The organism is Halomonas sp. SIMBA_159, assembly GCF_046536035.1.
Classification (GTDB): Bacteria; Pseudomonadota; Gammaproteobacteria; order Pseudomonadales; family Halomonadaceae; genus Vreelandella; species Vreelandella venusta_A.
Genome location: NZ_JAWJBT010000004.1, coordinates 1 through 114703, shown reverse-complemented (window position 1 = coordinate 114703; position 114703 = coordinate 1). Strand labels below are relative to the sequence as shown.

The following is a 114703-nucleotide window of genomic DNA, read 5'->3' as shown; positions in this document are numbered from 1 at the left end:
GCTCGCGTTCTGGGTGGCAGCGCCCAGCCCACGTGCTGCCGTGGAAGGCGCTGGCGGTGCGCCCACGCAAGCGCAAATATCTGGACTCATCGAGCAACACTGTACCCAGTGCCATGCCCGCAACCCTGAACATGCCGGTTTCTCCGCGCCGCCTGCAGGCTATGCCTTTGATAGCTGGGACGATATTCTTGGTCACAAAGCGCAAATCCAACAGGTCGTTGGCAGTCGCTACATGCCGCTTGGTAATATCACCAACATGAGTGACGAAGAGCGCGATATCATTGCGGCCTGGGAGGAGTAATCAGAGTCGCAGACAGGAGACACTATGAGTGATGCGCAGGCGGCGTTAAAGCGGAGGCCTTCTGACAAAGAGGGCGATGAGCGCCACGAAGCGATTTACCGGGCAGTAAGCGATGCCATTGTGGAGCAGCGCCTTAAGCCCGGCGCTCGGCTGCGTGAAGATGCGCTAGCGGAAGTATTCGGTATTAGCCGCACGGGGATTCGTAAAATCCTCCAGCGGCTGGCGCTGGAGCAGCTCGTTACTTTGACCCCTCGTCGTGGGGCTAGCGTGACGCGCCCCACCGCCGAGGAAGCGAAAGACGTGTTCGATGCCCGCCAGTTGATCGAGTGTGGCCTCATGCCCGATGTGGCCAGGCGAATGAACGCCGCGGCGGCGGCGGAGCTTCGCGAGATGGCCCGCCAAGAGCGCCAAGCCCTGCGCAGCGGTCAGCAGAGCGTGGCGATTCGTCTCTCGGCGGATTTTCACGTGCGTCTCGCGCAGCTCTCCGGCAACGCCACCCTGGCAGAATTTGTTGAACGCCTCTGCTCCCGCTCTTCGCTGATCCTCGCCGTCTACGGCCATCGCGGCCACTTAGGCTGCGAATCCCACGACCACGACGACCTGATTGGCTACCTGGAAACTGGCAACGGCGAACGCGCCAAAGCCTTTATGAGCCGCCACCTCAAAGCCATCGAAGCCTCGCTCTCAATGGTTGAAGAGGAAGAGAACGTTCCGGATCTGCAGCAGATTTTTGGCGCGTAGCGACTCAGCTCTGCTCAGCTTTAATGACGGCTAAGCCGCTTCTCGAGACTCCCCACTAACATAAAAACGCCACCGGAGCTTATCCGGTGGCGTTTTTAGTGGCTATCTAACGTGTGTGGTACTTCATCACTACATGGCTTAGTGCGCTTTCTGCTCAACCATCACAGGCGCTGCCTTAAACCGCTTCATCAGCCCATAGTAGAACACCCCACCCAAACCTGCGCCGATCAGCCAGCCGTAGCCGCCTAAGCTGGCTAAGGCCGGTACTAGTACGGTAGAGAGCGAGAACATCGCCGCCACGCCAAAAGCGATAAGAGCGCGGGTGTTCCAGCCGTTGACGTAGTAGTAAGCGCTGCCGGGTGCTGAGGAGAATAGCTCCTGCATATTGAGGTGTTGGCGTTTGATCAGGTAGTAGTCCACCACGATGATGCCGTAGAACGGCGCGACGATAGCGCCCAGCGCATTCACAAAGCCCGGCACGCCAATTTGGCTGATCACCGAGATCCACAGCGCACCCACGAAAAAGGCAATGACGGCGGTAATCAAGCCGCCCATTTTGAAGCTGATTTTGCTGGGGAACAGGTTGGCTAAGTCGTAGGCGGGGGGAATGAAGTTAGCAACGAGGTTGATACCCACCGTAGCGGCAAAAAAGGTGAGGGCGGCCACGATGGTCAGCGGCAGCGAATCGACGCGTTCCACAATATCCGCCGGGTTGGTGAGCGCTTCGCCAAACAGTACCAGCGTGCCTGCGGTAATAATCAGCGCAATAAACGAGAAGAACGCCACGTTCAAGGGCAGGCCCAGCAGGTTGCCCAGCTTCATCTGGCGCTCGGTTTTCACAAACCGGGTAAAGTCGCCGAAGTTGATCACCACTGCGGCGAAGTAGGCCACCATCGTACCCACAATGGCGAGAAACGCACCCAGGCCGCCCTGCTCACCGCTGCCGCTGAAGATGGTGCCAATGGCGGGCAGTAGCTCGCTACCGGCTTGTACCCATACCACAATCATCAACACTACCATCACCACGTAGACCAGCGGACCTGCCCAGTTCAGGAAGTGTTTAATGCGCTCGATGCCCTGCCAAAAAATCGCGATCTGAAACAGCCACACAATCACGAACGAGAGCCACGCCACCCCGGAAAGGCCAAGAAAGGTACCGCCGTTGCCCACGCCAAACAGCGCGGTAATCAGCAGCGCCACGGCGGTAGAGGCGAAGTAGGTCTGCACGCCGTACCAGAAAATACCCACGATGGCACGCAGCATGGCGGGCAGGTTGGCCCCACGTACGCCCATGCTGGCGCGTACCATGACCGGGAAGGGAATGCCGTATTTCACGCTGGGTTTGCCGGTCAGGTTGACCAGAAACATGACGATAATCCCGGCTAGAATAATCGCGGCCATCACGGCCCAGCCGTTAAGGCCATAAGAGAGAAACAGCGACGCTGCCAGGGTGTAGCCAAACAGGCTTTGAATATCGTTAGACCAAACGTTAAAAATCTCAAAAGCGCCCCAAGTGCGGTGCTCTGGCTTTAGCGGGGCGAGGTCTTCGTTATAGAGCGTTGGATCAATCTGCTGAATATTTAGGTCGCTTTGGCTGGGTTGTTCATTCATTGCAAGGCTCGTTATCCGGAAATGGTCGCCTGCCACACGGTGGTGGCAGGCGTTGGCAAGGCGAGTTACTGAGTGAAGCGCTGGCAGGCGGGCCAGTGTTTCATCAGCAGGTAGTAGGTCAGCCCGGCAGGAATGAGGCTGGCGTACCAAGAGACCGCCGAGAACGAGAGCGCTGCGATAATCCCCACCGCTGTCGCTATCAGCGCCGCTTGGTTAATGCCTTGGTACGGGCCGTTTTCGTCGTAGAGCTTGCCGATATCCAGCGTGCGGCGGCGAATCACGTAGTAGTCCACCACCAGAATGGCGAAGATGGGGCCAAGGAACGCGGAGTAAGTTTGTACAAAGAGCTGCAACCCTGCGGCCGATTCAGGCTGCACCAGCTTCCAGGGGAAGGTAGCGAAGGCCAGCAGGCCCACAATCACCGTTGCGACGGGGAACTTGAGCTTGAACACGTCCATCAGCACGTAGGTGGGCGGCACCACGTTGTTCAGCACGTTGGTGGTCACCTGGGCGAAGGCGATAAACAGCAGTGTGATCATCAGTAGCGGCGTGTTATCCACCGCGTTGGCGAACACCTGGATGGGGTCTGCGGTGCCGGTGGCTTGCGACACCATATAGCCAATCAGGCCCATAAACAGCGTGCAGGGCAGAATCGACATCGCGTAAATGGTAGTGAGCAGGCTTTGGGCCGTGCCTTTTTTGTGCTCGCGGGAGTAGTCGCTCACATTCAGCATCATGGTGCTGTAGATACCCAAAAACAGCATGGTGGCGCTCCAGAAAGGCATCCCCCAAGAGCCTTCCATGGTCAGCAGGCTGGTGGAAAGCTCATCGCCGTAGCGCTGCACCGTGGCGTAGAACATGTACATCAGCGAGCAGAGAATAAAGGCGCTGCCGATATTTTCCAGCCACTTAATGCCCTGAAAGCCGAGTACCGAAAGGCCAATCTGCAAAAACTGGAAGGTAATAAAGTAGAAGATCAGGTTATCGAAGCCGAACAGCGTCGCCGACACCATGTTAAGGGCACCTGCGCCAATCCAGCTTTGAAAACCGTACCAGACGATGGCAGGCACGGCGCGCACAAGGCCTGGAATACGCGTGCCGGTAAAACCGAACGCGCTGCGTGCCTGCACCATAAACGGAATGCCGTATTTGTAACCGGCAGCCCCGTTAATGGCGAGCGCCACGCCAATCACAAAGCAGCCAATGGCGATGGCCAGGGTGGCTTGCAGCAGGTTGAGCGTGCCCACTACGCTCGAACCCATGGCGAAGGTGCCAATAGAGACACACCCCCCAAACCAGGCTAAAAAGTAGGAGGTGCGCCCCATAATGCGGGTGCTTTGCGGAGCTAAGCTTTCCGCCCCAACGGCTTTGGCGGTGGCGGGGCTAGCCGCTCCCGGTAGTTCATCTGAGGTAAGAGCAGAGGTTGAAGTGCTCATGTTACCGTCCTCGCAAGATTATCGATGTTATTGGTAACCTGGGCAGACTCTGCCCAAGAGACGCTTGCGGCGTGGCGTGCTAATGGCGGTATTCGTACGGTTGTTATAGTTTTATGATGCGTGATTTTTTAGCGTGTGGGTGGCAGGGTTAGGTTGGAAAAATCCGCGAACTTGCCGGTAAAGGGTTTCGGGCGAGGGTAGTCTAAATCGCCGTATTTGCTGGTATGTAAGCCCAGCCCCACCAGCGATTCGGCAAGCTTCAGCGCCGCGCTTACCCCTTCCACCACGGGCAGGCCAACTTCGCGGCTAATGGCGTGGGTGAGGTTCGCCATCCCGCCACAGCCCAGCACAATCGCGCCGATGCCATCCTCATCGCGGGCACGGCAGCACTCTTGCACAATGCGGCTAAAGGCAGCGTCAGGGTGGTCTTCCAAATCCAGCACCGGAATTTCAGCGGCGCGAATGCGGCGGCAGTAGTGGTGGCTAAAGCCGTACTGCTCAAGCAGGTGCTCGGCAATAATGCCGGTACGGCCTAGGGTGGTCACAATCGAGAAGCGCGTGCTAATCAAGGTGGCCATGTGAAAAGCGGCTTCGGCAATGCCAATCACTGGGGCGCGGGTCAACTCGCGTGCAGCCAGCAAGCCTGGGTCACCAAAGCAGGCCACTACGTAGGCATCAATATTGCCCTCGCGCTCGCCTTTCAGCACTTCTTCGGCCACGCCCACTGCGCTCACTGCTTCATCGAAGTGGCTTTCGATAGAGACAGGGCCAGCGTCGGGTTGAGTGGCGCTCACCGTGGTCGATGGGGCCGCTAACTGTTCGGCTGCTTGTCGAATTGTCGCCGTCATGGCAGCCGTGGTATTGGGGTTAATCAAGCGTATATGCACGGGGTGATACTCGCATGTGAACAATATTTTCTATCTTGTATACGAAAATAGGGCGCTTTTCTGCGATGCGCAAGCCCTTTCATGCAACGGTTTAGCGCTCGTAGAGTTGACCAAGTGTTCAGGTTTCAAAGGGTTAGCGTGCTATTGAGCCGAAAAGCGTCGTCATCTCAATTAATTAGCCCTGCGTTGAATTGCGATGGCCGTTCAAAATGGCTATTTTGTATACAAACTAAAACGCTCTGCCTTTGTTAAGGAGCCTGTCCATGACCTCTCATTACCCTCGCGATTTAATCGGCTATGGCCGCACGCCGCCCCACGCTAACTGGCCAGGCAAGGCCAAGATCGCCGTTCAATTTGTGCTTAATTATGAGGAGGGCGGCGAGAACTGCGTGCTGCATGGGGATTCAGGCTCGGAGCAGTTTTTGTCCGAGATTATCGGTGCGGCCAGCTACCCAGACCGCCACCTAAGCATGGAGTCCATCTACGAATATGGCTCCCGCGCTGGCGTGTGGCGTATTCTGCGCGAGTTCGAGCGCCGTGGGTTGCCACTGACCGTATTTGGGGTGGCGATGGCGCTAGAGCGCCACCCGGACGTGGCCCAGGCGTTTAAAGAGCTTGGCCATGAAGTGGCGTGCCACGGCTACCGTTGGATTCACTACCAAGAAACTCCTGAGCATGTCGAGCGCGAACATCTGCAAAAAGCCATGGAGATCTTCCAGCGTTTGTATGGTGAAAAGCCTGAAGGCTGGTACACCGGGCGCGATAGCCCCAATACGCGCCGTTTAATTTTGGACGAAGGTGGTTTTCTTTACGACAGCGACTACTATGGCGACGACCTACCGTTCTGGACCAAGGTGAGCGATAGTCAGGGGGCTGAGCATAACCACCTGATCGTGCCTTACACCTTAGATACCAACGACATGCGCTTTGCTGCCCCGCAAGGTTTCAATACGGCGGACCACTTCTTTACCTACCTGCGCGACGCCTTTGATGTACTGTATGCCGAAGGGGAAGAAGCGCCGAAGATGCTCTCGATTGGTATCCACTGCCGTTTGCTGGGCCGCCCCGGGCGCTTCCGCGCGCTGCAGCGCTTCTTAGACCATATTGAAGCCCACGACCGAGTGTGGGTGGCTCGCCGGGTCGATATCGCTCGCCACTGGGCGGAGCATCACCCCGCACCCAAATAACGAAACAGGACACCATGACACCCCATATCGGACAACGGATTGCCGCCCAGTTTGATGCACTTAGCGCCCAAGAGCAGCGGGTGGCGAGTTTTATCCTCGATCACTTTGATGATTTAGCGGTGTACAGTGCCGCCGATCTAGCGCGTTTGACCGGGGTGTCAAAATCCACCGTGAGCCGCTTGTTCAAGCGCCTAGGCTTTGAAAGCTACCGCACGGTAAAAACCCACGCCCGGCAGCTGCGTAATTTGGGTGTGCCATTGGTGATTGATGCCCATGCCATGGAGGAGGAGAGCGAGAGTGGAGCACCGTTCCAGCGCCACCTTCAGCGGGAGCAGGAAAATCTGCAGCGTTGCCTGGGCAATCTTGACCACCACGACTTTGCTGCCATGGTGGATGCGTTAGCAGGGGCGCAGCAGGTGCTTGTGGTGGGGTTTCGTAACAGCTACCCGTTGGCACTGCACCTACGTCAGCAGCTCGTTCAGGCCCGCGGCCAAGTGCGTTTGGCTCCGCAGCCTAACCAGTCGTTGGCCGAAGAGCTGGTGGACTTAACCGAACACGATACCGTGGTACTGTTTGGTTTTCGCCGCCGTCCGTCGGCATTTGCAGCTTTAGTCGCTGCACTGGAGCGTTCACCCGCGAACGTACTCTTGATTGCTGACCCCACCGCCTCGCCGTTTGCTTCGCAAGTCACATGGTGGTTAGAAGTACCGTTAGAGAGCCTTTCAGCGTTTGATAGCTACGCCACCGCCAATAGCGTGATTTGCCTGTTGGCGAATGCCGTTTTGCACCAACGCTTGGCGGATGGTCGCGAACGGATCAGCGCAATTGGTGACCAGTACGCTGAGTTAAACGAGCTGGCATCGCCCATCATGAGCGTCGATTGGGATGCCCATCAATAATGGTGCGGCCTGCCTGCTCTCTGCACCAAAGATAACCGCCGTATTCTCTGTGCACCCGGCCTGCTGGGTGCATTTTCCTGCCTGATAGTTACCTAACACGCTGTTCTTAAGCTGCTTTCCTTTTAGCTGGTCTCGTTATTGCAAATGCGGGTTGTGGTGTGAAACGAAAGTTTCTTTGTTTTGCCTTGTGCAACAAAGCTTTCATCACGCGACACACACATATTGCTTCTCGGCATTGGCTTGCGACTCACTTTCAGGAGAGCGTCATGGGAACTACCCCTCAGGGCTTTAAAGATTCGGTTCAGCACTACTTGAAACGTCTTCAAACCGGCGTAGTGGCTTCCGGTATGGCGGCCACCCTGGCTGTAGGTGGGCTGAGCGCTAGCACGGCGGCCCATGCCGATGCGCTGGAAACTATTGAGTCTCGCGGCACGATTCGTATCGCGGTGCCGCAGGATTTCCCCCCGTTTGGCTCGGTAGGCACTGATCTACAGCCGCGCGGTTACGACATCGATATGGCCAACTACATTGCCGACGAGATGGGCGTCACTCTGGAACTGATTACCGTGACCAGCGCTAACCGCATCCCTTACCTACAAACAGGGCAGGCGGATCTGGTGATTTCAAGCCTGGGTAAAAACCCGGAGCGTGAAGCGGCGATTGATTTTTCTGATGCCTACGCGCCTTTCTTCCTGGGCGTGTTTAGTGCGGATGCAGACGAGAGTGTAGATGGCCCCGAAGGCTTCGCCGATAAAACCATTGGCGTTACCCGCGGTGCCGTTGAGGATATGGAGCTTTCTAATGTCGCTCCCGACTCCACCACTATTCAGCGCTTTGAAGATAATGCCACCACCATCTCGGCGTTCCTTTCTGGCCAAGTGGATTATGTCGCCACCGGTAACGTGGTTGCCGCCGAAATTGCCGAGCGCAACAGCAATCGTGCGCCTTCGCTGATGTATCAGCTGAAAGATTCCCCTTGCTACATTGGCTTGAATAAAAACGAAGCGGCGCTGCAGGCCGAAGTAAACCGCTTAATTGCCCAGGCGCTGGAAGATGGCACGCTTAACGAGCTTTCTCAGCGCTGGTTCAGCGCAGACCTTCCTGACAACTTCGGTAGCTGAGAGGCGGTATGGGGCCAACACTCGATTTTCTCACCCTGTTGCCCTACGTCAGTGAGCTGGTCAAAGGCTTAACCACCACGGTCGTGCTGACCGTGGTGACCACCTTAACCGGGCTTGGGCTGGCAGTAGCGGTGGCGTATTTACGTGTGAACGGGCAGCCTTGGATGCGCTGGGGGCTAGGCGGCTATGTCGAAGTCACCCGTAACACGCCTTTTATTGTGCAGCTATTTTTTATCTTTTTTGGTTTGCCGGGACTCGGTATCAAAATTGACGCCATTACGGCTGCCTTTATTGCTATGACGTTGAACTTGGCTGCTTACAGCGCCGAGATTTTACGTGCGGGCATCAGCGCCACGGCGAAAGGGCAGCTAGAAGCCGCCAGAGCGCTGGGCATGAGCACCCTGCAAAGTTACCGCCATGTGGTGCTGGTGCCTGCTTTTGCCAGGGTCTATCCCTCGCTGATTAGCCAGTCAATCATCGTCATGTTGGGCTCGGCGGTGGTGTCGCAAATTTCCGTCTTCGATCTGACCTACGCCGCTAACTTCATCCAGTCCCGCAACTTTAGAAGCTTTGAAGTCTACCTGCTGATTACCTTGGTGTACCTGCTGTTGGCGTTCGGTATGCGCCGCGCCTTTATGCTGGTGGGTAAGCGTGTGTTCGCATATCAGCAAGGAGAGCAACGATGATTGAGTTCACTCTGTGGGATATCGTACGCAACCTGTTGCTCGCCGCCCGCTGGACCGTCGTACTGTCACTGATTGCCTTTGTCGGCGGCGCCACGGTAGGGCTGGCGCTCACCTTTATGCGCCTTTCTAGCCGCCGCTGGTTGCAGCGCTTGACCGCACTGTATGTGGATCTGTTTCAAGGCACCCCGCTATTGATGCAGCTGTTTTTGATCTTTTTCGGCGCGGCGGCCATGGGACATCCCATCTCTGCCTGGTGGGCGGCTTCGATTGCCCTCACGCTGTTTACCAGCGCATTTCTCTGCGATATCTGGCGGGGCTGCTTGGAAGCCGTGGCCAAAGGGCAGTGGCACGGTGCCCGCGTGCTGGGTATGAACTACTTCCAAACCATGCGCCACGTGATCCTTCCTCAGGCGCTTCGGCTCTCGATTCCGCCCACAGTGGGGTTTTCGGTTCAGGTGATTAAAGGCACCGCGCTGGCGTCCATCATTGGCTTCGTGGAACTCACTAAAGCGGGCACGATGTTGAATAACGCCACCTTCGAGCCGTTCACTATTTTCACTCTTGTGGCCCTTTTTTACTTCGCGCTGTGCTACCCGCTCTCCTGCTACGCGCGCCATTTGGAGAAAAAGCTCTATGACGCTGGTCTGCGTTAATAACGTTCATAAAGCCTTTGGCGACCTGCAGGTGCTCAAAGGGATCGACCTCAACGTTGCCCAGGGGGAAGTGGTCGCCATTATCGGCCGCAGCGGTTCAGGCAAAAGCACGCTGCTGCGCTGCTTGAACCAGCTCGAACAGCACGATAGCGGCGAGATTACCATTGCCGAACAGCAGCTCGATGCCGGTTCCATGTCGCCCAAAGAGCTTAGTGAAAACGTCGGGATGGTGTTTCAGAGCTTTAACCTGTTTCCCCATAAAACCGTGGGCGATAACGTGTGCCTGGCTCCCGTGGTGGTGCGTGGCGAAGCCCGCGCCGATGTCGAGAAAGTCGCCCGCGAGGTGCTGGATAAAGTGGGTTTGGCAGATAAGTACGATGCCTACCCCGCCCAGCTTTCCGGCGGCCAGCAGCAGCGGGTGGCGATTGCCCGGGCGCTGGCCATGCGCCCGAAGGTGCTGTTGTGTGATGAAGTGACCTCGGCATTAGACCCTGAGTTAGTCGGCGAGGTATTGCGCGTGCTGGAAGCGTTGGCGGCAGAAGGCATGACGCTGATTTTGGTCACCCACGAAATGGGCTTTGCTCGGGACGTGGCCGACCGCGTGGTGTTTATGCACCAGGGGCGCATTCACGAAGAGGGAGTACCTACCGAGCTGTTCAGTAACCCTAAAACCCCAGAGCTTAAGCAGTTTATCTCTGCTGTGCTTTAAATGAGCCGAAGCCTCTGAGCCCGACCGGCTCAGAGGCAGCTTTAAGTGCGGCCGAGAATGCTTTAACCGACCCACTGAGTGGCTTGGGCAAAGATTAAAAAGCCCAGTGCAATCAGTACCCATATACAGAAGAGGGGGAAGAAGAACTTGACCCACTTCTGCCAGGAAACACCGGCCAGTGCTAAGGTCGCCATGAAGTAGCCGGACGTGGGGTAAAGAATATTGCCGATGCCATCGCCCAGCTGGAAAGCCAGTACCGCAGTTTGCCGGGTCACGCCGATCATGTCTGATAGCGGTGCCATCAAGGGCATGGTGACGAGTGCTTGGCCGCTGCCGGATGGAATGATGAAGTTGAAGCCAAGCTGCGCGAAAAACATGCCGATAGCGGAAAGCAGAGTGGGTAGCCCCCCGACCAGATTGCCCAGGCCATACACCAGGGTATCCATGATTTGGCCATCTTCGAGCATGACGGCGACCCCACGGGCAACCCCTGCAATCATGGCTCCGACCAGTACGTCGCGAAAACCTTGGTTGAAACCACCGCAGATGTCATCGGTGCTCAGGCCTGCGACGAGCCCGACGACCACGCCCATGATGATAAATAGGCCAGCCATCTCCATCATGAACCATCCCTGTTGCAGTACCCCGTAAACCAGCAGGGCAAAAAAGGCGAAGGTGGTCAGGGCGGCCAGCTTTTGGCGAGTGGAGGCTATCAAGGCACCGCTGTTCTCGGCATGTTGGTAAAGAGCACGTTTTTCGGCTTCTCCAGGATCACTGTTCAGCAGACTGAGTTCGGGCGAGCGACTGACTTGGCGTGCATAACGCATCACGAAGAAAATAGCCGCGGCCAGCATCACAATGAACGCCAGGATACGTAAGCCATAGCCGGAATAGAGCGGCAGCGCTGACAGTTGTTGACCCAAACCGGTGTTGATCGGGTTAAGCACGCCCGTGGTAAAACCCACGGTGGTGGCGCAAAGTGCCACGGCTGCTGCCGTGATCGAGTCAAAGCGTAATGCAATCATTAGCGGCAGAATGACCGGTACATACACCAGCGCCAGTTCCTGCGTACCTATCACGGTGGCGATCAAGGCAAACACGGTCATCAGTACAGGAAGAGTGAGCAGACCCCGGCCAGCGAAGCGTCGGGTCAGTTTGTCGACGCCAATTTCAATAATGCCGGTACGTCTAAGCACCATGAACATTCCGCCAATCATAAAGGTGAAAAACACCACTTCTCCTGCGCTCATCAGCCCATTGGGGATCGCGAGCATAAAATCGGTTAGACCGACGGGGCTGGAGGCAATAGACGTATAGGAATCGGGGTCGATAGTAATGCGGCCATTCGGCCCTGGAACACGCTCAAACTCCCCAGCAGGTACAAAGTGTGTGGCGATGGCGGCCAAGGCGATAAAGACAAACAGCACCACGTAAATGTCTGGGATGCGGCACCAGCTCTTTTTGGTAGCAGGGCTATTGGCGGGAGAGGGACGTTGTTGTGACATGCAGAGCCTCACATTATTGGGCCGTCCGTGGACAGCTCTTGTTATGTATTGCATTGGGCCGGGGATGCCGCGATCAACAGACGATGACGGCAGGGCTTGGTTCGTATGTTTTAGAGTTATGAAACGAAAGTTTCTAAAAACATTACTACTGGGAGGTATGTTTCACAAGGTTGTCGATTTAAGCTTTAAAAAGCACTGCAGATTTTGTATACAAGAACATCAACGTTGACGATACGACAGGAAATACCATGCCAGCCAATTATTACGCCCCAGCGGGCGGGCACCCGCCGCAAACTCAACTTACCGCTGACCGTGCGGTCTTTACCGAAGCCTATGCACTGATTCCCAAAGGCGTGATGCGCGATATCGTGACCAGCAACCTGCCGTTTTGGGAGGGCACTCGGTTATGGGTGCTGGCGCGGCCGCTGTCGGGATTTGCGGAAACCTTCTCCCAGTACATTATGGAAGTGCAGCCCGAAGGCGGTAGCGATAAGCCTGAACTGGACCCCCAAGCGGAAGGCGTGCTGTTTATTGTGGAGGGTGAGTTAACGCTTACTCTGGCAGGTGAGCGCCACACCATGGGCCCAGGTGGCTACGCGTTTATTCCACCTGGCAGCCACTGGCAGGTGCGCAACGAGACCCGCGAGCCGGTGCGCTTCCACTGGGTACGCAAAGCTTACGAGTATGTGGAAGGTCTGGAGGTCCCGAAAGCCTTCGTGACTAATGAGCAATACATTGCGCCGATTGAGATGCCGGGCACCGAAGGGCGCTGGGCCACTACGCGGTTTGTAGATCCAAGCGACGTTCGCCACGATATGCACGTCAATATCGTCACCTTTCAGCCCGGCGGCGTGATCCCGTTTGATGAAACCCATGTGATGGAGCATGGCCTTTACGTTCTGGAAGGCAAGGCGGTGTATCACCTGAACCAGCAGTGGGTCGAAGTAGAAGCCGGCGACTTTATGTGGCTACGCGCCTTCTGCCCTCAGGCGTGCTACGCCGGCGGCCCTGGCCCGTTCCGCTACCTACTGTACAAAGACGTTAACCGCCATGCGGCGCTACGTCTGGGTGCCCGCTGATAGGCGCGAGCTAAGCTGCCTCCCACGGTAGATGCTCGCAGGTTAGCGGCCTTCTACCGTATCGGGAGCATCACATAGTTTACAGGGATACCGTTATGTTAACGCTTGAAGCCAAGCCGCTCACGGCAGACGCCTTTGCACCGTTTGGGGATGTGCTGGATGCCCGCACGTCCGCGTCGTATCCAATTAACGCCGGGCGCACCCAGCGCCACCATGATCTCGCCAAGGTAGAAACCTTAGGCGACAACGCCCATACGCTGATCAATATTTTCGTCAGCCAGCCGGTGTCACTGCCGCTATCCCTCACGTTTTTGGAGCGCCACCCTCAGGGCAGCCAAGCGTTTATGCCGCTGCACCAGGAGCGCTTTATTATTGTGGTCGCCCCGCCTGGCGACACCATTGCGCCAAACGAGGTGCAGGCGTTTGTGACCGACGGCCGCCAAGGGGTGAACTACCGCGCCGGTACTTGGCACGCGATTCAGTCGGTGTTGGAGCGCGAAGGGGAATTCCTGGTGGTGGACCGCGGTGGGGATGGCAATAACTGTGACGAATATCCCCTGGATGTTACCGTCACTTTAGCGCAGTAGCCCACCGCAAGTGCATGCGAGTGTCATCTTGGTTGGGTTATCCTGATAAGCTGACACTCCACTCTATGAACGGTTAGGACATTTATGAGCGCAAACACCCATATCCCCCTTCGTCGTACCAAAATTGTCGCGACCCTCGGCCCCGCCAGCGACCGTGAAGGCGTGCTGGAAGCCATGTTGAAGGCGGGGGTGGATGTGGTCCGCTTGAATTTTTCCCACGGCACGGCGGATGACCATCGTCGCCGCCTTGCCCGTGTGCGTGAAATCGCCGCTCAGCTAGGCCGCAGCGTGGCCGCGTTAGGTGATTTGCAAGGCCCCAAAATTCGCGTTGCCCGCTTTAAAGAGGGGGCGGTTTATTTAGAAGAGGGCCAGCCGTTTGTACTGGATATGGCCATGGACAGTGATGCCGGTGATATCCACGGCGTCGGCTGCGATTACAAAACCCTGGCGGATGACGTAACCGCGGGCGACCGCCTGCTGCTGGATGATGGCCGCGTGGTGCTGGACGTTACCCGCGTAGAGGGCAAGCAGGTACACACCGAGGTGGTGGTGGGCGGCAAGCTATCTAATCATAAAGGCATTAACAAGCAGGGCGGCGGGCTATCTGCTCCCGCGCTGACGGAAAAAGATAAAACCGACCTGAAAACCGCCGTTGAGATTGGTGTCGATTACTTGGCGATCTCCTTCCCTCGTACTGCGGAAGATATGCTGGAAGCCCGCCGCCTGTTGGGCGAAGAGGGCAAGGAAATTGGCCTCGTCGCCAAGGTGGAGCGTGCTGAAGCGGTGGCCGACGAAGCCACGCTGGATGGCATTATCGAAGCCTCTGAAGCGGTGATGGTTGCCCGTGGTGATCTTGGCGTTGAGATTGGCGATGCCCAACTGGTAGGCGTGCAAAAGCGCATGATCAAACGCGCCCGTTCGCTTAACCGCGCGGTGATTACCGCTACCCAAATGATGGAGAGCATGATCTCCGCGCCGCTGCCCACCCGTGCCGAAGTCTTCGACGTGGCTAACGCGGTGCTGGATGGCAGCGATGCGGTCATGCTCTCGGCGGAGACCGCCGCAGGTGACTACCCGCTGGAAACCGTAGAAGCGATGGCGCGTGTGTGCCTGGGTGCCGAACGTGAGCGGGTTGCCCAAGAGTCGGGGCACCGTATCCACGAAGGCTTTACCCGCCCGGATGAAACCATTGCCCTTTCGGCCATGTATGCCGCTAACCACATGAAAGGCGTGGTCGCGATTGCCTGCATGACCGCCTCTGGTTACACGCCGCTGATTGCCTCGCGCATTCGCTCGGGCTTGCCCATCGTTGGCTTGGCTCACAACCCGATTGCCCAGCGCCGTATGGCCATGTACCGCGGCGTAGTCTCGCTTCCCTTCGATACCTCGGAAATGACCGCCACCGAGCTTAACGACCAAGCCCTTACGCTGTTGGTGAAGCAGGGCGTCGCCAAGCCGGGTGATCACGTCATCCTGACCCGTGGGGACCACATGAACGCCCACGGCGGTACCAACACCATGAAAGTGATGGCCATTACCGAGCAGCACGCCGAAAACGCGAAGGCGTAAACGGATGCGCGCACTGCTGCTCCTGTGCGGTTGGCTGCTAAGCGCGCCTGTGATGGCGGGCGCGCCCATTGTGGCGGCCGCTTCTAGTCTGCAGTTCGCCCTGGAGGAAGCCGCCGCCCAGTTTACCCAGCAGACCGGGCACGCGCTGCGGCTTAACTTCGGCTCCTCCGGCAACTTTCGTCGTCAAATCGCCCAGGGCGCGCCCTTCGAGCTGTTTTTGTCAGCAGATGAAGGGTTCGTTCAGGCGCTGTACGACGAAGGGTCCGTGGATAACGCGGGCGTGATTTACGCCCGAGGACGGCTAGCCTGGGTACAGTCGGCTGGCCGTTACTCCTTACCCAGTGAGCAAGCGCCGCTTGCCGGCGTGCAGGAGGCCATTACCGCCTGGGAAGAGGGGCAGCGGCTGCGTGTTGCTATTGCCAGCCCAGAACACGCCCCTTACGGCATGGCCGCCCAAGACGTGTTGCAAAAGGCGGGCCTGTGGGAAGCCAGCGAACCGCTGCGGGTGCAGGGGGAGAACGTCTCCCAGGCGATGCAGTTTGCCCTTTCCGACGAGGCGCGAGGTGGTTTGGTGGCTTACTCGCTAGCAGTTGCGCCCGCACTAGCGGAGCGCAGCGAGGCGGTGTTGATGCCTGAAACGTGGCATACGCCGCTGCGCCAGCGCATGGTGTTAACGCCGCAGGCCAGAGAAGTGGCTCACGCGTTTTACGAGTGGCTGCAGCAGGCGGATGCGAAAGCAATTTTTGAAACCTACGGATTTAGTACCGATTAATGGACTGGTCGGCGTTATCTGTCTCGCTGCGGCTCGCGGCGTTTACCTGTCTCTTACTATTACCTCTAGGCATTTGGTGGGGGCGCGTGCTGGCGACCGCACAGTTCCGTGGCAAGGGGCTGTGTGAGGCGCTGATTGCGCTGCCGCTGGTGCTGCCGCCCACGGTGCTGGGGTTTTATCTGCTTCAGCAGTTTGGCCGTGATGCGCCGTTAGGCGGTGCCTGGGCCGCACTGACAGGGGGCGGCCTCAACTTTACTTTTAGCGGTATTTTATTGGCTTCTCTGATTGCCAATCTTCCCTTTGCTATTCAGCCGATTCAGCGTGCCTTTGAGCATGTGCCAGCGAACCTGCGTGAGGCTGCGTGGTGCAGTGGGCTAAGCCCATGGCAAACCCTGTGGCGTATTGAATTGCCGCTGGTGTGGCCGGGCATCCTATCGGCGGCAGCGCTAACCTTTGCACACACACTGGGCGAGTTTGGCGTGATTTTGCTGGTAGGCGGTGCGATTGATGGCGAGACCCGCACGCTCTCTATTGCCATTTATGACCGCGTACAGGCCTTTGACGAGCAGGGCGCGGCGAGCATGTCTGCCCTCTTGCTGGTCATTTCTCTGGCAACCTTAGGCCTTGTCTATGGGCTCGCTGGCAAGCGCAGGTGGTCACGTGGATGATCTGATAGTGACTGCCCAACAGTCTGGCCCGATTCCACTTAATGCCTCGTTTCGATGCGCCCCTGGGGAGCTGCTGGCGCTGGTCGGGCCGTCGGGAAGTGGTAAAACCACCTTGCTGCGCACCATTGCCGGGCTTTACCAGCCTCAGCAGGGCAGAGTGAGCTGTGCGGGCAGGGAGTGGTTTCTGGCCCAAAGCGGCCAGCGCCACTCACTGCCGCCGCAAGCGCGCCAGATTGGTATGGTGTTTCAGGACTATGCGCTGTTCCCTCATCTAACGGCGCTGCAGAACGTTCAGCTTGCCATGGGGCACCTGCCTCGCGCTCAACGGTTTGAGCAGGCCACCCAGTGGTTGAGCAAAGTGCGTTTGCAGGGGCTGGAGGCGCGCTACCCCAGCGAGCTTTCCGGCGGCCAGCGCCAGCGAGTGGCGCTAGCGCGTGCGTTGGCCAGAGAGCCGCAGGCACTGCTGCTGGATGAGCCGTTCTCTGCGGTGGATCAGGTGACTCGCCGCCGCTTGCAGCGCGAGCTGGCGCTACTGCGCCAGCAAATTTCTATCCCCATCATTCTCGTCACCCACGACTTGGAAGAAGCCACCGCGCTCGCCGATCAAATCTGCGTGCTGCATAACGGCGTCAGCTTGCAGCAGGGCACGCCTGAAGCGCTGTTTCGACAGCCCGCTTCGCCGCTTGTCGCTAGGCTGCTGGATCGCCACAACGTCTTTAGCGGGGAAGTGGCCGAGACGGACGCTGGGCGACGCTTACAGTGGGGCGAGTGGCGGCTGGAGGTGGCAGAAGGGCTAGACCGTGTTGAACTCGGCCAGCCACTGGCATGGTACCTGCCGCCGTCGGATATCGTGCTGCATCGTCGGGGGCGGCCTTCCCAAGGCGAACGCGAAAACCCGGTGGCGGCGACGGTCAGCGAAATGGTGGTTTTGGGCGGCATAACATCAATCTCGCTGCGTGTTTCCCACGGAGATATGCTACGTTTCGACATCGCCACCCACGCGGCTAAACGTAATCAGCTTAGCTTGGGGGAAAGGGTACACGTCTCGCTGCTGGCTGAGGGCATTCATCTTATGCCCGCGCAGCGTACCCACACGGCATCACACAACAAAAGGAACCTGTTATGACCCTGACACGCCGCCAACTGCTGAAAACCGCTGTCGGTGTTTCGCTCGCCGCCTGTTTACCCCTGCCGCTGTTAGCGGCTTGGGCGTCTGAACCCGCGCCAGCTAACACGCTGCAACTGGCGATCCACAGTGAAGGTGGCCCGCATCGCCTGGATGTGGAAGTGGCAGAAACAGCCTCACAGCGCCAACGTGGCTTAATGGGCCGCGAGGAGCTTCCAGAAGCGCGCGGCATGCTGTTCCGGTTTGAGAGCGAGCAGCCCGCCGGTAACGCCTTTTGGATGTACCGGACGCTAATTCCGCTGGATATCGCGTATATCGATGGCGAAGGGCGCATTGTGGCGATTAACACCATGCCGCCGTGCGAGTCGGATACGCCGCGCGAGTGCCCGTCGTACCCTGCGGGCGCTGCCTATCACGCCGCCTTAGAAGTGAATGCCGGCTACTTCGCTGAGCGTGGTATCCAGGTAGGTGACTGTGTCTCGGTACCTGCACTGGCCGGGTTCTGCCGCCCCGAATAACGTGCTTTGTTATGCCCTGGTGAGCCGCTGTTTTCCTACATTCAGCACAATTAGGGCAACGCCCGCGACCACTAGCCCGCCGCCTACCAGTTTATGGAATCCCATCGGATCGCCCATCAGCAGCGCGCCAAGGCCAACGGCAAACACCGGGGTAAGCAGCGTCATTGGCACTACGCGATTCACCGGGTGGCGGCGCAGCAGCGCATACCAAATGCCGTAAGCGATAATCGACGACATAACAGCGGTATACGCCACCGCGCCCCATCCCAGCCAGCTTGCCTGAGCGATGGCCTGCCACTGATTTTGTTCAAAGAGCCACGAGCCGAGCGCAACCTGAGGTACCGCAAACAGCGCTACCCAACCTGCCAGCGCCAGTGGCGCAATGGGCGGCCCGCGTTTGATCAATAGCTGCGATACCGCCCAGCCAAACGCGCTCAATAGCAGAATGGTTAATGGTAGCGGCGAGGGCAGCGTTGGCCCGCCCGCCAGCACCACCACCCCCGCAAACGAGAGCAGCAGGCCTGCCAAGCGTTTAGGCCCTAGTTTCTCTTTTAGGAATACCACCGCCAATAGCGTGGCAAACGGCGTGCCCATCTGCACAAGCAGCGCGCCTGTTCCAGCTTCCGCTTGCCCCAAACCAATAAACAGCAGCGCAAAGTGAAGGCTGCCAAACGTAATGGATAGCAGCACTAAAAACGGCAGCTGCGCCCGGGCTACCGGGTAAAACGGCACCAGCAGCGCGGCCACCAATATGAAGCGCAGGGTGGTCATTAACAGCGGCGGCAGCTCTGCCACGCCCACTTTGATCACAATAATATTGAGTGACCAAATAACAATGACCAACAGGCCCAGGAGCAAATCACGAAGCGGCACGGCGTTATCTCGGTAAAAGAGGAAGGGTGTAAGAAGGCGTTGATATAACAGCTATATGGGCTTTTGGGATTACAAACAAAACATAGTGTTATAGTAAGGCGGCAACAGTCGTTGTATCGAGATCAATAGTAATAACAGAGGAATGATTATGAAGAAAATCTCATCAACGTTGTTAGGCTTGAGCATGGCGCTAGCGGCGGCTTCCGCCCATGCCAACGACAAGCAGCTGGTCATTGGTACCAATAACTGGGCCGAAAATATTGCCGTCGCTAATATGTGGAAAATCGTGCTGGAAGAGGAGCACGGCTACGAGATTGAGCTGACCGATGTGGGCAAAAGCGTGCTGTACAGCGGTTTGGCCAATAACGATTTCGATATCTCTTTGGAAATCTGGCTACCCACGACGGACAAAGACTTTCTTGCGCCCTATAAAGATAAGATCGATGTGCACGACGTGTGGTACGAAGGTACTGGCCTAGGCATTGTGGTACCGAGTTACGTTGAGATCGACACCATCGACGCGCTGCGCGATAGCGCTGAACAATTCTCCTATCAAGGGCGCTCCACCATTATTGGTATCGATTCTGGCTCCGCGATTGCCGGGTCAACGGATGATGCCATCGATGCTTATGACCTGCCGATGCGCCAGCTCTATAGCTCCGACCCGGCGATGATGGCGGCCCTCGATGATGCGTACCAGCGTGAAGAGCCCATTGCCGTGACGCTCTGGAGCCCGCACTGGGCCTTTGCTGAATATGATCTCAAGTACCTGGAAGATACCCAGGGCGTTTACGGTGAAAGCGACGATATTTTCTGGTTCTCCCGCAAAGGCTTCGCGGAAGACGACCCGTGGCTCACCCAAGTGCTGAACGAGTGGCATATGGATGACGATACCTTAGGCGGGCTGATGGCGACCATTGAACAGCAGGGCGACCCCGTAGAAGGGGCGCGCACCTGGATCGGCGAGAACCGCGAGTTAGTCGATACGTGGCTGGCCGCTGGCGAGTAGCCATTTAATTAAAATGAATGAAAACCCTGGCAACGCCCTGAAGATATTCAGGGCGTTTTGCTATGAGCTGTTGGGTTATCCTTTTGTATTGCCAAGACCGACCTTAGACGTCTTCCTTTCGCTTGCTAACTGCCTACAATGGGCAGTGTGCCGATGGCCTTTAAAAGCTAGGCACCTTATAAGAACCGATAAAAAAGGATCGATAATAATGACGCTGACACGCTCTATGGCTCGTTTTACCGCTGGCTTAGCTGGCGCTGCACTGCTCTCGGCTGCTTTTTCCGCGCAAGCGCGCGAACTCTCGGTCTCTACCGTGCTTTCAGAAGCCTTTCCTTGGGGGCAGGCCGCTGAAAAGTGGGCAGAGCTGGTGGAGGAGCGCAGCGGTGGTGAACTCACTCTGCGGGTCTACCCCAACTCTCAGCTGGTGTCGGGTGACCAAACCCGCGAGTTTTCTGCCATGCGCTCTGGCCTGATTGATGCCGCTGTAGGCTCGACGATTAACTGGTCACCCCAAGTGCCGGAACTGAATCTGTTCTCTTTACCGTTTTTTATTCCTGATGAGGCCGCCGTCGATGCCGTGACCGGCGGTGATGCCGGTACCCTGGTGTTCGAGGCGATTGAATCCCGTGGCGTTATTCCGTTGGCCTGGGGTGAAAACGGCTTTCGTCAGGTATCCAACTCCCGTGGCCCGATCAGCCAGCCGGATGATCTGGATGGCCTGAAGATCCGCGTGGTGGGCTCGCCGCTGTTCCAGGATACGTTCTCCGCCTTAGGCGCTGACCCTACGCAGATGAGCTGGACCGATGCTCAGCCCGCCCTCACCACAGGCGCGGTCGATGGCCAAGAGAACCCGCTTTCCGTATTTGATGTGGCGCGTATTGACCAGGTGGGCCAAGAGCATCTGACGCTCTGGAACTACATGAATGACCCGCTGATTTTTGCCGTTAACCAGCAGGTGTGGCAGTCGTTGAGTGAAGAGCAGCAGGCGATGCTGCGTGAGACAGCCGAAGAAGCGGGCGCGTGGGAAATTGCCATGACCCGTGAACAGGAGAGCGAGCGTTTAGCTGCGATTCAAGAGCGTGGCGTCACGGTGACCGAGCTAACCGATGAGCAGTACCAGGCGTTTGTGGATGCCACTCAGTCAGTGTATGAAAAGTGGGCCCCGCGCATTGGTGAAGAGGTAGTGAACGCCGCCCAAGCCGCTATCGACGCACGTTAATTCTTCGAGTGTTTTGACTGCCGCCTAACCAGGGCGGCAGTTCTTTGCTGTGAGGCTGCCATGAAAGGCTTTCCTGATGCACGCCCAGAGCGCTGGCTAGGTGCGCTGGCGCTGATTGTGATTTCATTGATTAGTCTGGGTAATGTGATTACTCGCTACCTTACAGGCGGCTCATTTTCGTTCACGGAAGAGTTTTCCGTCTTTCTATTGGTCGTGCTGACCTTTGCCGGTGCGTCGGTGGCATTACGCCGCGACCGGCATATCCGCATTGGCTTTTTAGAGCGTGCTTTGCCTGAGCGGTGGCGGGGCGCGCTGATTCTTTTTCAAGCCCTGTGTGGCCTGATCGTCCTGGGTTTAATTACCTGGTATGGCGGCAAGTTGACGTGGCAGGAGTATCAGTGGGAGTCGCTGTCGCCCGGGTTAGGCCTGCCCCAGTGGTGGTACTTGGTGTGGCTGCCTATTTTGTCTGCCGCCATGCTATGGCGCTTGGTGCAGCAAACCCGCGACCGTTTGAAAGGAGAGCTAATCAGTGACGCCTGATATTTGGATGATTCTAGCCTTTGCCGGGCTGTTAATTGCTGGCGTGCCGGTGGCGTTTTCCTTGGCGCTTTCTGGGGCGGTGGGCATCGTGCTTGGGCTCTCGCCGGATATGCTGGCCACCCTGGGTACCAATACCTACAACAGCATCGCCAAGTACCCCTTAATTGCGATTCCACTGTTTATTCTCACTGGGCTGATTTTTGAGCGAGCAGGCGTGGCGCTGCGTTTGGTGCGTTTTGCCCAGGCGCTCATTGGGCCCCGTCACGGTGGGTTGGCGCTGGTTGCGGTATTGGTGTGCATGATTATGGGCGGCATGAGCGGCTCGGGCCCCGCTGACGCCGCTGCCGTGGCCATGGTGATGCTGCCTAGCATGACGAAAGCAGGCTACCCCAAGCCGTTTTCGGCCACGCTCATTGCGGCTTCGGCCTCCACGGCTATCTTAATTCCGCCTTCGGTGGCGCTGATTCTCTACTCGATTGTGGTGCCGGGCGTTGATCTGCGTGCCCTGTTTGCTGCGGGGTTATTCCCCGGTATTTTGGCGGGCCTTGCACTGCTGGTACCGGCGATGCTGGTCGCCAAGCGTTACGGTTGGGAAGGCACACCGGTAGACGGAGCCGAAAAGCTGACGGTACGCGGAACCTTCCGCGAGGCGCTGCCTGCTTTGTTTGCGCCAGTGCTGATTTTAGGTGGGCTGCGCTCAGGCCTGTTTACGCCCACAGAGGCCGCCGTGGTGGCCGTCGCCTACGGGGCGTTGGTGGGGCTTCTGCTCACCAAAGAGCTTTCGTTTCGTGACCTCTGGGAGCTTCTGGGCGAGGCGGCGATTATTTCAGGCGTGGTGATGCTGATTATTGCCCTGGCGGGGATTTTTGCCTGGGCAGGCACCATGCTGGGCACGTTCCGTCATCTAGCCGAGTGGATTATTAGCCTGACCGATAACGGCGTGCTGCTGCTGATCCTGGTCATGCTTGCGGTACTGGTGGCCGGTATGCTGCTTGATGCCATCTCTATTTATCTGATCATGATGCCGATTCTGATTCCGGTGATGCAGCACTTCGAGTGGAACCCTGTTTGGTTCGGCATTTTACTGGCGATGAATATCGCCATTGGTCAATTTACGCCTCCCGTGGCAGTGAATTTAATGGTCACCACGGAAGTGGCAAAGATACGCTTAGAGCATACGATTGGCTGGGCGCTGTTATTTGTGGTCGCGATGGGGTGTGCCTTGGCGCTGGTGGCTATTTTCCCCAGTATTGCGCTTTGGCTGCCAACGGTGCTGGGTTACAACGTCTAGCGGTAAGGCTAATCAATTAGGGATGCCCTATGCCGATACTGCATGTAGGAGGAATGAGGTTTAACGTTTACTAAACGTTACAGGCCGCTAAACTAATACAAGGTCATGACACCGTGATGGGGCCTGAAATAGAGGGCAACCGTTTAAGAAAGGCATTCCCACAGGCGTACTCAGCGAGTTGAGAAATCTAAGGTGAGTGGATCGCACTATTGCACTGCAGCAAGAGCAAAAATGCATCGCGCTTCGCCAATTAGCTTTTTTTTCGCTAAAGTAGGAACAGTCGGCACTAAATGCCGAGGTTGATAACAGACTGTCTTGACAACGTTTTGGAACCGAAACACCTGAAGGGAACCGTTCTGCAGGTGGTTGCAAAGCGCATAACGCTCACAACATCAAGATAAAGAGGTGTGTTCATGAAACGCCATGTATTTTCTACCGCGGCCTTCTCTGGCGCGTTAATTGCTGCGGCAACGTTCGCCTCCCCGGCGGTTGCCCAGGAGCGCTACATCACTATCGGTACCGGCGGCCAAACCGGTGTTTACTATGTGGTTGGCCAGTCGGTCTGCCGTATGGTTAACCGTGGTAGCGATGAGCACAACATTCGCTGTAACGCTCCGTCTACCGGTGGCTCTGTTGCTAACGTCAACGGCATGAAGAGCGGCGAGCTGGACATGGGCGTTGTACAGTCCGACGTTCAGTACCGTGCTTACCACGGTGAAGCCAACTTCGAAGAAGAGGGCGCTTGGGAAGATATGCGCGCTGTCTTCACCATGCACGGCGAGCCGCTGACTGTCGTTGCTCGTGCAGATTCCGGCATTGAGAACATCAGTGACTTCCCGGGCAAGCGCGTTAACATCGGTAACCCCGGTTCTGGCCAGCGCAACACCATGGATGTGGTCATGGATGCGTTCGGTTGGGACGAAGACACCTTCGCCCTAGCTTCTCAGCTAGATGCGGCTGAGCAGGCAGCTGCCCTGTCTGACAACAACATCGATGCGATGGTTTACGTGGTAGGCCACCCGAACGGCTCTATCCAAGAAGCGACCACCACCATTGATGCGCGTCTGGTGTCTGTGACAGGCGAAGAGATCGACGGTCTGATCGAAGAGTACCCCTACTACACCCGTTCTGTGATTCCGGGCGGCCTGTACCGTGGTAACGACGAAGACGTTGAAACCTTCGGTGTAGCGGCAACCTTCGTTTCCTCTACGGCTGTTGATGAAGATATCGTTTACGAAACTGTGAAAGCGGTCTTCGAAAACTTTGATCGTTTCAAGCGTCTGCACCCAGCGTTTGAGAACCTCAACGAAGAAGACATGATCTCTGACGGCTTAACGGCTCCGCTGCACGATGGCGCAGCACGTTACTACCGTGAGCGTGGCTGGATCGAATAAGTCGTAAAAGAGTGACGCTATTGACGGAAGGTGAGTAGCGTCGCTTTGAGTTGCAAAGCGCGGGCACCTTGGGTGTCCGCGCTTCTTGTTGAAAGCGCTGATTGTCAGCGCTGACCATTAGGCAGGGCAAGCGTATGCGTGATGACAAACACCCTTCGGCAGCCGCTGAGAACGACCTGGAAGATATGGTTGCTTCCAGTGATACAGGGGCACGGAAACCCCTAGGTGCACCCGGTAAGCTGCTTGTGAGTATTGCAGCCGCCTGGTCGCTGTTTCAGCTATGGATTGCATCGCCACTCCCTTATATTGTTGGCTTTGGCGTGTTTAGCGCCACAGAAGCGCGCTCGATTCACTTAGCGTTTGCGCTCTTTTTAGCCTTTATGGCGTACCCCGCCTTTAAGCGCTCGCCCCGAGATCGCGTGCCGTTAGCCGATTGGGCACTGGCAGCGGTAGCGGCATTTTGCGGTGCCTACCTGTTTATTTTCTATGCTGATTTGGCCCAGCGGCCTGGTTTACCGATTACCCAGGATATCGTGGTGGGCATCGTTGGTATTTTGATGTTGCTTGAGGCAACTCGCCGCGCATTAGGGCCACCCCTGATGATCGTGGCGGCGATTTTTATCGCCTACTCACTGTTTGGCCCTTACATGCCGGGTATTTTGGCTCACCGTGGCGTTAGCCTTGGCGGGTTGATTAACCATCAGTGGCTAGGCACTCAAGGGGTGTTTGGTATTGCCTTGGGGGTTTCCACCAGTTTTGTTTTCCTATTTGTACTGTTTGGTGCGCTGCTGGATAAAGCGGGTGCCGGTAACTACTTCATTAAAGTGGCGTTCTCGATGCTTGGCCACTTTAAAGGCGGCCCGGCAAAAGCGGCTGTCGTAGCTTCTGGTATGACTGGTTTGATCTCGGGGTCGTCGATTGCTAATACCGTTACCACCGGTACCTTTACGATTCCGATGATGAAACGGGTAGGCTTTAGCTCAGAAAAAGCAGGCGCCATTGAGGTTGCATCGTCTGTTAACGGACAAATTATGCCGCCTGTGATGGGCGCAGCCGCGTTCTTGATGGTGGAGTACGTAGGCATTCCTTATGTCGACGTGATCAAGCACGCCTTCTTACCGGCTCTCATCTCCTATATCGCCCTAATCTACATTGTTCACCTGGAAGCGCTGAAGGCCAATATGAAGGGTCTACCTTCTAGCAATCCGGCACGTCCGCTGTTGAACAAAGTGATTGGTTTTATGACGGGCTTATTGCTGCTCATGGGACTCTCTATCGCCGTCTACTATGGTCTTGGCTGGCTGAAGCCGGTACTTGGCGAGGCGACACCATGGGTTGTTTCTGTGGGCCTGGCAGTGGTGTATATCGGTCTTTTGAAAGTCGGTGCTAACTACCCAGAGCTGGAGTTGGATGACCCCAACTCTGAAGTCGTTAAGCTGCCGCAAACGCGCCCCACGGTGATGGTAGGTCTGCACTATATTCTGCCGGTTGTCGTACTGGTGTGGTGTTTGATGGTCGAGCGTCTTTCTCCTGGACTCTCAGCGTTCTGGGCCACCATGTTTATGATTTTTATCATGGTGACACAGCGTCCGATCATTGCGATTTTCCGTGGTCGCAGCCAAATGGCCGCCGATATCAAAGAAGGATTTAAAGATTTGTGGGATGGCCTAGTGACTGGCGCCCGTAACATGATCGGCATCGGCATTGCGACTGCCACGGCGGGTATCGTGGTGGGTGCGGTATCTCAAACGGGTGTAGGCTTGGTGCTGGCGGATGTCGTTGAGATCCTCTCTGGCGGCAACCTGATGATGATTCTGCTGCTGACGGCGTTGCTGAGCCTCATCTTGGGGATGGGTCTACCCACCACTGCCAACTATATTGTGGTATCGGCGCTGATGGCTCCGGTCATTGTGCTGCTGGGCCAGCAAAATGGCCTGATCGTTCCGCTGATTGCCGTGCACTTGTTCGTGTTTTATTTCGGCATCATGGCGGATGTAACGCCACCGGTGGGCTTAGCATCCTTTGCCGCGGCAGCCGTATCAGGCGGTGACCCGCTGCGCACCGGCTTCCAGGCGTTTTACTACAGCTTACGTACCGCTGCGCTGCCGTTCCTGTTCATCTTCAATACAGATCTGCTGTTGATCGATGTCACGGTGATGCAAGGCATTGTGGTGTTTATCGTGGCCACCATTGCCATGCTGATCTTTGCGGCCGGTACCCAAGGCTACATGCTGACCCGCAGCCGCTGGTACGAGTCGCTGTTACTGCTGCTGGTGGCATTCACGCTGTTTCGTCCGGGCTTTTGGATGGACAAAATCCACGACCCCTACGAGTCAGTGCCGCCTGCCCAGTTCGCAGAGGCGTTAGGCCGGGTTGATGATGGCAGCAATCTGCGCGTACAAATTGCCGGTGAAGATGATTTTGGCTCGCCTATGACAACGTATATGCTGGTCCCGGTGCCACGTGGTGAAACTGGCGAGGAGCGCATGGCGAACCTGGGTATGGAGCTTTACGAAGACGGTGACCAAACGCTGGTCGACTTTGTTGAGTTTGGCAGCCAGGCCGCGGAGTTGGGCTTCGATTTCGACCAAGAGATTCTTGAAGTGCTGGCCCCGGTGGACCGCTGGACCAAAGAGTGGATGTGGTTACCTGCGTTGGGCATCTTTGGGCTTGTCGTGTTGATGCAGCGCCGTCGGCGTCGTCATGAGCAGTCCAACGAAGTGGCTGCGGCCTAAGGAGGTTGCTATGTACCATAAAGTGCTACTCCCCGTGGATTTGAACGAAGAAGCCTCATGGAAGAAAGCGCTGCCCACGGCGGTGACGCTGTGCCAAACCTTTGGCGCATCGTTGCATGTGGTCACGGTACTGCCGGAATTTAAAATGCCGATGGTAGGCGCTTATTTTCCGAAAAACTTTTCTGAAAAAGCCCATGCGGCGATGAAAGAGGCGCAGCATAAGTTTATTCAGGAGCAGGTGCCCGAAGGGATTAAAACCCAAAGCGTGATTGTCGATGGTTCGCCGTGGGAAGCCATTATCAAGGTTGGCAAGAAAATAGATGCCGACCTGATTGTGATGGCGTCTCACACCAAGCGAAAATTCGTTGATTACGTGCTGGGCCCTAACGCAGAGCACGTCGTTCATCACGCCAAAGTCTCAGTGATGATCGTGCGCTAAGCGCCACCCGTGTGATAAAAGCCTCAGGCCTATGGTCTGGGGCTTTTTTATGCTTAGTACTCAATGGGATTCAATATTCATGGTTGCTAACGCATCGAATTAATTGACGTTAAGCGCGCTGATGAAGGATTTTTTGTATCGGGTCCTTCGAAAGGCACTCATTCCTCAGTGGCTCAGCTACATTAATAGAACATTAAGCCATTAACGTTGGATTAATGGTCATCAACACACATGGTAGCTATTTACCTTGGTGCTTGGGTCAGTGACAGCAATTTGGGGTAAATCATAGGAGTTACGCCATGAATGCAGTAACAACAAAAACACACGACCACTCAGACGGTGCGCCCAACGTTAAAATCATTATCAATAAAGTGGGTATGGACCGGCCCAGAGCTTGGCTGGCCGCAGGGATGGAGGACTTCCGCCGGGCGTCATCGATAAGCCTTTCCTACGGCATGTTTTGGGTGGGGCTAAGTATTGCTATTACATTAGGGACTTACACACTGGGCTACTGGTATTGGCTACTGCCTATGATTTCAGGCTTCATGTTCGTAGGGCCTCTAGTGGCCGTGGGGTCTTATGGGATTAGCCGAGCACTTGAGCATGGCCGTGTCCCCAATTTAGGCGATGCCTTTGGTAGCTGGCGCCCCCATGCCGGGCAGTTAGCCATGATGGGCGTGATGATGATGATTTTCTTCCTCGCCTGGATTCGTTTGGCAACGCTACTGTTCGCGCTATTTTTTGGCTTTGAAGTACCCAGCCCTGCAACCCTCTACACCACCATGGTAACCACACCGGAAGGCTTAGGAATGCTGGCGGTGGGTACGGTCGCTGGCGGTGTATTGGCGTTTGGCGCCTTTGCGATCAGCGTGGTGGCTATTCCTACCTTAATGGATCAAGACCTGACCTTTATGGAAGGCATCGAGGCTAGCGTGCGCTGCGTGGCACGCAATTTCCGCCCTATGCTGCTGTGGGCGACGATTTTAACGGGCTGTGTGTTAGTCGGTGTCATGACCTTCTATATTGGTTTAGCCCTGATTTTACCGGTCCTGGGCCACGCCAGTTGGCACGCCTATGAAGAACTCGTCCGGTTTGAGCCCATCGAAAAACTGAAAACGTAACGGCGAACACTACGCTTGTGTTACTCACTGCTTACCAAAAAAATTGATATTAGCCTGACCTATGAATTGAGATGGCGTACCCTTACGCCATCTCTTTTTTTGATTGCTTTGCGCGTTCGTTGCCAGAAACTGCCTCGTCGCCTAGGGCTCTACGATATAAGGAAACAGCAGTGAAAGCGTTGTTATTGGGGTGGACTATGCTGGCGTTCAGCATTCCCCATACGGGGCTAGCTAAGGCGTCCGATATGCTGGCGGCGCCGAGTGGGCCAGTCATACTGAAGATCGATGGCGATATCACGGCAACGAACGTGGGCGATGACGTTCACTTTGACCGTGCGATGCTCAGTGAGCTTCCACAGCATGATTTCACCACGGGCACACCATGGACAGAAGGAGCCAGCCACTATCGCGGCCCGTTGATACGTACTTTGCTAGAGCATGTAGGCGCGGAAGGTGATGCTATTAATGTGGCGGCGCTGAACGGTTATGAAGCGGAAATCCCCGTCGCCGATTTCTACGATTACGACGTTATTCTAGCCTTGGAACGGGATGGTCAAGCGATCCCTATTCGGGAGTACGGGCCGCTTTGGGTACTGTACCCCTTTGATCATGATGAAGCGCTACTCAGCGAGCGCATGCGCTTTAGAGCGGTGTGGCAGGTAATGCATATTAATGTCCGTTAGTGATTCCATCACACGGGCGCCACGCCTGCTTCGCTACCCGCGCCGCCTTAAGTTGGTGGCGATTATTACGGTACTGCTCTTTGCGGCTGCGCTAGTCGTAGCCGCATTATCTGCATGGCGTCAGGACAATCTGACGCAAAGCTTGCGAGAAGACACCGCCTGGGTAGTCTATAAACTCGACCGCGACGCCGTACAGCTACTCAACCACCTCTTAGCGGATACCCGCGGGCCGCTTTCGCCTGCTGCGCAGGATGAACTTAACCTGCGTTTTGAACTGCTCTACAGCCGGATCACCCTGTTAAGAGAAGGGGAGGTTAGCTCGCTTTTGCAGAGCATTAGTGCCGCGAGGGAGCTGCTGGATCAAATTCAGCAGCAACTCGATATCTTAGACCCCATGTTTGAACCCCACGAGGTGCTGGCGCCGCTGCCAGTGACAGCGTTAGAAACAGAGCTGCAAGCGCTCACACGGTTAACAGAACGGTTTGTGATCGCCATCAATGGCTATCTGGCCGAATCAGCAACGGAAGAGCGGGCGCTCTTAAGCACGCTCTATAAACTCTTAATTTCACTACTGATTGGCATGAGCTTTGCCGTGCTAACGGTGATTATCTTTCTGGTCCGTGAAATGCGCGAAAGCGCTGCGGCGCGCCGAGAGCAAGAGCAGTTGGGTAAGCAGCTTCAGATCACGGCCAAGCAGGCCCAGGCAGCCAACCATGCTAAGTCTGACTTTCTAGCCATGGTGAGCCATGAAATCCGCACGCCGCTCAATGGAGTGATTGGCATGAGCGAGCTGCTGCGCGAGCCGGCTAGCCCTGCCCAAGTTGAGGATTACGCCCACACTATTCATGACAGCGCGAACCAGCTGCTGGCGATGATTAATGAAATTCTCGATTTTTCTAAAATTGAGGCAGGCCACTTAACGCTAGACACCGCGCCAACCGCCATTACGCCATTGGTGGAGGGCGTGATGGCTCTCTTTGAGCCTAGAGCAAAAGAGAAAGACCTTGCGCTTTCGCTATACGTTGATGCGTTAGTACCCGCATGGGTCATGATGGATGCAGGGCGGTTGCGTCAAATCTTGCTGAATCTGATTGCTAACGCGATTAAGTTTACCGACCATGGCAGCGTCTCTATTCGGGTGTCCTCTACAGTGGAGCACCTCTCGTTTGAGGTTAGCGACACTGGCTGTGGCCTAGACACTGAGCAGCAGGAGACGCTTTTCGAGCCGTTCCAACAAGCAGATGAGAGCGTTGCGCGCCGCTATGGCGGCACAGGGCTAGGGCTTGCGATTTGCAAACGGTTAAGCGAGGCCATGCAGGGGCGATTAGGCGTTATCAGCCAGCCTGGCCAGGGCAGTACGTTCTGGTGTGAGCTACCGCTTATAGAAGCTAACCCTGTGAACACGCCGCTACCTGCCGAACCCACTCAAGATTTTAGCGGTACCTCACTGCTGCTAGTGGAGGACAACGCGGTAAATCGTAAAGTCGCGGTTGGACTACTATCACGGCTGGGCTGTGAGGTGGTCTGCGCTGAAAATGGCCGCGATGCGCTTGCAATAGCGGATAGTCAGCAAGTCCACCTTATCTTTATGGATATTCAGCTGCCTGATATGGATGGTGTGGCGGTGACCCAGCAACTGCGCGCTAGAGGAGATTGGTGCAGTAGCGTGCCGATTGTGGCCATGACCGCAGGTGGGGCTGAAGATGATCGGCGGCGCTGCCTGGCAGCAGGAATGAATGACTACATCACCAAGCCGCTGTCGTTACTAGCGTTAAGCAACGTATTAGCACTTCAACTAGCGCCTGCACCGATGCCTGGCATGTCTTCGTCTGCAGAAACCGCATACGAACCGAGCGATATTCCGTTGCTCAATGAAGCAACGCTTGCGACTTTAATCGGTTCGCTAGGGGCGGATAACGTTAATCAGTTGATGGGGCTTTATCACCAGCAAGCAAGAGATTACATGGCCCAACTGGAGGGCTATGTTACCGCTGATGCTCATCTTAAAGGCGGTGTGTGGCCTCAGGTAAAGCGTTTGGCCCACCAATTACGAGGCGAATCGCTAAGTATCGGAGCCGACCAATTAGGCGCTCAGGCAAAACGCTTAGAAGCACTGGCCGGGGAGAATCATCCTTCCTACGACCAACTGAATGATGAGTTTGACACGCTTCGCCACTGCGCGGGACGTACCCACGCTGATTTGGAGCAATGGCGCCGTGATCACCAGCTTCTCTAACAGCGGCATGATGGCAGCCGCCAGCCGAGACCCTGACCCGCAGCAGGCCGCCAATGAGCTGGCTGGCATACTGGATCATGAGAACGTGGGCTTTGTGCTGTTTTTCTGCAGCGCTGAGTATCCGTTGGCCGAACTGGCTCAAGCGCTCAGCCGTGCTTTTGGTGAACTGCCCATTAGCGGCTGTACCACCGCGGGGGAGCTAACGCCTAATGGCTACGACCGGGGTTCAATTGTCGCTATTGGCTTTGATCGGCGATTTTTCGCCGTAGAAACGGCGCTGATAGATGACTTAGAGCACTTTGACCTGCCTACCGCACAGCCGTTGGTGGATACGCTGTTAGAGCGTTGCCGTCGTCAGGCCGTTGCCCCGGTGAACGAGCACAGTTTTGCGCTGACGTTACTGGATGGATTATCCAGCCGCGAAGAGCAGGTGCTGGCAACGCTGGATGCCGCGCTTGGGCGGATTCCCAGCTTTGGCGGCTCAGCAGGGGATGACAACCACTTAACCCATACCCATGTGTACGCTAACGGGCGTTTTCATACCCGGGCAGCGGTAGTGGTGATGCTTAATACTCGGCTGCCGTTTGAAGTGTTCTCGACCCATCACCTTGAGCCACTCACGCATAAGCTCGTGGTGACAGCGGCTGACCGTGAGCGCCGTCGGGTACTTGAGCTTAACGGTGTTCCCGCAGCTGAGCTTTATGCCGCGCTGGTGTGCTGCCCGGTCTCCGCGCTTGAACCTGCCATCTTTGCCCAGCACCCGCTCGCGGTACATTTAGGTGGGCAGCACTATATACGCTCAATTCAGCGCGTGAATGATGACGGCAGCCTGAGCTTCTACTGTGCGGTGGAAAACGGCATTGTGCTGACTGCGATGCGGCCCACGCCGCTACTTGAGGATTTAGCACACATGCTGCAGCGGGTCACCGCACGCCTGGGCGAGCCAGCTGCCATCATTGGCTGTGACTGCTTTTTACGTCGGATGGCCTTGGAGTCATTGGACCAGCTTGATCAAGCCTCGAGGCTGCTTAGCCAAGCCCGCGTGGTGGGGTTCAATACCTACGGCGAGCAGCACCACGGCATGCATGTGAACCAGACGTTTACGGGGGTGGCCTTTGGCGCTGTTCCAGCTCCCTGATGCCCAGCAGTGCCCTGATGAGATGGCGGCCCTGCGCGAGGAGAATCGCCGCTTACGTAAAGTATGCGAGGCGTTAATGGAGCGGGTGGAGTCAGGGGGCAGCCCCAACAGTGCTCCCTATGCGGCTTTTGAACGCTCGGTGCTGCTGGCTGAACAGGTGCGGGAGCGCACCGATGCGTTGCATCGCACGCTGGATGAACTCAGCCAAGTGAATACACGCCTGCTGGCGGCAAATGCGGAAGCGCAGGCCGCGAACGTCTCGAAAACCAAGTTTTTGGCTGCCGTCAGCCATGACCTACTGCAACCCCTAAACGCCGCGCGGCTGTTTGCCAGCGCGCTAGAGACGCATGCGCTGCCTGAATCTTCCCAGATGCTGGTCGGCCATATCGGTCGTTCGCTTAAGGATGTAGAGGGCTTGCTGGGCACGCTAGTAGATATATCGCGATTAGATGCCGGGGTGCTGCATGCCGATAAAGCGCCGTTTTCCGTAAGCACGCTGCTGGATGCGCTGGCGGAAGAGTATCGGCAAGTGGCCGCTGTGCGAGGGCTGTCGCTGCACTACGTTCCCTCCAGTGCATGGGTAGACTCCGACCTGGCGCTGCTCGCGAGGGTGGTGCGCAACTTTCTCAGTAACGCGGTGCGCTATACCGAGCATGGTCACTTACTGTTAGGCTGCCGACGCCGCGCGAGCGGACTCGAAATTATGGTAGGCGATACCGGTCCGGGTATTCCCGAGCCCCAGCGCAAAGCAATTTTTCTAGAGTTTCGCCGTGCCAGCCAGCCCCAGGGCAATCATAGTCGGGGCCTTGGGCTGGGCCTGGCCATCGTCGACCGCATTAGCACCATGCTCGACCACCCTGTAACGCTGGCATCCCGGCTAGGAAGTGGCTCGTTGTTCTCGATTTTAGTGCCCTACGCAGCGCCAAGTGCCAGCACTGAAAGGGCTTCTAACTCGCTGCCTTTGGCGCACTGGGACGATGATCCATTGCACGGCTGCGTGGTGTGGGTAGTGGATGATGACCCCGCGATTATTGAAGGGATGCAGGCGCTGCTGGGCAGTTGGGGATGTCGAGTGCGGGCAGCGGCAACGGTAAGCGCGCTGGAAGCTGCCAGCGACGGGGAGCGCCCGGCCGTACTGCTGGTGGATTACCATTTAGGAGAGCATCGAGAAAACGGCATTGATTTAGCCGCCCGGTTGCGTCGCCGCTACCCCGGTTTAGCCACGGTGGTGATTACCGCTAACCATGAAGCGGCGGTGAAACGTGCCACGCGGCAGGCGGGCATGCACTGCCTGTTAAAGCCACTCAAACCGCTGCGCTTAAAAATGTTGCTAGGCACGCTGCTAGATAGCCGCTAGCCCTTTGCCAGTGCCGTACGTTTAGCGAGAAAACCGCTTAAATCTTCTTCCCCTGCGATCACAATGGCATGTACTCGGCTGCTAGCCCCTAGCTTGCGCAAAATGGCCGATACGTGTGTTTTTACCGTGGTTTCAGCAATCGCTAACTCGCGGGCTATCTGCTTGTTCGACATCCCCTGGCTCATACAGCTCAATACATCCAGCTGCTTGTCGGTGAGCCGCGGCAGTCGGGTTGGTTTGCTGTCGGCGCTCTCTGCCGTAGTAGAGGGCATGCCGCGAGGGGGCGGGCGGCGCATAATATCGGCAGGCAAGTAGAGCTGGCCCTGAAGAATTTGATGCAGCGCGCTGAGAAGCTGCTCCCTTGGCGTCGATTTCGGAATATAGCCGACGGCCCCCAGAGTAATCGCATCCAGCACCAGCTGGCGCTCTTGATGGGCCGACACGATGGCAACGGGCAGCCAGGGGAATGTCTCCCGCAGGGTTTTCAGCCCCTCTAACCCATCGGCATCCGGCAGGCTTAAATCTAACAGCAGCAGGTCTAACCCTTCCAAGGCTTCAATACGTGCCATGGCACCTTCTAGGCTGTCGGTTTCCAGCAGTTGGGCGTCGGTGAATCCGCCGCTGATCACCGCGTGCAGCGCATCGCGGAACAGCGGATGATCATCTGCGACTAACAGCGAATACATGGCGTCTCCTTCCAAGGGATGAGGGTGCGTCCTGCCATCGGGCTATATCGAGAATGGCGCGAGTGACCAACACTGAGTAGGCACCTTTTAATAATCATAATACTCAGGAGCAGTACCATGATCTACGCCAACCCAGGTGAAGCGGGCTCTGTTGTTTCGTTTGAGAAACGCTATGGCAACTATATTGGCGGAGAGTTTGTTCCCCCAGTGAAGGGCCAATACTTCGACAACATTAGCCCAGTTAATGGCAAAGTGTTCTGTGAAATTCCCCGCTCTAGCGCTGAAGATATCGAAAAAGCGCTGGACGCCGCCCACAAAGCCGCACCGGCATGGGGTAAAACCTCGGTTCAAGAGCGCAGTAACATCCTGCTCAAAATCGCCGATCGCCTTGAGCAAAACCTCGAAATGCTGGCCGTGGCTGAAACGTGGGACAACGGCAAAGCGGTGCGTGAAACCATCAATGCGGACATTCCGCTGGCCGTCGACCACTTCCGCTACTTTGCTGGCTGCCTGCGCTCCCAAGAGGGCACTGCCGCTGATATTGATGCCAACACGGTGTCGTACCACTTCCACGAGCCGCTGGGCGTGGTAGGTCAAATTATTCCGTGGAACTTCCCCATTCTGATGGCGGCATGGAAACTAGGCCCGGCGCTGGCGGCGGGTAACTGCGTGGTGCTCAAGCCTGCCGAACAAACCCCTGCGTCTATTTTGAAAGTGATGGAAGTGATCGGCGACCTGCTGCCCCCTGGCGTGCTGAATATCGTCAACGGTTTTGGCGCAGAAGCAGGTCAGGCGCTGGCTACCAGTAAACGCATCGCTAAGATCGCCTTTACCGGCTCGACGCCGGTGGGCTCGCATATTTTGAAGTGCGCAGCAGAGAATATTATTCCCTCCACGGTGGAGCTCGGCGGTAAATCCCCCAACATCTACTTTGCCGATATTATGAACGCCGAGCCGACGTTTATTGATAAAGCGGTAGAGGGGCTGGTGCTGGCCTTCTTTAACCAGGGCGAAGTGTGCACCTGCCCGTCGCGGGCATTGATTCAAGAAAGCATGTACGACGAGTTCATGGCGAAGGTGATTGAGCGCACCAAAACCATCAAGCGCGGCAACCCGCTGGATACCGATGTACAGGTGGGCGCGCAGGCGTCTCAAGAGCAGTTCGATAAGATTATGTCGTACATGGACATCGCCCGGGATGAGGGTGCGGAATTCCTCACTGGCGGCAACAAAGAAACCTTGGATGAAAGCATCAACAGCGGTTACTACATTCAGCCCACGCTGCTGAAAGGTAATAACCAGATGCGCGTGTTCCAAGAGGAAATCTTTGGCCCGGTGGTGGCGGTGACCACCTTCGAAGATGAGGAAGAAGCGCTGGCGATTGCCAACGACACCGAGTTTGGCTTGGGCGCAGGCGTGTGGAGCCGGGATATTAACGTGGCTTTTCGTATGGGCCGTGGCATTCAAGCAGGTCGCGTCTGGACCAACTGCTATCACCAGTACCCTGCCCATGCAGCCTTCGGTGGTTACAAGAAATCCGGTGTGGGCCGTGAAACCCACAAGATGGCGCTTGAACACTACCAGCAAACCAAAAACCTGCTGGTCAGCTACGATATCAACCCGCTAGGTTTCTTCTAAGCGTTAACGATTAGTCATCGCTCTCACCGCATCCCGGCGATAAGCACATCGCCGGGATGTTTTTTTATGGCGTGGTACCTTTAGCATGCGTGACCCAACCAGCGGCGCGCCATGCGCTCGGCGTGGGCGAGGTTGCTTACCACGGCCAATTTACCGACTTCACGATGAATGCCCGCACGCTTTATTTTCAGCGCCATCCGGGGTGGCAGCCCGACAAATATGACGCCCACCCCTTGCTCGCCCAGTTCACGGCGCAGCGTATCCAGTGCCACCATGGCGGTGGTATCCAGGCTTGGTACATCGCGCATATCCAGAACCACAATCCTCACGTTGTGATCGATCACCCGCAAGGTGGCAATGGCTTTCTCTGCGGCTCCGAAAAACAGCGGGCCGGTGATTTTATAAAGCGCGACTTCCGGCGGGAAGTGCTCGCCTGAAGAAGGCGCGGCTAAGCGTTGGGTGTTGGTCAACTGGGCCATACGACGAATAAACAGCGCCGCGGCTAGGCCAATACCCACGGCCACCGCGATGACCATGTCAAAAATGACCGTCAGCGCGAAGCAGATCACCAGTACCCACACATCGCTGGCCGGGGCACTTCTTAACGTATGCATAAAGTGGCGGGCTTCACTCATATTCCAGGCAATGACAAACAGCAGTGCAGCCAGGGCCGCCATCGGCACAAACCCTAGCAGGCCTGCCAGCGCAACCACGGCGAGCAATACCACTAGCGAATGCACCACAGCAGCCACCGGTGAAAAAGCGCCGCTTTTAATATTGGTGGCGGTGCGGGCCATGGCGGCTGTCGCGGTGATACCGCCAAAAAAGGGCACCACTAAGTTGCCAAGCCCCTGGCCGATCAACTCTGCGTTCGGGTCATGGCGGGTACGGGTTAAACCGTCCGCCACCACGGCACACAGCAGCGATTCAATGGCGGCGAGTAGCGCAATCGCTAAGGCGGGGCCTAGTAGTGATTGAATGAGGGCAAAGTTGATCTCAAGCGGCGTGCCATCTGCCCCCGGAAAATGCCAGGGCGCGGTAAAGCTAGGCGCGAACGGGGGAATACCGGTGCCGCTTTCACCCTCGAATTCCCAGCGAAAGCGCGAGGCGATGGTATCTACCTCAATGCCGCCCCACAGCAATAGCGTGGCGGCCAGCGTGCCCACGGCTAAGCCGACCAGCGGTGCGGGAACCGGCGTTTTTAAGCGTGGCCACGTTAACAGCGCTGCCAAAGTGACAAGTCCTACACTGATTTCTGCTACCGACAGGGTCGGCAGCGCTTGGCCAATTAACATGAGATTATGTAGGGTGCTGTCGCCGAGCGCGACGCCGCTTAAACCGAGAAAGTCAGGCAGTTGCAGCAGCGCAATCACCACGCCGATGCCTGCGGTGAAGCCAAGAATCACCGGGTAGGGAACGTACTGAATCAGGCTGCCCAGCCGGGAAAGCCCGAGCGCCACCAAAATAGCGCCTGCCATTAACGTGGCGATGAGCAGCCCGCCCAAGCCATGCTGGGCGACAATAGGAAAGAGAATAACCACGAAAGCCGCGGTAGGACCGGAGATGTTAAACCTTGACCCGCCGGTTAGCGCAATCACCGCGCCCGCGACAATCGCGGTGTACAGCCCGTGTTGTGGCGGCACGCCTGTGGCAATCGCTAACGCCATGGAGAGTGGCACGGCGACCACGCCGATGGTGAGGCCCGCCATCACATCGCGCTTTAATGTGCTCAGCGTATAGCCTTCACGCCACGCTTTTAGTAGCGCACTGCCGGGCATCGGGAAAACGTATCCCGAAGGACGATGGTCGCGAGACATGGCGCAGCCCTCCTTAGCCATAAAGAAAACGAGCTATAACGCTACGCTTGAGTCTGGTTTCTCACAACAAGGCGTTAGTCTTGACGTGGTGTCATAAAAAATCCCGGCACGCAGGCCGGGATTGTTCTTCTAGCGGAAAAGCTAATGCCACTACATTTGGGCATCTTCCGGCGGTTCGCCGATAGTGCCAGGCATCGCCTGTACATGGCCCATTTGCTGGCCCGCCAGGGTGAGGAAGTGCAGGTGGCGTTCGTACTCTGCCACAAGGTCACCAATCACCTGACCCCGGGTGTAGCCGTTGAGATCTTTATCCTGGCCGCCCTCGGCAAGGTACACATCCAAACGCACGTAGAAATCGTCGTCCGCGGGAATGAAGTTTGGTGTACGCATGCGATGCGGGCACACCTGATAGACAAAGCTGGTGGCGTCGCCAAAGTCGACCTGCAACATCAGGTTGGGCAGGGATTCACCCTCAACCTGCTCTTCAGTGACGTTAGCGGTTTGGCCACGGCTCTCAAGCTCTTGGGCAAACTGTGTCATCGCTGGGCGAATCGAGTGCTCAATGGTCGCGGCGGCACCTGCACGATTAGAGGTGTCCAGCGCGCGATCTAAACGCTCACGCCAGTCGCCGCCGGGGGCACCGCCTGCAATCATGCGGCGAGCATCGGCTTTGCTGCCTTCCAGTTTCAGCGCTTTATAGGTGCCCACCATAATGGCGAAGATGACCACCGAGAAGGGCAACGCCGTAATCACGACTGCGCTTTGTAGCGCGTTTAAGCCACCCGCCATCAGCAAGGCCACGGTAATCAGGCCAATCACCGCCGACCAGAAGATACGCAGCTTCACCGGCGCATCGTGGTTCACGTCGCTTAAAATCGAGGTGAAGTTGGCCAGTACCAGCGCGCCAGAGTCCGCTGAGGTAATGAAGAACACGATACCCAGAACGGTCACGACGGCGGCGGTAATGCCCACATAGGGGTAGTACTCAAGCAGCGTATACAGCGTGGTTTGCGGCGAGTTAAGTGCCTGCTCGCCCAGTTCGACAACGCCTTGGTTAGCGACCAGCTCAATGCCGCTATTACCGAAAATCGACATCCACACCATCATGAACGACAGCGGAATAAACAGCGCACCGGCCACAAACTGACGAATAGTACGGCCGCGTGAAATACGTGCCAGGAACAGTCCCACAAAGGGCGTCCAAGCGATCCACCAGCCCCAGAAGAAGATGGTCCACCACATCTTCCACTCTTGGGCACCTTCATCGGCAAAGGCGTAGGTGTCGAAACTTGCCGCTACAAAGCCAGAAAGGTAGTCACCTGCGTTATTGACGACTTTATCCAGCAGTACCAGGGTATCGCCAGAGAACAGCACAAACAGCATCAGCGCCAGCGCCAACAGCATGTTGAACTCAGACAGGCGACGGATGCCTTTCTCAACGCCCGTGACCACGGAGATGGTGGCCAATATCACAACCAGGCCGATCAAGATGATTTGCACGGTCAGCGTTTCTGGCACGTCGAACATGTAGTTCAGGCCATAGTTAAGCTGAATTACCCCAATACCGAGACTCGTGGCGATACCGAACACGGTAGAAATGACCGCAGTAATATCGACGGCGTTACCAATCGGGCCATGAATACGCTTACCCAGTAGCGGGTAGAGCGCACTGCGAATGGCCAGCGGCAAGCGGTGGCGGTAGCTGAAATAAGCCAGCGCCATACCCATCAGCACGTACAGGCCCCAACCGGAAAGGCCCCAGTGCAGATAGGTTTGCACGACGGCGTTGCGCATGGCCTCTTGGCTTTCAGGCGTTAAGTCGGGCGGTGCCAAGTAGTGGGCAACCGGCTCGGCTACGCTGAAAAACAACAGGTCAATACCAATGCCTGCAGCAAACAGCATGGCTGACCATGACAGCAACGAAAACTCAGGGCGCGAGTGGTCGGGCCCTAAACGTATGCTGCCAAAACGCGACATACCAATCACCACCACGAACACGAGGTAGGCCACGATCGCTAGCATGTAGTACCAGCCAAACGTTTTGCTCACCCAGGCAAGGCCTGCATCAAAAAAGGCGCCTGCTTGTTCGGTGAACAGCATCGTCACGATAAGAAACACGAGAATACCCGCAACGCTGCCGTGGAAAACCACGGGGTTCAGGCGGTCTCGTGAGGGGAGGGTAGGGTTGTCTTTCGCCATGGAGGCGGACTCCTGTTGTTAAGACAAAGATAAGTGACACGTTATTTTTGAATGAACGTTCAAATAAAATACGCGGTTTACGTGTTCACTTCAAGTTGTACGCCTAAAGTGGTGGGGTAAGGTTAGCGGGGAGTCATGTGCATGTTGAGTAGTATAGAAACAAACACGCCCAGCTAGGCTGGGCGCTTGGGGCTAGTTTGACGCTAAATAAACGCTTATTCGGTAGCCGTTTCTTCGGCATCCATTTCCTGGGCTGAGTCACCGTGATGGCCGCGCTTTCCTTGCTCTCCATGGCCATGCTCTTGGCGGTACTCAGCGTGCATCTCGTGCATGGCATCACGCAGTGCCTGCTGTTCTTCTTCCGATAAAATCTCAGCAACGCGGGCCTGATGCTCTTCACGCAGGGTAAGCACGGCTTCGCGGTGCTCAGCGTGTGCTTCGTTAAGCGCTGTTTGCTGCTCTTCGCTCAGTTCTGCGCGTTGATATACTTCCTGGCGACGCTCTTCCATGCGTTCCATCATAGCTTCACGGTCCATGCCACGCTCTTCGTGGTGGTCCGCCTGGGCGGTAAACGCCAACGGTGTAAGGGCAACGGCGAGCAGGGCAGGGGCAAATAGCTGACGTAGTGACATCTTCATGGCATACCTCGTTTCTAATGAATACATGGTAATTTGACGATGTCAGTATTAACGGGCTTGGTGTAAATCGTTTGCACAAAGTGTGCAACAACCGTGACCTTCTCAATAGCAGCAAGGCGCGGCATAGGTCATCGGTGAGGGGACGCCATTACCTATCGCGAATATCGCGAAAGCATCGCCAATAGTGCCGCCAACAGGAGTAAGAGATGCCAGAACTCAGAAGGATACGCCAACTCGTCAGCCTTAGCGCGCTGGTATTGCTGCTGAGCGGGTGTGGTGCCACCCATCAGGTGAGTCAGGGGGCTCCCGCCATTGAGCAAAGCGCGTTAAAAGAACCTCAGCCGTTTACTCGCCTTGATGCCCAGCCCTATACGCCGGACGATTGGCCCGAGGCGTTGAACGCTTACGTGCTGCTGCCTGAGTTGCACAGCGAAGCGCTGCGCCCGGCCGCTCTGGTGGTGCACGGCGGCGGCTGGCGCAATCGCGGCCCTGAGGATATGGAAGGCATTGCCGAGCAGTTGGCGTCGCAGGGGTATGTGACGGTCAATATTGAGCACCGCTTTGCACCTGACTATCGCTTCCCCGCGCAGTTGCATGATTTGCAGCAGGCGATGGCCTGGATACATGAGAATGCTGGCGAGTGGCAGGTCGATACTGATCGCATTGTTGGCGTGGGCTTTTCATCCGGCGCCCACCTAGTCAGCCTGCTGGCGCTTGCTGGCAGTGAAGGCCCGCTGGCAGAGCCCTATGGGGGCGAGCATGCCCGCTTGGCAGCGGTGGTCGCAGGCGGACTGCCCAGCGACCTGCTGAAATTTAACGATGGTCGCCTAGTGATTGATTTTATTGGCGGTACCCGAGCCGAGCAGCCTGACGCTTACGCACTGGCGTCCCCGGCACGGCAAATCACCGCGAACGCTCCGCCGTTTTTCCTGTTTCATGGCAGTTGGGATCAACTCGTGCCCGTTGATCACGCCACCGACTTTTATGCCGCGCTACAAGCCCAAGGCATTCCCAGCGAGCTTTATTTACAGCGCGGCCGGGGCCACTTTGCCAGCTTCTTGTTGAAAGGCAGCGCCATTGAAGCGGGCATCGCGTTTCTTAATCAGCAGGTACAGCCTGAATAATGGTTCACCCTTCCGGCTGATATTTGTAACCCACCCCGTAAACCGAGCGAATAATTTCCTGCTCGGGCAGAGCTTCAGTGATCTTTTTGCGCAGCTTTTTGATGTGGCTGTCGACCGTGCGTTCAGACACGATACGGTTATCACGGTACATATGATCCATCAGCTGTTCGCGGCTGAAAATGCGCCCTGGTGACTGCATCATCACGCGCAGCAGTTGAAACTCGACCGCCGTTAAGCCCAGATCCTGGCCGTCGGCCAGTGCCTGCCAGCCCTCTTCATCCAGCGTGACGGGGGCTTTTTTAGCGGTGCTGGGGACGTCTACCTGGGCGGCGGCATGGCTGCGGCGTAGCACGGCCTTCACGCGTGCCACCACTTCACGGGGGCTGAAGGGTTTGCAGATGTAATCATCCGCACCCAGCTCAAGCCCCAGCAGCCGGTCCACCTCTTCTACCTTGGCGGTGACCATAATGATGGGTAGCTTGAGCCACTGTTGGCGGATTTCCCGGCACAGCGTCAGGCCATCTTTGCCCGGTAGCATGACATCCAGCAGCACCAGTTCAGGCGAGTGCTGAGTGAGCCAGGGGATCACCTCATTGCCGTGGCTGATAATGCTGGGCGCAAAATGGTTGCTTTGTAAGTAATCGGCCATGAGCCGAGCGATTTTGGGCTCATCCTCAACGATCAGCAGGGAAGCGTCCTGGGGTAAACCATCTTGAGGTAATGCGTCGGGATGTGAATCACTCTGAGACATAGTCAGCTCGCTTATGGTCGTTTAAGAGGCGGTTAACAGTGGCAATCGTAGGGTCCAAGTTAAGCCACCCAGCGCCGAGGCGCTGGGGGTGAGCGTGCCGCCATGTGCCGTCACCAGCGCGCTGGCGATAGAAAGCCCCAGGCCGCTGCCACCGCTGGCGCGGTTGCGCGAACCTTCCACCCGGTAGAGCCGCTCGGTTAAACGTGACAGCTCCTCTTCGGGGACGCCGGGGGCACTATCTTGCCAGGTAATCACTGCGTGGCCCCGCTCGCAGGTCAGGGCAACGCTTAGCTTGCCAGGCGGCTGGGTGTAGGCGCAGCTGTTATCCAGCAGGTTGCTCCACAGCTGGCGCAGCCGTTGGGCATCGCCGCGAATCATTACATTATCGGCCAGGACCGTGGTGAGGCTGAGACCGCTCTCTTCTAGCCAGCGGTCGGCATCGTGCAGGCGGCTTTCCAGGCTTTCGCTCAGGTTCATGGGGGCAAGCTGGATATCCAGCGCGCCCGCATCGCTTTGGGAGAGCAGGCGTAAATCGGCTACTAAGCGCTCTAGCTGAGCCACTTCCTGAGCCAGCGAACTTAAGTTTTCCTGATTCAGCGGGCGGATGCCGTCCTGCATGGCTTCAATTTCACCCCGCAGCACGGCCAGCGGGGTGCGCAGCTCATGGGCGGTGTCCGAGACCCAGCGGGTGCGGGCTTCACGGCTGGCTTCAAGCGTGGCAGCTAGCACGTTGAAATCCCGAGCTAGGCGGGAAAGCTCGTCTTTGCCACGCTCTGGCAGGCGGGTGTGGTAGTCGCCTTCGGTTAAGCGCAGCGTAGCACCGGCCAAGGCGCGGGTGCGTCGACCCAGCCACCATGAGAGCCCGCCCGCCAGCAGCAGCGAGGCAAGGCCCAGCGAGATCACGATAAGCACTAGGTTACGCTGCTGGCGCTCCAGAAAGCGGCTTTCCATGCGCTCCATCATCTCCTGCGGCGGGCGAAACCCCAGCGTACCGATGGCTTCCCGCTGGCCGCTTGGGGTCATCTCGCTATACAGCGTTAGCCAGCGCCAGCCCATCGAACCGCGTGGCGCATCTACCGGGGGCACCACGTAATCGCCTTCGCTATCGCGCAGAGCGAAATCCTGGGCTTCGCCAAGGGGAGAAGGGCGGTCGCGATGCTCCTGGCCGAGCTCAAAGCGCACAATATAGGGCCAACGATCAGGCGACGTTTCTAACCAAGCCCAGTCGCCCTGGGTTTCCCAGCGGGTAATCAGTCCATCGGCGAGCAGCGTGGCCCGCCGCTCCTGGGCCTGATTGAGATACTCCAGAAAGCCGCGGTCGATACTGTACGAGACCGCCAGAAATACGCTCGCCGCGATGGCCACGTTAACGCTGAGAATCGCCACGAACAGCTTTAGCCCTAGCCGCGAGGGCCGCCATTGGCGCAATCGGGTCCATCTACTCATTAGTTCACGCCCTGCTGGCTAGGTTGTCGCGGCGCGTTTAACCGTTCACGCAGATTTTCCAGCCCTAAATAGAGGCAGGGCACTACCAGCAGCAGAATCATGGTGGCGAAGAGCATGCCAAAGCCTAGCGAAATCGCCATGGGGATCATAAAGCGTGCCTGGCGTGAGGTTTCCAAAATCATCGGCGCAAGCCCCAGGAACGTAGTCAGCGTGGTCATCATAATCGGCCGCAAGCGACGGGTGGCGGCGGCCACAATCGCTTCGCGAGGCGCCATGCCTTCCCGTCGCTTACGGTTAGCGTAGTCGATCAACACCAGCGCATCGTTAATCACCACGCCGGAGAGCGCTAGCATACCTAATAGGCTGATGATCGACAGCCCAAAGCCCATCAGCATATGCCCGCCCACCGCGCCGACAATGCCAAACGGTATTGCGGCCATCACCAACAGCGGCTGCAGGTAGCTTCTGAACGGAATAGCGAGCAGCGCATAGAGAGCGGCTAACATCAGCCACATGGCGTTACGCAGGGTGGCGAGGTTGTCGGCGGTGTCCTGTTGGCGGCCACCCATGCTGACTTCAAGCCCAGGCCAGGTGTTGCTGAGCGTGGGGAAGACCTCTTCTTGAAGGGTGGCGAGCACTTGGTTAATCGCTTGATCGCCCTCTGAATCGGCGGTGACGGTGATAATCCGCCGCCCATCGATTCGCTGCAGGCTGCTGGAGGCTTGGCTCAGAGTGATATCCGCGACTCTAGAGAGCGGCACGCTCATCCCGTCGGGGGTTCTTATCGGCAGGCGGTATAGCTCGCTAAGGCTGTTGCGCGACTGCTCCGGCAGGCGCACTTCCACGCTCACCTCCTGGCGGCCGATAAACTGCTCCACCGCCGTGGCTCCTTGCAGCGGGCCGCGCAGCGCCTGGGCGAGGTCGCTGCCGGTCAGCCCGAGTGAACGCCCTTCGGCGGAGAGACGCATCTCTAGCTGCGGCTTGCCATCGCCTAGGCCGCTGTCGATATCGGTTAAGCCATACTCTGCCAACCGTTCTGCCAAACCTGCGGCGGCGTCTTCTAGTACTTGGGTATTGGGGTGGGAGAGCCGCAGGCTCAGCGCCGCCCCGCTACCGGGGCCGCCAAAGTCAGACTCAAAACGTACCGACTGCGCGCCTAACAGATCCCCGGTGAGATCCCGCCACTTCTGGGCAATGCGAGAAGGGGGCCAGGCATCCAGGCTTTCCGGCGCGATATCCAAACGCACTTCCAGGCTTTCGCCATCTAGGCTGCTACGGGTACTGCTGAAGGTGAGCGTTTCTTCCTGCTCGCTGAGCTGCGCGGCGGCATCGAGGAGCTGTTGGCTTAGCTCGCGGCTCACGCTGATATGGCTGCCAATCGGCAGGGTGACGGTGGCTTGCACCTGATCAGACTCGACCCGAGGCATCAGCGAAAAACCCAACCGCCCGCTCATTGCCCAGGCCATGGCCACGCAGAGAATGGCGACGCCAATAGAGACGGTCAGCAGGCGCTGATTGAGCGCGCGCTGTAACAGGGGTTCAAACTGTTGATAGGTGAAGTGATGCAAACCGCGCTGCATACTGAGTCGCACCGCTTCGATAGGCCGCTGCCACGCGGGCGTTTGGCGGGGCTTGCTGGCGTGGGCCAAGTGGGCGGGCAGAATAAACAGCGCTTCCACTAGCGAGATAATAAACACGGTAATCACCACCACCGGCACGGTGGCAAAAATCAGCCCTAAAAAGCCCGGCAGGAACAGCAGCGGGAGAAACGCGACGATATTGGAGAGGATGGCAAAGGTCAGCGGGGTGGCAATTTCTTGAGCGCCTTTAACCGCTGCATCTCGCAGCGAGTAGCCCTGCTCTCGGTAGCTGTAGATGTTTTCGCCCACCATGATGGCGTCATCCACCACGATGCCGAGGGCGATGATAAAGGCGAACATCGACATCATATTGAGCGATACGCCGACCCAGGGCAGAAACAGCATGGCCCCTAAAAACGCCGTGGGAATGCCTAGCGTGACCCAAAAGGCCAGCCGCGCCTCTAGAAACAGCGCCATCAAAATCAGTACCAGAGCCAAGCCCATCCAGGCGTTTTTCAGCAGCAGGCTGAGGCGGTCTTCGTAGACTTCCGAGCTATCCCGTGAAACGTCCAGGCTGACGCCTTCAGGCAGGTTGGCCTGCAGCCGCTCTAACTCCCCGTAAACCGCATTAGAAATACTCGTGGGCGTTTGGTCGCCGATTTGATACACATCCACCGATAGCCCCGGCTGGCCGTTGTAAAACTCCTCCCGGTCGGTTTCGGCAAAGCCTTCGCTCACTCTGGCGATATCGCCGAGCATAACGGGCGCACCCTGGGCTGTGTTCAAGATGGGCAGTTCGGCAAACTCTTCGGCACTGTTGCGCCGCCCCTGGTAGCGAATCAGCCACTCACCCTCGTCGGTTGTGAGCTGGCCGCTGGCAAGATCCAGCGCTTCCTCGGCGATGCGGCTCGCCAACTGCTGATGATCCAACCCGAAGCGCTCGATGGCCTCATCATCCAAATGAACCTGGATTTCCCGTTCGCGGTTGCCGGAAAGCTCTGCGCGGGAAATACCGCTGGTGGCCTGCAGCTCGGCGCGTACGTTCTCGGCGGCGTCGTGAAGCTCGGCCAAGCCAACGTTGCCATACACCTGAAGGCTGACCACGCTGCGCGAGCGGCCTGCCAGGGTGAAGCGGGGCGGGTCGGCGGCGGCGGGCAGGGTGGTGATGGCGTTCACGGATTGCTGAATATCCTGATACGCCCGCATCACGTCCACGCCATCAATCAGCGTGGCGCTCACCACCCCGCTGCCTTCGCTGGCGCTGGCGGTCAGTTCATCGATGCCTTCCACATCGGCAATCGCGGCCTCGACCGGCAGCAGCAGGCTCTGCTCCACATCCTCGGGCGTGGCACCTGGATAGCTGATGGTGACCTGAACGATTTCGGTCTCGAACTCAGGGAACACTTCTTTTTTGATCGCCAGCGATGCCATTAACCCGCCGATGATAAACAGTGCCATCATCAGGTTAGGAGCGACGCCGTGATCGACCATCCACGCCAGCGGGCCTTTACGCATCATTGAGCCGCTCCCTCATCCTGAGCGGGGGTATCGCCACGCTGGCGAATACGCACTTCCTGGCCCTCTCGGGGTTGGGCCAGCCCGGCAGTCACTACCCGCTGGCCGGGCTCTAGGCCGCTGCGTATCAGCACTTCTTCCTGGCCGCGATAGGCGAGCGTGACCTGGGTGCTTTGCAGGCGATTATCTTCATCCACCCACCACACCTGCTCGCCGGGGCGAAGTGCGGCTGAGGGCAGCGCAATCAAGGGCTCTTCGGCGGAGGTATGAAACGCCACGCGCAGCACATCGCCCAAGCGCAGGGCGGGGCCGTCCTGGTTGAGCGCCAGCGGATCATCCACGGCGATCAACAGCTGGGCCTGAAGGCCGTTCTCTTCGAGGTTGGGCAGAATAGAGAGCAACGTGCCTTCCCGAGAGGCGCCTTCTGGCCAGCCTTGGCTGGTCAGCGTGACGCTCCCCCCCGGCGATAGCCAATCCAGCGTTTCGCCAGGAAGCGAAGCACGCACCCAAAACTGCTCAACGCCGACTAGGCTTGCGACAGCAGTGCCTTGGCTTAACAGGCTGCCAGCGCCCACCAAACGCTCTTGCACCATGGCGCGCCACGGGGCGGTTAAGGTCGCACGCTCTAGGTTGAGCGCCGCTTGGTCACGCACCACGCGGGCTTGGGTCAGTTGAGCCTGGGCCTGACGGAGCTGCGGTTCACGCAGCACCAGCGCGCGGCGTTCGGCGCTGAGCTGGCGGCCAAAAGATTCGTACTCGCTGCGCGCGCGCTGCTGCTCGGCCTGCTCTAAGGCGAGCTGCGCCTGAGCATTCGCCAACTGGGCTTCGGCGTCTTCTAACGTTAAGCGCAGGTCGGCTTGGTCGATGTGGGCCAAAGGCTCCCCTTGCTCCACGACTCGCCCAGGCAGCACGCCATCGCCAAAGCGCTCTAGCTGGCCCGCTACGCGGCTGGCAAGCTCGGTGGATTTTTCTGCCTCAACGCGGCCAAAGCCGTTCAGCGTGGGGGACTGCACCTGCTGTTCCGTGGTGATGATATCGACCACCGGCGGCGTTGGCGGTGGCGGCGGGCGGCGCTCGACCCGTGGCGGCTGGCTAACGATCCACCAAGCCAGAGCTAAACCACCGACAAACACCAATAGCGCTGCCAGAGCACCGAAGCCGATGCGACCTTGCTGAGAAAAAGCGTAAGAGCGAGAGGGGGTCATGGACGGGCGTTATCCGTTGGCTGAGAGCGAAAATTCCAGAAAAGAGCGCGTATCATGCTAGCATCACCGATTGCCACGCAGCGATTAGGTAAGCTTTGTGCAAAGAGTGTGCAACCCAAGGGGGTTGGCATTTTTCGCGCCAAACGCTGACGGAATGCGCAATAGCTGCCATCATTCATGTGAAAAGCCATAGACTCCCTGGTCTGTATGACGTTATGAAAAACACCGCCACCCGCGACAAACTCATTGATTCTGGTGCCGAGCTGATTGCCCAGCAGGGCTATAACGCGACGGGTATCAATGCTGTATTAAAAACCTGCGGTGTTCCCAAAGGCTCGTTCTACCACTACTTTTCTAGCAAAGAAGATTTCGGCTTGGCGGTCATTGAGCGCTTTGCCGACGATTACGACGTGTCGTTAGCGGCGCTGCTGGAAGACCCCTCCCTGCCGCCCCTTGAGCGTTTGCGCCGCTACTTTGCCACCGGGCGCGCCCATATGCTCGACTGCGATCACACCACCGGCTGCTTGATCGGTAATCTCGGCCAGGAGTTATCCGGGCAGAGTGATACTTTCCGTGACGCCCTGAATTTGGTGTTTCAGCGTTGGGAAAAACGCTTTGTGGCCTGCTTGAGCCAAGCCCAAGCCGACGGCACAATCAATACCGCCGTTGCCCCTGAGGCGCTGGCCAGTTTCATTCTTTCCGGATGGGAAGGGGCGATTCTGCGCGCCAAAACGCTCAAATCTCTGGCTCCTATGGAACACTTCGAGGCCATTTTGTTCGATCACGTACTGGCCCCCCGCTAGCCTGCCAAGCATCAATGGCGGGCGCGGAAGTGGTAATCCCCGCTGGCCACATCGTTATTCACGGCGGCGAGCAGCGAGGCATCCAGCGACGGGTCATCCAGCGCGACCAAGCCGCACTGTGACAGCGCGTCTCGCAGGCTAATTTGCTCATCCAAGCGTTGATAAACCACGCGCACGCAGCAAGGCATGCGCTCGCTGTTATCTGCCACGCCCATTTTCAGGCCCGTTAGCCGCGTGACCTGGCTTTGAAAGCTGGGGAATAGAATGGTCTGGGTGATCTCGTGACCGTTGAGGGTTTCGTGGTCGACCAAAAACAGCCGGTCGGCCAGCTTGACCGCCGCCCCGACATAGCGGTTATGGCAGGGGCGCTTCCCCGGCACCACCTGCATTCGCTCGGTGCGCTGATACACCACGCCGCCTTCTCGCTCTTCCAAACACACCAGCGTGCGCATTAAATAGCCGGGGCGCGACATAGAGTGATAAAGCTCGAAATAGCGCCCTAGATAGCGCTCCATGCCTTCGCTGCCGCGCTGAATTAGCGCGTTGGGCCAGGGCAGCGAGGTGCTCGCGGTGTCGGCATTGAGCTGGCCGGTTTGTACCAGCGCCCGAAAATCGTGGTGGGGCATGGCAATGTCGTCCGGCGTGACGCCAAAAAAGTGGCAAATACGCTGGAGCGCGGCATGGCTGGGGTAGTAGCGTCCGCTGAGGTAGCGGTTGAACTGCGCCCGGTTGATGGGCAGGCGACGGCACACGTCGGCAATGGAGGGGTAGTAACTGCACAGCAGGCGCAAATTGGCCACAAATTCATCATGCATGGGCGAGACTCGAGGCTCTTGGGCGGTGGCGGTGCGGCTAATGTGCCGCCTTGCGCCCAAGAGTGCAACGGCTCGCTCTTTACGCCCGCTTAAAATAAGCGGTGCGCGTGGTTAGAAGCCCTCTAACACCAGCTTACCCACGGTACGGTTGCTCTCAATCAGCGCGTGGGCACGCGTTAGGTTATCGGCAGTGATGGGGCCAAGCACCTCACCCAGCGTCGTGGTTAAACGGCCGCTATCCACCATGGCGGCGACTTCAGCCAATAGATCGTGCTGCTTGGCAATGTCCTCGGTGGTAAACAGCGGCCGCGTGAACATCAGCTCCCAGTGCAGTGACAGGCTCTTGAGCTTGAGTTTGCGCACGTCGATCAGCTCCGGGTCATCGATCAGCGCCAGTTTACCCTGGGGCTTCAAGGCATTGATGATCGCCTCAAAGTGGTGGTCGGTTTGGTTCAGACTGATCACCATATCCACCTGCTCGTAGCCTGCAGCGTTGAGCGCTTCATCCAGCGGCTGGTGGTGGTCGATCACCGCATCCGCGCCTAACGACGTGACCCAGGCTTGGCTTTCCGGGCGAGAGGCCGTCGCAATCACGGTGATATCGGTGAGCTGCTTGGCGAGCTGAATCAGAATCGAGCCAACGCCACCCGCAGCCCCTACCACTAACAGGGTTTTGCCTTTGGTGTCGCGCATGCCTAGCTCTAAGCGGTCGAACAGCAGTTCCCAGGCGGTAATGGCGGTTAACGGCAGGGCGGCGGCCTGGGCGTCGGAGAGGCTCTTCGGCGCTAGGCTGGCGATGCGCTCATCGACCAACTGGTACTCAGCGTTGGAGCCTTGGCGTGCGATGCTGCCCGCGTACCACACCCGGTCACCCGGCTGAAAGCGAGTGACCGCACTGCCCACGGCATCGACCACGCCCACCGCGTCGTAACCCAGCACCCGCGGCTCGCCGCCTTCTGGCAGCGCGCTCTTGCGCACCTTGGCATCCACCGGGTTAACGGAAACCGCGCTCACCGCGACGCGAATATCGTGGGGCTCGGGGGTGGGCAGCGGTAGCTCGACGGCGTGCAGGGCGTCTGGGTGGTCGATCGGCAGGCTTTTGGTAAACGCAAATGCTTTCATGGTCGCTCTCTAAAGGGTGATGAATGGCGTCATCATGCCTGGGTGTCGTTTTATGAAAAAGAGGGCTAATGTAGCTAACAGTTTCTCATTTTCTTTGAAAATAAGGGCGCCATCGACCCATGCGTACCGATGACCTAAACGTGCTTGTCTATGCCGCCGAGCATGGCAGCCTTTCCGCCGCCGCGCGGGAGCTGGCGATTACCCCGGCAGTGGCTAGCGTGGCGATCAAACGGCTTGAAGACGCGCTAGGCACGCGGCTGCTGGTGCGCTCTACCCGCAGCTTGCGGCTAACGCCCGCTGGGGCGCACTATTTAGTGCATGCGAAAACGGCGCTGAGTGCCCTTGCCGAAGGGGAAAAAGAACTGCACCGCGAGCGCCAGGAGATTGCGGGAGAACTCAGCCTCTCCATGCCGTCTGATCTAGGCCGCAACGTGCTGCTGGGCTGGCTTGATCGCTTTATGGCGCTGCATCCGCAGCTGCGCCTGCGGCTTCGGGTCAGTGACCGGGTGAGCGATCTGTTTCGCCAGCCGGTGGAGATTGCCCTGCGCTACGGCGTGCCGGAGGATTCCAGCTTGGTGGCGCTGCCGCTAAAAAGTGATAACCACCGGGTGGTGTGCGCAGCACCAAGCTATATCGCGCAGCACGGCGAGCCTGCCACTCCAGATGAATTACGCCAGCACAACTGCCTCTGCTTCAACCTGGGTGAGCGGGTGCACAACCAGTGGCAGTTCGGCAGTGAGCGTATCAGCGTGCAGGGCAATCGAGTGAGCGACGATGCCGAGTGCGTGCGCCGCTGGGCGCTGGCGGGAGAGGGCATTGCCTACAAATCTCGCCTTGATGTTCAGGCAGACCTCGATACAGGCCGCTTGGTGGCGCTGTTGGCCTCGCATCCTACCGAGCCCGCGCCGCTGTATCTCGTCTGCCCGCATCGGCTGTCGCTCACGCCCGCTGTGGTCGCGCTGAAAGACTTTCTGATCGAACGGTTACAAGAGGACGCCAAGTGAAGAGCATCATCTATCCGCGAGGAGCTAGCCATGTTTGAGGGGTTTGAAAAACAGACGCGCCGCGTTAACGGCGTCGATATTGCCTATCGGATGGGCGGCAGCGGCCCGGCGCTACTACTGCTTCACGGCCACCCGCAGACCCATATGATTTGGCACAAAGTCGCGGCCACGCTTACCCAGCACTTTACGGTGATTGCCGCCGACCTGCGCGGCTACGGCGACAGTAGTAAGCCCGACGACGACGCAGAGCACTTCAATTACGCCAAGCGCACCATGGCCGCCGATATGGCCGAACTAATGAGCGCGCTGGGGTTCGAGCGTTTCAAGGTGCTGGCCCACGACCGTGGCGCGCGAGTGGCACACCGCTTAGGGGTAGACCACGCAGCACGCGTCGAGCGCATGGTGCTTTTAGATATCGCCCCCACGCTGGCCATGTACCGTGGCACCAATGAGGCGTTCGCCCGCAGCTACTGGCACTGGTTCTTTCTGATTCGCCCTCAGCCGCTGCCAGAAATGCTGATTCAAGCCGATCCCGCTCAGTACTTAAAGAGCGTGATGGGCGCCCGCAGCGCGGGCATGGCACCGTTCGCCCCAGAAGCGCTGGCGGAGTACGAGCGCTGCCTAGCGCTTCCCGGCACGGCCACCGGTATCTGCGGCGACTACCGCGCTAGCGCCACAATAGATTTAGAGCACGATCAGGCGGATATCGATGCGGGTGTGAAACTGACCTGCCCCATCAACGTGATGTGGGGTGCCCAAGGGGCGATTGAAGCCTGCTTTGATGCCCTGGGCGAGTGGCGCAAGGTAGCAACGCAGGTAGAGGGCAAGGCGCTGCCTTGCGGGCACTATATCGCCGAAGAGATTCCTGACGTGCTGCTAGAGGAGGCGCTGCCGTTCTTGCTGGATCCGCAATAAGCGATTCACGCGACTGCCCAAGACGAAGCGGGCAAAAAACTGGATAATGGCCGCCATTCGCCTGATGCGTTGGCGCTCAGGCACACTCATTACTCCGGACGCCCGCTTATGGAAATCAAAGTTAACTATCTCGACAACCTCCGCCTGGAGTCCAAGTTCGACGATTTTACGGTCATCTCCGACCAGCCGATTCGCTACAAGGGCGACGGTTCGGCCCCTGGCCCGTTTGACTACTTCCTGGCGTCGTCGGCCATGTGTGCCGCCTACTTCGTCAAGGTGTACTGCAACGCGCGCAATATTCCCACCGAGAACATTCGCCTGTCGCAAAACAACATCGTCGACCCGGAAAACCGCTACAAGCAGATCTTCAAAATCCAGGTCGAGCTGCCGGAAGATATCTCGGAAAAGGATCGCGAAGGCATTCTGCGCTCCATCGACCGCTGCACGGTGAAGAAGGTTATCCAGACTGGCCCCGAGTTCCAGATCGAAGTGGTCGAGAACATCGACGAGGACGCCCAAGCGCTGCTGATGGGCGCGCCGGAAGGAGGCAGCACCTTTATCCCCGGTAAAGACCTGCCGCTGGAGCAGACCATCGCCAATATGAGCGCGATCCTTGCTGATCTCGGCATGAAGATCGAAATTGCTTCATGGCGCAATATCGTGCCCCACGTGTGGTCGCTGCATATCCGCGATGCGGCTTCGCCCATGTGCTTTACCAACGGCAAAGGCGCGACCAAAGAGAGCGCGCTCTGTTCAGCGCTGGGCGAGTTTATCGAGCGCCTAAGCTGCAACTTCTTCTACAACGATCAGTTCTTTGGCGAAGAGATCGCGGGCAGCGAATTCGTTCACTACCCTAACGAGAAGTGGTTCAAGCCGGGGCCGAATGACGAGCTGCCGAAAGGGATTCTCGACGAGCACTGCCTGGCGATTTACAACCCCGAAGGCGAGCTGGGTGGCTCGAACCTGATTGATACCAACTCGGGCCGTGAGGATCGCGGCATCGTTACGCTGCCCTTTGTGCGCCAAAGCGATGGCGAAACGGTTTACTTCCCCTCCAATCTGATTGAAAACCTGTTCCTCAGCAACGGCATGAGCGCGGGCAACACCCTGGTGGAAGCCCAGGTGCAGTGCCTTTCAGAAATTTTCGAGCGGGCGGTGAAGCGGGAGATCCTCGAACAGGAATTGACCCTGCCCGACGTGCCGCAAGAAGTGCTGGCCAAGTACCCGAGCATTGTCGAGGGCATTAACGCCCTGGAAGCCCAGGGCTTCCCGGTGCTGGTGAAGGATGCCTCCATGGGTGGGCAGTTCCCGGTCATGTGCGTGACGCTGATGAATCCGCGTACCGGCGGCGTGTTTGCCTCCTTCGGTGCCCACCCAAGCTTTGAAGTGGCGCTGGAGCGCAGCTTGACCGAGCTGCTGCAGGGCCGCAGCTTTGAAGGCTTGAACGACCTGCCGCTGCCGACCTTCAACTCGCAGACCGTCTCTGAGCCGAACAACTTCGTCGAGCACTTCATCGACTCGGTGGGCGTGGTCTCCTGGCGCTTCTTCAGCGCCAAGCCCGACTTCGAGTTCAGCGAGTGGGACTTCTCCGGCAGCAACGACGAGGAAGCCGAGACCCTGTTCGGTATTTTCGAAGAGCTGGGCGCGGAAGTGTACATGGCGGTGCATGAAGACTTAGGCGCGCCGGTGTGCCGGATTCTGGTGCCGGGCTACTCCGAGGTGTACCCGATTGAAGACCTGATTTGGGACAACACCAACAAGGCGCTGGACTACCGCGAAGATATTCTCAATCTGCACCGTCTGGATGACGATCAGCTCACCGATCTCGTCGAGCGCTTGGAAGAGAGCCAGATGGACGACCACGCGGATATCATCACGCTGATTGGTATCGAGTTCGACGAGAACACCGTGTGGGGCCAGCTGACCATTCTGGAGCTGAAACTGCTGGTCTACCTAGCACTTGGTCGCCATGAAGAGGCGCTGGACTGCGTGCAGATGTTCCTCCAGTACAACGACAACACCGTTGAGCGCGGCCTGTTCTACCAGGCGGTGAACGCGGTGCTGGAGATTGAGCTGGACGACGAATTGGCGCTGGATGACTACCTGCCCAACTTCAAGCGCATGTTCGGCGAAGCGACTATGGAGGCGGTCGTGGGTTCAGTAAACGGCAGCGTACGCTTCCACGGCCTCACGCCCACCAATATGCAGTTAGAGGGCTTGGATCGCCACCAGCGCCTGATCGAAAGCTACAAGAAGCTTCACGCAGCGCGGGCGGCAAAAGCGGGCCTCTAACGGCAGTTATCGGTGAGCAACAACAGCGGTGCGTGGCCTTCAGTGGCCCGCACCGTTTTTTATGTGGTGCACTCTGGTGCAGTGATTGGCGCAGTGAGTGCAACCAACTGCACCGCTGCGCCAAATTTCATGGCAGGCTTGGCTTGGTACAACATTCTTCGCGCATCTCAATAGCAAAAAGACGCGGTCGTTAACGACGCAACTTCCATAACGCTCAATAATAACGCGGAGAGTATCCCATGCTCGATATGCTCAATGACCTCCTCTGGGGAAAGGTTCTACTCGTTTTACTGGTGGGAGTGGGGATCGGTTTTACCGTTGCCTCCCGCTTTGTGCAGTTTCGCTATTTCGGTGAAATGTTTCGCATCCTGGGCTCAGGACAAGCTTTCAAGCGTAATCAGCACGGCCACTTAAGCTCCTTCCAGGCGCTGGTGCTGTCGGTGGCTGGCCGTGTAGGCGGCGGTAATATCGCCGGGGTGGCCGTGGCGATTACGCTGGGCGGCCCCGGTGCCGTTTTCTGGATGTGGCTGGTAGGCCTGATGGGCATGGCCACCAGCTTTCTGGAGTGTACGCTGGCACAAACCTATAAAGAGGCCGAGGGCGACGGCACCTACCGTGGCGGCCCGGCGTACTACATCGTCAAAGGCTTGGGCAAGCAGTGGCGCTGGCTGGCGGCGTTCTACTCGGTACTGCTGCTGATTACCTTCGGCTTTGCCTTTACAGCCCTGCAGTCCTATGCCGTTGCCACCTCGTTTGGCGACGCCTTTGGCGTGCCGGTGCTGTACAGCGGTATCGCGCTGGCCATGTTGGTGGGGCTGATCATCTTTGGCGGTATCAAGCGTATTGCCCGTATTTCCGAGTATCTGGTGCCGTTCATGGCCGTGGGCTATATCGCCGTGGCGCTGCTGGTCATTGCGTTGAACATCACTGAGATTCCTGGCGTGATCGCGCTGATCGTGAAGAGCGCGTTTGGCCTGGAGCCGCTAGTGGGCGGCGGTATTGGCGCTGCCATCATGATGGGCTTGAAGCGCGGCCTGTTCTCCAATGAAGCGGGCCTGGGCAGTGCGCCCAACGTGGCCGCCGTTGCCTACGTGCCGCACCCGGCCAATCAGGGCATCGTGCAGGCGTTCTCGGTGTTTATCGACACGGTAATCATCTGCTCGGCCACGGCGTTTTTGATTCTGCTTAGCGGCGTATACGACCCGGCCGCCGGAGCGGGCGTAGAAGGTATTGCGCTCACTCAGGCTGCCTTGGCAGACCACGTGGGCGAGTGGGGCCGTACCTTTGTGAGCCTGGCGCTGCTGCTGTTCGCCTTCAGCACCATTCTGTACAACTACTACCTGGGCGAGAACAGCCTGAACTTCTTCAGCCGTGACAACCAGAATCTGTTCAACGCCTTCCGCGTGGCGATTGTGCTGCTGGTGTGCTGGGGCGCGACCACGGATCTAGGCACCGTGTTCGGCTTTGCCGACGTGACCATGGGCCTCTTGGCGGTGGTGAACCTCGTAGCGCTGATCCTGTTGTTCAAATGCGGCCTGCGTATCATGAACGACTTCGATAGCCAGCGCCGTCAGGGCATCAAACAGCCGATTTTCGACGCTAATCAGCACCCGGATCTCGACCTGGACCCCAAAGCGTGGGAACTGGAGCCCGAAGAAGCCGAAGCGCTGAAGCAGCGTCTGGAAAGCGCGCCGGCGAAGTAAGTTCGTTTCTGTTCATTCGACTGTACATCAGGTAAGGAGCGCTCATGCCCCGCGTCCTCATGCTCTACACGGGCGGCACCATCGGTATGCAGCCATCGCCCCAGGGGTATGTACCCAGCGCGGGGCTGGCCGAACGCTTAGCGGCGCACCTGGCTTTGGGCGACCCTTACCGGCTGCCTGCTTTCGATGTGGTGGAAATGCAGCCACTGATCGACAGCGCCGAGCTGATGCCCGAGGCGTGGAATCGCCTCGTGGCAGCGCTGGAAAGCCACTGGCAGGCTTACGATGCGTTCATCATCCTGCACGGCACCGATACCATGGCCTATAGCGCTGCGGCGCTGTCGTTTATGCTCGGTGCGTTAAACAAGCCGGTGATCTTCACCGGCTCCCAAATTCCGCTGGGTGAGCCAAGAAGCGACGCGCTGAACAACGTGGTCAGCGCGCTACAGCTGGCCGCTCATCCGGCCACGCCCTGCGAAGTGAGCCTGCTCTTTCATGACCGGCTGCTGCGCGGCAACCGCGCCCGTAAGGTGCGCACGCAAGGTCTGGATGCCTTCGATTCTCCCAATTTTCCCTGGCTGGCTGAGATAGGCATTGGCATTACTTTCCCCCAACCGTCAGCGTTGCTCAGCGGGGAGCCCAGTTTTTCCCCCCTTCAGCTAGACGACGACGCGGTGGCGGTACTGCCGCTGCATCCTGGTATGTCGTTAAGGCGTGCCAAAGCGCTGCTGGAGGATGCCACTCTCAAAGGGTTGGTGATCTCAAGCTACGGCGTGGGCAATCCGCCAAGCTTTGAAGGTGAACTGCTAAACGCCATGAAAGCCGCTAACGAGCGGGGTGTGGCGCTGCTCAACGTCACCCAGTGTGCCCAGGGGGAGGTCGTTCAAGGCGCCTACGCCACGGGGGCGGCGCTCAATCAAGCGGGCGTGATCGCCGGGGGTGATATCACGCTGGAAGCTGCCGTCGCGAAGCTTACCGTGCTGCTTGGCCAAGGGCTTTCTGGGCTAGCGCTGCGTAAAGCGCTAAGTGCGCCCATTCGCGGCGAGGCGACAGTCCGTTAGCGGGATGTAATGCTCAGCGCAGTCACGGTCAGTAAGATAATCCCCATGCCGACCATCTGAATCATCTCCAGATTTTCACCCAGCACCGCCACCCCAAACAGCGTGGCGGTGACCGGCTCGACCATGGCCACCATGGACGCTAACGCCGGGGTGGCGTGTTTGATGCCTACCACGTAGAGCAGAAACGACAGGCCCGCCCCCAAAATACCCAACGCCACAAACAGCGGAAGCTCTGGTGCGCTGACCACGCTGATGGTTTGAGACAGATCGGCTGGCACAATCAGAACGACGGCCAGCACCGTGAAGGCAATCGAAAGCACGGCGGAGGGGCTGCCATGGGGCGCGGCGTATTTGAAGCCAAAAATGAACAGTGCGTAGGAAAGCCCCGCCAGTAGACCCGTGGCGACGCCCATCAGCGACAGGTCACCTGCGCCAATGGCGTACAGCTTGGTCAGTAGCACCACGCACACCATGACCAGCGCGATGGCCAGCCACTTAACGGCCGTCGGGCGCTCAAGCTTGAGCGCAAACGAAGCCAGATAGACAAACACCGGAGCGCAGTACATCAGGGTAGCCGCCACCGCCACGCTGCCGTGTTCGATACTGAGAAAGTAGAAGGTAAAGTTGCCCGCCACCCCCAGGCCTGCCACCACTGACCAGAACCATAGCGAACGGCTGGCCAAGCCGGGACTGCCCCGTTGCAATACAAGCCACACCAGTGCGAAGACGAGCCCGACAAAGCCGCGATAAAACGAGACCACGGCAGCGTCCCAGCCGCTATCTAACAGAATCCCCGCGATGCCTCCGGAAATACCCCAGAAGAGCGCCGCGAGCGCAATCAACATCGTGCTGGCGCCTGGCATGATTCACCTTTCGTCCATGAATGGTTTGGCGTGGCCTTGAAAGGTAGACGCTGTCACCAGTGAACGAAAGCGTGGGAGTCACTTCTTAACCAAAGAACCAGTAACACACAACAATTGCGGTAGTAATGCCCGCCGCATCGGCCACTAATGCGCAGCCCAAGCCATGGCGAATGCGGGTGATGCCTACGGCACCGAAGTAAACCGCCAGAACGTAAAACGTGGTTTCGGTGCTGCCTTGGAAGGTGGCCGCCAGTAGCCCAGGGAAGCTATCGACACCAAAGGTGTTCATGGTTTCGATCATCATGGCACGGGAGCCACTGCCGGAGAGGGGCTTCACAAAGGCGGTGGGCAGCGCATCCACAAAGCGGGTGTCCCAGCCGATGCCTTCTACAAGCCAGCGTATACCGCCAAGCCCGGCATCCAGCACCCCGCTGGCGCGCAGCACACCCACCGCGACCAGCATGGCAATCAGGTAGGGCAGCAGGGTGATGGTAAAACTCAGGCCCTCTTTAGCTCCTTCGATAAAGGCGTCGTACACCTTCACTCCGCGCAGCGCGCCAACCACCAGAAACATCATTACAATGCTAAACAGCGTGAGGTTACCGACCAGGGTTGAGGCCGCCGCCAGCGCCTGAGCGGACATGCCTGCCAGTGTGGTCATCAACAAACCAAGCGCTAGCGCAGCGGCCAGTAAGTACGCCAGTACGACGGGTTGCCAAAGTTTTAGGCGCTGCATGACCGCCACCGCCAGCAGCCCAGCGAGGCTTGAAGCGCTGGTCGCTAGCAGAATCGGCAGAAACACCAGCGTGGGTTCCGCTGCCCCCTGCTGGGCGCGGTACATAAAAATAGTGACGGGCAGCAGGGTGAGCGACGAGGTATTCAGCACTAAAAACAGGATTTGCGCGTTGCTGGCAGTCTCATTGCTGGGATTAAGACTTTGCAACGAATGCATCGCTTTGATACCGATCGGCGTGGCGGCGTTATCCAGGCCGAGAATGTTCGCCGCAAAGTTCATGCTGATTAGCCCCATGGCCGGGTGGCCACGGGGCACTTCTGGCATCAAGCGGCTAAAAAGCGGGTCGAGTACCCGCCCCAGTAGTCGTATCAACCCCGCCTTTTCGGCAATGGAAAGAAACCCCAGCCACAGCGTCATGGTGCCCAGCAGCACCAAGATAATATCGACGCTCACTTTCGCCATATCGAACAGCGACTGCACCAAGCGGGCAAACACTTCGCTATCGCCACCCACCAGCCACTGCCAGAGCGATGCCGCAAAGGCGGCAATAAAAAAGCTTAACCAGATTCCGTTGAGCATGGCGGGTAGGCGTCCTTGGTCATAAAAGAGGGTATGCGCTTGCTGCGTATCCTAACCAAGGAGCGCCCGTGCGTGCTAACTCGAAAGCGAAAGAAAGAACAGAATCAGCGGCGGGGAGAGCAGCGAGAGGATAAAGCCGCTCACCACGGCAATGGGCACGCAGGCCACGCCGCCGTGCTGCTGGATGACGGGCAGGGTGAAATCCATGGAGGTCGCCCCGCCGTAGCCAATCGCCAGCGCGGTGTGGCGGTGAATGACCAGCGGGATCAGGATGAACGCCAGCAGCTCGCGGGTGAGGTCGTTGAAGAACGCTACACCGCCCATCAGCGGGCCGAGCTGGTCGCCAATCAGGATGGCGGACAGCGAGTACCAGCCGAAGCCTGAGGCCATGGCCAGACCTTCGTTCCAGCTCAGCGCAAGCAGCGGGGCGGCTACCAAGCCCGCTAGCAACGAGCTAACGGCCAGCGTGACCGCAATGGCGAGCCCCAATCGGTTGAGCAAAATTTGCTTCAGCGGCATACCGGAGTTGCGTAACTGGCAGCCAATCAACACCAGCAGTAGGTACAGCACCCACTCGGCTAGCCAGTCGGCGGTGGTGAACAGCGCCTCGCCAACCATTGGCCCAAGCAGCAGCCCCATGGTGACACCCGCCGCCACCACGCCCACCAGCATTAACGAGCCCTGCATGGCGGCCAGCTTGCTGGTAGGCGCATCTTTCACTACCGGCGAGCCGCCAGCGCTTAAGCGCACACGCCGAGAAAGCCACCATAGTGCGGCTAAGTTAAACAGCGTGGTAATGCTAAACAGCAGTAGCGCATTGCCACCCAAGCGGGATAGCTGGCTGCCCAAATTCTCAAGCCCGGCGAGGCTCACGCCCATAAACAGCAGAATCAGGTACACCGAGCCGCTAACGGCTCGGTTAATCAGATTCAGCAAACGGGTCGAACGGACACGTACCAAGTAGCCCAAAAACAGCGGCAGTAAAACGATCAATAGGCCGGAAAGCATTTAGGGAGCGTTACCCCCGGCGGGGTTGAATTGGGTCATGGTTAATGTGGTTTGCCTTTGCCCCTCTTTTTGATACTCCGCAGAGAGGATCAGCCCCGGCCACTCGGGGTGAAAATTGATCAACAGGTGGCGGTCAGGCTTTTCGACATCAATCAGCGTAACCTGTTTAGCATCGAACTCACCGGCAGGCACGCGGGCCGTGGTGGGCGTATTCACATAGTACTGAAAGCTTTCGTCCCGCCCGCGGTGATCCACGAAGCTGATATCGCAGGGGCTGCTTTCGATGCAGCCCTCGGTGCCTGCCCGGCGGGAAAGGTCAAAGAGCGCGGCCTGACGATCAATGGAGTGAATATCACCCTCGTTAAGCTGATAGCTGTCACCCACCCCGAAGAGCGAATAGCTGCTGTTGTAGAGCAGTGAATGAGTGCTGCCGTCGTCAATCGAGAAGCGGCTACGCTCTTGGCCGCGGGCCACTGCAATGGAGAAGCTCATATCGCTCAACCAGTGCGAGCCCTCGTTGGTGAGCGTATGCGTGATGGTCGCGCCCGGCCAGCCGCGAATCTCTAGCCGGTACTGGGCCTCAAATGGCTGGGGGGCAGGCAGCAAAGTGCCTTCATTTGCCAGGGCAGTATTGCTTGCTGTCATAAGCAAAACAGCACCTAAGGCAGCGCGCATTAAACCGCGTTGTGCGGTATCAGCTATAAAATGACGCAAAGGCCCTTCCTCCATAATATCTGTTGTCCTAAGAGCCTTTAGCGAGCGCTTGGTTCCTTACCTCAGTATAACGAGCCTAGTGCACTGCGTCAGTAGCCCATCTCTGGGTTGACGGTGGCCAGTGTTTCGCCCGCCTCAAACGCATTTAAGTAGGAGATGACCTGATCAATGGCATCGTTGAGCGGGGTAGGTGCCGCCATATGGGGCGTAACCATGACCTTCGGATGCTGCCATAGCGGGTTAGTGGCGGGTAAGGGCTCTTCGTGAAACACATCCAATAGGGCACCGCGCAAGTGTCCTGGCTGCTTCCCATCCCCTAGTGCCTCAAGCAACGCCTGCTCATCAATCAGGCTGCCACGGCCTGGGTTAATGACACTTGCGCCTTTAGGCAATTGGGCCAGCCGTTCGGCATTGAGAATGTGCTGGGTGGCCGCCGTGTCAGGAAGAATCGTCACTACGCTTTGTACTTGGCTTAACAGCTCGCTCAAGCCCTCATCGCCGTGCAGGCAGCGCACGCCGGTGATCTTTTTGGGCGTGCGGCTCCAGCCCAGCACGGGAAAGCCCGCCTGCTGCAGTGCGCTTGCCACATAGCTACCAATCGCGCCCAGGCCCAACACGCCCACCGGCCAATTCGCTTTATCCAACACCTCATGGGGCTGCCACTGGGCGCTGGTTTGCTGAGCCGCATAGCGATCCATACTGCGGAAAAAATGCAGTACGCCATAGAGCACATAGTCGGCCATTAGCTCGCTCATGCCTGCATCGCGCAGTTTTACGATAGGGACATCCTTGGGGAGCCCTTGCGTCTTCAGCAAATAATCGACCCCAGCCCCTAGGTTAATAATGCCTTTTAGCTGCGTTTGTTCTTGCAGGAGGTGAGCGGGCGCTTTCCACACGGCGAGGTAGTCAGCGTTGGCCCGTTCGCTGGCGGGGGAGTCACTGGTCAGCACGGTGGCCTCTGGAAGCGCCTCCTCAATCGCGGCCTTCCACTGGGCTGCGTCGTCAATATGCACCACGACTTTCATGTTATCTCCTTGTACTCAGTGAATCATGCATGCCGACTATCATGGGCGAGAGGAGCTGAATACCGCAACCTGATGGCATTATGGAGAACGCTGTCAACGCATAGATAAAGCCAATGTTAACGGCATATGAAATTTTTGTAATAAAGGTTTTGACCGGGAACCAAGGGTGGGTGCTAGTATCGGCTTAAGACGACATTGGCGGGCCAACAGCGGCGGTGGCCAGGTCGATCCTGTGGCCCAGCGCGGCAAGCCACTTTGGCTTGTGCTGGTTCTTAGTGATCTTTGATGGCGAGTTGCCCGATGACTGAGGTTTCCCTGCCTTTCACTCGTGAAGAGTATGCAAACCGCCTGTGGAAGGTGCGTACTGAAATGGCCGTTCGCGGTATTGATGTACTGATCGTAAGCGACCCTTCCAACATGGCGTGGCTAACCGGCTACGATGGCTGGTCATTTTACGTTCACCAGTGCGTATTGGTGGGGCTGGAAGGCGAACCCGTATGGTTTGGTCGCCGTATGGATGCCAACGGCGCGCTGCGCACCTGCTGGATTCATCCAGACAACATCACCTACTACCCGGATTACTACGTTCAGAACCCCGACATGCATCCGATGGAGTATCTGGCGCAGTCGATTATGCCTGACCGTGGCTGGCATACCGGCGTGGTGGGCATGGAGATGGACAACTACTACTTCTCCGCCAAAGCGTATCAGAGCCTACTGAAAGAGCTGCCCCATGCGCGGTTTATGGATGCTAACGCGCTGGTTAACTGGTGCCGGGCGATCAAGTCGCCCCAAGAAATTGCTTACATGCGGGTCGCGGCCAAAATCGTCGAAGGAATGCACTCGCGCATTCTTGAAGTGATTGAACCCGGCCTGCCCAAGAGCAAGCTGGTATCAGAAATTTATCGTGTCGGTATCGAAGGGTTTATCGACGAAAACGGCAAAGTATTTGGCGGTGATTACCCGGCCATCGTTCCCATGCTGCCCACTGGTAAAGATGCGGCTGCCCCGCATTTAACCTGGGACGACACGCCGTTTAAGAAAGGTGAGGGCACGTTCTTTGAAATTGCTGGCGTGTTTAAACGCTACCACGCCCCTATGTCGCGCACGGTGTTTCTGGGTACGCCCCCCACCGACTTTATCCGTGCGGAATCGGCGCTGCTGGAAGGGATCGAAAATGGCTTAGCCGTTGCCAAGCCCGGCAACCGCACGGCAGATATCGCCATGGCGCTGGGTGCTGCGATGGATAAATACGGCTTTGACCGAGGCGGTGCCCGCTGTGGTTACCCTATCGGGATCTCTTATCCGCCCGACTGGGGCGAGCGCACCATGAGCCTGCGCCCTTCGGATGACAACATTCTACAGCCCGGCATGACGTTTCACTTTATGCCCGGCCTCTGGGTCGATGACTGGGGCCTGGAAATTACCGAAAGCATTCTGATTACCGAAGACGGCTGCGAAACCTTGGCAAACTTCCCCCGCCAGCTGTTCGTTAAATAGCCGCGTGACAACATAAGGGACACACAATGACGCTTCAACCGAACCAACTGCGGCCAAGCCCCATTTCTGCCACCGTTGATTTCGACGCCGACGGCGTGCAGCACGGCTTTTTAAAGCTGCCAATCTCCACCGATGAATCGGCTTGGGGCGCGGTGATGATCCCCGTCACGGTAGTAAAAAATGGCGAAGGCCCCACGGCGCTGCTCACCGGCGGCAACCATGGCGATGAGTACGAGGGCATCACCTCGCTGCTGAAGCTCTCCTCAACGCTGAAAGCGGAAGACGTGACAGGGCGTGTGATCATCGTGCCCTGCATGAATACCCCAGCGGTGATGGCGGGCAAACGCACCTCGCCCATGGATAAAGGCAACCTGAACCGCAGCTTCCCTGGCGACCCTAACGGCACGGTGACCTCGCAAATTGCCGACTACTTCACCCGCGTGCTGGTGCCCATGAGCGATGTGGTGCTCGACCTGCACTCCGGCGGCCGCACGCTGGATATCCTGCCGTTTGGTGCGTCTCACGTATTGGACGACAAAAAACAGCAGCAGGCAGCCTTAGAAGGTGCCAAAGCGTTTGGTGCACCTTACGCCATGGTGATGTTTGAGCTGGATGCTGAAAAGCTTTTCGACACCGCCTGCGAGCGCCAGGGCAAGGTGTTTGTGGCGACCGAACTGGGCGGCGGCGGTACCTCCACTCCGCTAAGTATTGCTATTGCCGAGCGTGGTGTGCGCAACTTCTTGATTCATTACGGTTTGGTAGCCGGGGAAGTGGAGATGCCCGAAGGCGGGCAGATGTACCTCGATATGCCGGATGCCAGTTGCTACGTGCAGAGCCAGCACTCGGGCGTATTAGAGCTGCTGGTGGCACTGGGCGATGAAGTGAAGAAGGGCCAAACCATCGCCTACGTCTACGACATGACCCGCAGCGGCACGGCTCCGGTGGCCTACCAAGCCGAGCGTGACGGCATTCTCATGGCCCGCCGTGCGCCGTCGCTGATCAATATGGGGGACACCCTGGCGGTGATCGCCGATGTTGTCGAACGCCTGGAGGCGTAGCCCCCGGCATGATGAAACTGGACCGTTTTGATCTTAAAATCCTCGATATCCTCTCCCGGGATGGGCGAATCACCAAATCGAAGCTGGCCGAGGCGATTAACCTTTCGGTCAGCCCCTGCTGGGAACGGGTGAAGCGCCTTGAAAAGGCTGGGGTGATTGAAGGGTACACGGCGCGCATCAATGCGGAGGTGTTGGTGCCGCGCAACCCTGTGTGGGTACAGATTGAGCTCAAACAGCACAACGCCGAAAGCTTTGCCCGCTTTGAAGCCTTGGTGATGCAAACTCCCGAGGTGACCGAGTGCGTGGCCGTTGGTGGCGGCGTCGATTACCTCGTGAAGTTCGAAGCCCGCACCATTGATAGCTACCAGCGCTTGATGGATAAGTGGCTGGTGTCTGAGGCAGGCATTGAGCGCTATTTCACTTATATCGTAACGAAAACGGTCAAGCATGCGCCTATTGGCATTGATGCTGAGTCGAATGCTGCTTTATAGCGCTGTATTAATATTGGAAGCAGAGAGTGTTGAAAGGTGATGAGCGTCGTTGTCGGGTTGGTTGTTGATTCGAACACGGTTACGGCCTTGTCGCTTTGCTTCATACAAGGCGGCATCCGCTGCTTTGATCAATGGGCTTAGCTCTGCGTCGGTATCCAGTGTGGCTACACAAACGCCCACGCTGATGGTGACTCGCATCTCCTGAGTAGGCTGATGAGGAATCGCCAACTCCATCACCGTCACGCGAATCTCTTCTGCTAAGGCGAGTATCTGGTTTGTGTGGGAGCTGTGATCAGAGCGTAAAATCAAAAACTCTTCGCCCCCAAAACGGCACACCACATCCTCTGGCCGACAGGCGTCGCGGATGGCATTAGCTACGTCGCGAAGGCAGTTATCTCCTTCTGAATGCCCGTAAAAGTCGTTAAAAGCTTTGAAGTGATCCACATCGATAAGAATGGCGGCAATACAGTGCTGCGCCTTTGGATGCTGCTGTAACTCATCCGCGTAGCGAGCTAAGCCTCGCCGGTTGGTCAGCCCCGTCAGTGGGTCAATATGAGAAATTCTTTCGAGTTCTGCATTGCGGGCAGCCAGCTCTTCGCGAAGCTGCTCCACGCTGACGTTCTCTAAATAGAGCCGCAAAGATTCAGCAGAAAAGCGGTAATTGGCCATCAAGGTGAGCACCAGTACAGGAGCGCCCAGCGATAAATGATTAATAACGTAAAAGCTTGTTGAACCAGATAAAAACCAAATAGACGAGTAAAGGCAAGCAAATACAAAGAGGGAGCTGTAGAGGCTTTGCTCGAAAGGCGGTGTTAAGACGATGGTCAGTACCATAAGAAAGACAAGGCCCGCATAAAAATAGCTGAGCACGCGTTCATTCTCAGAGCCAAGCAAAATGGCACACCAAACGACGGCTGATAAGGTGATGACAAGGACAGCTGCTAGCTCTTTACGGCGAATCGAAACAGGGCGGTTGTAATAGGCAAACAGACAGAAGGTGAGCGGAAGCATCACGAGACCACGAAGCAGCAACGAGCGCAGAGTAATATCTGGCAATAGGTAGATATCTACCAGCGTGTAAGAAAAATAGAAAAACGCGAGCAGCTTGGTGAGTAGTCGCAATGTTTTGAGACGCTCATCATGGCGGTCAATATCGTACTTTTCGCGTACGGTCATTGCGCCCATGCGCTTTGACAACTGCTGATAGTAAGTGGGTCGGTACACGGTGTGATCTCCCGGCCTTTAGGGCTACCTCAGCTTAACTGGGAATCCATGGAAAAGGGGAAGATAAAAACGTTTGCCACAATTTTTGTAGTTCAAAGGTCTTGTAAAGACTGCTAGGACTGTGAACATGCGGACTCACCAAAAAAAAACCGCTATAAAACGCCTTGCCACAAAAAAAGTGCCGTGAATCCCCAGCGCTTTCAAAAACACTTCGTGGCGGTTCTCCCTTACGCTAGGCACATCGATTCAGCGCGGCCATTGGGCCGCTGTGATAACCCTTTTGATGTGCACGGTTTGTCGCCCTCACTTGGCTTCACCGTACTGGCTGCAACCTGGGGAGGTTCCCATGACCACACTATCAACCACGCTTGTGAAACGCCTGGAAGACCCGCGCCTGTTCCGGCAGTACGCCTACGTGAACGGCAAGTGGACCCACGGTGAAGGCGGCCGCGAAGAGGCTGTATTTGATCCCGCCACCAACGAAGCCATTGGCCATATTCCGTTGCTGGAGGCGAATCAAATCACTGCGGCGGTGGATGCGGCGGAAGCAGCGTTTGTTCACTGGCGGGCACTGCGCGCCGACGAGCGCTGTGAACGCCTGCTGGCCTGGTACGACCTGATTCAAGCCAACCGCGAAGACCTAGCGACCATCATGACTCTGGAGCAGGGCAAACCGCTGCCCGATGCCCGTGGCGAGGTGGAGTATGGCGCAAGCTTTGTGCGCTGGTTCGCGGAAGAGGGCAAGCGCACCTACGGCGAGACCATCCCGAGCCATATTCCCAATGCATCGCTCGGCACGATTAAAGAGCCGGTGGGCATTGCTGCGATGATTACGCCGTGGAACTTCCCGCTGGCGATGATCACCCGCAAAGCCGCTGCCGCGCTGGCTGCAGGCTGCCCGGTGATTGTGAAGCCTGCCAACGAAACGCCATTCTCGGCGCTGGCGCTGGCAGAACTCGCCGAGCGAGCGGGTATTCCCGAAGGCATCTTCAACGTGGTGCTGGGCGAGCCTGCGGAAGTCTCCAAGATTTTGTGCAGCGAACCGCGTATTCGTGCGCTCTCGTTTACTGGCTCCACCCGTGTTGGCCGTCTGCTTATCGAGCAGAGCGCGAACACCGTGAAGCGTCTCTCGCTGGAGCTGGGTGGCAACGCGCCGTTTATCGTCGGGCCAGATATGGACCCGAAAGAAGCCGCCTATGCGGCGGTAGCGGCGAAGTTCCAAACCGCAGGGCAAGACTGCCTTGCCGCTAACCGGATTCTGGTACACGAATCGATTCACGATGAGTTCGTGGCCCAGTTCACCGAGCGTATGGCCGCTCTTACCGTGGGCAATGGCCTGCACGGTGAAGTCGATCTTGGCCCGCTCATTCACCGCCAGGCGGTCGAAAAAGCGGCTGCGATTGTGGACGATGCGATCTCAAAAGGTGCCACCATGATCGCGGGCGACCAGAGCCAAGCGCCGGGCGACAACTTCTTTATGCCAGTGCTGCTGACCGGTGTGACGCCGCAAATGAAAGTATGGCGGGAAGAGAACTTTGCCCCGGTGGCCGGTATTACCGCTTATAGTAGCGACGACGAAGTGATTGAGATGGCCAACGACACCGAATACGGTTTGGCCGCGTATATTTACACCCACGATATTCGTCGTATTTGGAAGCTGATGCGCGCGTTGGAGTACGGCATGGTGAGCGTCAATTCCGTGAAGATGACCGGCCCGCCCGTGCCCTTCGGCGGCGTCAAGCAGTCCGGCCTTGGCCGTGAAGGTGGCGCGACGGGTATCGATGAGTATCTGGAAACGAAGTACTACTGCCTGGGGGCACTGGGTTCGGTGTCGGGCAGCTAGGTTTAGGAACCACAGCATCGCGCGCTGAAGCGCCCTCCCACAACATCCGCTGAGAAGCTTGAATAGGCCCTGTGGGAGGCCGGCTCCGCCGGGCGAAGGCACCGCTAGGTGCCCAACATTACGTCAGTCACCAAAGATAAAACACCCTCCCCAACAGTGGGGAGGTTTATCGTACAGAGAGAACGTTATGAGCTTGCATCAGGATCTGATCGAACGCGACCGCAAAGTTACCTTCCACGCCTCTACCCACCTGCGTGACTTCGCCCATGGCGATTTGCCTGGCCGCGTCATCACCGGCGGTAAAGGCATTCATATCGTGGATAAAGATGGCCGCGAGTTCATCGACGGTTTTGCGGGTCTTTACTGTGTGAACATCGGCTATGGCCGCACTGAAGTGGCGGAAGCGATTTATAAGCAGGCGCTGGAGCTCTCCTACTATCACACCTACGTAGGCCACTCCAACGAGCCGCAAATCGAGCTTTCCGAGCGCGTGCTGAAAATCGCAGGCCTCAACATGTCCAAGGTCTACTACGGCATGTCCGGCTCTGACGCCAACGAAACCCAGCTCAAAATCGTGCGTTACTACAACAACGTACTGGGTCGCCCGCAGAAGAAAAAGGTCATCTCGCGCATGCGCGGTTACCACGGCTCCGGCATCGCGTCTGGCTCACTGACCGGCCTGAAAGCGTTCCACGACCACTTCGATCTGCCCATCGAGACCATTCGTCATACCGAAGCGCCGCACTACTACCTGCGCGCCGCCGAGCAGCACGGCATGACCGAGCGTGAATTCTCTGCCTACTGTGCGGATAAGCTCGAAGCGATGATTCTGGAAGAGGGGCCGGATACCGTGGCCGCCTTTATCGGTGAGCCGGTACTCGGCACCGGTGGTATCGTACCGCCGCCGGAAGGCTACTGGGAAGCGATTCAGCCGGTACTGGACAAGTACGACGTGCTGCTAATTGCCGACGAAGTGGTGTGTGGTTTTGGCCGTACCGGCTCCGACTTCGGTAGCCACCACTACAACATGAAGCCTGACCTGATCACCATCGCCAAAGGCCTGACCAGCGCTTACCAGCCGTTGTCGGGTGTGATTGTCGGCGATAAAGTATGGAAAGTGCTAGAGCAGGGCACGGGTGAATTTGGGCCCATCGGCCACGGCTGGACCTACTCAGGCCACGCTCTTGGCTGTGCCGCAGGCCTCGCCAACCTGGATATCATCGAGCGTGAAAATCTGGTGGGTAACGCGGCTGAAACCGGCGGTTACTTCCAGCAGCAGCTGAAAGCGACGTTTGAAGGCCACCCGCTGCTGGGTGATGTGCGCGGCGTTGGCCTGATGGCCGCGCTGGAGTTCTCGCCGGATGCCAAACAGCGCCTGCACTTCGACCCTGCGTTGAAAGTGGGCCCGCGTGTCGCGGCTGCGGCCATGGAAGAGAACCTGATTGCCCGCGCCATGCCCCAAGGCGACATTCTTGGCTTTGCACCGCCGCTGACCATCAACCGTGGCGAAGTAGACGAAATGATCGGCCGCGCCAAACGCGCCATCGACCGCGTGACCGATGAGCTCGTGCGCTCCGGCGACCTGAAAACGGGACAGCAAGAAGCCGCCTTCACCGTTTAATTGCCTACGTTAATTGTTTAAGCGCCGCTGCCGATGCAGCGGCGTTTTTGTTTTTGATCGTGGCGTCTATGCTGAACAGTGTGAATAGCTGGACAGTGTAAATAGACAATAGAACGTTGATCGTTGAGGAGACGCTCACCATGCAACCGGTACTCGCCTTTGATGTATACGGCACGTTGATTGACACCCAGGGCGTCACCGTTGAGCTGGAACGACGCCTGAAAGATACCTCACAAGCGCTTGAGTTCGCCAAGCGCTGGCGCGAAAAGCAGCTGGAATACAGCTTTCGCCGAGGGTTAATGGGGGCCTACGTGCCGTTCTCTGACTGTACTCGTGAAGCTCTGGTATTTACGAACCGTGCGCTGCAAGCCGGGCTATCCGATAACGATCACGACCACTTGATGGCCGTGTATACAGAACTGCCCGCATTCCCCGATGTGGTGCCTGCGCTGGACCAGCTGCGCGATGCAGGAATTCGCTGTGTGGCGTTTTCTAACGGCACATCAGACGCGGTTAACCAGCTCTTGAGCCGTGCGGGCGTGCAGCACCATATGGATGCAGTAGTCAGTGTGGACGATATCAAACGCTTCAAACCTGACCCCGCGGTATACGCTTATTTACGCAGTCAGCTTGAAGCGCGCCCAGAAAATACCTGGCTGATTTCAAGCAACGCTTTTGACGTCATTGGTGCCACGCAGGCGGGCCTGCGTAGTGTTTGGGTGCGCCGCCAATCGGACGCGCCCTTCGACCCCTGGGGCGGCGAGCCGGATATGACCGTGTCTGACTTAACCGCTTTCAGTGAGCGCTTATTAAGTAAATGATGCCTCTTCACCTTGAGGAAACCAGCGATGCATTTATTACGTATGACGACCTTTGCGGCAACGTTCTGTGTGATGGCTCCCGCCTTGGCGGCTACATCCAACGGTATTGAGTACATCACGAGTGATTCAACCTTTGAACAGGTCAGTGAACAGCTGAATGCCGCGCTGAATGAAAAAGGGCTCACCTTAGTTGCCACGATTGATCACACGCAAAATGCCGCGAATAACGGGCTAGAACTGCCGCCCACGGCTACGTTCATCTTTGGTAACCCCAATGTAGGCACGCCGATGATGCAGTGCCAAGGCAGCGTTGCTTTAGACCTTCCCCAGAAAATGGTGGTGCGCGAAACCTCGGATGGCGTGCGTTTAGAATGGAACGCCCCCGAGTATCTAGCAGAACGACATGGCTTGGAGGAGTGCGATCTTCCTCTTGAGAACGTGGCCAACGTGCTGCGCGACGTCGCGCAAAGCGCAGCGCAATAGCGGCGTGAACGCAGTCATGTTAAGACTGTCCATAGCCCACACGGACGCGCATAATATTGCCTACTCAATATCTTAGGACGCACTACCATGTCGAAAAAAATCTACTGCATCGCCAGCTTCAAACCCAAAGCCGGTAAAGAGGAAGCGGTATTCAAAGCGCTGCAGACGTTAGAACCCAATACGCATCGTGAAGATGCCTGCTTGCACTACACGGTGACTCGCCAGATCGATAACCCGTTTGCCCAAGGCACTAGCTACCCCATCGTATTCCATGAAATTTGGGCCAGCCGTGAAGAGTTTGAAGCCCACTGCCAGCGCAAAGAGATTCAAGACTTCTTCGCCAAGCACGTTGAGTCACCCGAAGGTGATATCGAAGACGCCAACGTGTGCGTTTACACCGATGAGCCGTGGAATTTTGACGCCCCCAAGGTGTAACCGGCACTCAGTGTGTAGAATAGGCGAACGAAAGAGAGCGACTACGGAGCTAACATGACCGAAAAAAAGATGAACGTCGAAAGCTTTAACCTGGATCACACCAAGGTAAAAGCACCTTACGTACGTTTGGCCGATATCAAAGAGGGCCAGAACGGCGACCGTATCCATAAGTACGACCTGCGGATCTGCCAGCCCAACAAAGAGCACATGGAGATGCCCGCGCTGCACTCCCTGGAGCACTTGATGGCGGAAATGTCCCGCAATCATACCGATAAAGTCGTCGATATCAGCCCGATGGGCTGCCAGACCGGCTTCTACATCGCGCTGATCAACCACGATGATTACGACGATGTGCTGTCGATCATCGAGCTCACCCTCAACGACGTACTCACCGCCACCGAAGTACCCGCCTGCAACGAAATGCAGTGCGGCTGGGCCGCCAGCCACAGCCTGGAAGGTGCCCAGGAACTCGCCAAAGGCCTGCTGGCCAAGCGCAGTGAGTGGACTGAAGTGTTTGCGTAAGCAGCCTTGAGTCGGTTCAGAACGCAAAACGCCCCCTTTATGGGGGCGTTTTAGTGTGAGTTTGAGAAACTGAGTTGGGTTAACGATTTGTTTACGAGAAATGTGCTGAAACTGCCTTGAGAATGCTGTGTTGTCCTAGTTGCTCTGGCAGCACCCGGGCTGAGTACTCGCCCTCTATTTCTTGGCAAATCTCTCGATATGCATGCAATTTAGGGCCTTTTTGTACCTTCGGAGCCTGACTAATAAACACCATGTCGTCAGGGTTATGGCCAGAAGTTTTAAGGCGGCGTAAATGCGCTAGCCACTTATCACCTTTCTCAATAATTTTGCTGGCGTCATCCAAATCAAAGCTGATGGGTTTAATGGCCTGTCGTATGTGTGCGCCTTCCTGCCAGACAAACGGCAACTTTACGCGCACGATATCGTTTCCCAGCGTTTGCTCTGTATAACGACGATTCAGTGATTTTAGCCAATGCGTGACATCTTTGGTGAGCTGCTCTTCTGGTGATGCTACGTGCTTAAAATCATGATAAACATAGCGGTTGAATAGCTCATCCAGTGCTGCTTGAGGGTCTTTAGCGGCTAGCGTGCCAGGCCTGCTAAAGCGAAACATAGCTTCACGAGGCTCTATTAACTCTTTGAAAATACGCAGCTGCACCTCAGGTTGGCTCTGGTGCTGGTTGGCTAAATCAACGGTTCTCTTAAGCTCTGTGACGAAATGCTGGCGTGCCTGAGTAAACACCTTCGCTGGCAGCTTATCGAAAAATTGAGTGATGCGTTTTCGAGCAACGGTTTCAACGCGTTGAAGGAACACACCGTTATTGCAGAGCATTATGATTCCTAGGTTCGCGAACTCACCCGTATCCAGGTAGGGCTGAAAGCGCAGCACTGCATAATTACAAATAATGGCGCTCATATCAGGCTCCAGAAGGAAGGATCGCGTAACCGTGCTAATAGATTGAAGCGCTCTGCCAGTGAGGGGTGTATCTCTGAGGTGTCATCGTCTATATCGTGATAGAGCCACTCCAGAGGAATCGAATTAATGATCATATCCCAATCGTTCAGGGCCGCGTCAAGCACCTCCTCGTGGCGTGCGCGCACTTCCAGGTCCGCAAAACATGCACGCTGATGGCTAAATACATGATTTTCAAAATCGCCGTTACCGTCGATAGGGTCGAAAGCTAGATTATGATCAATCACTACCAAGCCGCTCACTGAACTCCATAGCAAGTTAACATTGCCTCCTTGGGCGCTTAGGCGACGATCCTCATTGTTAACCCACATATCGAATAGCAAAAGCCGCTGCTGAATCACTTCATCGACTTCTGAGATTTGTGAAAAAAGCAGATCCTGGCTATGCGAAGCGACCTTAGAAGCGAATGCTAGCCCGCCTTTCAGATCGGAGGCGCGAGGCTCCATGGAGAAATCTATCATGCCTGCTGGAAATCGCATCAAAGCGTACTCAGCGATGGGTAATTCACACCGCCGTGCCAACTCAGCGCAAATGAGCTCGGCGACCAATGACGGTTGGCCAACGCCATTGATGCCTTTGACCACGTATTGCTCATCCATAACATCACGCACAATAAATGGCTGAGTGCGGCCTTGAGTTGATTGGCGCAGAATTTCCTTGGCGTCTACGATGCGGGGCTTTTCCATCATTACCTCACCAGCCGCCAGTGTTCGTCATCTTGTTGGGCTTGGCCGAGGGCGGCGAGAGCAGAGAGCACCTCGTTGACGCCTTTTAGCGGTTTGCGTTTGAACTGGCCGGCCAAGCTTTCCGCGCTGTGGGGGCTGGCGGCGAGCATGTCGCGTAGCAGCGTGACCTGGGTGGCGAGGTCTTTGGGCCAAGTGGTTTTGGTTTTGTCGGCTGCTGGGGCGCTGGCTTCAGCCGTGGTGCTTTGCAACTCTTTTTGGGTAGGGGCGGCTTCTTCCGGCGCTTGGTAATCCGGTCGTAGCCAGCGCACCTTGCCTTGCGCTTCTTCCGCGGCGCGCTGTTTGTTGAGCGCCACTAGGCGCATCAGCAGCTCTTCTTCGGCTTCTGCTTGGGCGGCGGGTTTATCCGGCAAGGGCGTGGTGGCACCGGGTAAGCCCACGAGTGCTTTTGCCAAGTCATCCCAGCCGTAGGCGTTAAATACTGCGCGGTCTAAGGCATCGTGGTCGGCAAGCAGGGTGCTGACCAAGCCTTGCTGGTTGATGGTTTGCTCTTTGGCGTTGAGCTCTTCGCCTGCGCGGAGCTTTTCCATCACGTTGTACATACCGGTAAGCGTGAGCGTTGGGTGTTCGGCCTGCTGACGTTTGCGGTGGGCGTCGATCTGCTCGGCCAGTTGGCCGATCTTCGCCGCCTGCTCGTCGGTAAGTTCTGGGAAGGGGTAGGTCTCGAAGCAGCGAGTTTTGTTGTAGCGTGAATCATTTCCAACACCTAGCCAGCTGCCAGTTGTTAAAGACCAAGTAGAATGAATGCGGCTTGAGAGAATGCCGAGGGAGAGAGCTGTATTGCTTGCAATACTCACAAGCATTTGATCTGGAAGTATTTCACCAGCTAAAAATTGAAAAACACGATGCTTAGTAGTCATAACTGTGACGATATATCGGTCTAGGCCTTCTAAAGACCTTCTCATATCTTCGTTGTTTCTTCGGTGGAGCCACCATTTTTCACGTAAATCTTTGTCTTTATTTGTATCCCTTTCAGGTTTTACACGTTCGTAAAGCCATTGATAAAGCTTCGGATAAGTTTCTTTAATTTTCTCTAGCGTTAAGTCATAGCAATCTATAACCCATACGTCTCGGGGTTTGTTGGTCAAATCTTTTCCGTTTCGATAAGGTCTTATAGGTGCATTTTCTTCAAAATTATTGACTAAGCTTTTATCCACGATCATTCCTTTTCCGTGGGGAATAACTCCTGTACTGCTTATCGCACGATTAGACTTTAATGGTTTGGTTGAATTTGTATCAGCACCAATAGTTAGATCAGCAAATACCTTTCCCTCACGACGGCTTAGCGCCACGCTACGGGCTTCGCGATTGTCGTCGCTGCTGTCGCTGATGACTTGCTGCAGTAACCCAGGTGTTTCCCCGGCGCGGCCCACGGTCATGGCGATACGCACGGCGGCACCGTCGTTGCCGTCTACCCAGGGGTGGTCGGGAATCGCAAAGATGAGCGAAAGTGGCTTTTTAGCATCGTTTAAGTGCGGTTCCAGCACGCGGCGGTTAAAGGTTTGGCGCAGGCTATTGGTGGTAATAAAGCCAAACTGCTGAGCGTGGCCGTTGCGTACCGCCTCAGCGGCGATATGCCACCAGTACATCACAAAATCCGCCGATTCGGGCACAGCGCCTTTAAATACCTGGCGCACGGCATCCACATAGCCATCGCCCAATGCTTCTCGGATTCTAAGTTTTCCAATAAACGGCGGGTTGCCGACAATGTAATCCGCCTGAGGCCACTCGGCACGCCTGGGGTTGTGGTAGCGGTAAACGGTAGTGCGGGCGGTTTCATCGGGGATCAGCTCGCCGGTGGCGGGGCTTTTCTTCATGCTGATGCCGTCCCAGATGGTGACTTTCTGCCCGTTGTCATCCAGCAGCGGCTCGCGGCGTTCAAATTCTATCAGCGCATCGCGGTTTTCGATGTTGTGGAAGTCTTTCAGAATTGGCTCGGGCAGGTCGAGCTTGCCGTTAATGCGGTAGTGCCACTGCAGGTAACCAATCCACAGCACAATTTCGGCAATGGCGGCGGCGCGGGGGTTAATTTCCATGCCGAGGAACTGCTGGGGCGAGACGGTAAAGCCTTCGGCTTCTAAGGAGTCTTGCCCGCCGCTGAGGTCGGCAATCAGGTTTAGCACCTCGCCTTCCAGGCGCTTCATGTGCTCCAGCGCGACATACAGGAAGTTGGCGCTGCCGCAGGCGGGGTCCAGCACGCGTACTTGGCAGAGCTTGTGGTGAAAGGCGCGCAGGCTCTCTAGCGCTTTATCGGTTTTGCCTTTCTGGTTGTGGGTTTCTGCGACCACCTGGGCGGTGGCCCACTCCCGGCGTAGCGGCTCAATCAGCGTGGGCATGACCAGCCGCTCGACGTAAGCGCGGGGCGTGTAGTGGGCACCTAGTTTGTGGCGTTCGCGGGGGTCTAGGGCGCGCTCCAGCAGCGTGCCGAAAATGGCCGGTTCCACAAAGCGCCAGTCGGCTTTGGCGGCATCAATCAGCAGTTGGATTTGCTCGGGGGTGAGCGGGATAGGGTCGATGCCTTTGAACAGGCCACCGTTAAAGCGCATTACCTTGGCCGTGAGTACGCCGCTAAAACCGCCGCTGTTCATGCTTTCCCATAACGAGCCAATGGCGTCGGCAAAGTGCTCGGGGGTCTCTTTCATGCGGGTGAGAAAGTCGGTGAAGCTGTTTTTGGGCAGCAGCTCAACGTCTTCACTGAACATGGTGAACAGGCAACGCTTCAAGAAGTGCGCCACGCGGTCAACCTCGTAACCATCGGCCTCTAGCGCTTTGGCCAGGGTGGCGAGTTTATCGCTCACGGCGCGGGTAACGCGGGCGGCGTATTGGCTCGGGTCTAGGGTGTCGGGCGCTTCCCACAGGGCTTTGAGGCGCTGCTGCACCTCGGGCTGGCGTAAGTCATCCAGTTTGATTTGGTAGTTGCGTGGGTCGGGAAAGGGCACATAGGTGCCACCGGAGCGCGAAAATTCAGAGTAGAGCGCGAGGGTGCGGCCGACATCCGTCACCACAATAAACGGCGGGCGGCCTTCATTGGCAGGCAGGGCGCGCACATACTGGTCGGCCTGGTTATAGGCAGCCTGCATGGCTTTGTCCCAGCCTTTAGTGGCCAGCCCTTTGCCAGTTTGTTTGGCTTCCAAGACAAACGCGCCGCGCTTGTAGAGGTCGATAAAGCCGCGATTTTCGCTGCCGTCGGGGTTTTGAATATCTACCCGTCGCTCGAAGGTGTAGGCGTTTTCAATGTTGTCTTTGCTGGCTGGGTCGGGCGTAGGTAGCGTCAGCAGTGCGCATAGCTCTGAAAGGAACAGCTGGTAGTTGGCCTTTTCGGTGCCGGTGGTGTCCTTCCAGCGAGCAATAAAGGTCTCAACGGCTTCAGGCGTAGCAACAGCAGCGGGCGCGTCAAACATCAGCAAGCATCCTTTCAGGCAGGGGTCTAACCACGTTAAGCGGGGTTAGATAGTAGCATGCTTGAAGGCTGGTAAAAGAAGGATGACGCTAGAGGGTGCACGTCCCTGTGCATGAAAATCGGTCGATCTAAATATGCGTATCCGCCGCTAACTGCTCGATGGAGTGGGCGACGCTTCTGGCGTCTTGCAGAATCTTGTTCACAATGGCGTCGATTTCGCTGACGCTGGACTGACTGGCTTTGCCTTGCTGAATGACCTGCTGCATGGCTTGTGTGGTGCGTTCTACCAAGCTGCTGTTGTCTTTGAGTACGCGGGTAATTTGATCAACGGCTTCGCTTGAACCTTTAGCAAGTTGACGTACCTCATTAGCGACAACCGCAAAACCTCGACCCTGTTCCCCCGCGCGGGCGGCTTCCACTGCTGCGTTCAAAGAGAGCAGGTTGGTTTGGCTGGCGATCTTGGCAATCGACTCAGTGATCGTGTTGATACTTTGCGACTGTTTGTGCAGCGCATCAATCAGCTCTTGCGCCTTCGCTAGAGTTTGTGACGCTTGTTCGGCGCTTTTCACCATCTCATCTAAGTGGTCCAGGCTATCTTTGGCAGTGCGCTCAATTTGCGATGTACTGCTCTGAGCCGAACTGATGGTGCCTGACGTGGCGTTAGCTTTCTCAACCAAGGGCGTAATGTCGCTAGCAAACTTAACGACCTCAACGACGTTGCCATCACCGTCTCTGACGGGGTTATATGTTGCTTCTAACCAAACGCTATGCCCCTTAGCGTTGACTCGTTCAAACCTGCCCTTTGTGAAATTTCCTTGGGCTAAGTGTTCCCAGAAGTGTGGGTTTTGCTTATAAAAATCATCTGGGCAAAACATTCGATGATGCTTACCCTGATACTCGTGAGCGCGGTAGCCTATGACGGACTCAAAGTTATCGTTTGCCTCTAAAATCTCACCTTGAGGAGTAAACTCAATGACCGCCATAGAGGCATTAAGTGCTTGTAAAACAGCTTCTTGTCGCTGAGCTTTCTGATGGCGTTCGGTGACGTCGTTAGCAATTTTGAGTACTGACGTGACATGGCCGCGAAAGTTAACCAGGGGTACATACATTGCTTCGAGCCATACTTCCTCTCCGCTCTCTTTGAAGCGACGAAATCGACCCGTATGGCTCTCACCTTCGGCCAGCGATTGCCAGAACTGCTGGTATTCTGAGCGCTGAGTTTCAGCCGCGTCACAGAATATCCGGTGATGCTCCCCTTTAACATCTTGCAAGCGACAGCCCATTACGTCCAAGAATGGTTGGCTGGCATGCTTAATGATGCCTTGTGGCGTAAAAAAGATGCAGGCTGTGTGATTCAGTAACGCTTGATAAAGAGATTCATTTAAGAAAGGAGTATGCATTGTTGCCTTCTCTGTTATTTTTGACCGTGCAAGGAGGAGGCCCAAGGGGAGGCGTCTAACTAAACATGGCATGCTTTTATTTTTATGGGTAATTTTTATTAGTTGCTACACAGTTTTTTTAAAACGTCCTATTTGACAATTTAGCATCGGTTGTACCATCTTTGTAATACTTGGAATGTGAAAAAATGTGACATGATATAAGTAAGTAATTGAAAATATTGACGCATTTTAAATGTGCGCTTATCTGGCTTGACACAAGTAGCTGAAGCGAACAATAAAGTATAGCTAAGAAAATGTTGAGGCCATTCGGCCTGCTTCTTAAGGGCGAAAGGTGATGTTAAATAAACGCTGGCAACATATCAGTCAACATAAGTTAGCACCTGACGTTGACACCGACGCGTTGGATAAACTGATTGCATCGGTCGCCGATTTTTTTGAATTTCCCATCGCACTAGTGTCGGTTCTTGGTCAAAAACAGTGGTTTATTGCCAAATCAGGGTTGGATGTTGATTTTACGTCGTTAGAGGATGCCTTCTGCCGCCATGTCGTTGCCTTGCGGGCACCTTTAGTCATCGAGGACGCTAGCCGTCACCCTGATTTTTGTGACAACCCTCTGGTGCTAGCGGCGCCACATATTCGCTTTTATGCAGGTGTTCCGCTAACGGCAGGTGGGCGCGAAGTGGGCGCGGTCTGCTTGATTGATAACCGACCCAATACACTCTCAGATAAAGATCTGTGCTTTTTAGAGTCACTGAGTTATTTCATTAGTGACTATATCCATCTTATTGATAAGCAAAGAGTCGGGGTCAGCGGCAGTGACTTTGCCATGATGATCGAGTCGTCTGATGTGGGCGTGTGGGATTGGGAAATATCCAATGATCACAATGTCTTCAATCAGCGCTGGTGTGAGCTGCTAGGGCTTGATACAGATGAGGTAGAAAGTCGTTCCGACTTTTGGAAAAGCCTCATCCATTCAGATGATTTTACTCAGGTAAATAGTGCCATCCGTCGGCATTTAGCGCAGGACGAGGCAGTATTAAATGTTGAATACCGTATGCGGCATGCCCAGGGCCATTGGGTGTGGGTGAATACGTACGGACGGGTGGTGGCAAATGATCGTTCTGGACGGCCTTTACGGCTAACCTGCGTGATACGGGATATTTCTGAGAAAAAAAGCGCGGAGCTGCGTGAGCGCAAACAGGTTCAATTGCTCAACTTTATGAACCGTGCTCAAAGCGTGTTTCTCCACGAAAAAGACATCCGTCACTCCTGCGAGCTGATCTTCGATGAACTGCTACATCTCGCAGAGAGCCAGTTTGGGCTGATCGGCCAAGTGCAAGTGCGAAACGACGGAGATAAATCCCTGTTTATCCACGCACTGTCGAACATCAGCTGGAGCGAGGAGACTAATGAGCAGTATCGTGCCTACCAACGGGGCGAGCTGTTTTTCAACAACCTGGACAATCTTTTTGGTCATGTGGTGACCAGTGGCCATGTCGTCATAGCCAATTGCCCTCGCCAGCATCATGCGTCTCGAGGCACACCTGCGGGCCACCCTCCCTTGCTGCGGTTTTTGGGTTTACCGATCAAGATTGCCGATGAAACCGTCGGGATGATTGGGCTTGCCAATAAAGAAGAGGATTATACCGAAGAAGATGCGCTGTTTTTACAGCCGCTTTTAGATACGTTGGGCGCTCTTTTTTATGCTTTGGACGTCGAAAAATCACGTCACCATGCGGAACAGCAGTTGCGTTATCTAGCTGAAACGGATGTATTAACGAAACTGCCCAATCGGCGCGCTTTTATAGAGCGCACATCGGCATTTTATTCTCAGCTTAAGTTAACTTTTTCTATTGCGATTATTGATATTGACTATTTTAAATCGATTAACGACCAGTATGGGCACCAAGTAGGTGATGAAGTGCTTCAAGAGGTAGCGTTCCGCTTAAGTAACTCGCTGCGCTCTGATGATTTGGTCGCGCGGCTTGGGGGTGAAGAATTTGGTGTTTGTTTATATGACACCCGAGATGCCCCAACGTTGGAGCTACTTCGTCGAGCGGTCGCTGAGGAACCCATCTTGACCAGCGAAGGCGCGGTACATGTCACGGTGAGCATCGGTGCCTGCCAAGTGAGTCCGAGAGGTAGCGCGGAGCACTGGGAGGAAGATCTACGCCATGCCGATATGGCGCTGTATCGGGCCAAAAAAGACGGGCGTGATCGAGTGAGGTGGCACATGCCGAGCATGGTCACAAGTTTTACATAGGTGGGCTGGCGGCGCAGTCGTGAGTTGCCTAGGCTAATGATTGACACCTGATTGTTGAGTCTCTATAACGCTATTTCACCCATTACCTAGAGCTTCCATGTTCCTCCTCATCACGATTGCTACCTTCTCAATCGCGTTCTCCTTTCTGTGTTCAATTCTAGAGGCAGCGCTGCTGTCGATTACGCCGAGCTACATTGCCAAGCAAAAAGAAGACAATCACAAACTTCATGCTGCTCTGACAAAGCTGAAAACTAATATCGACCGGCCGCTGGCGGCGATTTTGACGCTCAATACGATTGCTCACACTGTCGGTGCAACTGCAGTCGGTGCGCAGGCAGCGGTGGTGTTCGGCGAGTCCTCTATCGCTATCGTTTCAGCGGTTATGACCATGCTGATTCTTATTCTTTCAGAGATCATTCCTAAAACGATCGGCGCTACCTATTGGCGTGGCTTGGCACCGCTATTGCCAAAGCTATTGAACCCGATGATCGTAGGGCTACTGCCTTTCATTTGGATGTCAGAACAGATTACTCGTCGCCTGGGCAAATCTGAGCATGACGTGGATCTGCGCGACGAAATCAAAGTATTGGCACGGGTTGGTTTGGAAGAAGAAGTACTGGACGCCGACGAGTCGCGTACCATCATCAATATGCTCAACCTGCACGATATCGCGGTGAACAAGGCGATGACGCCGCGCACCGTGTGTGAGACCGTGCCGCCAAACATGACCGTCAGCGAGTTTGACGAGCAGTACGGTAAAGCGCCATTCACCCGTTTCCCGGTGATGGATAACGGCGAACAGGCGTTTGGCTATGTGCACAAGGCCGATATGTACCACGCCGATGACACGAAAACGATGCGTGAATTGATGCATCCCATTGGCAGCGTCGACGTCTCCAATAACGTTGAGCAGGTCTTCACCTCTATGTTGAAAGACCATCTGCACATGCGTGTGGTCTACGATGAGCACGGTACCTTTGTTGGCCTGATCACGCTGGAAGACATCATTGAAACCATCCTTGGTCAGGACATCGTCGATGAAACCGATAACGTTGCCAACCTACGCCACTACGCAAAGCAGCGTTGGGTCAAAAGAATTAAGCGGGAAGAGAAAGAGGTGAAACCCGCAAAGTGAACGACGGCAGAGTACTCATTGTCTTAGTGCAAAACGTTCTATAGTGAACGTGTTGAAAGTCATATAAGGTATGAAAACCCTTTCATTGTAACGAGGAGCAACGATGTCACTACGTATCAATGCAGTCGTGCCTGACTTTGAAGCAGAAACAAGCCAAGGGCCTATCCGTTTTCACGACTGGATCGGCGATAGTTGGGCGATTCTCTTCTCACATCCAAAAGACTTTACGCCGGTTTGCACCACTGAGTTTGGCGCGGTAGCGACCCTTAGCGCTGAGTGGGAAAAACGTGGCACTAAGGTGATCGGGGTCTCTGTTGATGGCGTTGATGACCACAAGCGCTGGGCCAGCGATATCGAAAAGGTTAGTGGCAGCACCGTAGGCTTTCCGATCATTGCTGACGAAGACCTAAAGGTCTCTAAGCTGTTTGATATGCTGCCAGAAGATGCCTATTTACCGGATGGTCGCACCCCGGCACACAGTGCCACCGTGCGCTCTGTGTTCATTATTGGTCCAGATAAGCAGCTCAAGCTCTCCATGACCTACCCTATGACAGTAGGTCGTAACTTTGCGGAGATTCTGCGTGCCCTGGATGCACTACAAACCACCGCTCAACATGGCGTGGCAACGCCTGCTGACTGGACCGTAGGCCAGGATGTCATTATTCCGCCTAGCGTTTCTGACAGCGATGCCCAGCAAAAATTTGGCGAGTTTGACGCTGTATTGCCGTATCTGCGTAAAACGAAGCTGCGTTAAGCGCACGCCGAGCAAGCGATAAAGTAAAGCCCCGTTAGCGCAAGCTAGCGGGGCTTTGTTGTTTGGATTGAGTAGAAAAACTAGGCAGGTTCTAACGTCAGTCGCTCGATAGAGTGGGAAACACTTTGTGCTCCCTGAAGGATTTCATTCACGATCGATTCGATCTCTTTCACGCTGGTTTGACTGGTTTGGCCCTGCTCAACCACTTGCTGCATCGCTTCCGTCGTACGTAATACTAAGGCGCTATTCTCTTTAAGTACTCGGGTGATCTCGTCGACGGCTTCGCTTGAGCCTCGCGCAAGCTGGCGTACTTCGTTGGCAACGACCGCAAAACCGCGTCCTTGTTCACCCGCCCGGGCGGCTTCCACCGCTGCATTGAGGGAGAGTAAGTTAGTTTGGCTCGCGATCTGCGCAATGGTATTTGCCGTTTTGTTGATCTGCTCAGCCTGTTTGTTGAGGTCGCTGATCAACGCTTGCGCATCGCCCAGCGTATGACTTGCATGCTGGAAGTGAGTCATCACCTTTTGTAGATGCGCTAATCCTTCCTGGGCAATGCGTTCAGTTTGGCTAGAGGAGGTGCGTGCACTGCCTACCGTGGCTCGTGCAGCTTCTGACGCCTCTATCGCGCGGGTAATATCCGTGGCAAATTTAACCACTTTTACGACGTTGCCTTCGTTATCCACGATGGGGTTATAAGTGGCTTCCAGCCATACTACGCGGCCTTGGGCGTTCAGGCGCATAAACTTGCCTTGTTTGAACTCGCCGTTGGCGAGCTGCTTCCAGAAGTCGGGCCGCTGCTGATAGAACTCCTTCGTGCAAAACATTCGGTGATGTTCGCCGCGAAGCTCTCGTAACGAATACCCCATAGTCTGCTCAAAGTTGCTGTTGGCATCTAGGATATAACCATCGGGGGTAAACTCAATCACTGCCATTGAGCTATCTAATGCCTGCAAAATGGCTCGCTCGCGAGCGGCGCGCTGGTGTTTCTCGGTGACATTGCTAGCCACTTTGAAGACCTGCACCACTTTGCCCCGGCGATTTTTAATGGGTACGTAGGTAGCCTCTAACCAAACTTCTTCGCCGTAAGCATTAATACGGCGAAAGCGCCCTTGCTGGCTTTTTCCTGCGGCCAGCGCTTTCCAAAAGGCGGTATAAGCTGCGCTGTTGGTATCTTCTGGATAGCAGAACATACGGTGATGTTGCCCTTTGATCTCATCCAGAGAGTAGCCCACTGTTTCTAGAAATAGCGGGCTAGCATCCTGAATGATGCCCTCAGGAGAGAAGTAGATACAGGCCGTGTGTTCGGCCAGGGCGCCGTGTAAATTTCCAGAGGAGAAGGGGCTGAACATGTAGGCGAGGTCTCGAACGAAGTATTATAAATGTGCTCAGAATAGACCAGTTTCTTATAGAAAACACTGTTTTGTATCGGTGTGGCACAAAATGTCAAAAAAGTAAGTTTAAGTATCTGTTTTAACGTAAGTTAAAGGTTAGGGGCAGGTGGGCGGGGTCGCATGGGCGGAAAACCCTAGATGGGTAAACCAGGCGCTGGCGCTGCCACCTGCGTTATCACCGTCGCTCATCAAGGCGATACCATTAATTTCATCGGGAGTACTGCCGAATAGCGCTTGATAGTCCGCGCGGATATCTCGTACCTCCGCTTTCCACTGGCCAACCGCCTGCTCACCGCTTTGCAGAGCCAACAGCTGCGCGCGATCAGTGAACGCATTAGGCCAGTGAGCGCCTTGTGATTGTTGTGAAGCCCACACGTAGTTTACGGATTCCACTTGCCATGGAAGTAGACCCGTTTTGCGTGCTACATAAACCCTTGCCGGATAGTCATCGCCAGCTTTGCTGGTTTCATCAAGGCCCGGGTAAATAGCGCTGACTTGCCAGCACCAGTGCAGATAAGGTGTCGCGTTTAGATCAATATCGCGCTCTAAGTAACGCGCCGACGCTTGGCCTGATGCTTGTGCCTGTAGAACGCGTTGGCCGGATTTCTCTACAATTGCGTAGCGTGTTTCACCGGCGAAACTGCGGGTTGGCCAGGTCATAATTTGGTTCGGGGTAAAGCGTACTTCTTGGGCACTGGCCTGACTGGTGAACAAGCAGCTGGAACAGGCGCTTACAATGAGGGCTCTGTGAATCATGTTAAACGTCACGTTACGCGCCATGCTGATCTTCTCCCTGCTGAGTAGGTGCAACAGGGTGGCGGCTACCCACGCTATGCAGCAAATCAAACTGACGCATGCAGGCTCGGCAAGCGCCGCACATTGTCAGATGAACACGTAGCGCGGTGCGCTCTCGGAAGGTAAGTTTTCTATCCAGCTTGAGCGACATTAGGCGAGTTGCTTCGCGGCACATCAGCATCGTTATGTACTCCTGCTAGCGAACCCAACCGCTCTCTAAGCACTCTCGTAGGCGCAGTCGGGCCCGATGTAAAATAACCCAGCAATTGGTGTCAGAGACGCCGGTTTCCTTACAGATTTCCTCCGTTGAAAGTCCCATCAGCTCACGCAGGCTAAAAATACGGGCAACGTTATCGGGCAGGGCGAGCAGGCAGGCGTCAAATATCTGCCAAAAGCGCTGGTTCTCTAATACCTGTTCAGGCTGACCCCAGTCATTAGGTCGAGCATTGGGTTGCCAATGCCCATTAGCTTCAAACAGGCGGTCTAAGGTATCGTCGTCTAGGTCGTCATCCAGCGGCTGCCAGCGACCTTGTTTTTTCTGATGACGTAGCTGGTCTAGAATTTTGAATTTCAAAATGCCAAATACCCAAGTTTCAAACTCTGAGCGGCCCTCGAACGTGGCACTCTTTTCAAAGGCGGTGAGCAGCGTTTCTTGCACCGCGTCTTCAGCGGCGGCGGCGTCCCTTAGCTGTAAGCGCGCAAAGGCAAGTAGGCGAGGGCGCATGTTGCTGAAATGCGTGGCGGCCAGTGAAGCGGTAATGGTCACGGTGTCCCCTTATCGTTGTTCATTCCTTCTTATCGCACATCGAGTTTACGATATTCATGGAAAATACGCTGTTATTAGGATTTTTAGGTAGTTTAGTGGCTGGGCTGTTAACCGCCGTCGGGGCGCTGCCCGTGCTGCTGGGAAAAACACCGAGCCGAGGATTTCGTGATTTAGCGTTAGGCTTTGCCGCTGGTGTGATGCTGGCGGCCTCGTTTTTCTCATTAATCATTCCCGCCCTGGAAGCCGCTGAAATTTACTACGCTGGTGGGCCGGTGCCTGCAGCGCTGGTATGTACTGCGATTTTGCTGGGCATGGGCGCCATTGCGTTGCTCAACGAGGGCTTGCCCCATGAGCACTTTCAGCAAGGAAGGGAAGGGCCGGAGGCCGCATCATTGCGCCGGGTATGGCTATTTGTGTTTGCCATTGCGATTCACAACCTGCCGGAGGGCTTGGCGGTTGGCGTTGGCTTTGGTGCCAATGGCTTAGAGGGTGGAATGCCGCTGGCAATTGGCATTGGCTTGCAGAACATGCCGGAAGGGTTGGCGGTGGCCGTCGCGCTGATGGGGGAGGGCTACTCCAAGTGGCGCTCCTGGTCGATCGCTGCGCTGACCGGGCTCATTGAACCCATTGGCGGTCTGTTTGGCGCGAGTGTCGTTACCGTTTCCCAAGTGCTGCTACCATGGGGCTTGGCATTTGCGGCGGGTGCCATGCTCTACGTAATTAGTCATGAGATTATCCCCGAAACCCACCGCTGCGGTCATCAAAAGAAGGCGACGTTTGGCCTAGCGATGGGCTTGGTGATCATGCTGTTTCTCGATGTGTGGCTGGGCTAGGTTCAGCTTTTCAGGTGCTCTACTAACGCTTGAGCAAAGGTGTCGGTGGTGCCGGTACCGCCCATGTCAGGGGTGACCATATCGCGGCGGTTCTCCAACACGGCGCGAATGCCCTGGCGAATCGCGTCCCCTTTGGCGGTCATGCCGAGGTGGTCGAGCATCTGGGCGGCGGCGAGCAGCAGCGCACAGGGGTTGGCAATTTTCTTGCCCGCAATGTCGGGTGCTGAGCCGTGCACCGCTTCAAAAATTGCCGCTTTTTCGCCGATGTTTGCCCCAGGTGCTAGACCCAAGCCGCCCACTAGGCCTGCGCATAGGTCAGAAAGAATATCGCCAAACAGATTCGTGGTTACGACAACATCGAACTGGTGAGGGTTCATAACCAGCTGCATGCAGGCGTTATCCACGATCATCTCTTGGAATTCGACCTCGGGGTATTCGCTGGCGACTTCGCGGGCAACCTCTAAAAACAGGCCAGAGCTGGTTTTGATGATGTTGGCCTTGTGAACGGCGGTGACCTTCTTGCGGCCGTTCTGCTTGGCCAGCTCAAAGGCGTAACGCACGATGCGCTCAGAGCCTTGCCGCGTCACTTTAATGACGGAGATGCCGGTATTGCCATCATCAATCATCTCTTGGCCATCGGAGAGGTAGGCGCCTTCGGTATTCTCACGGACGGTGATCATATCGATATCGTCGTAGCGGGAGCGCGTGCCTGGAAAGCTGATGGCCGGGCGCACGTTGGCATACAGGTCAAAGTGGCGGCGTAGCTGCACGTTGATGGATGAGAAACCCTTGCCGATTGGCGTGGTGAGCGGGCCTTTCAGGGCAATGCCGTGCTTTTCAATGGCATCCAACGAGGCTTGAGGAATCAGCGTGCCGTGCTTGTCGAGTGCTACCAAGCCCGCGTCGATGAATTCGTAATTCAGCCCGCACTCCAGGGCGTCTAGCACTTGCAGGGTGGCGTCCATGATTTCAGGGCCGATGCCGTCGCCTTTAATCACTGCTACTGTTTGGCTCATGTGCGGGGTCCTCTCGTTGGTAGGGTAAAAAGTGGCGAGGAAACGGCGGCCAGACCGCCATTTGAGTGCCATGGTAAGCCAAGCTTAGGGGGCAGGTCATCGTCTAAACGTCTAGGATGGCGGGTGCGAAGCTCCCTGTTTGCTGATAGAATGTGGCGCTCACGACGACCAAGGCACTTAGGATCAAGGTACTTAGTATCAAGGTACTTAGTATCAAGTCACTTAGCGGCCACCCCTTCGTCTGAAAAACGAGAATAGAACAGCAAGGTTTATTTGTAATGAACAATGCAATGGCAGCGATTGCTCTGCCCACCCCAGGGCTGATGACTCCGCCCTAGGTTTCCCCTCCTTTATTTAGCGTCATAACGCTCTGCGCGTTATCTCGGCGCTGTGGCATCCCATTGCCGTTATTTGGCTATCGGCGCGATAGCGTCTTCGTTCGGTAGCATTCATTCGACAAGCTATGACTAATGTGTGCTCATGTGCTGCCTCTGTGCGGCTGTGGCGCGCAATATCTTTAAACCTCAAACCATGGACTCCCTGAATGGCACTTTTCAGCAAGCATGAGTGGTTCTCTAACATTAAGGGCGACACGCTCTCAGGTATTGTCGTCGCGCTGGCGCTAATTCCTGAAGCGATTGCTTTTTCGATCATTGCAGGTGTAGATCCAAAAGTGGGGCTGTATGCCTCGTTTTGCATAGCGGTCATTATCGCCTTTACCGGTGGCCGCCCAGGTATGATTTCTGCCGCGACAGGGGCGATGGCGCTGCTGATGGTAACGCTGGTACGTGAGCACGGCTTGGAGTACCTGCTGGCGGCCACATTGCTCACTGGCGTTCTGCAAATTATTGCAGGTTACTTAAAGCTAGCAGAGCTGATGCGCTTTGTGTCCCGTTCGGTAGTGACCGGGTTTGTGAATGCCCTGGCCATTCTTATTTTCATGGCGCAGCTGCCAGAGCTCACCAATGTAACGTGGCATGTGTATGCCATGACGCTGGCAGGCCTCGGCATTATTTATCTGTTCCCCTATTTACCGGTGATTGGTAAGTCGATTCCTTCGCCCCTGGTGTGCATCGTGGTGCTAACCGTCGTGTATATGATCAGCGGTATGGATATTCGCAGCGTCGGCGATATGGGTGAGCTGCCCGATACGCTGCCGGTTTTCTTATGGCCAAGCGTGCCGTTAAATCTTGAAACGCTGATGATTATTTTCCCCTATGCCGTGATGCTGGCCGTGGTGGGTCTGCTTGAGTCGATGATGACCGCCACTATTGTGGATGACCTCACCGACACGCCCAGCGATAAAAATCGTGAGTGTAAAGGTCAGGGTATTGCCAATATTGGCGCTGGTTTAATGGGCGGTATGGCCGGTTGTGCGATGATTGGTCAGTCGGTCATCAATATTAAATCGGGCGGTCGTACGCGTTTATCCGCACTGATTGCGGGCGTCGTTTTACTGCTTATGGTGGTGTTCTTATCGGACTGGGTATCGCAAATTCCCATGGCAGCCCTGGTGGCGGTGATGATTATGGTCTCGATTGGCACCTTTAGCTGGGAGTCCATCCGCGATCTGAAGAAGCACCCGTTGAGCACCAATATCGTTATGCTGGCCACCGTGGCCGTCACGGTAGGCACTCACAATCTGGCGATAGGTGTTTTTGTGGGCGTGCTGCTGGCCGCTCTGTTCTTTGCCAACAAAGTCGGCAATATCATGTATGTGGGCTCTACAGAGGTAAACGCCGGAAAGGAGCGTGAGTATCAGGTGGTAGGACAGGTGTTTTTTGCATCTTCCGAGCGTTTTATGGCCGCCTTTGATTTAAAAGAGAGCATCGATAAGGTGACGATTAACTTATCGAAGGCCCACTTTTGGGACGTTACTGCTGTGCAGGCGCTTGACCGAGTCGTGATTAAGTTCCGCCGCGAGGGCACTGAGGTTGAGCTGGTAGGATTAAGCGAGGCGAGCGCGACGGTGGTGGATCGTTATGCGGTTCATAACGACCCTGTTGCTGTCGAAAAGCTGATGGGTGGCCATTGACTCGGGGATAGCCACTCATGTTTAGACATTAGCGCTTTTTTGCGTGCGTAGACGACCGGCGTTCACCTAACCGTGAACGCCGGTTTTTTTATACCTAGTGTGCCTTCATGGACGAGGTGCCCAGCGGATAAACGCCACCATACCAAAGAGCTCGACCAGCGATTGGCAAACGATCACGACCACGGCGGCCTGCCAGCCGTTGGGCAGTGTTAGGGCAATGGGCAGCATGACAAAAGAGTTGCGCGTGCCAAAGCTAAACGCCAACGTACGGGCACTGGCGGGCGGCAGTTGAAAAAGCTGGCCAAGCACTCTACCCAGCAGCCTTGCAACAATTAAAAAGCCAATAAAGATCAATATTGCCTGCCAGAGCAGCTGACGAAGCGCGAGTACGTGAGTGACCTGAGTCGCGGCAATAATGAACACCACGCATGCGAGTAAGGGGACCGGCGTAAGGCCAAGTGCGTGGGTGGTACGCTCAATGGCAACAGAGAAGCGTGCCGCGCGCTCGGTTAACCAGGCAAGCAGTAAAGGCAGCGCGATAAGCCCTATAAAGGCGCTTATTAGCGCGGGGGATAGGGTTAAAGAGAGCCATTCGCTGCCTAAAAATAGCCACAGGTAGCCGGGAAGCGCAATAATCTGCACCAGCAGGAGAAGAGGTGTTGCGGCAATAGCGCGGGCTGTATCGCCTTTGCCTAAGTGGGTGAAAGTAATAAACCAGTCGGTGCAGGGCACCAGCAGTACCAATAGGATGCCCGCCATGACCGGCGGAGACAGCGGCAGCCATGCGACTCCTAATCCCAGAATCGCGGGAATGACGATAAAATTACCCAGCAATAACGCTGCCATAAAGCGTTTATCTTGAAAGCTCTGTTTTACGCGCAGCAGCGGAATTTGGGTGAAGGTGGCGTAGAGCAGTAAGCCAAGTAGTGGCCATAACGCGTGCTCAAGCGGTGCCATTTGAGCGGGGGACAGCATGCCCAGGCTGAGCCCCAATACGATACAGGCTAAATAAATCCAGCACTGCTGGTGTTCAATCTGTTCGCGTATCAATGGCGTGAACCGCTTGGCTGGTTTGAAAAAGCCATACGCTCGCCCGCCCAGGCGGCCACGACGCACATGGGTAGGCTGCCTACGCCGTACATTAGTGCAAGCGCTAGACTGCCCTGTTGCGTGAGGTGCAGTGTTTCCAGGCTGAACAGTGAGAAAGTCGTAAAGCCGCCGCAAAAACCCGCTACCAATAGCGGTTGCTGACGAGCTAAGAAACCGTGAGGCGTGCGCGACGCTTTAGCGGCCAACCAACCGATCAGGCAAGAGCCACACACGTTCACAAGCAGTGTTCCCCAAGGGAAATGGCTACCCAGCAGGGCGGTCGACGCTAGCGACACGCAATAGCGCAGTACGCTTCCCAAGGCGCTGCCTAGGCCAACGGCGAGATAGGGGTTTAATCGCATCATGGGCTCCTTGCTAGACTTGGGCTCCTTGCTAGACTTGGGCCAATTGCCAGCCCAATGTTGCCAAGGCGAGGCCTAACAGCACGGTCGTCACGCCATTCAACAGGGCGCGAAACACCAAGCCGCGCTGCCATAGCTCAAGTGTTTGCAGGCTAAAGGAGGAGACCGTGGTAAAGCCGCCTAACAGGCCTGCGACTGCAAAGAGCCACGTGGCTGGCGCGTTTTCCATACCGTAAACGCCTAACAACCAACCTGCTAACAGCGCCCCGCTGGCATTGACGGCGAGCGTGCCCCAAGGGAATGCTTTTCCCAGTGCGCGAGCCAGCACGTTCGAAACAGCAAAGCGGCCAATACCGCCCAGCGCGCCGCCTAGGGCGATGAGTAATACGTTGATAATGCTATGCCCCATGCTGCTCCCCGCCATGTTATGCATCGATTAAGAGGCGGCTAAGTGTATCACTTGTTGTCATGAGCCGCGGGTGCCCTAAAAAAGCGCAGCGAAAGGTATTGCTGATCAATATCTTCGTGTACAAAAGAGTCAGAACAACGATACGTTTGACGCATCCGCTCAAGGAGAAGCCAGTATGTCTGATTATGTATTAGCAGCCATCGATGAATCTCACTACTCAGAGAGTGTGTGTGATTATGCGGCTTGGGCAGCCACGTCACTTTCGGCACCACTGCGTTTTCTGCACACCGTTGATAACCACTCCCAGGTTGCAGAGCCTGATCTAACCGGCCACCTAGGTTTAGGCACGCGGGAGCACTTACTAGAGCAGCTCTCGGATGTTGAGGAACAGCGCGGAAAGTTGGCTCGTGAACGGGGTCGTTTGATGCTGGATGCTGCCAAAGCACGAGTGGAAGCGGCAGGGTTCTCAGAAACCCCCTGTATGCAGCGTAACGGCACCCTAGTCGATACTTTGGCAGAACATGAGAAAGAAATTCGCTTGTTGGTGCTAGGAAAGCGAGGAGAGACCGCGCATCAGGCCAGCGGTCATTTGGGCTCTAACCTTGAGCGCGTAGTACGCGAACTCCATCGGCCTATCTTGATGGTGCCAAGGGCGTTCACTGCGCCTAAACGTATACTGATGGCGTTTGATGGCAGTAAAACAGCGCGCAAGGGCGTAGAGATGCTGGCGAAAAGCCCGCTGTTTGAGGGCGCTGAGTGTCACGTGGTGATTGTGGGCGCCGAAACGGCAGAGAATCACTCGCAGCTTGAGTGGGCCACCAATACATTGCAAACCGCAGGCCACCAAACCGAAGGAGCCATTCGGGCAGGGGAGGTAGAGGAGACTCTACGCGCCTATAAACAGGAAAAAGAAATCGACCTGCTGGTAATGGGAGCGTACGGGCACTCGCGGATTCGTCATCTGCTGGTGGGCAGCACCACCACGGCGATGCTGCGTAACGCGCAGTTGCCGGTGTTGATTTTGCGCTGACGAGTAACAAGGGTAAGGCATCGGCCGCCGCTATCCCTAGCGGCGGCTGGCAGAGCCGCTTAGACGATACTGGACACTGTCTCTTGCTGGGCAGTATGAGCTGGCTGCACTGCATTAATCCCCGACAGCACGGCTTTGAGCGACGCGCTCACCGTGTCGCTATCTTCTGCGACGGCACACACCCGCTGGCCATCAATGTTGAGCTGCACAAACGCAATGGCATTGGCTTTACTGTCGCCGCCCAGCGAGTGTTCGCTGTAATCCAGAATAGCCACGTGACTGCCAGTATGCGTCTTCCAGGCGTCGGTGAACGACGACATAGCGCCATTTCCCGTGCCCGAGAGGCGCAACGTTTCTGCGCCTTGCCACAGGGTCATATCGATCCTTTCCTGCTGCCCCTTTGAGAGCCGGTAGTCGGCCAGCGCTAGCGGGGCATCATGGGCGAAGTGGTCAAACATCACTTGGCGAATCATCTCGCTGGAAAGCTCGCTGTTACGTCGCTCGCTCTCTTGCTGCACGTAGGGAGCCAATGCCAGCATCATCCAACGGGGCAGGTTAATGCCATAGTCGCGCTCCAGCAGGAAGGCCATGCCGCCTTTGCCTGATTGGCTGTTAACCCGAATGACCGCTTGATAGTCCCGGCCAATATCGTGGGGGTCGATGGGAAGATAGGCCACTTGCCACGGTTCGTCTGGCTTTTGATGTTTCAGTGATTTGCGAATCGCATCCTGGTGGCTGCCTGAAAAGGCGGTGTACACCATTTCGCCCACCCAAGGGTGGCGGGGGTGAATGGCGATTCCCGTGCATTCATGTACGACCTGAATAATCTCGTCGGGATGGGAAAGATCTAACTGCGGGTCAATCCCCTGGCTGTATAGGTTCATAGCCAGAGTGACAATATCCATATTGCCGGTGCGTTCACCGTTGCCAAGCAGCGTACCTTCTACCCGGTCGGCACCGGCTAAGAGCGCAAGCTCTGCTGAGGCGACGGCACCGCCACGATCGTTGTGGGTATGCACCGAAATAATCACGCTGTCGCGGCGGCTAATGTGCTGGCAGAAGTACTCAATTTGGTCGGCGTGATGGTGCGGGCCGGCCACTTCGACAGTGGTGGGCAAGTTAAGGATGCATTTGTTGTCTGGGGTGGGTTGCCAGACATCCATGACCGCTTCGCAAATGGCCAGCGAAAAATCGATCTCCGTGCTAGAGAAGCTCTCCGGCGAGTACTGGAAGCGCCAGTCAACGTCTGGATATTGCGCGGCATAGGTTTTCACCCAGGTCGCCCCTTGCACGGCGATATCGGTAATACCATCGCGATCCATCTCGAACACCCGCTCTCGCTGGATAGTCGAGGTGGAGTTGTACAGATGGATAATGGCTCGTTTGGCGCCCACCAATGAGGCGAACGTTTTCTCGATCAGGTGTTCGCGGCACTGCACGAGCACGGCAATAGTCACGTCGTCAGGAATTTGGTCCTCTTCGATCAGCCAGCGTACGAAATCGTAGTCCGGCTGGCTAGCAGAGGGAAAGCCGACCATGACTTCCTTGATACCGACCTTGATGATCTGGTGCCAAAAGCGCTGCTTTTGCTCAACCGTCATCGGTTCTAGCAGGGCCTGGTTACCATCGCGTAGGTCTTCGCTTACCCAGATAGGTGCTTGGGTGAGCTCCCGGTCCGGCCACTGGCGATTAAACGCGGGCACCCGTGGGGCTGGACGATATTTGCGATGATCAAAAGCAGGCATGGTGAGGTTCCTGAAAACGTTAAGTTGTTGAGGGCGGCCGCTGGTGGCGCTAGCCGCATCCGCAGGCTCCAGTGTAAGGAGAGCGTTAGGGACGCTTGGGTAAAGCGTCAATCGAGGGCTGCTTGTGACAGTTTCAACAGTCTACGCAAATAGGCGCGAAAGGTTATTGCGAAGATATGGCTTTATCGGAAATAAGTGGCAGAATATATCAATAAATTATTTTATGTTGGTAGGAGCTGCCGAGATGGCGATAACGCCCATAACGCTGGATCGTTTTGACCGCCGCATCCTTGAGGTGCTGCAGCAGGAAGGGCGCATTAGTAACCAGGAGCTAGCGGAGCGAATCGGCCTGTCGCCTTCTCCTTGCTTGCGCCGAGTGCGTGCCTTGGAAGAGCATGGATTAATCACCCAGTACCGGGCCGTCGTTGATGCGCGCCCGCTGGGTTACCAACTGATGGCGCTGCTGCATATCTCGATGGACCAGCACACCCCTGAGCGGTTTGATAACTTTGAGCGCCACATCCGTACCATTCCCAACGTGGTGGAGTGCTTGATCATTACCGGGCAAGCAGCGGATTTTCAGCTCAAAATTCTGGTGAAGGATATGGATGATTACCAGCACCTGTTGCTACACGTGATCAACCGCATTGAGGGAGTCACAGGTGCCCATACGAGCTTCGTGTTGCGCCGCGTGTTTGAACATCGCCCTGTGCCCACTTAATGCTTGCGGGCTAATGAAGCATAGGCAGCATTTGTTTGGCAGTTTACACTGCCTTTTTTGATTTCATTAGGAGAATGACCCATGACAATTCAGCGCCATGATACAAAAGCCCGCATGAGCCGTGCCGTAATTCACCAAGGCGTGGCCTATTTATGCGGGCAGGTCGCAGGCCCTGAGGCGCGCCATGGTGATATCAAAGCGCAAACTGAAAGCATGCTGGCGCGGGTAGATGCGCTGCTAAAAGAGATCGGCTCCAGCCGCGAGCAGCTATTAAGCGCCACCATCTACTTGAAAGATGGCAGCGATTTCGCCGCCATGAATGATGTATGGGATGCCTGGGTACCGGAAGGCTATGCACCGGCACGCACATGTGTATGTGCGCCGATGCCCGCCGATGAGCTAAAAGTAGAAATTACCGTTACCACGGCGGTGGATGCGTAAGCGCGACGGGCTTACTTGGTGGGTTTTTCTACCGGAAAGCGGGTGTCGCGTAGGCTGTCTTTGATCTTTTTCAGGTGTGGCAGAAAGTCTTCGCCGCGCCTAAGCGTCACCCCCGTTGCCAGCGCATCAATCAAAGTGAGCTGTATCACCCGGGAGGTCATCGGCATGTAATGGTCGGTGTCTTCTGGGGTAGCGACTTCAAGGGTCGCGGTACACTCCCGCGAGAGCGGGGAGTCGGGGGCAGTAATGCCCAGTACGACGGCCCCTGCCTCCCGAGCGACATTGGCAATGTCGACCAGTTCTCGTGTGCGGCCGGTATAAGAAATAATCACCACCACATCGCCGGTATGGCAGGCGGCGGCCACCATCCTCTGCATCAGCACATCCACGTAGGCCATGACGGGTAGGTTGAAGCGGAAGAATTTATGCTGCGCATCTTGTGCCACGGCACCTGAGGCACCCAGCCCGAAAAAGTGAATCTGCTTCGCTTGCGTTAGGTAATCCACCATCCGTTCTACGGCGGCCATATCCACTTCGCGTTGCGCTTCGTCTAACGCGGCAATGGTGGCCCCAAAGATCTTATGGGTGTACTGAGTCGCGGTATCGCCAGGCTCAACCGCCCGGGTCACGTAAGGCGTGCCGCCTGCTAGGCTTTGGGCCAGTTTGATTTTGAAATCAGGGTAACCTTTCGCACCAAAGTTGCGGCAGAACCGGTTAACGGTAGGTTCGCTGACGCTGGCGGCCTGGGCTAGGCTTGCGATGCTCAGGCTGGTGGCCGCTGCGGGGTCTTCCAGAATAACGTTCGCGACTTTGCGCTCTGAGCGATTCAACTCTTCCAAGCGTTCCCGTAAGCGGTCTAGCAGGTCATGCGCCATTAACTGACTCCGTGGCAAGCGTTAGGTGTGTATGAGGTGTCCAGTCGGTGCACCAGCGATAAAACTCCTCGGCAGGTAGCGGTCGAGCATAGTAATACCCTTGTGCCGCTTCGCAGCCAATTGAACGTAAGTAGTCGGCCTGTGCGGCGGTTTCAATCCCTTCTGCCACGACATCGCAGCCTACCGCATGGGCTAACTGGGTAATGGTGAGTGCCAGATGGCGGTCTACCGCGTCTTTTTCTAGATCCATCACAAAGGCACGATCAATTTTTAGCGTCGAGAAGGGCAGTGTTTTAACGTAAGCCAGCGACGAATGGCCGGTACCAAAATCATCAATGGCAACGGCAATATTTACCTCGGCTAACTGTGCCAGCTGGATACGAGCGTTGTGCATGTCGCTGAGCAGGCCCGACTCGGTCACCTCCAGTGCAAAGAAACGCTCTGGTATTCCATGTTTGGCGAGACGCATGCGTAGGTTTTCGGCGAAGTCTTTGCGCGCCAGCTGGCGAGCCGCGACATTCACCGCGATATGGAACTCATCGTTTAGCAGGCCGCGCTGTCGCCAGGCGGCAATGTGGCGCATGGCTTCTTCCAGCACCCACTCGCCAATCGACAGGATATCACCGCTGGCCTCTGCCAGCGGAATGAAATCAGCGGGTGAGACGTGGCCCAATTCAGGGTGATGCCAGCGTAGCAGCGCTTCAGCGCCAATAATGCGCTGAGTCGTGAGCGACAGCTTGGGCTGAAAAGCGAGCGACATTTCTCCGCGCTGAGTGGCACCTCTAATGGCTTGCTGCAGGTGGAGCCGGTGTCGCTGCTGATTTTCCAACGTTTCGTTATAGCTTTGAAGGCGCAACGAACCGCTTTGCGGCAGCGCCAAAGCGGCCATATGCACCAGCCGTTCGGTGTGAAAGTCGCCCTGAGACCAGCTAATACCAATGCGCGCGTTCAGCGGCAGGAGCAGGTCTCCCAACGACTGGTCGTGTTCAAAGCAACTTAACAAACGTGCGGCTAATTGACGTAGTTCGCTTAGCTCGCCGTTATGGGTAATCACCAACAACTCGCTACCGCCCCAAAGCCCTAGGGTGCTGCCCGCCTCCAGCTGAGCGTTAAGCCGGTGGCTAATGTGCACCATCAACTGGTCAGCAACGCCGTAGCCATGCAGGCGCACCACATCGTCTAAATGATCCAGCGCAATAAATAGCAGGCCCGTTTGGCGGCCTTGCTGGGCGGCATCGGTGAGGTGTTGGGTGAGTGACCGGCGATTTGGGAGCTGGGTGATCGGGTCGGTACGCGACTGACGGTCTAGCTCTTCTGTGCGCTTGGCCACCATCCGTTCCAGTGTTTCGGCCTGCTTGTCACGTACTCGATAGCGGTGCTCGACATCCAGCGTGTTACGAATGCGCTGAAGCACTTCATCGTGTTTAAACGGCTTGGTGAGAAAGTCGCGCACGCCCATGCTTAGCGCGCGATGGCGGGTTTCGTCATCAATCTGAGCGGTTAGGACAATGACCGGCGGCGTTTGGTCGGCGAAGTGTTCTTGCAATTGTGACAGCACGCCATAGCCATCCAAAAACGGCATGCGAATATCGAGCAGTACGAGGTCGGGCAACTGTTGTTGGCAGTAGCTGAGTACATGGCGAGGGTCGCTGATGCCGTGCACGTTGTTGAAGTCGTGGTCATCCAGCAGGTCTAGCAGTAGCTCAACGTTCATGCTGTTGTCGTCAACGATGAGCACGTGTTTATGCGTAAACGTCATGGCGCCGTCCTTGGTGCGTCACTGGCGGAGAATGAGGAGAAATAGTGGTTCAGCGTTCGTGTCAGCTGTTCGATATCAATGGGCTTTGTGAGGTAATCCGTAAAGCCTGCGGCTAAGCCATGCGCGATATCACGCTCCATTGCGTTGGCGGATAGCGCGATGACCGGCAGCGAATGCAGGGCGGGATCATGTTGAATGACGTCTAGCGCCTGGTAGCCATTCATCCCCGGCAAATGGATATCCATAAGTACCAAATCGGGCGGTGAGTAGCGCATAATTTCTAAGCCAAGCTCTGCACTGGTCACCGTTTGAAGCTTAACGTGCGCAAAATCGTCAACGATATCTTCCATGAGCCGTTGGTTAGTCGGGTTATCTTCGATATAAAGCAACTGGTACTGACGCTGTGCGGCTAAGGTGTTTGTGGCAGGCGGTGCAACGGGTTGTTCAGCCACCCCACTGACCTTGGACATGGGCAGGGTAAACCAGAATGTGGAGCCTTCATGAAGCTCGCTGGTGACACCAATACTACCGCCCATCCGCTCGACCAGCTCACGGGTGATCGCTAGGCCAATACCGGTGCCTTCAATGCTGCCATTTTCTGCATCCAGGCGGTTAAACGGCTCGAACAGTTCATCCAAACGCGTATTGTCGATGCCCTTGCCAGTATCGATGACGCTAATCCGTAGAGCCGACTCAAGTGGCGTCACTTCAATCGTAATGGCACCTTGCTCGCGGTTATACTTAATCCCATTAGAAAGCAGATTAAGTAGCACTTGCTTAGTGCGCGTGTAATCTGCCTCAACCATCCATTCACCACTGATGAATGGACGATGTAGCTGAATACCCGCTGCGTCCATACTGGCTTCCAAGGTGCTGCAGGCATCTTCCAGCACCCGTTCAATAGAGATTGGCTCAATCGACATGGTCATGTGGCCCGACTCAATTTTAGCGAGATCGAGCACTTCATTGATCAAACTGAGTAGGTGCTTGCCGCTTTTTTCGATTTGTCCTATCTGACGCTGCTGTTTGTCGTTCAACGGGTCGCGTCGGCCTTTGCCCAGCAGTTGGGCAAAGCCAATAATGGCATTGAGCGGCGTGCGCAGCTCATGGCTCATAGAAGAAAGAAATTCGCTTTTTGCTTTATTGGCTTTCTCTGCTTGATCGCGGGCGGTGGCGAGATCCTGCGTCACCTGCTCGCGCTCAGCCATTTGGCGATACAGATTGATCAGCAGGGCGCAGGTATCGGTAAACGGCTGCAGCCAATCCAGCAGCGCCTGACTCAGCGGCTGTTTGCTGTTGGCGATAGCAAACATGCCAATCAATTGATCGCCGCTAAAGATAGGAGCACCTAGGTAGTTATCGATGCGTGGGTGCCCCGGTGGAAAACCACCGCGCTTGATGTGGTGATACACATCGTCGGTGATGACCACATCGCCATACGCAAACACGCGACCTAGCAGCGAGTCCGGGTTGGTGAGCGTCATGTCACCGCTGCGAAGCATCTCCATTAAATGGCGCGAATCGTCACTCCAGGAGAGGTCCGTAATGGCGTGGATTTTAAGGGCGTTGGTGGTCTCGGTAGGCAGCACTTCGCCAATCAGTGCATAGTCACTGTCGGTTAGCTCGCGCAGCGCTTCCATTAAAAATGTCCACAGCTGCTCGCCGGACATCAGGGCTTGATAGTCGGTGATCCCCTGGTGCAGTACCTTTAACAGGCTCTGCTCTTTATGCATTCGGTGATTGGCATCGTAGACATCGCTTAAGTTGGTCAAAATGCCCAGGAACTCGACGACCTCATTCTGCTCATTATGTATGGCATTAACGGCTAAATGTACGGGGACTAAGTGGCCGTCTTTATGTAAGGCATCGACCTCTCGCCCGCGGCCAATCACCTTTGGGTCGTTACCAGCGAGAAAGCGTGCAATGAAGTGGTCGTGCTCCGCACGAATCGAAGGAGGCGTTAACATCCCGACATTTTGGCCGACGACTTCCTGCTTGGCGTAGCCCAACATCGTTAAGGCAAAGGGGTTGATGCTTAACACATTCCCCAGGTGGTCAATGCGCACAATGCCGGTGGCGCTTTCATTAAACAGCGCCTCGTAGCGGCGGGTGGTTTGCGAGAGGGTGTAGCGCATCTGGTGTTGGCGTAACAGCTCGTCCACTTGGCCCGCTAGGCTTTCCAGGATCTTCATGTCCCGCGCTGAGAAATCACGAGGCTGGTCACTAATCAAACACAGCGTGCCGACGGCAAGTTCGTCAGTGGGTCTTAGTGGATACCCCGCGTAAAAGCGAATATGGGGCATGCCTTTTACTAACGGGTTATCGGCAAAGCGCAGATCGTTGCCCGTATCTTCGATAACTAACGGTGTGTTTGAGGCCACGGCATGGGCACAAAAAGACACTTCGCGACTGGTTTCACAAGCGTCTAATCCAGTATGAGACTTAAACCACTGCCGCTCTTTATCGACCAGTGAGACCAGGGCGGTGGGAACATCAAATAGGTCACAGGCAAGCTGTGTTAGCCGTTCAAAACCCACATCAGCGGGCGTATCGAGAATTCGTAACGCATGCAAAGCCGTCAGGCGCTGGGGTTCGTTATCCGGTAGGTCGGCGGCTCGCATAGCGTTTCCTAAACATGAATGGCGTATAACAGTAAAAAGCGTATTAAAGAATTATCGGACATTAGCCCGCTAGCTTTAGCTAAGCCGCAGTAATTTCAGTAGCCATTGGCGGTAGGGTGGCCGTAGCCAGTGGCTTTGCGATCGCTTGGATTGATAAAACACGCCGCGCAGATGGCTAAAGCGCGCAAAGCCGTGGCGACCATGGTAGGCCCCCGTGCCACTCTCACCGACGCCGCCAAACGGCAGTGACGGTACAGCGTGCTGCAGCAAGGTATCATTAAACACCAGTGCGCCCGAGCGGGTGCTGTGGCGCAACGTCTCCTGCAATGTCTTTTGATGTGTAAAGGCGTAGAGCGCGAGCGGGTGGGGGCGGGCATTGATAAAGCGCAGGGCATCGTCGGTGTGCTTGACGCTAATGACAGGCAGGATGCGACCAAAGATCTCTTCTTGCATCAGGGCTAAGCCTTGATGAGGGTCAATCACCAGTGCCGGTGCATGCGGACCTTGATCCATTACGCGACAACCGTGATCACGCGCCTCTACTAATAGCTGCTCGATACGCGCTTTGTGCACTTCACTGACGTAACCCGTGGCTTCTTTTGCATCGGGCCGCTGCGAGCGGATCGCTCGTTCTAAAGCGTGGATCAGAGTATCCAGGTGGCGGCTTTCAACGAGCACGTAATCTGGCGCAATACAGGTTTGCCCAGCGTTAAAGGCTTTACCAAAGACGATCGACTCAGCGGCACTCTCTATATCGGCATCGCCTGCCACGATTGCTGGCGACTTGCCTCCCAACTCAAGAGTCACTGGGGTGAGGTTAGCGGCGGCTGCCGTAGCAACTTGCCTTCCAATAGCGGTGGAGCCGGTAAACACTAAATGATCAAACGGCAGTTCACTAAACGCCTTAGCGACCTCAGCCCCGCCTTGAACAACACTCAACTCTTCCTGCGTAAAGTATTGCGGCACTAACTTAGCCAGTAGAGTGCTGGTATGGGGAGCCTGCTCGCTGGGTTTTAGCATCACCGTGTTACCCGCCGCGAAAGCATCCACCACGGGCATTAGGCTGAGTGCCCAAGGATAGTTCCAGGGCGCCATCACGCCTATGACGCCGAGCGGCTGCGGTGCCACCTTTGCTCGAGCAGGCCATAGCCGCCATGGGACTCCCTGACGGCGAGGGCGCATCCAGTGCCATAAGTGGCGGCGTGCGTGGCCGATGGCGTGCAACAGCGCGGTGGTTTCAGCCAGGCGGATTTCAACCTCGCTTCGATAACCAAAATCGAGTTGGATAGCGCGCACAATGGCCTGTTGATGGCGCTTGGTCATGCTGGCCAGCCGGGCCAAGCGTTCACGACGAACGGCCAGCGTTGGAAAAGGCGCCTGGCCTGCGGCTTGGCGCTGTGCCTGCAAAAGATCCGTTAAGTCGCGTTTCATGGCCTCTCCTTGGATTCACTGCCATCGACACTACAGGCTTATATTGGCCATCGGTAGCGTGTCCATCAATCGTCAACAATTGTTTGCAAATGAAGGTGTTTCATACCAATTAGGCGTTGGGGTGATACAGTAAGCCATTCGCCACCTATGCCAGTGTGCTATAGGAGATGTTATGCCTTCACACCCGCTTGCTTATTCCATTCTACCTGCCATTGAGGCCGTTGCGGCAAGTCAGTGGGATGCACTGGTCCCTCAGCAGCAGCCCTTTTTGCGCCATGGGTTTTTGCAGGCATTAGAAATCAGCGGTTCGGTAAGCGCCGCTACCGGGTGGGAGCCGTGCCACCTGTGCGTTTGGCAGGGTGCCCAACTGATGGGCGCGATGCCGATGTATCGTAAGCACCACTCCTACGGTGAGTACGTATTCGACTGGGGCTGGGCTGAAGCCTTGGAGAGGGCGGGTGGCGAGTACTACCCCAAAGGGCTGAGCGCGATTCCTTTTACCCCTGTGCCCGGCCCCCGCATGTTGATTGCCCCGGGCGCGGATGCCAACGCTATACGAGCGCAGTTAGCCAGCGCTTGGCGTCAGCAGTGTGAAGCGTTAGGGCTTTCCAGCTGGCATTTGCTTTTTGCCGATGAGCCAGAGGTGGACGCCTGGCAGCGCCAGTGCCCAGAGTTGATTGCCCGTGAAGGCGTGCAGTTTCAGTGGCGCGACCGAGGCTTTGGCGACTTTGAGGGCTTCTTAGCGAGCATGACGTCAAAAAGACGCAAAATGATTAAGCGCGAGCGACGCCTAGTGGCCGACCAAGGTATGACGCTGCATCGTCTAGAAGGTACCGCTATTAGCGATGTCGACATGGCGCACTTTTATCGATGCTACACCATTACTTACCACGAACGTGGCCGTCCGCCCTATCTTAACCACGCCTTTTTTGAACGTTTACGCCAGGTCATGCCTGAAGCGCTGATGCTGGTGCAGGCGCGCTTAGAGGGCCGCCCCGTCGCGGCCGCGCTCTACTTCCAAGCGGGCAATACGCTGTATGGTCGCTATTGGGGGAGCGAGGTAATGGCCGACTGCCTGCACTTCGAAGCCTGCTATTACCAGGGGATTGAGCACTGCCTAGCTAAGGGGCTAACGCTCTTCGACCCGGGCACCCAGGGCGAGCATAAGCTGGTCAGGGGCTTTGCACCACAGCGGGTGCGTTCGCTGCACTATTTAGCGCATCCTGGGCTTGCTGCTGGCGTGGCGCAGTTTTGTCATGAAGAGGGCGTTCATATCATGGCTTATCGCCGCGCCGCCGAGGATGCTTTACCGTTTAAATAATTCCCACGGTGCGCCGGGTCGCTGGACTCTGCCCTTAATGGCATAATGCGCGCCGTTTCCGCTTTCACAAAGGATCTCTGTGATGCACAAATGGCTTGTGGGCCTGCTGCTTGCCGTACTGGGTCTGCTGCAGTACCACCTTTGGCTAGGTAACGGCGGCTGGCAGGATCTTCAGCAGGTAGAGCAGCGAGTAGCCATTCAGGAGGCCGACAACGGCCCACTGCGTGAACGCAATGCCAGGCTGGCAGCGGAAGTCACCGATTTAAAAACTGGGCTTGATGCCATTGAAGAGCGCGCCCGTAGTGATATGGGCATGGTGCGCACCGATGAGCAGTTCTTTTGGGTGCCAGGGGTGGCTATCGAGAACGAGCTGCTTGGTATTCATGCGGGGATGGTGTCTCATCCCGGCACTCCGGTATCCCCTGAGCATCAAGGCAGCGACGAATGAATCCACGCGTATGGCTGGTGGTCCCTGCGGCGGGTCAGGGGAAACGGATGGGAGCAGACAAGCCCAAACAGTATCTGAACCTGCTTGACCGGCCGATCTTCGCCCATACGCTGGCGCGTCTGCACGACGCGTTCCCAGAGGCTCGGCTGGTACTCTGTCTCGATAGCGATGACCGCTGGTTTGACCCCTCTTGGGTGCCATTTGCGCAGTGGCAGCGAGTAGCGGGCGGCACTGAACGCATGCATAGCGTCATAAATGCCTTACAGGCCATGGCCGCCGCCGACACCGATCTGGTGATGGTGCACGACGTTGCGCGCCCCTGTATTACTCGTGAAGACCTTCACGCGCTCTATGAGGCAGCCCAAGCCCATGCGGGAGGCGCCCTATTAGCGATGCCGGTGGCGGATACCATGAAGCGCGACCACGAAGACCAGTTGAGCCACACCACCGAGCCAAGAGATGGGCTATGGCACGCGCTGACCCCTCAAGGGTTTCGCTATTCGCTGTTGTGCCATGCGCTTGAGCAGGCCCAGCGTCTGGGCACCGTGGTGACCGACGAAGCCTCGGCGATTGAAGCGCTGGGTGAAGCGCCACGTTTAGTTAAAGGACGTCGCGATAACCTAAAAGTCACCCACCCTGATGACTTAGCCCTAGCAGCCGCTATTTTGGCTGCCCAAGCGGCAACTGCCAGTAACAGGAGTTCCTAATGCGAATTGGTCACGGATTTGATGTACACCGCTTTGGGCCGGGGGATCACTTAATGATCGGCGGCGTGAAGCTGCCGTTTGAACACGGGTTCGTTGCCCACTCCGATGGTGATGTGCTGCTCCATGCGATTAGCGACGCGCTCTTGGGTGCATGCGCGCTGGGCGATATTGGCCGCCACTTTCCTGATACCGACCCCGCCTGGAAAGGGGCCGATAGCCGCGGCCTGCTTCGCCATGTGGTAGCCCTGGTGCGCAGTGAAGGCTTTAATGTCGTGAATCTGGATGCCACGTTGATGGCACAAGCCCCCAAAATGGCTCCTCATATTGATGCCATGCGCGCGGTTATAGCAGAAGACTTAGGCGTGAGCCTGGGGCAAGTCAACGTGAAGGCCACCACCACCGAACGCCTTGGATTTACCGGGCGCGGAGAGGGGATCGCTGCTGAAGCAGTGGTGCTGCTGGCCGCTCATGGGGCGCTGAATGCTTAATCTTCCTGCATGGCAGCGCAGCCTAACGCCCACGTTTGGCGTGCCCGCACCAGGCCAATACCGTGCGCAGCCGGAAGATTTTATCGTCGATGAGCAGCTCGACTTTACCCCTGAAGCCCACGGAGAACACTTGTGGCTGCGGCTTGAAAAGCGCAACCAAACCACGTTAGATGTGGTGAAGCAGCTCAGTCGGCTGTGTGGCGTCACGCTCAGGGATATTGGCTACTCCGGTATGAAAGACCGCGTAGCAGTCACCCGCCAGTGGCTCAGCGTTCATTTACCCGGACGCGAAGCCCCCGCAGATTTACCTGCTTCCCTGGCAGCGTTAGGGGTAGTCGTGCTTGAGCAGGCGCGCCATCCGCGCAAGCTCAAGCGTGGCGTGCATCGCACGAATCACTTCACGCTGCGCCTAAGTGGAGAGGCGGTAGCCGCTAGCGAATTGATGCCGCGCTGGGAGGCCCTATGTGCCCACGGTGTGCCTAACTATTTCGGCCATCAACGCTTTGGTGCAGGCGCGCGCAACTTACAGCGCGCTGAAGCGGTGCTGGCAAAAGGCTGGCGTAAGCGCGATGACCGGCAAGGCATGATGCTCTCCACCGCGCGCAGCTTTCTCTTTAATGAGCTGTTAAGCGCCCGGCTGCAAGACGGTAACTGGTGCCAGCCGATTGGCGGGGATACCTTGATGCTGGACGGCACTCAGAGTGTTTTTGGTATCGACTCGGTAGAAGAGAGCGTGCTGGCGCGCGCCGCTGCGCTGGATGTGCACCCAACCGGCATGCTGTGGGGCGTTGGGCGCCAAGCAGGCGGAGAAGCGGGGGCGTATGAAGCGCGGCTCGCTGCACAGCACCCGACACTGTGTGAAGGGCTTGAGAAAAGCGGCGTGAAGCGCGGCCAGCGTGCCCTGCGCGCCCGGCTGATCGCGCCACAGATCACGGTTGAGGAAAACGCTGTGCTGCTCTCGTTTGCACTGCCACGAGGCAGCTTTGCCACGGCGGTGATTGGCGAGTTAATTCATCATCCCGATACGGCATAACGCTAAGGTGAGGAGATTCTGATGCGGCGACTGCTGCTTTCTAATGATGACGGTGTTCACGCCCCTGGCCTTCGGGCGCTTTATGAAGCGTTAACACCCCACGCCAATCTGCGTGTGGTTGCCCCAGACCGCGACCGCAGCGGTGCCAGTAATTCACTGACGCTGTCACGCCCGCTCTCTCTAAGCGCTTTAGATAACGGCTTTTATAGCGTTGACGGTACCCCGGCAGACTGCGTCTATTTAGGGGTTAACGGCATTTGGGATGAGCGGCCGGATTTAGTGATTTCAGGGATTAACCACGGCAGTAATCTTGGCGATGACGTGCTCTATTCCGGCACGGTAGCCGCCGCGATGGAAGGGCGTAACCTAGGCATGACAGCGATTGCCATGTCTCTGTGCGGCAGCCACCATTTTGCAACGGCGGCAAGGTTCGCTGCGAGCCTTATTGGCGCTGCTGATCAGCTATCGTTACCGCCCCGCACATTGCTCAATGTGAACGTACCCGACCTTCCCTGGGAAGAGATCAAAGGCGTTAAAGTCACCCGTTTAGGGTATCGCGGCCCTGCCGAGAAGCCGGTGCCTGTTCAAGATCCTCGCGGACGCACCCGCTACTGGATTGCTCCGGTGGCGGCCAACGCCGACGACGGAGAAGACACCGATTTTGCGGCTATCGAGGCAGGCTACGTGTCGATTACGCCGCTGCAAACCGATTTAACGCGCCACCCAGCGCGCCGCGATGTGCAGGACTGGTTGGATGCTTTTGCCTGAGCTATCCCAGGGTGAACTGCGCGGTCGTGGAATGACCTCCCAGCGCACCCGTGACCGCATGATTGAGCGTCTGCTTGCGCAGGGCGTTCGAAACCAGCGTGTCTTGGACGTAATGGCCAGCGAGCCTCGTCACCTGTTTGTCGATGAGGCGCTGGCCCACCGGGCTTATGAAGATACCGCGCTGCCTATTGGTTTTGGGCAAACGCTTTCTCAGCCGCTCACGGTGGCGCGCATGACCGAACTAGTGCTGCGCGCAGCGCCTCGACGCGTGCTGGAAGTAGGCACCGGCTCAGGCTATCAAACGCTGATTTTGTCGCGACTGGTAGAAACGCTTTACTCCGTCGAGCGAATCTATACGCTGCACGAGCGAGCGGCTGAACGATTGTGGCGGCTTGATGCACTAGCGACGTTAGCCGTCGCGGATGGCGGCGAAGGCTGGCCCGAAGCCGCCCCCTTTGACGTTATTCTGCTGACGGCCTGTGCCCAAACACTGCCCGAGGCGCTGTTAGAGCAGTTAAGCCACGATGGCGTCATGATTGCGCCGTTGGAAGAGTCAGACGGCAGCCAGTGGCTGACTCAAATTAAACGCATTGGCTCTGCCTTTGAAAAGCGACGGCTTGAACCCGTGCGCTTTGTACCTTTATTGCAAGGAGTGGTGGATTGAAGCGTCGACCCATAGGACTGTTCTTAAAAGGCGCCGGGATGGGCGCTGCCGATGCAGTTCCCGGCGTATCGGGAGGCACGATTGCCTTTATCACCGGTATTTACGAAGAGTTAATTAATACCATTAAGCAGTTTGGCCCTAGCGCCTTTGGTGCTTGGCGTCGTGGCGGCTGGAAAGGCGTCGCGCGGCACTTAAACTTAGCGTTTTTAATACCGTTACTACTAGGGGTTGCCGTCAGCCTCGTCAGTGTCGCCCATCTCGCACTATGGCTAATGGAGGCGTATCCGCTGCTGCTAGAAGGTTTTTTCTTCGGATTAGTGGCGGCCTCCGCCTTAGTGGTCGGACAAGCGGGGCAGCGATGGAAAATTTGGTACTTGCTACCGCTAGCTATTGGCTTGATGCTTGCCAAACTGCTGCCTGGCATGATGCCGCTAGTGCTCATGGTCGGTAACGAATCGTTAGTGGTCATGATCGCCGGTGCGATTGCCATTAGTGCCATGCTGCTGCCTGGCGTATCTGGTAGCTTCCTATTGCTCACGATGGGTCTCTACGGCACCATCATGGGAGCTATCCGCAGCTTCGATATCGGTATCATCATTTTATTTGGAATGGGCTGTGTGGTGGGGCTTGCGCTCTCATCGCGCTTGTTGTCCTGGTTGCTGCGACGCTATTACGGCGCAACGCTACAGCTGTTGTTGGGGTTTATTGTCGGTTCACTACCGGTTCTCTGGCCCTGGCGTGAGCTGTTACGCTACCAATTAGGCCCCGATGGGCAGATGATTCCGCTGGATTATCGCTATTTGTTGCCCAGCGACTACGCCGTGCTGACAGGGGCGTCGGCACAGGTAGTGGGTGTAATCACGTTGATGGCAGTGGGAGCGCTGATGGTCGTACTATTGAACCGCCGCGCGGCCACTCATGCCCAGCATCATTCAACAGACAGTCGTTCCATTGATCGTTAGCACGGCGTTGAACAAGGAGTAGGGTTTGCATGCGTAAGGTTTTTATGATGACGGTGCTCGCACTGGCAGTCAGTGGTTGTGCCAGTCAGCAGTCAAATACCCCCCAAGTACGCGATTTAAGCGATGCTCGCCGTGCGGTTGAAAATTCACCGCAGTACACCGTGAAAGCGGGCGACACGCTTTACGGCATCGCTTGGCAACACAATCTCGATTATCGCCAATTAGCGGCTATCAACAATATTGCTGCGCCCTACCAAATCCACCCTGGCCAAACCATTGCGCTGCGTGAAGGCGCAGGCGGTGCATCTGCGCAGCCAAGTGCCCCTCAAGTCGCGAGCACTGGCGTAGTGGCAACAGGACTTCAGCCACAGGCAACCGCTGTCGCCAGCAACGACCAGGAGCTGGATTGGCTGCTGCCTGACGAAAGCGCTATTGAGCGCAACCAGCGGCTCACGGCTGAACGTTCGGCGGTAGAAGCCCCTCAGCAGGTGGCCGCCGCCGCGAATACCTCGGCAGAGCCTGCGAATACACAGCCGCCAGCTGAGCCTGCTCCAACACCCGAACCCACGCCGGAGCCAACGCCAGAACCCGAGCCTGAACCAGCGCCTGCCGCTGAGCCAGAGCCAGAGCCTGCGGCACAGCCAACGCAAGCTGCCCGTACAGACCGCTCGTCGCGTACCTTCACACCGGCTGAAAATATTGATTGGCGCTGGCCAACCGATGGGCAAGTGAGCGGTGAATTTGGCCAAGGCGGCAGCATTACTGCCGGGATTGATATCACTGGGCAAAAGGGGCAACCTGTTCGGGCGGCAGGGCCCGGTATTGTGGTCTATGCCGGTAGCGGTGTGCGCGGCTACGGTAACTTAATACTACTGAAGCATAACGATCAGTTTCTTAGTGCCTACGCACATAATGATAGTTTAAGCGTCAAAGAGAATGATGTCGTCGAGGCAGGTGAAGTGATTGCCACGATGGGCGATAGCGATGCAGATGCGGTTAAACTGCATTTTGAGGTGCGCCGCGATGGCCAGCCGCAAAATCCGTTGGACTATCTGCCGTCTCGCTAGCCATCACCTAAAGCACCGATTAGCAATACCCGAATAGCTGAACTAGGGCGTCATATAACAATAAGGTGTATGCGCACAGGGAGTGCGACCACCCTTACTTTTCGAAATGGCGGTTAGGCGAGACAACGGGGGTATGACCATGAGTATGCTGGAGAAGGACCTACAGGAGATTGACCTGGATGAAGTTGAAGAGGCGTTAGATGACGCTGACGACGACGCCACGGCAGAAGAGGATGCGTTTGAAAAAGCGCTGGGCCGTGAAGACCGTCAATCGACTCAAAGCTTGGATGCGACACAGATCTACCTCAACGAGATTGGCTTTTCTCCGCTGCTGACGCCGGAAGAGGAAGTGTACTACGGCCGCCTAGCGCGCAAAGGCGATGCGCTTGGCCGCTCTAGGATGATCGAATCCAACCTGCGCTTGGTGGTCAAGATTGCCAGACGCTACCTGAACCGGGGCTTAACACTGCTCGATTTGATCGAGGAGGGGAATCTTGGTTTGATCCGCGCGGTCGAGAAGTTCGACCCGGAGCGGGGCTTCCGCTTCTCTACTTACGCCACGTGGTGGATTCGCCAGACCATTGAGCGTGCGCTGATGAACCAGACGCGTACTATTCGTCTGCCGATTCACGTGGTGAAAGAGCTCAACATTTATCTGCGCGCTGCCCGTGAGCTGACCCAAAAGCTGGATCACGAGGCCACCGCTGAAGAGATTGCCGAACATCTTGATAAGCCGGTTGAAACGGTCAAGAAAATGTTGGGCCTCAACGAGCGGGTGTCTTCAGTGGATTACCCCATGGGTGGCGACAGCGATAAGCCGCTGATTGACACGCTCACCGACGATGAGGTGCTGGGGCCAGAAGCGTGCTTGGTGGATGGCGATGTACGCGAGCACGTGGACCACTGGTTGGATGAGCTAAGCGAGAAGCAGCGCGAGGTAGTGGTGCGTCGCTTTGGTTTACGCGGTCATGAAGCCGCCACTTTAGAAGAAGTGGGCGCTGAAATTGGCCTAACGCGTGAGCGTGTGCGTCAAATTCAGGTGGAAGCGTTAAAGAAGCTGCGCCGCTCGCTGGAAAAACAGGGGCTTTCCCTCGACGCGATTTTCGAGAGTTAATCCACGTTAGAGAGTTAAGTCAGCCATACTGGCCGAGCTTCGTCAGGCACTCATCGCGCACCGAGTCACCCGCTCGGTGCGCTGTTGTTAGGGCCGACCATTTTTTATTCAAGCCATACGCACTGCTCAACGCCCCTTGCTTGCCCTGCGAGCAGGACAATTGAGCACCTAGTGTTAGTGAGAGAGTGAGAGAGCCATGCGCCCGTTAGTGGCCCATATTGATTTGGACGCCCTGCGTCACAACTATCAACTGGCGTGCCTCTGCGCTCCGCAAAGCCGCTCAGTTGCTGTGATTAAAGCCGATGCCTATGGGCACGGTGCACTGGCCTGTGCCCGCGCCTTAGAAGCCGATGTCCCGGCGTTTGCCGTAGCGTGTATCGAAGAAGCGCTTAGCCTGCGGGAAGGAGGCATTAGCGCGCCTATTGTGCTGCTAGAGGGCATTTTTAGTGCCGATGAGCTGGCGCTCGTTGACCAGCATCGCCTATGGATCAGTGTACACAGCGCATGGCAGGTCGAGGCGCTGCTGGCCTATTCGCCTCGGCAGCCTATTCCTGTGTGGCTAAAAGTGGACTCTGGCATGCACCGGCTGGGGTTCTCACCTGAAGAAGCGCCCAGCGTCTGGCAGCGGTTGGTCAACGCCCCCCAAGTGACGGCGCTACACCTGATGAGTCACTTTGCCACCGCCGATGCCCAAGACGCCAGCTACTTCAACCGTCAGATGGCTGCTCTGCAAGCGTTAGCCGCTGAGTTGAATGCGCCGCTATGCTTGGCCAACTCACCGGCCACGCTGGCCTGGCCTGCCGCCCATGGCGACTGGAACCGTCCCGGCGTGATGCTCTATGGCAGCGACCCATTAGAAGTGGCCAACGACATCACCCAGCAGTTACGCCCTGTTATGTCCTTGCGCTCTGAAATTATGGCGCTGCGTGAACTAGCCGTGGGGGAGCAGGTGGGGTATGGCGGTCGCTGGAAAGCCAAACGCCCCTCTAAGATTGCCGTGGTTGCCGCAGGTTATGGTGATGGCTATGACCGCCACGCGGTCGATGGTACACCGGTACTGGTCAACGGCCAGCGCTGCCCCATCGCCGGTAAGGTCTCCATGGACATGCTGACGGTGGACGTCACCGACGTACCCGATGCGGTGATTGGAAGCGAAGTAGTGCTCTGGGGCACGGCCAGCAATGGCGCAGTGCTGCCGGTGGATGAAGTAGCCCGCTATTGCGATACCATTAGCTATACCCTACTGACTGGGGTGCTGCCCAGAGCGCCGCGGCGCTATCATGGGGCTCACGTTTAAACGGTTACCTGTATGTCAAAAGCGTCTTATCCGCGCTCCTTTGCGCACCCTCGTTACTGGCCGACATGGCTGGCGATTGGCCTGATGTATGTGGCTGCCTGGCTGCCCTGGCGTCTCAAACTATGGGTAGGCAAGGCCATTGGCCTGCTGGCATGGCGATTTGTGAAGCGCCGTCGGCACATCACGGCCACCAACATCGCACTTTGCTTTCCTGAAAAAAGTGCCGACGAGCAGCGCCAACTGGTTAAAGAGACCTTTATCGCCAACGGCATTGGCTTGGTGGAAACCGCCACCGGCTGGTGCCGTGATGCAGAGGGGCTGCACCATCGCGTGGCCTATCACGGGCAGGAGCACCTTGCTCGTGCCAAAGCCCAGGGTAAGGGCGTGCTGGTGGTGGGTATTCACTTCTCAACGTTGGATTTAGGCGGTGCACTGCACTCGCTATTCTTCCCAGCCGATGTGGTTTATCGACCCCACAACAATCCGCTGTTCGAGCGCTTTATGACCCGTGCCCGCTCGCGTATCTTCGGTCAAGCCATTGATCGCCATGATTTGCGCGGTGTGGTGCGCCGTATCAAAGCGGGGCATATTGTTTGGTACTCACCGGATCAGGATTTTGGCCGCGATGTGAGCGTATTCGCACCGCTGTTTGGCCAGCAGGCGGCGACGATTCGTCTTACGGCCAAAATTGCCAAAATGACGGGTGCCCCCGTGGTGCCGCTGATGTTCCACCGCAATCCGGATAACCGCACCTACACCATTGAGTGTTTGCCTGCCTTTGACAATTTCCCTAGTGGCGACGAAATGGCCGATGCCACGCGGGTGAATGCCTTTATCGAACGGGCGATTCGTAAGCACCCTGAGCAGTACCTGTGGCTGCATCGACGCTTTAAAACCCGTCCAGAGGGCGAGGCAGGTTTTTACTAACCTCATTCATAAATACCACAAAAAAAAGCCGCCCGAGGGCGGCTCAGACTGCTGACGAACCCACCTATTTTGGTGGGTTCGTTGCTTTTAGAGTAGGCGTACACTCGTGGCCTGACTCATAACCCTCATCGCGCGGTCTCAACTCATCACCGGGCATAACGACTTCTGACGAGCTAGAGATGCCCTCAGGTGACGTAACAACGTGCCAAAAAGCCGGCGCCAACGCGCCTGCGCGATTTTCTTGAGGTTCTGACAGGCTGCGGCCAGCAGACACTGCTCTTTAACGCGCTCCAAGCCTCGCATTCGTGCATAGCGGTGCCCGTGCAACTGCTTGGCGTCGGCGAAGCTGCGCTCCACCGTCTCCTTGCGTCGCTGATAGAGCTTCTTGCCTGGTTCTGTCAGCCGTCGGGCATCCACCCGATCCTTGTCGTCCTGCCAGACGTGCCGTGTGACCGTTTTTATCTGCTTGGCGTTGCGGGTACAGGTCACCAGCCGAGGGCAGCCCCGGCAGATCTTAGGATCACTGCGATAGTGGCGGTAGCCATGTCGATCCGTGGTGGCATAGATCAGCGATTGGCCCTCTGGGCACTGAT

General features: G+C 56.5%; 103 protein-coding genes and 1 pseudogene (1 of these 104 cut by a window edge). 64 read left to right on the top strand and 40 right to left on the bottom strand.

Annotation, left to right across the window (positions count from 1 at the left end; translation table 11 throughout):
* On the top strand, nucleotides 1–301 hold the 3' portion of the coding sequence (locus R0J87_RS03860) for a urate hydroxylase PuuD (protein WP_498884486.1). It extends 899 nt beyond the left edge of the window; only the last 301 of its 1200 coding nucleotides appear in the window; its start codon lies beyond the left edge, outside the window; its stop codon occupies nucleotides 299–301.
* A 24-nt stretch (nucleotides 302–325) separates the two neighbouring features.
* Complete coding sequence (locus R0J87_RS03855) at nucleotides 326–1042, top strand: GntR family transcriptional regulator (protein ID WP_498884484.1); 717 nt, start codon at nucleotides 326–328, stop codon at nucleotides 1040–1042.
* 138 nt (nucleotides 1043–1180) lie between these two features.
* Here the strand turns inward: R0J87_RS03855 and R0J87_RS03850 are convergent, their stop codons facing one another.
* The 3 genes from R0J87_RS03850 to R0J87_RS03840 all read right to left on the bottom strand — a co-directional run bounded on the left by R0J87_RS03850 (nucleotide 1181) and on the right by R0J87_RS03840 (nucleotide 4976).
* Nucleotides 1181–2653 carry an NCS1 family nucleobase:cation symporter-1 gene (locus tag R0J87_RS03850; RefSeq protein WP_498884483.1) on the bottom strand — a complete coding sequence of 491 codons (1473 nt, stop codon included), beginning with the start codon at nucleotides 2651–2653 and terminating at the stop codon, nucleotides 1181–1183.
* Nucleotides 2654–2718: 65 nt separating this feature from the next.
* The gene (locus R0J87_RS03845) at nucleotides 2719–4089 is read right to left on the bottom strand and encodes an NCS1 family transporter (RefSeq protein WP_498884481.1); all 1371 of its coding nucleotides are present in this window, start codon (nucleotides 4087–4089) and stop codon (nucleotides 2719–2721) included.
* Between the two features lie 128 nt (nucleotides 4090–4217).
* Entirely contained in the window at nucleotides 4218–4976 is a 759-nt protein-coding gene (locus tag R0J87_RS03840) for an aspartate/glutamate racemase family protein (RefSeq protein WP_498884479.1), read from the bottom strand.
* 263 nt (nucleotides 4977–5239) lie between these two features.
* On the opposite strand from R0J87_RS03840, the gene puuE reads away from it, so the two are divergent.
* The 6 genes from puuE to R0J87_RS03810 all read left to right on the top strand — a co-directional run bounded on the left by puuE (nucleotide 5240) and on the right by R0J87_RS03810 (nucleotide 10231).
* Nucleotides 5240–6163 (top strand): allantoinase PuuE, encoded by a 924-nt coding sequence (gene puuE, locus R0J87_RS03835; RefSeq protein WP_498884477.1) that lies wholly within the window; start codon nucleotides 5240–5242, stop codon nucleotides 6161–6163.
* A gap of 14 nt (nucleotides 6164–6177) precedes the next feature.
* Nucleotides 6178–7062: a MurR/RpiR family transcriptional regulator gene (locus R0J87_RS03830; protein WP_498884476.1), complete on the top strand. Its 885-nt coding sequence runs from the start codon at nucleotides 6178–6180 to the stop codon at nucleotides 7060–7062.
* Between the two features lie 266 nt (nucleotides 7063–7328).
* A complete protein-coding gene (locus tag R0J87_RS03825) occupies nucleotides 7329–8183 on the top strand; it encodes a transporter substrate-binding domain-containing protein (protein WP_498884475.1) in 855 nt (284 codons plus the stop codon).
* An 8-nt stretch (nucleotides 8184–8191) separates the two neighbouring features.
* Complete coding sequence (locus R0J87_RS03820) at nucleotides 8192–8869, top strand: amino acid ABC transporter permease (RefSeq protein ID WP_498884473.1); 678 nt, start codon at nucleotides 8192–8194, stop codon at nucleotides 8867–8869.
* The gene (locus R0J87_RS03815) at nucleotides 8866–9522 is read left to right on the top strand and encodes an amino acid ABC transporter permease (protein WP_159343093.1); all 657 of its coding nucleotides are present in this window, start codon (nucleotides 8866–8868) and stop codon (nucleotides 9520–9522) included. The genes R0J87_RS03820 and R0J87_RS03815 overlap by 4 nt, the downstream gene beginning before the upstream one ends.
* On the top strand, nucleotides 9503–10231 hold the full coding sequence (locus R0J87_RS03810) for an amino acid ABC transporter ATP-binding protein (RefSeq protein WP_498884471.1): 729 nt from the start codon (nucleotides 9503–9505) through the stop codon (nucleotides 10229–10231). The genes R0J87_RS03815 and R0J87_RS03810 overlap by 20 nt, the downstream gene beginning before the upstream one ends.
* A 62-nt stretch (nucleotides 10232–10293) precedes the next feature.
* Here R0J87_RS03810 and R0J87_RS03805 read toward each other — a convergent pair whose 3' ends face one another.
* Nucleotides 10294–11736 carry a YfcC family protein gene (locus tag R0J87_RS03805; protein ID WP_498884470.1) on the bottom strand — a complete coding sequence of 481 codons (1443 nt, stop codon included), beginning with the start codon at nucleotides 11734–11736 and terminating at the stop codon, nucleotides 10294–10296.
* 248 nt (nucleotides 11737–11984) lie between these two features.
* Here R0J87_RS03805 and R0J87_RS03800 point away from each other — a divergent pair, with 248 nt between their 5' ends.
* From R0J87_RS03800 to R0J87_RS03770, 7 genes are all read left to right on the top strand, one after another.
* The gene (locus tag R0J87_RS03800) at nucleotides 11985–12815 is read left to right on the top strand and encodes a bifunctional allantoicase/(S)-ureidoglycine aminohydrolase (RefSeq protein ID WP_498884469.1); all 831 of its coding nucleotides are present in this window, start codon (nucleotides 11985–11987) and stop codon (nucleotides 12813–12815) included.
* 95 nt (nucleotides 12816–12910) lie between these two features.
* Entirely contained in the window at nucleotides 12911–13402 is a 492-nt protein-coding gene (locus tag R0J87_RS03795) for an ureidoglycolate lyase (protein WP_498884468.1), read from the top strand.
* Nucleotides 13403–13486: 84 nt separating this feature from the next.
* Complete coding sequence (gene pyk / locus R0J87_RS03790; RefSeq protein ID WP_404343297.1) at nucleotides 13487–14971, top strand: pyruvate kinase; 1485 nt, start codon at nucleotides 13487–13489, stop codon at nucleotides 14969–14971.
* Nucleotides 14972–14975: 4 nt separating this feature from the next.
* Nucleotides 14976–15743, top strand: coding sequence for a molybdate ABC transporter substrate-binding protein (gene modA / locus R0J87_RS03785; protein WP_498884466.1), 768 nt, complete (start codon nucleotides 14976–14978; stop codon nucleotides 15741–15743).
* Entirely contained in the window at nucleotides 15743–16411 is a 669-nt protein-coding gene (modB, locus tag R0J87_RS03780) for a molybdate ABC transporter permease subunit (protein WP_498884465.1), read from the top strand. The genes modA and modB overlap by 1 nt, the downstream gene beginning before the upstream one ends.
* A complete protein-coding gene (locus tag R0J87_RS03775; protein ID WP_498884463.1) occupies nucleotides 16404–17537 on the top strand; it encodes an ABC transporter ATP-binding protein in 1134 nt (377 codons plus the stop codon). The genes modB and R0J87_RS03775 overlap by 8 nt, the downstream gene beginning before the upstream one ends.
* Nucleotides 17534–18055 (top strand): DUF192 domain-containing protein, encoded by a 522-nt coding sequence (locus R0J87_RS03770; protein WP_404463851.1) that lies wholly within the window; start codon nucleotides 17534–17536, stop codon nucleotides 18053–18055. The genes R0J87_RS03775 and R0J87_RS03770 overlap by 4 nt, the downstream gene beginning before the upstream one ends.
* A gap of 9 nt (nucleotides 18056–18064) precedes the next feature.
* On the opposite strand, the gene R0J87_RS03765 is transcribed toward R0J87_RS03770, so the two are convergent.
* Nucleotides 18065–18928, bottom strand: a complete 864-nt coding sequence (locus tag R0J87_RS03765) for a DMT family transporter (protein ID WP_498884461.1) — start codon at nucleotides 18926–18928, stop codon at nucleotides 18065–18067.
* 148 nt (nucleotides 18929–19076) lie between these two features.
* On the opposite strand from R0J87_RS03765, the gene R0J87_RS03760 reads away from it, so the two are divergent.
* The 12 genes from R0J87_RS03760 (at nucleotide 19077) to R0J87_RS03705 (ending at nucleotide 34090) form a co-directional block, all read left to right on the top strand.
* On the top strand, nucleotides 19077–19937 hold the full coding sequence (locus R0J87_RS03760; RefSeq protein WP_498884459.1) for a glycine betaine ABC transporter substrate-binding protein: 861 nt from the start codon (nucleotides 19077–19079) through the stop codon (nucleotides 19935–19937).
* 208 nt (nucleotides 19938–20145) lie between these two features.
* Nucleotides 20146–21156, top strand: a complete 1011-nt coding sequence (locus R0J87_RS03755) for a DctP family TRAP transporter solute-binding subunit (protein ID WP_188639063.1) — start codon at nucleotides 20146–20148, stop codon at nucleotides 21154–21156.
* Between the two features lie 60 nt (nucleotides 21157–21216).
* A complete protein-coding gene (locus tag R0J87_RS03750; protein WP_498884457.1) occupies nucleotides 21217–21696 on the top strand; it encodes a TRAP transporter small permease in 480 nt (159 codons plus the stop codon).
* A complete protein-coding gene (locus R0J87_RS03745; RefSeq protein ID WP_188639065.1) occupies nucleotides 21686–22987 on the top strand; it encodes a TRAP transporter large permease in 1302 nt (433 codons plus the stop codon). Before R0J87_RS03750 ends, R0J87_RS03745 begins: the two co-directional genes overlap by 11 nt.
* Nucleotides 22988–23400: 413 nt before the next feature.
* The gene (locus tag R0J87_RS03740; protein WP_404343279.1) at nucleotides 23401–24381 is read left to right on the top strand and encodes a TAXI family TRAP transporter solute-binding subunit; all 981 of its coding nucleotides are present in this window, start codon (nucleotides 23401–23403) and stop codon (nucleotides 24379–24381) included.
* Between the two features lie 134 nt (nucleotides 24382–24515).
* Complete coding sequence (locus R0J87_RS03735; RefSeq protein WP_498884455.1) at nucleotides 24516–27116, top strand: TRAP transporter permease; 2601 nt, start codon at nucleotides 24516–24518, stop codon at nucleotides 27114–27116.
* A 10-nt stretch (nucleotides 27117–27126) separates the two neighbouring features.
* Entirely contained in the window at nucleotides 27127–27555 is a 429-nt protein-coding gene (locus R0J87_RS03730) for a universal stress protein (RefSeq protein ID WP_404343275.1), read from the top strand.
* A 299-nt stretch (nucleotides 27556–27854) separates the two neighbouring features.
* Nucleotides 27855–28676, top strand: a complete 822-nt coding sequence (locus tag R0J87_RS03725) for a DUF2189 domain-containing protein (protein WP_404343273.1) — start codon at nucleotides 27855–27857, stop codon at nucleotides 28674–28676.
* 197 nt (nucleotides 28677–28873) lie between these two features.
* Nucleotides 28874–29359 carry a putative pterin-binding protein gene (locus R0J87_RS03720; protein ID WP_498884561.1) on the top strand — a complete coding sequence of 162 codons (486 nt, stop codon included), beginning with the start codon at nucleotides 28874–28876 and terminating at the stop codon, nucleotides 29357–29359.
* Nucleotides 29349–31595 (top strand): hybrid sensor histidine kinase/response regulator, encoded by a 2247-nt coding sequence (locus R0J87_RS03715; RefSeq protein ID WP_498884454.1) that lies wholly within the window; start codon nucleotides 29349–29351, stop codon nucleotides 31593–31595. The genes R0J87_RS03720 and R0J87_RS03715 overlap by 11 nt, the downstream gene beginning before the upstream one ends.
* A 7-nt stretch (nucleotides 31596–31602) precedes the next feature.
* On the top strand, nucleotides 31603–32733 hold the full coding sequence (nosP, locus tag R0J87_RS03710) for a nitric oxide-sensing protein NosP (RefSeq protein WP_498884560.1): 1131 nt from the start codon (nucleotides 31603–31605) through the stop codon (nucleotides 32731–32733).
* The gene (locus tag R0J87_RS03705) at nucleotides 32711–34090 is read left to right on the top strand and encodes an ATP-binding response regulator (RefSeq protein WP_498884453.1); all 1380 of its coding nucleotides are present in this window, start codon (nucleotides 32711–32713) and stop codon (nucleotides 34088–34090) included. Before nosP ends, R0J87_RS03705 begins: the two co-directional genes overlap by 23 nt.
* On the opposite strand, the gene R0J87_RS03700 is transcribed toward R0J87_RS03705, so the two are convergent.
* A complete protein-coding gene (locus R0J87_RS03700; RefSeq protein ID WP_498884452.1) occupies nucleotides 34087–34776 on the bottom strand; it encodes a response regulator in 690 nt (229 codons plus the stop codon). The two genes, R0J87_RS03705 and R0J87_RS03700, sit on opposite strands and share 4 nt — an antisense overlap.
* Before the next feature lie 117 nt (nucleotides 34777–34893).
* Between R0J87_RS03700 and exaC the strand changes: the two genes are divergently transcribed.
* Complete coding sequence (exaC, locus tag R0J87_RS03695; protein WP_498884450.1) at nucleotides 34894–36414, top strand: acetaldehyde dehydrogenase ExaC; 1521 nt, start codon at nucleotides 34894–34896, stop codon at nucleotides 36412–36414.
* 80 nt (nucleotides 36415–36494) lie between these two features.
* Here exaC and dauA read toward each other — a convergent pair whose 3' ends face one another.
* The 3 genes from dauA to R0J87_RS03680 all read right to left on the bottom strand — a co-directional run bounded on the left by dauA (nucleotide 36495) and on the right by R0J87_RS03680 (nucleotide 41068).
* Nucleotides 36495–38231 carry a C4-dicarboxylic acid transporter DauA gene (gene dauA, locus R0J87_RS03690; RefSeq protein WP_498884449.1) on the bottom strand — a complete coding sequence of 579 codons (1737 nt, stop codon included), beginning with the start codon at nucleotides 38229–38231 and terminating at the stop codon, nucleotides 36495–36497.
* 150 nt (nucleotides 38232–38381) lie between these two features.
* Nucleotides 38382–40430, bottom strand: a complete 2049-nt coding sequence (gene betT / locus R0J87_RS03685) for a choline BCCT transporter BetT (protein ID WP_404343261.1) — start codon at nucleotides 40428–40430, stop codon at nucleotides 38382–38384.
* A gap of 215 nt (nucleotides 40431–40645) precedes the next feature.
* Nucleotides 40646–41068, bottom strand: coding sequence for a hypothetical protein (locus tag R0J87_RS03680; protein WP_498884447.1), 423 nt, complete (start codon nucleotides 41066–41068; stop codon nucleotides 40646–40648).
* A 206-nt stretch (nucleotides 41069–41274) separates the two neighbouring features.
* Between R0J87_RS03680 and R0J87_RS03675 the strand changes: the two genes are divergently transcribed.
* Nucleotides 41275–42192: an alpha/beta hydrolase fold domain-containing protein gene (locus R0J87_RS03675; protein ID WP_498884445.1), complete on the top strand. Its 918-nt coding sequence runs from the start codon at nucleotides 41275–41277 to the stop codon at nucleotides 42190–42192.
* A gap of 4 nt (nucleotides 42193–42196) precedes the next feature.
* On the opposite strand, the gene R0J87_RS03670 is transcribed toward R0J87_RS03675, so the two are convergent.
* From R0J87_RS03670 to R0J87_RS03655, 4 genes are read right to left on the bottom strand one after another with little or no spacing between them, the layout of a single operon-like run.
* Nucleotides 42197–42943 carry a response regulator gene (locus R0J87_RS03670; protein WP_498884444.1) on the bottom strand — a complete coding sequence of 249 codons (747 nt, stop codon included), beginning with the start codon at nucleotides 42941–42943 and terminating at the stop codon, nucleotides 42197–42199.
* Nucleotides 42944–42964: 21 nt separating this feature from the next.
* On the bottom strand, nucleotides 42965–44389 hold the full coding sequence (locus tag R0J87_RS03665; RefSeq protein ID WP_498884443.1) for an ATP-binding protein: 1425 nt from the start codon (nucleotides 44387–44389) through the stop codon (nucleotides 42965–42967).
* The gene (locus R0J87_RS03660) at nucleotides 44389–47487 is read right to left on the bottom strand and encodes an efflux RND transporter permease subunit (protein ID WP_498884442.1); all 3099 of its coding nucleotides are present in this window, start codon (nucleotides 47485–47487) and stop codon (nucleotides 44389–44391) included. The genes R0J87_RS03665 and R0J87_RS03660 overlap by 1 nt, the downstream gene beginning before the upstream one ends.
* Nucleotides 47484–48689 (bottom strand): efflux RND transporter periplasmic adaptor subunit, encoded by a 1206-nt coding sequence (locus tag R0J87_RS03655; protein WP_498884440.1) that lies wholly within the window; start codon nucleotides 48687–48689, stop codon nucleotides 47484–47486. The genes R0J87_RS03660 and R0J87_RS03655 overlap by 4 nt, the downstream gene beginning before the upstream one ends.
* 215 nt (nucleotides 48690–48904) lie before the next feature.
* Between R0J87_RS03655 and R0J87_RS03650 the strand changes: the two genes are divergently transcribed.
* Entirely contained in the window at nucleotides 48905–49492 is a 588-nt protein-coding gene (locus R0J87_RS03650) for a TetR/AcrR family transcriptional regulator (protein ID WP_253507562.1), read from the top strand.
* An 11-nt stretch (nucleotides 49493–49503) separates the two neighbouring features.
* Here the strand turns inward: R0J87_RS03650 and R0J87_RS03645 are convergent, their stop codons facing one another.
* Both R0J87_RS03645 and R0J87_RS03640 read right to left on the bottom strand, forming a co-directional pair.
* Entirely contained in the window at nucleotides 49504–50307 is an 804-nt protein-coding gene (locus tag R0J87_RS03645) for a helix-turn-helix domain-containing protein (RefSeq protein ID WP_404463830.1), read from the bottom strand.
* Between the two features lie 111 nt (nucleotides 50308–50418).
* Nucleotides 50419–51429, bottom strand: a complete 1011-nt coding sequence (locus R0J87_RS03640; RefSeq protein WP_498884438.1) for a zinc-binding alcohol dehydrogenase family protein — start codon at nucleotides 51427–51429, stop codon at nucleotides 50419–50421.
* Nucleotides 51430–51548: 119 nt separating this feature from the next.
* Between R0J87_RS03640 and R0J87_RS03635 the strand changes: the two genes are divergently transcribed.
* The 5 genes from R0J87_RS03635 to R0J87_RS03615 all read left to right on the top strand — a co-directional run bounded on the left by R0J87_RS03635 (nucleotide 51549) and on the right by R0J87_RS03615 (nucleotide 58404).
* Nucleotides 51549–52433 (top strand): LysR family transcriptional regulator, encoded by an 885-nt coding sequence (locus R0J87_RS03635; protein ID WP_498884437.1) that lies wholly within the window; start codon nucleotides 51549–51551, stop codon nucleotides 52431–52433.
* A gap of 30 nt (nucleotides 52434–52463) precedes the next feature.
* Nucleotides 52464–53348, top strand: coding sequence for an alpha/beta fold hydrolase (locus tag R0J87_RS03630; protein ID WP_498884435.1), 885 nt, complete (start codon nucleotides 52464–52466; stop codon nucleotides 53346–53348).
* 108 nt (nucleotides 53349–53456) lie between these two features.
* Complete coding sequence (locus R0J87_RS03625; protein ID WP_498884434.1) at nucleotides 53457–55640, top strand: OsmC domain/YcaO domain-containing protein; 2184 nt, start codon at nucleotides 53457–53459, stop codon at nucleotides 55638–55640.
* Between the two features lie 239 nt (nucleotides 55641–55879).
* Nucleotides 55880–57343 (top strand): alanine/glycine:cation symporter family protein, encoded by a 1464-nt coding sequence (locus R0J87_RS03620; RefSeq protein WP_399845943.1) that lies wholly within the window; start codon nucleotides 55880–55882, stop codon nucleotides 57341–57343.
* 44 nt (nucleotides 57344–57387) lie between these two features.
* Nucleotides 57388–58404 carry an asparaginase gene (locus tag R0J87_RS03615; RefSeq protein ID WP_498884433.1) on the top strand — a complete coding sequence of 339 codons (1017 nt, stop codon included), beginning with the start codon at nucleotides 57388–57390 and terminating at the stop codon, nucleotides 58402–58404.
* Here the strand turns inward: R0J87_RS03615 and R0J87_RS03610 are convergent.
* From R0J87_RS03610 to R0J87_RS03590, 5 genes are all read right to left on the bottom strand, one after another.
* Nucleotides 58401–59267, bottom strand: coding sequence for a DMT family transporter (locus tag R0J87_RS03610; RefSeq protein WP_498884432.1), 867 nt, complete (start codon nucleotides 59265–59267; stop codon nucleotides 58401–58403). The genes R0J87_RS03615 and R0J87_RS03610 overlap by 4 nt on opposite strands.
* A gap of 85 nt (nucleotides 59268–59352) precedes the next feature.
* Nucleotides 59353–60582 carry a nucleoside recognition domain-containing protein gene (locus tag R0J87_RS03605; protein WP_498884431.1) on the bottom strand — a complete coding sequence of 410 codons (1230 nt, stop codon included), beginning with the start codon at nucleotides 60580–60582 and terminating at the stop codon, nucleotides 59353–59355.
* A 75-nt stretch (nucleotides 60583–60657) separates the two neighbouring features.
* Nucleotides 60658–61590, bottom strand: a complete 933-nt coding sequence (locus R0J87_RS03600; RefSeq protein WP_404343233.1) for a LysO family transporter — start codon at nucleotides 61588–61590, stop codon at nucleotides 60658–60660.
* The gene (locus R0J87_RS03595) at nucleotides 61591–62235 is read right to left on the bottom strand and encodes a hypothetical protein (protein ID WP_498884430.1); all 645 of its coding nucleotides are present in this window, start codon (nucleotides 62233–62235) and stop codon (nucleotides 61591–61593) included. It lies immediately after the preceding gene.
* A 158-nt stretch (nucleotides 62236–62393) separates the two neighbouring features.
* Nucleotides 62394–63329, bottom strand: a complete 936-nt coding sequence (locus R0J87_RS03590) for a 2-hydroxyacid dehydrogenase (protein WP_498884429.1) — start codon at nucleotides 63327–63329, stop codon at nucleotides 62394–62396.
* A gap of 300 nt (nucleotides 63330–63629) precedes the next feature.
* On the opposite strand from R0J87_RS03590, the gene doeA reads away from it, so the two are divergent.
* Genes doeA through R0J87_RS03575 form a run of 3 tightly spaced genes read left to right on the top strand, consistent with a single transcriptional unit; the run spans nucleotide 63630 to nucleotide 66378 of the window.
* Nucleotides 63630–64829, top strand: a complete 1200-nt coding sequence (doeA, locus tag R0J87_RS03585; protein ID WP_404343227.1) for an ectoine hydrolase DoeA — start codon at nucleotides 63630–63632, stop codon at nucleotides 64827–64829.
* Nucleotides 64830–64855: 26 nt separating this feature from the next.
* Complete coding sequence (gene doeB, locus R0J87_RS03580) at nucleotides 64856–65887, top strand: N(2)-acetyl-L-2,4-diaminobutanoate deacetylase DoeB (protein ID WP_498884427.1); 1032 nt, start codon at nucleotides 64856–64858, stop codon at nucleotides 65885–65887.
* A gap of 8 nt (nucleotides 65888–65895) precedes the next feature.
* Nucleotides 65896–66378, top strand: a complete 483-nt coding sequence (locus tag R0J87_RS03575; RefSeq protein ID WP_498884426.1) for an Lrp/AsnC family transcriptional regulator — start codon at nucleotides 65896–65898, stop codon at nucleotides 66376–66378.
* Here the strand turns inward: R0J87_RS03575 and R0J87_RS03570 are convergent.
* A complete protein-coding gene (locus tag R0J87_RS03570; RefSeq protein WP_498884425.1) occupies nucleotides 66373–67602 on the bottom strand; it encodes a GGDEF domain-containing protein in 1230 nt (409 codons plus the stop codon). The two genes, R0J87_RS03575 and R0J87_RS03570, sit on opposite strands and share 6 nt — an antisense overlap.
* Nucleotides 67603–67948: 346 nt before the next feature.
* Here R0J87_RS03570 and R0J87_RS03565 point away from each other — a divergent pair, with 346 nt between their 5' ends.
* From R0J87_RS03565 to R0J87_RS03540, 6 genes are all read left to right on the top strand, one after another.
* Nucleotides 67949–69445 carry an NAD-dependent succinate-semialdehyde dehydrogenase gene (locus R0J87_RS03565; protein ID WP_498884423.1) on the top strand — a complete coding sequence of 499 codons (1497 nt, stop codon included), beginning with the start codon at nucleotides 67949–67951 and terminating at the stop codon, nucleotides 69443–69445.
* 187 nt (nucleotides 69446–69632) lie between these two features.
* A complete protein-coding gene (locus R0J87_RS03560) occupies nucleotides 69633–71066 on the top strand; it encodes an aspartate aminotransferase family protein (RefSeq protein ID WP_498884421.1) in 1434 nt (477 codons plus the stop codon).
* A 140-nt stretch (nucleotides 71067–71206) separates the two neighbouring features.
* Nucleotides 71207–71887 (top strand): haloacid dehalogenase type II, encoded by a 681-nt coding sequence (locus tag R0J87_RS03555; RefSeq protein WP_404343215.1) that lies wholly within the window; start codon nucleotides 71207–71209, stop codon nucleotides 71885–71887.
* Nucleotides 71888–71914: 27 nt separating this feature from the next.
* Nucleotides 71915–72370 (top strand): DUF302 domain-containing protein, encoded by a 456-nt coding sequence (locus R0J87_RS03550; RefSeq protein ID WP_498884419.1) that lies wholly within the window; start codon nucleotides 71915–71917, stop codon nucleotides 72368–72370.
* A gap of 87 nt (nucleotides 72371–72457) precedes the next feature.
* Nucleotides 72458–72805 carry a putative quinol monooxygenase gene (locus R0J87_RS03545; protein ID WP_062360950.1) on the top strand — a complete coding sequence of 116 codons (348 nt, stop codon included), beginning with the start codon at nucleotides 72458–72460 and terminating at the stop codon, nucleotides 72803–72805.
* A gap of 54 nt (nucleotides 72806–72859) precedes the next feature.
* Nucleotides 72860–73327: an S-ribosylhomocysteine lyase gene (locus R0J87_RS03540; RefSeq protein ID WP_188639100.1), complete on the top strand. Its 468-nt coding sequence runs from the start codon at nucleotides 72860–72862 to the stop codon at nucleotides 73325–73327.
* Nucleotides 73328–73418: 91 nt separating this feature from the next.
* On the opposite strand, the gene R0J87_RS03535 is transcribed toward R0J87_RS03540, so the two are convergent.
* From R0J87_RS03535 to R0J87_RS03520, 4 genes are all read right to left on the bottom strand, one after another.
* Complete coding sequence (locus R0J87_RS03535; RefSeq protein ID WP_498884417.1) at nucleotides 73419–74243, bottom strand: DUF3037 domain-containing protein; 825 nt, start codon at nucleotides 74241–74243, stop codon at nucleotides 73419–73421.
* Complete coding sequence (locus R0J87_RS03530) at nucleotides 74240–74989, bottom strand: HipA family kinase (protein WP_498884416.1); 750 nt, start codon at nucleotides 74987–74989, stop codon at nucleotides 74240–74242. Before R0J87_RS03530 ends, R0J87_RS03535 begins: the two co-directional genes overlap by 4 nt.
* A complete protein-coding gene (locus tag R0J87_RS03525) occupies nucleotides 74989–78444 on the bottom strand; it encodes a class I SAM-dependent DNA methyltransferase (protein WP_498884415.1) in 3456 nt (1151 codons plus the stop codon). Before R0J87_RS03525 ends, R0J87_RS03530 begins: the two co-directional genes overlap by 1 nt.
* Nucleotides 78445–78571: 127 nt before the next feature.
* A complete protein-coding gene (locus tag R0J87_RS03520) occupies nucleotides 78572–79843 on the bottom strand; it encodes a methyl-accepting chemotaxis protein (protein WP_498884413.1) in 1272 nt (423 codons plus the stop codon).
* 334 nt (nucleotides 79844–80177) lie between these two features.
* Between R0J87_RS03520 and R0J87_RS03515 the strand changes: the two genes are divergently transcribed.
* The 3 genes from R0J87_RS03515 to R0J87_RS03505 all read left to right on the top strand — a co-directional run bounded on the left by R0J87_RS03515 (nucleotide 80178) and on the right by R0J87_RS03505 (nucleotide 83995).
* Nucleotides 80178–82106, top strand: coding sequence for a sensor domain-containing diguanylate cyclase (locus tag R0J87_RS03515; RefSeq protein ID WP_498884411.1), 1929 nt, complete (start codon nucleotides 80178–80180; stop codon nucleotides 82104–82106).
* A gap of 97 nt (nucleotides 82107–82203) precedes the next feature.
* Complete coding sequence (locus R0J87_RS03510; protein ID WP_498884410.1) at nucleotides 82204–83241, top strand: CNNM domain-containing protein; 1038 nt, start codon at nucleotides 82204–82206, stop codon at nucleotides 83239–83241.
* A gap of 103 nt (nucleotides 83242–83344) precedes the next feature.
* Nucleotides 83345–83995, top strand: coding sequence for a peroxiredoxin (locus R0J87_RS03505; protein WP_404343205.1), 651 nt, complete (start codon nucleotides 83345–83347; stop codon nucleotides 83993–83995).
* A gap of 80 nt (nucleotides 83996–84075) precedes the next feature.
* On the opposite strand, the gene R0J87_RS03500 is transcribed toward R0J87_RS03505, so the two are convergent.
* From R0J87_RS03500 to R0J87_RS03480, 5 genes and pseudogenes are all read right to left on the bottom strand, one after another.
* Nucleotides 84076–84513: a methyl-accepting chemotaxis protein gene (locus R0J87_RS03500; RefSeq protein ID WP_498884558.1), complete on the bottom strand. Its 438-nt coding sequence runs from the start codon at nucleotides 84511–84513 to the stop codon at nucleotides 84076–84078.
* Between the two features lie 99 nt (nucleotides 84514–84612).
* A pseudogene (locus tag R0J87_RS03495) lies at nucleotides 84613–85344 on the bottom strand (PAS domain-containing protein); the annotation flags it as partial.
* Between the two features lie 138 nt (nucleotides 85345–85482).
* Entirely contained in the window at nucleotides 85483–86166 is a 684-nt protein-coding gene (locus R0J87_RS03490; RefSeq protein ID WP_498884409.1) for a DUF3047 domain-containing protein, read from the bottom strand.
* Complete coding sequence (locus tag R0J87_RS03485; RefSeq protein WP_498884408.1) at nucleotides 86156–86362, bottom strand: zf-HC2 domain-containing protein; 207 nt, start codon at nucleotides 86360–86362, stop codon at nucleotides 86156–86158. The genes R0J87_RS03490 and R0J87_RS03485 overlap by 11 nt, the downstream gene beginning before the upstream one ends.
* Before the next feature lie 15 nt (nucleotides 86363–86377).
* Nucleotides 86378–86947 (bottom strand): sigma-70 family RNA polymerase sigma factor, encoded by a 570-nt coding sequence (locus R0J87_RS03480; protein ID WP_404463783.1) that lies wholly within the window; start codon nucleotides 86945–86947, stop codon nucleotides 86378–86380.
* Between the two features lie 56 nt (nucleotides 86948–87003).
* Between R0J87_RS03480 and R0J87_RS03475 the strand changes: the two genes are divergently transcribed.
* Nucleotides 87004–87780, top strand: coding sequence for a ZIP family metal transporter (locus R0J87_RS03475; protein ID WP_044630269.1), 777 nt, complete (start codon nucleotides 87004–87006; stop codon nucleotides 87778–87780).
* A gap of 2 nt (nucleotides 87781–87782) precedes the next feature.
* On the opposite strand, the gene R0J87_RS03470 is transcribed toward R0J87_RS03475, so the two are convergent.
* A complete protein-coding gene (locus R0J87_RS03470) occupies nucleotides 87783–88796 on the bottom strand; it encodes an isocitrate dehydrogenase (RefSeq protein ID WP_498884407.1) in 1014 nt (337 codons plus the stop codon).
* Nucleotides 88797–89340: 544 nt separating this feature from the next.
* On the opposite strand from R0J87_RS03470, the gene R0J87_RS03465 reads away from it, so the two are divergent.
* Nucleotides 89341–90831, top strand: coding sequence for a SulP family inorganic anion transporter (locus R0J87_RS03465; protein WP_498884406.1), 1491 nt, complete (start codon nucleotides 89341–89343; stop codon nucleotides 90829–90831).
* A gap of 105 nt (nucleotides 90832–90936) precedes the next feature.
* On the opposite strand, the gene R0J87_RS03460 is transcribed toward R0J87_RS03465, so the two are convergent.
* From R0J87_RS03460 to crcB (R0J87_RS03450), 3 genes are read right to left on the bottom strand one after another with little or no spacing between them, the layout of a single operon-like run.
* Nucleotides 90937–91878, bottom strand: a complete 942-nt coding sequence (locus R0J87_RS03460) for an arsenic resistance protein (protein WP_498884556.1) — start codon at nucleotides 91876–91878, stop codon at nucleotides 90937–90939.
* Nucleotides 91878–92282: a fluoride efflux transporter CrcB gene (gene crcB, locus R0J87_RS03455; protein WP_498884555.1), complete on the bottom strand. Its 405-nt coding sequence runs from the start codon at nucleotides 92280–92282 to the stop codon at nucleotides 91878–91880. Before crcB (R0J87_RS03455) ends, R0J87_RS03460 begins: the two co-directional genes overlap by 1 nt.
* Before the next feature lie 31 nt (nucleotides 92283–92313).
* The gene (crcB, locus tag R0J87_RS03450; protein WP_404343179.1) at nucleotides 92314–92691 is read right to left on the bottom strand and encodes a fluoride efflux transporter CrcB; all 378 of its coding nucleotides are present in this window, start codon (nucleotides 92689–92691) and stop codon (nucleotides 92314–92316) included.
* A 175-nt stretch (nucleotides 92692–92866) separates the two neighbouring features.
* On the opposite strand from crcB (R0J87_RS03450), the gene R0J87_RS03445 reads away from it, so the two are divergent.
* Nucleotides 92867–93721, top strand: coding sequence for a universal stress protein (locus R0J87_RS03445; protein ID WP_404463770.1), 855 nt, complete (start codon nucleotides 92867–92869; stop codon nucleotides 93719–93721).
* A gap of 59 nt (nucleotides 93722–93780) precedes the next feature.
* Here the strand turns inward: R0J87_RS03445 and R0J87_RS03440 are convergent, their stop codons facing one another.
* Nucleotides 93781–95466, bottom strand: coding sequence for a 2-isopropylmalate synthase (locus R0J87_RS03440; RefSeq protein WP_498884404.1), 1686 nt, complete (start codon nucleotides 95464–95466; stop codon nucleotides 93781–93783).
* A 244-nt stretch (nucleotides 95467–95710) separates the two neighbouring features.
* Between R0J87_RS03440 and R0J87_RS03435 the strand changes: the two genes are divergently transcribed.
* Together R0J87_RS03435 and R0J87_RS03430 are read left to right on the top strand one after the other, a co-directional pair.
* Nucleotides 95711–96187 (top strand): Lrp/AsnC family transcriptional regulator, encoded by a 477-nt coding sequence (locus R0J87_RS03435; protein ID WP_404343176.1) that lies wholly within the window; start codon nucleotides 95711–95713, stop codon nucleotides 96185–96187.
* Nucleotides 96188–96268: 81 nt separating this feature from the next.
* Nucleotides 96269–96628 carry a RidA family protein gene (locus R0J87_RS03430; protein WP_404343175.1) on the top strand — a complete coding sequence of 120 codons (360 nt, stop codon included), beginning with the start codon at nucleotides 96269–96271 and terminating at the stop codon, nucleotides 96626–96628.
* A gap of 11 nt (nucleotides 96629–96639) precedes the next feature.
* Here the strand turns inward: R0J87_RS03430 and R0J87_RS03425 are convergent, their stop codons facing one another.
* From R0J87_RS03425 to R0J87_RS03410, 4 genes are all read right to left on the bottom strand, one after another.
* Entirely contained in the window at nucleotides 96640–97503 is an 864-nt protein-coding gene (locus R0J87_RS03425) for a MurR/RpiR family transcriptional regulator (protein ID WP_498884401.1), read from the bottom strand.
* Entirely contained in the window at nucleotides 97493–99262 is a 1770-nt protein-coding gene (locus R0J87_RS03420) for a GGDEF/EAL domain-containing response regulator (RefSeq protein ID WP_498884399.1), read from the bottom strand. Before R0J87_RS03420 ends, R0J87_RS03425 begins: the two co-directional genes overlap by 11 nt.
* A complete protein-coding gene (locus R0J87_RS03415) occupies nucleotides 99259–101883 on the bottom strand; it encodes an ATP-binding protein (RefSeq protein WP_498884397.1) in 2625 nt (874 codons plus the stop codon). The genes R0J87_RS03420 and R0J87_RS03415 overlap by 4 nt, the downstream gene beginning before the upstream one ends.
* Nucleotides 101884–101958: 75 nt before the next feature.
* Nucleotides 101959–103314, bottom strand: coding sequence for an aldehyde dehydrogenase family protein (locus tag R0J87_RS03410; RefSeq protein ID WP_498884396.1), 1356 nt, complete (start codon nucleotides 103312–103314; stop codon nucleotides 101959–101961).
* 172 nt (nucleotides 103315–103486) lie between these two features.
* Between R0J87_RS03410 and R0J87_RS03405 the strand changes: the two genes are divergently transcribed.
* The 12 genes from R0J87_RS03405 to lpxL all read left to right on the top strand — a co-directional run bounded on the left by R0J87_RS03405 (nucleotide 103487) and on the right by lpxL (nucleotide 114110).
* Nucleotides 103487–104635 (top strand): GNAT family N-acetyltransferase, encoded by a 1149-nt coding sequence (locus R0J87_RS03405; RefSeq protein ID WP_498884394.1) that lies wholly within the window; start codon nucleotides 103487–103489, stop codon nucleotides 104633–104635.
* Nucleotides 104636–104717: 82 nt separating this feature from the next.
* Nucleotides 104718–105083 (top strand): cell division protein FtsB, encoded by a 366-nt coding sequence (gene ftsB, locus R0J87_RS03400; protein ID WP_404343169.1) that lies wholly within the window; start codon nucleotides 104718–104720, stop codon nucleotides 105081–105083.
* A complete protein-coding gene (gene ispD / locus R0J87_RS03395; RefSeq protein WP_498884392.1) occupies nucleotides 105080–105790 on the top strand; it encodes a 2-C-methyl-D-erythritol 4-phosphate cytidylyltransferase in 711 nt (236 codons plus the stop codon). The genes ftsB and ispD overlap by 4 nt, the downstream gene beginning before the upstream one ends.
* Entirely contained in the window at nucleotides 105790–106278 is a 489-nt protein-coding gene (ispF, locus tag R0J87_RS03390; protein ID WP_404343167.1) for a 2-C-methyl-D-erythritol 2,4-cyclodiphosphate synthase, read from the top strand. The genes ispD and ispF overlap by 1 nt, the downstream gene beginning before the upstream one ends.
* Nucleotides 106271–107311 carry a tRNA pseudouridine(13) synthase TruD gene (truD, locus tag R0J87_RS03385; protein WP_498884390.1) on the top strand — a complete coding sequence of 347 codons (1041 nt, stop codon included), beginning with the start codon at nucleotides 106271–106273 and terminating at the stop codon, nucleotides 107309–107311. The genes ispF and truD overlap by 8 nt, the downstream gene beginning before the upstream one ends.
* Before the next feature lie 21 nt (nucleotides 107312–107332).
* Nucleotides 107333–108079 (top strand): 5'/3'-nucleotidase SurE, encoded by a 747-nt coding sequence (gene surE / locus R0J87_RS03380; RefSeq protein ID WP_404463755.1) that lies wholly within the window; start codon nucleotides 107333–107335, stop codon nucleotides 108077–108079.
* Nucleotides 108066–108743 (top strand): protein-L-isoaspartate(D-aspartate) O-methyltransferase, encoded by a 678-nt coding sequence (locus tag R0J87_RS03375; RefSeq protein WP_498884388.1) that lies wholly within the window; start codon nucleotides 108066–108068, stop codon nucleotides 108741–108743. The genes surE and R0J87_RS03375 overlap by 14 nt, the downstream gene beginning before the upstream one ends.
* A complete protein-coding gene (locus R0J87_RS03370; protein ID WP_404343163.1) occupies nucleotides 108740–109705 on the top strand; it encodes a DUF368 domain-containing protein in 966 nt (321 codons plus the stop codon). The genes R0J87_RS03375 and R0J87_RS03370 overlap by 4 nt, the downstream gene beginning before the upstream one ends.
* 29 nt (nucleotides 109706–109734) lie before the next feature.
* Nucleotides 109735–110772 carry a peptidoglycan DD-metalloendopeptidase family protein gene (locus tag R0J87_RS03365; RefSeq protein ID WP_498884386.1) on the top strand — a complete coding sequence of 346 codons (1038 nt, stop codon included), beginning with the start codon at nucleotides 109735–109737 and terminating at the stop codon, nucleotides 110770–110772.
* Nucleotides 110773–110911: 139 nt separating this feature from the next.
* Nucleotides 110912–111886 (top strand): RNA polymerase sigma factor RpoS, encoded by a 975-nt coding sequence (gene rpoS, locus R0J87_RS03360; RefSeq protein WP_188639137.1) that lies wholly within the window; start codon nucleotides 110912–110914, stop codon nucleotides 111884–111886.
* 196 nt (nucleotides 111887–112082) lie between these two features.
* A complete protein-coding gene (gene alr, locus R0J87_RS03355) occupies nucleotides 112083–113183 on the top strand; it encodes an alanine racemase (RefSeq protein ID WP_498884384.1) in 1101 nt (366 codons plus the stop codon).
* Between the two features lie 12 nt (nucleotides 113184–113195).
* Nucleotides 113196–114110, top strand: coding sequence for an LpxL/LpxP family Kdo(2)-lipid IV(A) lauroyl/palmitoleoyl acyltransferase (gene lpxL / locus R0J87_RS03350; RefSeq protein ID WP_498884382.1), 915 nt, complete (start codon nucleotides 113196–113198; stop codon nucleotides 114108–114110).
* A gap of 138 nt (nucleotides 114111–114248) precedes the next feature.
* Here the strand turns inward: lpxL and R0J87_RS03345 are convergent.
* A partial coding sequence (locus R0J87_RS03345) for a transposase (protein ID WP_498884380.1) occupies nucleotides 114249–114703 on the bottom strand: 455 nt, incomplete at its 5' end.

Excerpts from the sequence above, each read along its gene's own strand:
- R0J87_RS03510 (WP_498884410.1), top strand. The coding sequence starts at position 82,204 with ATGTTCCTCCTCATCACGATTGCTACCTTCTCAATCGCGTTCTCCTTT.
- surE (WP_404463755.1), top strand. The coding sequence starts at position 107,333 with ATGCGGCGACTGCTGCTTTCTAATGATGACGGTGTTCACGCCCCTGGC.
- ispD (WP_498884392.1), top strand. The coding sequence starts at position 105,080 with ATGAATCCACGCGTATGGCTGGTGGTCCCTGCGGCGGGTCAGGGGAAA.
- R0J87_RS03715 (WP_498884454.1), top strand. The coding sequence starts at position 29,349 with ATGTCCGTTAGTGATTCCATCACACGGGCGCCACGCCTGCTTCGCTAC.
- R0J87_RS03540 (WP_188639100.1), top strand. The coding sequence starts at position 72,860 with ATGACCGAAAAAAAGATGAACGTCGAAAGCTTTAACCTGGATCACACC.
- R0J87_RS03615 (WP_498884433.1), top strand. The coding sequence starts at position 57,388 with ATGCCCCGCGTCCTCATGCTCTACACGGGCGGCACCATCGGTATGCAG.
- R0J87_RS03605 (WP_498884431.1), bottom strand. The coding sequence starts at position 60,582 with ATGCTCAACGGAATCTGGTTAAGCTTTTTTATTGCCGCCTTTGCGGCA.
- ispF (WP_404343167.1), top strand. The coding sequence starts at position 105,790 with ATGCGAATTGGTCACGGATTTGATGTACACCGCTTTGGGCCGGGGGAT.
- R0J87_RS03555 (WP_404343215.1), top strand. The coding sequence starts at position 71,207 with ATGCAACCGGTACTCGCCTTTGATGTATACGGCACGTTGATTGACACC.
- R0J87_RS03405 (WP_498884394.1), top strand. The coding sequence starts at position 103,487 with ATGCCTTCACACCCGCTTGCTTATTCCATTCTACCTGCCATTGAGGCC.
- R0J87_RS03420 (WP_498884399.1), bottom strand. The coding sequence starts at position 99,262 with ATGACGTTTACGCATAAACACGTGCTCATCGTTGACGACAACAGCATG.
- R0J87_RS03680 (WP_498884447.1), bottom strand. The coding sequence starts at position 41,068 with ATGAAGATGTCACTACGTCAGCTATTTGCCCCTGCCCTGCTCGCCGTT.
- R0J87_RS03470 (WP_498884407.1), bottom strand. The coding sequence starts at position 88,796 with ATGAGCCAAACAGTAGCAGTGATTAAAGGCGACGGCATCGGCCCTGAA.
- R0J87_RS03665 (WP_498884443.1), bottom strand. The coding sequence starts at position 44,389 with ATGAGTAGATGGACCCGATTGCGCCAATGGCGGCCCTCGCGGCTAGGG.
- R0J87_RS03725 (WP_404343273.1), top strand. The coding sequence starts at position 27,855 with ATGAATGCAGTAACAACAAAAACACACGACCACTCAGACGGTGCGCCC.
- doeB (WP_498884427.1), top strand. The coding sequence starts at position 64,856 with ATGACGCTTCAACCGAACCAACTGCGGCCAAGCCCCATTTCTGCCACC.
- R0J87_RS03520 (WP_498884413.1), bottom strand. The coding sequence starts at position 79,843 with ATGCATACTCCTTTCTTAAATGAATCTCTTTATCAAGCGTTACTGAAT.
- R0J87_RS03730 (WP_404343275.1), top strand. The coding sequence starts at position 27,127 with ATGTACCATAAAGTGCTACTCCCCGTGGATTTGAACGAAGAAGCCTCA.
- R0J87_RS03515 (WP_498884411.1), top strand. The coding sequence starts at position 80,178 with ATGTTAAATAAACGCTGGCAACATATCAGTCAACATAAGTTAGCACCT.
- R0J87_RS03855 (WP_498884484.1), top strand. The coding sequence starts at position 326 with ATGAGTGATGCGCAGGCGGCGTTAAAGCGGAGGCCTTCTGACAAAGAG.
- R0J87_RS03795 (WP_498884468.1), top strand. The coding sequence starts at position 12,911 with ATGTTAACGCTTGAAGCCAAGCCGCTCACGGCAGACGCCTTTGCACCG.
- nosP (WP_498884560.1), top strand. The coding sequence starts at position 31,603 with ATGATGGCAGCCGCCAGCCGAGACCCTGACCCGCAGCAGGCCGCCAAT.
- R0J87_RS03525 (WP_498884415.1), bottom strand. The coding sequence starts at position 78,444 with ATGTTTGACGCGCCCGCTGCTGTTGCTACGCCTGAAGCCGTTGAGACC.
- R0J87_RS03850 (WP_498884483.1), bottom strand. The coding sequence starts at position 2,653 with ATGAATGAACAACCCAGCCAAAGCGACCTAAATATTCAGCAGATTGAT.
- R0J87_RS03740 (WP_404343279.1), top strand. The coding sequence starts at position 23,401 with ATGAAACGCCATGTATTTTCTACCGCGGCCTTCTCTGGCGCGTTAATT.
- R0J87_RS03595 (WP_498884430.1), bottom strand. The coding sequence starts at position 62,235 with ATGACAGCAAGCAATACTGCCCTGGCAAATGAAGGCACTTTGCTGCCT.
- R0J87_RS03500 (WP_498884558.1), bottom strand. The coding sequence starts at position 84,513 with ATGACTCACTTCCAGCATGCAAGTCATACGCTGGGCGATGCGCAAGCG.
- R0J87_RS03830 (WP_498884476.1), top strand. The coding sequence starts at position 6,178 with ATGACACCCCATATCGGACAACGGATTGCCGCCCAGTTTGATGCACTT.
- R0J87_RS03755 (WP_188639063.1), top strand. The coding sequence starts at position 20,146 with ATGACGCTGACACGCTCTATGGCTCGTTTTACCGCTGGCTTAGCTGGC.
- R0J87_RS03550 (WP_498884419.1), top strand. The coding sequence starts at position 71,915 with ATGCATTTATTACGTATGACGACCTTTGCGGCAACGTTCTGTGTGATG.
- R0J87_RS03735 (WP_498884455.1), top strand. The coding sequence starts at position 24,516 with ATGCGTGATGACAAACACCCTTCGGCAGCCGCTGAGAACGACCTGGAA.
- R0J87_RS03375 (WP_498884388.1), top strand. The coding sequence starts at position 108,066 with ATGCTTTTGCCTGAGCTATCCCAGGGTGAACTGCGCGGTCGTGGAATG.
- R0J87_RS03805 (WP_498884470.1), bottom strand. The coding sequence starts at position 11,736 with ATGTCACAACAACGTCCCTCTCCCGCCAATAGCCCTGCTACCAAAAAG.
- R0J87_RS03645 (WP_404463830.1), bottom strand. The coding sequence starts at position 50,307 with ATGCATGATGAATTTGTGGCCAATTTGCGCCTGCTGTGCAGTTACTAC.
- crcB (WP_498884555.1), bottom strand. The coding sequence starts at position 92,282 with ATGCGATTAAACCCCTATCTCGCCGTTGGCCTAGGCAGCGCCTTGGGA.
- alr (WP_498884384.1), top strand. The coding sequence starts at position 112,083 with ATGCGCCCGTTAGTGGCCCATATTGATTTGGACGCCCTGCGTCACAAC.
- R0J87_RS03810 (WP_498884471.1), top strand. The coding sequence starts at position 9,503 with ATGACGCTGGTCTGCGTTAATAACGTTCATAAAGCCTTTGGCGACCTG.
- R0J87_RS03435 (WP_404343176.1), top strand. The coding sequence starts at position 95,711 with ATGGCGATAACGCCCATAACGCTGGATCGTTTTGACCGCCGCATCCTT.
- R0J87_RS03760 (WP_498884459.1), top strand. The coding sequence starts at position 19,077 with ATGAAGAAAATCTCATCAACGTTGTTAGGCTTGAGCATGGCGCTAGCG.
- rpoS (WP_188639137.1), top strand. The coding sequence starts at position 110,912 with ATGAGTATGCTGGAGAAGGACCTACAGGAGATTGACCTGGATGAAGTT.
- R0J87_RS03720 (WP_498884561.1), top strand. The coding sequence starts at position 28,874 with ATGCTGGCGTTCAGCATTCCCCATACGGGGCTAGCTAAGGCGTCCGAT.
- modA (WP_498884466.1), top strand. The coding sequence starts at position 14,976 with ATGCGCGCACTGCTGCTCCTGTGCGGTTGGCTGCTAAGCGCGCCTGTG.
- R0J87_RS03630 (WP_498884435.1), top strand. The coding sequence starts at position 52,464 with ATGTTTGAGGGGTTTGAAAAACAGACGCGCCGCGTTAACGGCGTCGAT.
- R0J87_RS03465 (WP_498884406.1), top strand. The coding sequence starts at position 89,341 with ATGGCACTTTTCAGCAAGCATGAGTGGTTCTCTAACATTAAGGGCGAC.
- crcB (WP_404343179.1), bottom strand. The coding sequence starts at position 92,691 with ATGGGGCATAGCATTATCAACGTATTACTCATCGCCCTAGGCGGCGCG.
- R0J87_RS03625 (WP_498884434.1), top strand. The coding sequence starts at position 53,457 with ATGGAAATCAAAGTTAACTATCTCGACAACCTCCGCCTGGAGTCCAAG.
- R0J87_RS03620 (WP_399845943.1), top strand. The coding sequence starts at position 55,880 with ATGCTCGATATGCTCAATGACCTCCTCTGGGGAAAGGTTCTACTCGTT.
- R0J87_RS03670 (WP_498884444.1), bottom strand. The coding sequence starts at position 42,943 with ATGTCTCAGAGTGATTCACATCCCGACGCATTACCTCAAGATGGTTTA.
- R0J87_RS03650 (WP_253507562.1), top strand. The coding sequence starts at position 48,905 with ATGAAAAACACCGCCACCCGCGACAAACTCATTGATTCTGGTGCCGAG.
- R0J87_RS03530 (WP_498884416.1), bottom strand. The coding sequence starts at position 74,989 with ATGATGGAAAAGCCCCGCATCGTAGACGCCAAGGAAATTCTGCGCCAA.
- truD (WP_498884390.1), top strand. The coding sequence starts at position 106,271 with ATGCTTAATCTTCCTGCATGGCAGCGCAGCCTAACGCCCACGTTTGGC.
- betT (WP_404343261.1), bottom strand. The coding sequence starts at position 40,430 with ATGGCGAAAGACAACCCTACCCTCCCCTCACGAGACCGCCTGAACCCC.
- R0J87_RS03750 (WP_498884457.1), top strand. The coding sequence starts at position 21,217 with ATGAAAGGCTTTCCTGATGCACGCCCAGAGCGCTGGCTAGGTGCGCTG.
- pyk (WP_404343297.1), top strand. The coding sequence starts at position 13,487 with ATGAGCGCAAACACCCATATCCCCCTTCGTCGTACCAAAATTGTCGCG.
- R0J87_RS03825 (WP_498884475.1), top strand. The coding sequence starts at position 7,329 with ATGGGAACTACCCCTCAGGGCTTTAAAGATTCGGTTCAGCACTACTTG.
- R0J87_RS03545 (WP_062360950.1), top strand. The coding sequence starts at position 72,458 with ATGTCGAAAAAAATCTACTGCATCGCCAGCTTCAAACCCAAAGCCGGT.
- R0J87_RS03660 (WP_498884442.1), bottom strand. The coding sequence starts at position 47,487 with ATGATGCGTAAAGGCCCGCTGGCGTGGATGGTCGATCACGGCGTCGCT.
- R0J87_RS03635 (WP_498884437.1), top strand. The coding sequence starts at position 51,549 with ATGCGTACCGATGACCTAAACGTGCTTGTCTATGCCGCCGAGCATGGC.
- R0J87_RS03815 (WP_159343093.1), top strand. The coding sequence starts at position 8,866 with ATGATTGAGTTCACTCTGTGGGATATCGTACGCAACCTGTTGCTCGCC.
- lpxL (WP_498884382.1), top strand. The coding sequence starts at position 113,196 with ATGTCAAAAGCGTCTTATCCGCGCTCCTTTGCGCACCCTCGTTACTGG.
- R0J87_RS03610 (WP_498884432.1), bottom strand. The coding sequence starts at position 59,267 with ATGCCAGGCGCCAGCACGATGTTGATTGCGCTCGCGGCGCTCTTCTGG.
- R0J87_RS03675 (WP_498884445.1), top strand. The coding sequence starts at position 41,275 with ATGCCAGAACTCAGAAGGATACGCCAACTCGTCAGCCTTAGCGCGCTG.
- R0J87_RS03535 (WP_498884417.1), bottom strand. The coding sequence starts at position 74,243 with ATGAGCGCCATTATTTGTAATTATGCAGTGCTGCGCTTTCAGCCCTAC.
- R0J87_RS03655 (WP_498884440.1), bottom strand. The coding sequence starts at position 48,689 with ATGACCCCCTCTCGCTCTTACGCTTTTTCTCAGCAAGGTCGCATCGGC.
- R0J87_RS03410 (WP_498884396.1), bottom strand. The coding sequence starts at position 103,314 with ATGAAACGCGACTTAACGGATCTTTTGCAGGCACAGCGCCAAGCCGCA.
- R0J87_RS03425 (WP_498884401.1), bottom strand. The coding sequence starts at position 97,503 with ATGGCGCATGACCTGCTAGACCGCTTACGGGAACGCTTGGAAGAGTTG.
- R0J87_RS03800 (WP_498884469.1), top strand. The coding sequence starts at position 11,985 with ATGCCAGCCAATTATTACGCCCCAGCGGGCGGGCACCCGCCGCAAACT.
- doeA (WP_404343227.1), top strand. The coding sequence starts at position 63,630 with ATGACTGAGGTTTCCCTGCCTTTCACTCGTGAAGAGTATGCAAACCGC.
- R0J87_RS03600 (WP_404343233.1), bottom strand. The coding sequence starts at position 61,590 with ATGCTTTCCGGCCTATTGATCGTTTTACTGCCGCTGTTTTTGGGCTAC.
- R0J87_RS03590 (WP_498884429.1), bottom strand. The coding sequence starts at position 63,329 with ATGAAAGTCGTGGTGCATATTGACGACGCAGCCCAGTGGAAGGCCGCG.
- R0J87_RS03770 (WP_404463851.1), top strand. The coding sequence starts at position 17,534 with ATGACCCTGACACGCCGCCAACTGCTGAAAACCGCTGTCGGTGTTTCG.
- exaC (WP_498884450.1), top strand. The coding sequence starts at position 34,894 with ATGATCTACGCCAACCCAGGTGAAGCGGGCTCTGTTGTTTCGTTTGAG.
- R0J87_RS03430 (WP_404343175.1), top strand. The coding sequence starts at position 96,269 with ATGACAATTCAGCGCCATGATACAAAAGCCCGCATGAGCCGTGCCGTA.
- R0J87_RS03820 (WP_498884473.1), top strand. The coding sequence starts at position 8,192 with ATGGGGCCAACACTCGATTTTCTCACCCTGTTGCCCTACGTCAGTGAG.
- R0J87_RS03845 (WP_498884481.1), bottom strand. The coding sequence starts at position 4,089 with ATGAGCACTTCAACCTCTGCTCTTACCTCAGATGAACTACCGGGAGCG.
- dauA (WP_498884449.1), bottom strand. The coding sequence starts at position 38,231 with ATGTCTCGCGACCATCGTCCTTCGGGATACGTTTTCCCGATGCCCGGC.
- R0J87_RS03505 (WP_404343205.1), top strand. The coding sequence starts at position 83,345 with ATGTCACTACGTATCAATGCAGTCGTGCCTGACTTTGAAGCAGAAACA.
- puuE (WP_498884477.1), top strand. The coding sequence starts at position 5,240 with ATGACCTCTCATTACCCTCGCGATTTAATCGGCTATGGCCGCACGCCG.
- R0J87_RS03475 (WP_044630269.1), top strand. The coding sequence starts at position 87,004 with ATGGAAAATACGCTGTTATTAGGATTTTTAGGTAGTTTAGTGGCTGGG.
- R0J87_RS03565 (WP_498884423.1), top strand. The coding sequence starts at position 67,949 with ATGACCACACTATCAACCACGCTTGTGAAACGCCTGGAAGACCCGCGC.
- R0J87_RS03560 (WP_498884421.1), top strand. The coding sequence starts at position 69,633 with ATGAGCTTGCATCAGGATCTGATCGAACGCGACCGCAAAGTTACCTTC.
- R0J87_RS03485 (WP_498884408.1), bottom strand. The coding sequence starts at position 86,362 with ATGCTGATGTGCCGCGAAGCAACTCGCCTAATGTCGCTCAAGCTGGAT.
- modB (WP_498884465.1), top strand. The coding sequence starts at position 15,743 with ATGGACTGGTCGGCGTTATCTGTCTCGCTGCGGCTCGCGGCGTTTACC.
- R0J87_RS03640 (WP_498884438.1), bottom strand. The coding sequence starts at position 51,429 with ATGAAAGCATTTGCGTTTACCAAAAGCCTGCCGATCGACCACCCAGAC.
- R0J87_RS03700 (WP_498884452.1), bottom strand. The coding sequence starts at position 34,776 with ATGTATTCGCTGTTAGTCGCAGATGATCATCCGCTGTTCCGCGATGCG.
- R0J87_RS03415 (WP_498884397.1), bottom strand. The coding sequence starts at position 101,883 with ATGCGAGCCGCCGACCTACCGGATAACGAACCCCAGCGCCTGACGGCT.
- ftsB (WP_404343169.1), top strand. The coding sequence starts at position 104,718 with ATGCACAAATGGCTTGTGGGCCTGCTGCTTGCCGTACTGGGTCTGCTG.
- R0J87_RS03365 (WP_498884386.1), top strand. The coding sequence starts at position 109,735 with ATGCGTAAGGTTTTTATGATGACGGTGCTCGCACTGGCAGTCAGTGGT.
- R0J87_RS03440 (WP_498884404.1), bottom strand. The coding sequence starts at position 95,466 with ATGCCTGCTTTTGATCATCGCAAATATCGTCCAGCCCCACGGGTGCCC.
- R0J87_RS03490 (WP_498884409.1), bottom strand. The coding sequence starts at position 86,166 with ATGGCGCGTAACGTGACGTTTAACATGATTCACAGAGCCCTCATTGTA.
- R0J87_RS03445 (WP_404463770.1), top strand. The coding sequence starts at position 92,867 with ATGTCTGATTATGTATTAGCAGCCATCGATGAATCTCACTACTCAGAG.
- R0J87_RS03575 (WP_498884426.1), top strand. The coding sequence starts at position 65,896 with ATGATGAAACTGGACCGTTTTGATCTTAAAATCCTCGATATCCTCTCC.